The organism is Eubacterium sp. AF17-7 (assembly GCF_003461285.1).
Lineage (GTDB): Bacteria > Bacillota > Clostridia > Lachnospirales > Lachnospiraceae > Eubacterium_U > Eubacterium_U album.
The window spans coordinates 288,357-384,382 of the sequence record NZ_QTWU01000002.1 but is presented as its reverse complement, the minus strand read 5'-3'; the positions used below and the strand labels follow the sequence as shown (position 1 = coordinate 384,382).

Genomic DNA, 96,026 nt, shown 5'->3' with positions numbered 1-96,026 from the left:
CAAAGTAACAGATTTTTTATATTTAATCTGTCTACTTTAGAGGTATCATATCAATGTCTGTCGGATTTTTATTTCATCAAGCTTGATCAGCAATTTCGTAAATTAATTCTTTAGATAAGTCCCAACCTAAACATGGATCAGTAATAGATTTACCATATGTATGTTCAGATAATGGCTGATTTCCGTTTTCAATATAACTTTCAATCATAAGACCTTTAACGAATTTCTTCATGTCGTCAGAATGTTTTCTGTTATGCATTACTTCTTTAGCTATTCTAATCTGTTCTAAATAGTTTTTGTTTGAATTAGAATGGTTTGTATCAATAATAACTGCAGGATTTGCAAATCCCTTGTCCATATATGAATCATGTAAATTAATTAAATCTTCATAATGATAGTTAGGGATGCACTGACCATATTGGTTTACGGCACCTCTTAATATAGCGTGTGTTAAATCATTTCCGGATGTCTGAACGTCCCATCCTCTATAGATGAAAGAATGACCACATTGTGCAGCTTCAATTGAATTTAACATGATTGAAATATCTCCACTTGTTGGATTTTTCATTCCGACAGGAATGTCAATTCCACTTGCAGTTAAACGATGCTGCTGATCTTCAACAGATCTTGCACCAATAGCTACATATGATAAGCAGTCTGAAAAATATCTGTAATTTTCAGGATATAACATTTCATCTGCTAAAGGTAACTTAGTATCTTCCATTAACTTTAAGAATAACTGTCTTATTGTGATTAACCCTTGAAGCAAATCAGGTTTCTTTTCAGGATCAGGCTGATGTAACATACCTTTATATCCCTTACCTGTTGTACGAGGTTTGTTTGTGTAAACTCTTGGAATGATAAGAAGTTTATCTTTAACTTCTTCCTGAATTTTAGCAAGTCTTGAAATGTAGTCTTCAACAGCTTCCTGATTGTCAGCTGAGCAAGGACCGATGATTAATAAAAATTTGTCAAGTTCGCCTGTGAAAACTTTGCGAATTTCTTCATCATTTAATTTTTTTTGCTTTGCGACTTCATCTGACACCGGATACATTGTTTTGATTTCCAATGGAGTCGGAAGTTTTCTGAAAAATTCATAACTCATAATTTTGCTCTCCTTTAGTAAAAGTCGTTATAGGATGTATGGGAATAAAATTATTTCTGGTTTAATCAGAATAAAAATATTGATTAAATATAATCAACTTACTTGTTAGAAAATGCTTTTATTCAATGTATTTTTGATTAAAAATAATCAATTATAAGATAAAATTCACCATATAAGGTAATTGAAGGTTACCCATCGCTAACGCTCATTATACCATATAAATTTAATTCTTCAATAAAGAAAAAATATGCCATCATATTTTTATTTTAAAAGTAAAAGTAGTATAATAAACATATAAAATGATGTAAAAAGTTAGATTAAGATTAATTTGTCTACACATCTAGAGCGATATTTTGTTTGTGGAGGTGGTTTAAATGTTAAACAGAGTAATTTGGATTATATTAGATAGTGCAGGTATAGGTGAACTTCCGGATGCTGATAAATTTGGAGATGAAGGTGCTGACACATTTGGACATATTTATGAATCAAAAGAGGGGTTTGGACTTCCTAATTTAGAAAAACTTGGGATTGGGAATATACAAGGTGTGAATAAAAATATTAGAAATGTAGTAAATCCTGTTGGAATATATGGTAAAGCTATGGAGAAATCTAAAGGAAAGGATACAACAGTTGGTCATTGGGAAATGACGGGGATAATTACGGAGACTCCTTTTAAAGTATATCCAAATGGTTTTAATGAAAAAATAATAAATAAGTTTATAGAATCTTCAAATTTACCGGGTATATTATGTAATAAGGTTGGTTCGTGAACGAAAGTAATAGAAGAATATGGAGTCGAACATATTAAGACGAAGAAACCAATTGTATATACCTCAGCTGACAGTGTTTTTCAGGTGGCATGTCATACATCTGTTTACAGCTTGGATGAATTATATGAAATGTGTGAAAATGCCAGAAAGATTCTTTGTGGAGATGATAGCGTGGCAAGAGTAATTGCCAGACCATTTGATGGCAATCCGGGAAACTTTGTAAGAACAAGCGATAGAAGAGATTTTTCAGTTAAACCATCAGACTCTAATTTGCTTAAAATATTACAAAACAATGGAATTAGTGTTACGGCAGTTGGAAAAATAAATGATATATTTTGTGGAAGCGGAATAGAAAAGGCAATTCATACAACGGATAATATGGATGGCGTAAATAAAACATTAGATGAAATGAAAGAACTAGAAAAGGGGCTTATATTTACAAATTTAGTAGAGTTTGATTCAAAATGGGGACACAGAAGAAATGTAGAAGGTTATGGACAGGGACTTATTGATTTTGATAGCAGATTGCCTCAAATAATTGATAATTTAAGGAATAATGATTTACTTATAATTAATGCAGACCATGGCTGTGACCCTACTTTTAAAGGAACTGATCATACAAGAGAATATATTCCTGTTATTGCATATTCTAAGAATTGTAAAAATGGAGTAGATTTGGGAATATTGAATTCATTTTCTGATATTGGAGCTACAATAGCAGAAATATTTGGTGTAAAAATAAGCAATGGTGAAAGTTTTTTAAATAAAATTCTTTAGCATTGTTTTAGTTGAAAAATATAATGATTAGAGTACAAAAATGGATTTTGCTATTTGAGGATGTGTTTGCATTATTCCCATTTTTGATATTATATCATATGATTTTAGAGGATTGAACAGGAGGGTACTATATGGGAAAACAATATCATATACAGGTAGATGAAAATGACGTTGGAAGATATGTAATTCTTCCGGGAGACCCGGGCAGGTGTGAAAAAATAGCATCTCATCTAGATGATGCAAAGTTTATAAGCAGAAATAGAGAATTCGTTACGTATACAGGATATTTAGAAGGGAAAAAAGTTTCTGTTACTTCAACAGGAATTGGTGGCCCTTCAGCTGCAATAGCAATGGAAGAACTGGTTGCGTGTAAAGCGGATACATTTGTGCGTATAGGAACCTGTGGCGGAATTAACATGAAAGTAAAATCAGGAGATTGTGTTATTGCAACCGGAGCTATTAGAAATGAAGGGTTAAGTAGAGAATATGCACCAATTGAATTTCCAGCTGTTCCAGATTTTTCTATTGCAACTGCATTAGTTAATGCTTGCAAAAAAAATAAAATAGTGTATCATTGTGGAGTGGTACAATGTAAAGATTCTTTTTATGGACAGCATGCACCTGAGCGAATGCCGGTGTCTTATGAACTGCTAAATAAATGGAAAGCATGGAAACGTTTGGGAGTGCTTGCAAGTGAAATGGAATCAGCTGCATTGTATACAGTTGCAGCGACTTTAGGCGTTAGATGTGGTTCTGTGTTTAATGTAGTATGGAATCAGGAAAGAAAGAAGGCAGGATTTGTAGAAGAGGATTGTCTTAATACCGAAAAGGCTATAAAAGTTGCTGTAGATGCTATAAAAATTTTAATAGAGGAAGACAGGGATGTTAGATAACATTAAAAAAGCAAAAGAGGAATTAATTAAAGTAAAACATTTTTTTAAGGAAACTTATAATAAACATATAATTTATATGTATATTACTGTTGCATTACTAGTTAATCTTATTATTGAAATGTTGGCAAGAGGTTCTTTCCTAAAAGGAATTTTTTATCTTATTTCAAGCCCATATGTTTTTATATGTAATTCGATAATAATTTTAATGACGTTGTCAGTTACATTACTGATGAGACGAAGATTTTTTGGTATATCAATTATATCGATTGTTTGGATTATATTTGGTATAGCCAACTGTGTATTGCTATCGTATAGAGTTACACCATTTACTGCGGTAGACATGATGCTTATTGATAGTGCATTGGATGTAATGAATAAATATTTAAATACTTTTGCATACATACTTATTATAGCTTTAGCGATTTTAGCAGTTGTAGGATTAGTATTTGTTTGGATTAAAGTACCTAAAGTAAATCATAAAATTAATTATGTTCGTAACATAATAGCAATAGCAATTATATGGGTGATAGGTTTTGGCGCAATTAATTTAGGAATTGCTTCATCATTATTGTCAGCTAAATTTGGAAATCTGGCTGACAGTTACAGAGACTATGGTTTTGTTTACTGCTTTACTAACAGTTTGGTTAATACAGGTGTAGATAAGCCGGCAGACTATTCAGATAAAACAATAAAAAGTTTGACTGCAGATGTAGAAGAAACGAAGGTAAAGAAAAAGCCTAATATAATATTTTTGCAGTTAGAGTCATTTTTTGATATTAACAATATGACAAATATAACTTTTTCTGAAAATCCGGTTCCATATTTTGAAAGCCTGATGGAACAGTATCCAAGTGGATATTTAGATGTTCCAATTGTAGGTGCAGGAACTGTAAATACAGAATTTGAAGTTATGACAGGAATGAATCTGGATGATTTTGGCCCTGGTGAATATCCTTTTAAAACAATTTTAAAAGAGACAACATGTGAAAGTATAGCATATAACTTAAAGGAATATGGTTATGCTACTCATGCAATTCATGATAATACAGCAACTTTTTATAGTAGAAATGTAGTATTTTCAAATTTAGGATACGATACATTTTCAAGTATAGAAACAATGAATATTGATGACTTTACTCCTATGGGTTGGGCAAAAGATTATTTCCTTACAGATGAAATAGTTGCAGCACTTGACTCTACAGAAGAACAGGATTATATTTATACAATTTCTGTACAGGGACACGGAAGTTATCCTACTGAAGGAGACTATGATTATCCGATTACTGTAAGTGGATTAGATGATCAGGCAAAGACAAATCAGTATCAGTATTATGTTTGGCAGATAAATGAAATGGATAAATTTATACAGAAACTTGTGGAAACTCTTTCTAAGAGAGACGAAGATACAATATTAGTTATGTATGGAGATCATTTGCCAAGTTTAGGTATAACGGAATCAGAACTTGTAAATGGTGATGTATATCAGACACAGTATGTTATCTGGTCTAATTTTAAGACAAAATACGAAGACGAAGATATAGAAGCATACCAGTTACAGTCAAAAATTCTTGGCGGATTAAATATGACTGCAGGTACAATCAATAATTATACACAAAAGCACAAGAATGATGATGATTATGCAGATGGTTTACAAAATCTTGAATATGACAGCTTGTATGGGGATCATTTGCTTTATGGTGGTGATAATCCATATGTAGCAACAGATATTCAGTTTGGTCTTACAAAGGTGTCTGTTTCATCAATTTCGCCAATGAATGATGGAAGTGGAACAGTTTATATTTATGGAAAGAACTTCACAAATTATAGTAAAGTTTATATAAATGACGAAAAAGTTTCTACTGTATTTATTGATGATAGCACATTAATGATAAATTATGGCGATTTGAAAGATGGAGACAGTTTCTCTGTATACCAGCAGAATTCAGATACTCATGTGTTGAAGAAGACAGATCCGATTATTTTTGAATCGGAAAATCTGGCAATGCCACAGGAAGAAACAACAATTCCTGAGACAACCGTACCTGAAACTAAGAAAAATAGAAAGAATAAAAAAAATAAAGAATAATTTTAATGAAACTCCATTACAATGTTATATAGGTTGTAATGGAGTTTTTTATGAAGAAAATAATTATATACATACTTTGTGTTTGTCTGATGTTTACATTTATCTTTAGTAAAAGTGTCTTTGCAAAAAACAACAAAAATGAAACTGTTGAAAATTCATCAATAGAAAAAGAAATAACAGCTAAGGCGGCAGTACTGATGGAGCCTGAATCTAAAACAATTTTGGTAAACAAAAATGGGGATGAGAAATTATGTCCGGCAAGTATAACAAAAATAATGACGCTATTACTTATTTTTGAAGAATTAGAAGCGGGTAAAATTAAATTGGATGATATGGTAACGACAAGTGAACACGCAAAAAGCATGGGTGGTTCACAAGTGTTTTTGGAAACAGGAGAACAGCAAAGTGTGGAAACACTAATTAAATGTATTGTTGTTGCGTCAGGAAATGATGCCTCGGTTGCCATGGCTGAATACATAGCCGGTTCTGAAAGCGAATTTGTTGATAGAATGAATAAAAAAGCTAAAAAACTAAATATGAATAATACTAATTTCGAAGATTGTTGTGGACTTACGGATTCTGATAACCATTATTCGAGTGCAAATGATGTGGCGATTATGTCTTCAGAATTAATTACAAAATATCCGCAGATATTTAAATATTCAACAATATGGATGGAAACCATAATTCATAAAACGGATAAGGGAGAAAAGGAGTTTGTTCTGTCAAATACAAATAAATTACTTAAAACAAATGATTGCATAAAGGGGTTAAAGACAGGAAGCACATCAAAAGCAAAATATTGCGTATCTATTGTAGGACAGAAAAATGATGTCACATTGGTGTCGGTAATAATGGCAGCGCCTGACTATAAAGCAAGATTTTCTGAGTCAGAAAAACTGATTAATTATGGATTCTCAAAATGCAAATTTTATAAGGATGAAAATGTGCATAAAGGTAATGTGAAAATAAAGAATGGTAAAAAAGAATACGTAAAATCAGGGGTTAAAAATAAATTTTCATATGTAGAAATCAAGGACAGAGATATTAGCAACATTAAAAGCAAAGATAAGATTAAAACTAATATTAAGGCTCCGGTTAAAAAGGGGGATAAACTTGGTGTATGCGAATATTTTATTGACAAAGAAAAAATAGGAGAAACAGAAATAATATCGTATGAAAATGTAGAAAAGAATAATTTTATAACAGAATATTTAAAAATGTTTAAAAATGTATTTAGATGCTGCATTTAAAAATGAGTTGAAAAAATACATGAATTTATGTAAAATTAACAATGATATTAATTTGAAAGAGTAAGATACATGGAATTAGAAGTAAAACTTGAAGTGTTTGAAGGACCATTAGATTTGCTTTTGCATTTGATAGAAAAAAATAAAGTAGACATTTATGACATACCTATTGTTGAAATTACAAGACAATATTTAGAGTACGTAAGTAAATTAGCAGAAGAAAATCTTGACCTTGCCAGCGAATTTCTGGTAATGGCATCAACGTTAATTGATATAAAATGTAAAATGCTGTTGCCTAAAGAAGTTGATGAAGATGGTGAAGAAATTGATCCGAGAACAGATTTGGTTCAAAAATTAATCGAATATAAAATGTATAAATATGCAGCTATAGAACTTAAAGATATGCAGCTTTATGCGGGAAAGTCACTATATAAAGAACCGACAATTCCTGAAGAAGTTGCAAAATATCAACCGCCTGTAGATTTAGATGAAATTTTAAAGGATGTTGATTTAAATAAGTTAAAAGAAATTTTTGATACAGTAATTAAACGCCAGATAGATAAGATTGACCCTGTAAGAAGTAAATTTGGTAAAATTGAAATGGAGGAGGTCAGCCTTACTGATAAAATAACTTATGTGAAAAAAGTAGCTGTAAAAAAGCATAAATGCAGCTTTAAACAGTTGCTTGAAAACCAGACATCAAAAATGGAAGTTATAGTTACATTCCTGGCAGTATTAGAACTGATTAAAGTGGGAGAGATTAATGTAAGTCAGGAAAAGACATTTGATGATATAATTATTAGCACAAAGGAATGAGTAGGTGTAAGATTTAATGGAAACAAATAATTATGAAGCTGCCATAGAAGCAATATTATTTACTATGGGAGAATCAGTAGAAATAGATAAGATTGCAAAGGCCTTAGAATTAACTAAAGCTCAAGTTAAAAAGATTGTTGCAAATATGCAGAAGGAACTTGAAAGTGATTCAAGAGGAATTAGAATAATCGAGTTAGAAAATGCATATCAGTTATGTACTAAACCTGAAATGTATGATTATTTAATAAAAGTTGCAAAGCAACCAAGAAGACAGGTGCTTACGGATGTAATGATGGAAACACTTTCTATTATTGCATACAAGCAGCCGATTACAAAATCTGAGATTGAAAGTATCAGAGGAGTAAAAAGTGATTTTGCAGTCAATAAACTAGTTGAATACGAATTGGTTCAGGAGGTTGGAAGATTAGATACTCCGGGTAGACCGTTACTTTTTGGTACTACAGAAGAATTTTTGAGAAGGTTTGGAGTTGACTCTTCAGAAAATCTACCTGAGATTAATCCTGATGTTATAGAAGAAATAAAAGAAGAAGCAGAAAAAGAAGTTTCTCTTAAATCAAATGACTAAAAGATAAAGTAGCAAAGAAGCTGGAATATAAATCTGGCTTCTTTATTTTTTTAATTAGTATGTAAAATATGACCAGGGGGAGTTATGTCTAAAAAAAGTATTTATAGATTGATAAGTTTTTGTATAACGATAATTATCGCATGTAATATACTTTGTATTTGTAAAATAAATGCTGATGAGGAAAAAGTAGTAAAATACGCAAAGTCTGCTGTTTTAATAGATGGGGACTCAGGTAGAATTTTGTATGAAAAATCTGCACACAATAAAGTGTCTGTGGCAAGCACGACTAAAATTATGACATGTATAATAGTAATCGAAAATGGAAATCTTGGTGATATGGTTACTCCGTCTGATTATGCGATAGCTATGCCAAAGGTTAAAATGCATTTAGACTCAAAAGATAAATATAAACTTGAAGACTTACTATACGCAATGATGTTAGAGTCATATAATGATGTCGCTGTAGCAGTCGCTGAGCATATAGCTGGAAGTGTTGAAAAATTTGCAGAGTTAATGAATATTAAAGCAAAAGATATTGGAATGAAGGATACAAATTTTGTTACACCAAATGGGCTTGATGCCAAAAATCAATATTCAACTGCTTACGATATGGCTCTTTTAGGCATGTATGCAACAAATAATGAACTGTTTGTAAAAATCACAAATACAAGAAACTATTCTTTTGTAAGCGAAAACGGAAGAAGAGTTTCTGTAAGTAATAAAGATGCGTTTCTAGATAAAATGAGTGATGCAATAGGTATAAAGACAGGATTTACAGGAAATGCAGGATATTGTTTTGTAGGTGCTTTAAAAAATGAAAATAAAAAACTAATTTCATGTGTTCTTGCATGTGGATGGCCACCTAATAAAGGATATAAATGGAATGACACTTTAAGCTTAATGAAATATGGTGAAAATTATAATTATAAAGAAATAGTCGATATACAGAATGATTTTGTTAAATACGATGTTAGGAATGGGGTAGAAAATATATTAAATACATATACGAATGAAAAATTTGGATTGCTGCTTAAAAATGACGATAAAGTTGATAAAAAGATAGTAATATCCAAAAAGAATGCACCAATTTTTAAGAATGAAGTTGTTGGATACGAAAATATATATGTAAATAATATTAAAATAAAAGCTATAGAGATTAAGGCAAAACATAATATTAAAAAGTATGAATTTAAATATTGTTTAAAAAAATTTTTTTTGATATTTTTTTCTTTAATTTAAATCAAATAGGTGTAGTGATATACAAGATTTTAAACGCCAATGATATAAATTAAAATGTTTTACTTTAATATTTATATGTGGTATATTTATACCAAATTTGTTTTTTAAAAATAGTATATTTTAAATAAACAAATTGAAATTAATAGATACAATCTCTTATTATTGATTATAAGTAGCAGGAAGAACAGGAGAGTTTATGAAGTTTACAAAGATGGAAGGTTGCGGAAATGATTATGTTTACGTAAACGGATTTGAAGAAAAAATTGATAATCCCAATGAAGTTGCTATAGCAGTTAGTGACAGACATTTTGGAATAGGTTCAGACGGACTTATAATAATTAATCCATCAGAAGTAGCTGATTTTAAAATGTGTATGTACAATGCTGACGGTTCAGAAGGAAAGATGTGTGGAAATGGAATCCGTTGCGTTGCAAAATATGTTTATGATTTTAACCTGACAGATAAAGATGTAATAACAGTTGAAACTTTATCAGGAATTAAGACTTTAAAATTAAATGTTGAAAATGGAAAAGTTAAAACTGTCAGAGTAAATATGGGAGCACCAATTCTTGAGTGCGATAAAGTCCCGGTTAAATATGACGATGAAAAGATGATTAATAAGCCTGTAAAGGTAGATGGAAAGACATTTAACATAACATGCGTTTCAATGGGTAATCCTCACGCAGTTACATTTATAAATGATACAGATAATCTTGAAATAGAAAAAATCGGACCTAAGTTTGAAAATAATGAAATTTTCCCAGATAAAGTAAATACGGAATTCATTCAGATTATTGATAAGAAGACAGTAAAAATGAGAGTGTGGGAAAGAGGCTCAGGTGAAACTTTTGCATGTGGAACAGGAGCTTGCGCAAGCGTAGTTGCAAGTGTGTTAAACAGGCTTACAGAAAATAAGGTAACTGTAAAACTATTAGGTGGAGAATTAGAGATTGAATATAATCAGGATGAAAATACTGTATATATGACAGGACCTGCAAGAGTTGTTTTTACGGGAGAATATGATATATAAAATGAAAGGAACATTAGACTGTTAAGTCTATGCATGGAAAATAATATGAAATTATCAGATTTACTCACAGATATAGAATATGTGCTTGTACAGGGCAATTTAGATATTGATATAAATAATATAGTGTATGATTCAAGAAAGGCACAGAAAGATGATGTGTTTGTGTGCATAAAAGGAACAGGCGTAGATGGGCATAAATTTATACCACAGACAATTGAAAAAGGAGTTACGGCTTTAATAGTTACTGATGAAGTTAAGGCCCCTGAAAATATAACTGTTGTAAAAGTTAATGACGACAGAAAAGCGCTAGCTTATATGTCTGCTGCCTATTTTGGATATCCTGCTAATAAATTAAAAACAATTGGAATAACAGGAACTAAAGGAAAGACAACAACTACATATATGATACGTCAGGTATTAGAAAGTGTTGGAATAAAAACAGGCTTAATTGGAACAATAGAAACAATTATTGGAGATAAAAAAATACCTGCAAGCAACACAACGCCTGAATCATATGTTGTACAACAAAGTTTTGCAAAGATGGTTGAAGAGGGATGCGAATGTGTTGTTATGGAAGTATCATCTCAAGGATTAAAACAAAACAGAGTTGCAGGAATTCAATTTGATTATGGAGTTTTTACAAATATAGAACCAGATCACATCGGTCCTAATGAACATGCAGATTTTAACGAATATGCACATTGTAAGGGATTGCTTTTAAAACAATGCAAACATGGAATAATAAATGCAGATGCGGACTTCTTAGATAAGATATTAGATGGTCATACATGTGATATTGAAACATACGGCATTGATAATGAATGTGATCTTAAGGCTAATGATATTGAATTGTTTACAAAACCGGGATGCTTATGCGTATCTTATAATTTATCAGGAGAATTATCATTCCCTGTAGAAATTCATATACCCGGAAAATTTAGTGTATATAATTCATTATGTGCTATTGCTATATGCAAACATTTTACTAACAGCATTGAAGATATTAAGAAGGCTTTGATTGATGTAAAAGTTAAGGGAAGAGTTGAAATTATTCCGGTTTCAAAGAGATTTACATTAATGATTGATTATGCTCATAACGCTATGAGTTTAGAAAGTTTAATTACGAGTCTTAAAGAATATAATCCGAAAAGAATAGTTACATTATTTGGCTGTGGTGGAAATCGCTCAGCTGAAAGAAGATTTGAAATGGGAGAAGTTTCATCTAAATTATCAGATTTAACAATTGTTACATCTGATAATCCTAGATTTGAAGAACCTATGGATATTATAAATGATATTATTACGGGAATTAAGAAAGCTGATGGAGAATATGTTGTAGTTCCGGATAGAAAAGAAGCAATAAAATACGCTATTGTTAATGCAAATGATGGAGATGTTATTGTTCTTGCTGGAAAAGGACATGAAGATTATCAGGAAATTAAAGGTGTAAAATATCCGATGGATGAGAGAGTTCTTATTGATGAAATTATCAATGAAGATGAAGTAAAGAAAATATTATAAATAAGACGAAAGAGAGATTGATATGTGTGGAATATGTGGATTTGCAGGAAAAGTAAATAACAGCAGAGATGTTCTTAAAACTATGATGGATAAGATAGCACACAGAGGACCGGATGATGAAGGTATGTATGTAGACAATGATGTGGCTATTGGGCATAGAAGACTTAGCATTATTGATTTAAGTCATGGCGCACAGCCTATGTATAATGAAACAGGCGATATTGCAATTGTATTTAACGGTGAAATATATAATCACTTAGAAATCAGAAAGGATTTGATTGCTAAAGGACATACATTTGCAAATGACTCTGATACAGAATGTCTTATACATGGATACGAAGAATATGGTACAGAATTACTTGGAAAATTAAGAGGAATGTTTTCTTTTGTTATCTGGGATACTAATAAAAAACTTATGTTTGGTGCAAGAGATCACTTTGGCATAAAGCCATTCTATTATTCATTGTTTAATGATAATTTTATATTTAGTTCTGAAACAAAAGCAATATTAGAATTTCCAGGATTTAAAAAAGAAGTTAATGAAGAAGCTCTTGAACAGTATTTAAGTTTTCAGTATTCTGTTCTTCCTGAAACATTCTTTAAAGGAATATATCGTCTGCCGGCAGGACATTACCTTATATTTAAAGATGGAAAACTCGAAGTCCAAAGATATTTTGATCCAATGATGGAACCGGCAGAAAGTGGAGATTTAGAAAAAACAGTAGGTGAAATTGAGAATGTTGTTAAAGATACAATTAACGCTCATATGATTGCTGATGTAGAGGTAGGTTCACTTTTGTCAAGTGGTGTTGATTCAAGTTATGTCGTTTCGGAATTTCCAGGTAAGAAGACATTTACAGTTGGATTTCTTGATAAAAACAGTAAATATAATGAAATCAGATATGCCGAAAGTCTTGTAAAAGAATTAGGCAAGGAAAATTATAATAAAACAATTGACAGTGATGAGTATTTTAATTCAATTCCTACAGTTATGTATTATATGGATGAGCCTTTAGCAGATCCCTCATGTATAGCACTTTATTTTGTTGATCAGGTCGCTGCAGAACAGATTAAAGTTGTTCTTTCAGGTGAGGGTGCTGATGAGTTCTTTGGTGGATATAATATTTATCATGAACCTTTGTCTCTTAAAGGATATCAGAAACTTCCAAAAGGACTTAGAAAAGGACTCGCAGCTATAGCTAAAAAGTTACCTGATATAAAGGGAAGAGATTTTATAATCAGAGGCAGTAAAGATGTTGAAGAAAGATTTATTGGAAATGCCAATATGTTCTCAGTTGAAGAAAGGGAAAAGTATTTGAAACATCCAATTACTCATATTCCACCTAAAGATATTGTGGCTTCAACATATAAAAAAGTAGAAGGTTTAAATGATATTGCTAAAATGCAGTATATTGATACAAATTTCTGGTTACAGGGCGACATTTTACTTAAAGCAGATAAAATGAGTATGGCTCATTGTCTTGAATCAAGAGTTCCGTTCCTTGATGTAAAAGTATTTGATTATGCAAAGAAACTTCCAATAGATTTTAGATGTAATGAAGAAGCTACAAAGAGAGCTTTTAGAATTGCAGCCAAAAGACATTTACCGGAAGCTACCGCCAATAAAAAGAAACTTGGATTCCCGGTTCCAATCAGAGTTTGGTTAAAAGAAGATAAATATTACAATAAAGTATATGAAATGTTTACAAGTGATGTTGCAAATAAATACTTCAATACAGAATTACTTGTAAAATTATTAGAAGACCACAAAGCAGACAAAGCAGATAACAGTAGAAAGATTTGGACAATTTACGTTTTCCTTGTTTGGTATAACGTATACTTTGTTGAAGAGGATTTTAAACCTATTAATGATGAATGGGTTAAAAATAGAATAAAAACTGCCTAGAAATATTTGGAAAAATAACTTGATATTTGACTGAAAACAGTATAATCTATATAAGGCAGAAATTTGGTTGTAACACACAGATTACTGTGTGTAAATTATAATAAAATGGAGGACTGATTATGAGTACAACAGCAAAAGTATCAGCAAGACAGAGAATTGAATCTATTCTTGATGATAACAGTTTTGTTGAAATTGGAGCTTTAGTTAAGGCTAGAAGTACAGATTTCAACATCAAAACCAACGATACTCCATCTGATGGTGTAATAACCGGATATGGTATTGTCAACGGTAAACTTGTGTACATTTATAGCCAGGATGCATCAGTTATTGGTGGATCAGTTGGAGAAATGCATGCAAAGAAAATAGTTAATCTTTATAATATGGCTATGAAGACAGGTGCGCCTGTAATTGGACTTGTGGACAGCACAGGTTTAAGACTTCAGGAAGCTGTTGATGGATTAAATGCATTTGGAGAAATTTACTTAAAGCAGGCAATGGCTTCAGGCGTTATTCCAATGATTACAGCAGTATTTGGTAGCTGTGGTGGTGGATTAAGCGTTGTTTCTTCAATGGGAGATTTCACATTTATGGAAGGTGAAAAGGCAGAATTATTTGTTAACTCACCTAACGCAATTAATGAAAACCGTAAAGAAGTATGTGATAGTGCTTCTGCTAAATTCCAGAGCGAAAGCGGTACAGTTGATTTTGTAGGTACAGAATCAGAAATATTTGAAGGAATCAGAGACTTAGTTTCTATACTTCCATCAAATAATGAAAAGGCTGATTATGAAGAAGAATGTGAAGACGATTTAAACAGAGCGTGTGAAGGAATGGAAAATTGCGTTGAAGATACATTAATCGCAATTTCAAATATTTCTGATAATGGTTATGTATTCGAAGTTAAAAAAGCATATGCTCCTGAAATGCTTACAGCATTTATTAAAGTAAACGGAGCAACAGTAGGTGTAGTTGCAAACAGAACAAAAGTATATGATGATGATATGAATGTTGCTGCTGAATACGAAGCTAAATTAACAGTTGGTGGATGTAAGAAGGCTGCAGAATTTGTTGAATTTTGCGATGCATTCGGAATTGCAATTTTAACATTAACAAATGTTGATGGATTTAAGGCAACAATGTGTCAGGAAAAACATGGTGCTAAAGCAACTGCTAAACTTGTATACGCATTTGCTAATGCAACAGTTCCTAAAGTAAATATTTTAATTGGAAATGCAATGGGAAGCGCATATGTTGCAATGAACAGCAAGGCAATTGGAGCAGATGTTGTTTATGCATGGCCAACAGCTAAAGTTGGAATGATGGATGCTAAGAGTGCAGTACAGATTATGTATGCTGACGAAATTGAAAAGGCAGATGATGCATCTGTAATTATCAATGAAAAGACTAAAGAATATAACGAATTACAGTCTAATGTAATGTCGGCAGCTGCCAGAGGATATGTTGACAGCATAATCGAACCTGTTGATACAAGAAAATATGTTATTGGCGCATTTGAAATGCTCTATACAAAATATGAGAATCGTCCAGGTAAAAAACACGGCACAGTATAATATAAGGAGAGAAACATGAAAAAAATAATAAAATTGTTTTGTATCGTTTCTTGTCTGATGGTATGTTTTGCAGGTTGTGGAAAAGGTGATGATAAGGCTTCTTACAATGCACAGGATGTACGTGCTTATTTAGAAACTCAGGTTGCCGATATCTCTAAGGGAGAGGAAGAACCTGTTGATGACGAAACTGCTACATTCAAAAAAGAAGAAGGAATGTATAAGTCAGCTGTAGAATCTTGGAATAAATTAGCAGACGAATGTGGTAAGGCTACAGATTCAGTTTCTGATTTTGCTATAAATGAACAGAATGGCGAATTAGCCGTAACTGAAGTGATACAGTTTGAAGATAGAAAAGTGAATATTACTTCTACATTTGAAGAAAGCGATAATGGATATATTATGACAAGCTTGTCTTTTGACCCTATTTATTCAATGGGTGAAAAAATGGAACAGGCAGCTTTAAATACAGTAATGGGAATGGGAACAGTATTTGCTGTTTTAATTTTCATTTCAGCAATTATTTCATTATTTAAATTTATTCCGTCAATCATTGATTCTTTTGGTAAAAATAAGAAATCAGAAGAAAATAAAGAAACAGCAACAGAGTCAAAGGCTTCAGTTCCTGTTGTAGAACAACCGGTATCTGATGATGCGGAACTTATTGCAGTAATTGCAGCGGCAATTGCAGCGAGCGAAAACACAACAACAGACGGATTTGTAGTTCGTTCTATAAGAAAACGCTAGATACTTATGAATTATTTAGGAGGAAATAAAATGAAGAATTATACAATTACAGTTAATGGAAATGTATATGATGTAACAGTTGAAGAAACTGGAAGCACACCAAGTGCAGCTCCAGTTAGAAAAGCAGCACCTGCAGCTAAGGCAGCTCCTGCACCTGCAGCAGCACCAGCAGCAAGCGGAGCAGAAGGTTCAGTTAAGATTACAGCACCTATGCCTGGTAAAGTTTTATCTATCAGTGCAAATGTAGGTCAGGCTGTTAAAAGAGGCGATACAGTTTTAGTATTCGAAGCAATGAAAATGGAAAACACAGTTGTAGCTCCGGAAGATGGTACAGTTGCAAGCATTAGCGTTGCAGTTGGAGACAGCTTTGAAGCAGGTGCAGTTATCGCATCATTAAACTAATGGCCTTTTAGTCAGACTTGGAGGTAACATATGAATGTTTTAGATACATTGGAAAATTTGCTTAACCAGACAGCATTTATGAGTTTGACACCAGGAAACTACATAATGATTTTGGTAGCTTGTGTTTTCCTTTATTTAGCAATTAAAAAAGGATATGAACCATTATTATTGGTTCCTATTGCTTTTGGTATGCTTTTAGTAAATATGTACCCTGATATCATGCTTCATCCTGAGGATTCAGCAAACGGAACCGGTGGATTACTTTATTACTTCTATATTTTGGATGAATGGAGTATTTTGCCATCGCTTATTTTCCTTGGAGTAGGTGCGATGACAGACTTTGGTCCGTTAATTGCAAATCCAAAGAGCTTCCTTTTAGGAGCGGCAGCACAGTTTGGTATTTATTCAGCATATTTCTTAGCAATATTTATGGGATTTGGTGGAAAGGCAGCCGCAGCTATTTCTATTATCGGTGGAGCTGACGGACCTACATCAATTTTCCTCGCAGGTAAACTTGGACAGACAGCACTTATGGGACCAATTGCAGTAGCAGCTTATTCCTATATGGCGTTAGTTCCAATTATTCAGCCACCTATTATGAAGGCTTTAACAACTGAAAAGGAACGTAAAGTCAAAATGGAACAGTTACGTCCTGTTTCTAAACTTGAAAAAATATTATTCCCAATCGTTGTTACTATAGTAGTAGTAATGATTTTACCAACAACAGCACCTTTAGTAGGGATGTTAATGTTAGGAAACTTATTTAGAGAATCAGGTGTAGTAAAACAGTTACAGGAAACAGCATCAAATGCGTTAATGTATATTGTAGTTATTTTACTTGGTACTAGTGTTGGTGCCACAACAAGTGCAGAAGCATTCTTAAATATGAGTACAATTAAGATTGTAATATTAGGATTAGTTGCGTTTGCTGTTGGTACAGCTGCAGGTGTATTATTTGGTAAATTAATGTGCGTTGCAACACATGGAAAAGTTAATCCGTTAATTGGTTCAGCCGGAGTTTCAGCCGTTCCTATGGCAGCCAGAGTTTCTCAGAAAGTCGGCGCTGATGCGGATCCTACAAACTTCCTGTTAATGCATGCTATGGGACCTAATGTTGCAGGCGTTATTGGTACTGCAGTAGCTGCAGGTACATTTATGGCAATATTTGGTATTTAATATTTATGGAGGATAAAATAATGGCAGAAAAAAGACCGGTAAAAATTACGGAAACAATATTACGTGATGCTCATCAGTCATTAATCGCAACAAGAATGCCAACAGAAGAGATGCTTCCTATCATTGATACAATGGATAAGGTTGGATATTATTCAGTTGAGTGTTGGGGCGGTGCTACATTTGACGCATCACTTAGATTCTTAAAAGAAGATCCATGGGAAAGGCTTAGAAAGTTAAGAGATGGATTTAAAAACACTAAATTACAGATGTTATTCAGAGGACAGAATATTTTAGGATACAGTCATTACTCAGATGATGTAGTTGAATATTTTGTTCAGAAATCTATTGCAAACGGTATTGATATAATTAGAATATTCGATTGCTTAAATGATCTTAGAAACCTTGAAACTGCAGTTAAAGCTGCAAATAAAGAAAAAGGTCATGCACAGATAGCTCTTTCTTATACATTAGGAGATGCTTATACTCTTGACTACTGGAAAGAAACAGCTAAAAGAATTGAAGATATGGGTGCAAACTCATTATGTATTAAGGATATGGCCGGACTTCTTACACCTTATAAGGCAACAGAATTAGTTCAGGCATTAAGAGAAGGAACAGATATTCCTATCGACCTTCATACACATTACACATCAGGTGTAGCTTCAATGACATACTTAAAGGCTGTAGAAGCAGGATGTGATATCATCGATACAGCTATTTCACCATTCTCAATGGGAACAGCTCAGCCTGCTACAGAAGTTATGGTTGAAACATTTAAGGGTACAGAATATGACACAGGATTAGATCAGAAATTATTAAAAGAAGTTGCTGATTACTTTAAGCCATATAGAGAAGAGTGCCTTGCAAACGGATTATTAAATCCAAAGGTAATGGGTGTTAATATTAACACATTAATTTATCAGGTACCTGGTGGTATGTTATCTAACTTAGTTTCACAGTTGGATGAAATGGGTGCTTCAGATAAATTTGATCAGGTGCTTGAAGAAGTTCCTAGAGTACGTAAAGACTTTGGTGAACCACCTCTTGTTACACCATCTAGCCAGATTGTAGGTACACAGGCTGTTCTTAATGTCGTTATGGGAGAAAGATACAAGATGATTAACCAGCAGGCAAAAGATCTTCTTGCAGGTAAATATGGTCAGACTGTAAAACCATTTGATAAAGAAGTACAGAAAAAGGCAATTGGTGATGAAGAACCAATTACATGCAGACCGGCTGATTTACTTGAGCCTTCACTTGATAAGTTCGAAAAAGAATGTGCTCAGTGGAAACAGCAGGATGAAGACGTATTAACATACGCTTTATTCCCACAGGTTGCAAAAGAATTCTTTGAATACAGAGAAGCTCAGCAGACAAAGGTTGATCCATCTGTAGCAGACAAAGAAAACGGAGCATATCCGGTATAAATATAATTTGTGCAGAAGAGAGGCAGTTATTCTGCCTCTCTTTATAAGTTAAGGAGACTTATGAGTAAAGTAATGATAATTGGTGGTGGCGCTGCCGGAATGATGGCTGCTATTGCTGCTGCATATAACGGAAATGATGTAACGTTATTTGAAAAAAATGAAAAATTAGGCAAAAAAATCTTTATAACCGGAAAAGGAAGATGTAATGTAACAAATGCATCAGACATAGAGAATCATTTTAAAAATATTATAAATAATTCGAAATTTTTATATAGTGCATACAGTACTTTTGATAGTGAAGCAGTAATGAATTTGATTGAAAGTGCCGGAATAAAACTTAAAATAGAAAGGGGAAACAGGGTTTTTCCTGAAAGCGATAAATCGTCAGATATTATATACGCATTGAACAAGTTAATGAAAGATGCAGGTGTAAAGATAAGATTAAACACTGAAGTTAAATCTGTCGAAAAAAATGACAATAAAATTAAAATTGAATTAAATAATAAAAAATATGAAATTGCAGATAAATGTATAATTGCTACCGGTGGCTTATCATATAAGACAACAGGAAGTACCGGAGATGGATATAAATTTGCAAAAAAATTTGGACATACTATTATAGAAACGCATCCGTCATTAGTTCCGTTTAATATAACTGAGGGTTATTGTAGGGAATTGCAGGGATTAGCTTTGAAAAATGTTAAAGTTTCAGTATATAATAATGATAAAATGTATTTCTCGGATCAGGGAGAAATGTTATTTACTCATTTTGGAGTAAGTGGACCACTTATTTTAAGTGCGAGTTGCTACATAGCAGATAAAATAAATCCTCAAAATTGTGAAATCGTAATTGATTTGAAACCGGCGCTAGATAACGACACATTAGACAAAAGAATATTAAAAGATTTTAAAGAGAACATTAATAGAAATTTGAATAATTCATTAGATAAACTGTTGCCTAAAAAATTGATTCCGATTATTATTGATAATGCAAATATCGATCCGTACAAAAAAGTACATGAAATTACAAAGGAAGAAAGAGAAAGACTGGTTAATGCAATAAAAGAGATGACTCTTCATGTAAATGGTCTTAGAGATTATAATGAGGCTATAATTACAAAAGGCGGTATATCCGTCAATGAAATTAATCCAAAAACAATGGAGTCAAAAAAAGAACCGGGAATATATTTTGTTGGTGAAGTTTTAGACTTAGATGCAATGACAGGCGGATACAATTTGCAAATTGCGTGGTCTACAGGATATTTAGCCGGAAATAGCATATGTGATTGGTAACGTGAATATAATATGGTATTTGCCATTTGAAATAAAGAAAAGAAAGGCGGCTTAAAGCCGGGTGAAGAAAGATGTACAATATAGCAATTGATGGACCAGCAGGAGCTGGAAAAAGCACAATAGCAAAAATAGTTGCTAAGGAATTAGGTTTTATTTATGTTGATACAGGGGCAATGTATAGAACAATAGCTTTGGCATGTTTTAGAGCAGGAATTAAAGCAGATGAATCTGAAAAAGTAATTGCAAAACTTGATGATATTGAAGTTACATTAGGATATGATAACGGAACACAGAAAGTATATTTGAATGGAGAAGATGTTAGTTTAGAAATAAGACGCGAAGAGATTGGCAATATGACATCTGCTATAGCAGTATATGAAAAAGTAAGAGAAAACATGGTTGAAATGCAGAGAGAGCTTGCTGCAAAAAATGATGTTGTTATGGATGGAAGAGATATTGGAACGGCAGTTTTACCGAATGCAGATTTAAAAATTTATCTTACTGCAAGTTCAAGAACAAGAGCAGAAAGACGATGCAAAGAACTTGTTGAAAAAGGTGTAAATTGTGATATTGATACAGTAGAAAAAGATATAATTGATAGAGACTATAGAGATATGCATAGAGAAATTTCCCCACTTACTCAGGCTGAGGATGCTGTTTTGGTAGACTCTTCAAACATGTCAATTGATGAAGTAGTGAAAGAAATTATTAAATTAAAAAATGAGAGGTAGCAATGAAAGTAACTGTTGCTAAAAATGCAGGATTTTGCTTTGGAGTAGAAAGAGCTGTAAACAGAGCATATGAAGAAGCAAGTAAGAGTGATAAACCTATATATACTTATGGCCCGATTATCCATAATGAACAGGTTGTTGAGGACTTGGAACAAAAAGGTATAAAAGTTGTGAATTCATTAGAAGAACTGTCAAAAAAAGAAATTGGGACAGTAATTATACGTTCACATGGAGTATCTAAAGATGTATATACGAAAATAGAAGAAATGGGAATGAATATTATAGATGTTACATGTCCATTTGTTAAAAAAATTCATAAAATTGTTGAGAAAGAAAGCTCAAATGGCAAAATTATAGTTATTGTTGGAAATGATATACATCCTGAGGTAGAAGGCATAAAAGGATGGGTTAATGGAAAAAGTTATGTAGTTAATTCTGAAGAAGACATAAATAAATTAAATATTCCACTAGATAAAGAAATATGTATAGTTAGTCAGACGACATTTAATTACAATAAATTTCAATATTTAGTTGAAATTATAGAAAAAAAAGGTTATTATATAAATGTTGTGAATACAATATGTAATGCGACTCACTTAAGACAAGTTGAGGCCAGAAAGGTCTCTTCAAGTGTTGATGCCATGATTGTTATTGGCGGAAAGCACAGCTCGAACACACAGAAACTATATGAAATATGCAAAAATGAGTGCAAAAACACTTATTATATACAGACTGTAGAAGATCTGGACTTGTGTGAATTAAAAACAATAGAGTCTATAGGTATTACAGCGGGGGCTTCCACCCCAAACAATATAATAGAGGAGGTTCATACTATATGTCAGAAATGAGTTTTGAACAAATGTTGGAAGAATCATTAAAAACAATTCATACAGGAGAGATCGTTGAAGGTACTGTTATCAGCGTTAAAGAGGACGAAGCAGTTCTCAATATCGGATACAAGTCAGATGGAATTCTTACACGTAACGAGTATTCAAATAACCCAACAGACTTAACAACTGTAATTTCTGTAGGTGATGTAATGACAGTTAAAGTACTTAAGGTTAATGATGGTGAAGGTCAGGTTGCAGTTACTTATAAGAGACTTGCAGCTGAAAAAGTAAACAAGAAATTAGAAGAAGCTTTTGAAAATAAGGAAGTTCTTAAGGCTCCTGTAGTTCAGGTTTTAAGCGGTGGTTTAAATGTTGCTGTTGAAGAATCAAGAGTATTCATTCCTGCAAGCTTAGTATCTGATACTTTTGAAAGAGATTTAACAAAATATGAAGGACAGGAAATTGAATTTGTTATTATCGAGTTCAATCCTAAGAAGAGAAGAATTATTGGTGACAGAAAACAGCTTATCGTAGCTGAAAAGAAAGCAGCAAAAGATGCTTTATTCGCTAAGATTGAAGTTGGAATGACTGTTGAAGGTGTTGTAAAGAATGTAACTGATTTTGGTGCATTTGTTGATATAGGTGGAGCTGACGGCTTATTACATATCTCTGAAATGTCATGGGGACGTGTTGGTAATCCAAGAAAGCTTTTCAAAGTAGGCGATAAGGTTACAACATTCATTAAAGAAATTAATGGCGATAAGATTGCATTAAGTCTTAAATTTGAAAACACAAATCCATGGGCTAATGCTGAAGAAAAATATGCAGTAGGAGCAATTGTTACAGGTAAAGTTGCAAGAATGACAGACTTTGGTGCATTCGTTGAACTTGAACCAGGTGTAGATGCACTTCTTCATGTATCTCAGATTGCTAAGCAGCATGTTGAAAAACCATCTGATGTTTTAAAGATTGGTGAAGAAATCGAAGCTAAGATTGTTGACTTTGATGAAGAAAACAAGAAAATCAGCTTAAGCATTAAGGCTTTACTTCCAGATGATGATGAAGTTGTAGCTGATGAAGCAGAAGATACAGTTGAAGAATAATTTATAAATAATATATAAGAAAAAAGGGTAGGTTTTCCTACTCTTTTTTCTTTCTTACTCAGTTGTAGTAAATATGTAACAAATGCTTAACAAAATAAAAAGAAAAATTTATTTGCAAAAAGCTATGAACGGTATTATTATAATAGAGGTTTAAGAAAGATATAAGATTTTGGCTTTGGAGATGATATGAGAGTAATTGCGGGAAAAGCAAGAAGATTGCAATTGAAAACAATTGAAGGAATGAATACAAGACCAACACAGGATAGAACAAAAGAAACGATGTTTAATGTAATAAATAATTGCGTTCCAGGATGTTATTTCTTAGACTTGTTTAGTGGAAGTGGTGGAATTGGAATTGAAGCTGCAAGCAGAGGAGCAAAAAAATGTGTTTTGGTAGAAAATAACAGGCGGGCATACGATTGTATAATGTATAATTTAAAATATACAAAACTTGAAGATGTTTCGAAGGTTATGTTTACAACAGTAGAAAGTGCTATAAAACAATTAGATAATGTCGGTGAACATTTTGATATTGTATTTATGGATCCACCATATAATCATTTGTTTGAAAAAGATGTATTGAATTATCTTAAAGAGTCCAACTTAATTTCGAATGAAAGCATTATTATTGTAGAAGCTTCTAATGAAACAGAGTTTGATTATTTAGAAGACATGGGTTATAAAATAATTAAAGAAAAGGTGTATAAAACAAATAAACATGTTTTTATACAATTGTGTGGTGAATAGTATGGTAAGAGCAATTTATCCGGGAAGTTTTGATCCTGTTACATATGGACATTTAGACGTAATTAAAAGAGCATCTAAAATAGTAGACGAGTTAATTGTCGGAGTATTGAATAATAAATCAAAAACGCCGTTGTTTTCTGTAGAAAATCGTGTTAAAATGTTAAATGATGCTGTATCGGACTTGCCAAATGTTAAGGTTATGTCATTTGAGGGTCTGTTGGTTGACTTCGCAAAAAAAGTTGATGCACAACTAATCGTAAGAGGTTTACGTGCGGTTACAGATTTTGAATATGAACTTCAGATGTCGCAGACGAACAGTGTTTTAAATAATGAAGTAGATACAATATTTTTTACAACAAGTTTGGAGTATGCGTATCTTAGCTCGAGTACAGTTAAGGAAGCTGCATATTTCGGAGCAGATATTAGTAAATTTGTTCCACCAAATGTCGTAATAGAAGTAAAGAATAAATTAATGAAAAATAAAGGAGATAGATAAGATGAGCAAGATTGAACAAATCATTACAGAAATTGAAGAATATATTGATGGATGTAAATTTAAGCCATTGTCTTCATCAGTAATTATGGTTAACAAAGATGAAATAGATGAAATGTTAGCTGAATTAAGACTTAGAACACCTGATGAAATTAAAAAATATCAGAAGATAATTGCAAATAAAGATGCTATTTTAAATGACGCTAAAGAAAGAGCTGAAAATATGGTTGCTGAAGCAACAGCACATATTAATCAGTTAGTTAGCGAGCATGAAATTATGCAACAGGCATATAAAGAAGCTAATTCAATAATTGAAAGTGCTCAGAAACAGGCACAGGAAATGTTGGATTCTGCTACAAATGAAGCTAATTCTGTAAGAATGAATGCAATGCAGTACACAGATGATATCTTAAATAATGTTCAGGGAATTCTTACAACAGGCATGAATAATTTCCAGAATATTCAGGATACAATGATGAATGCATTAAATGGTTCATTAGATGTTGTTGTTGAAAGCAGAAGAGAATTAAGTGGTGAAGAACCTGAACCACAGGCTCCTGAAGTTGCAGATGACGTTGATGATTATACAGTTGATTTAGATAAATAATATAATAAAAATGTAAAAAAACAGGCAATGTTTTCGCTATCAAAGCGATAATTTGCCTGCTTTTTAATAAGTAAAAATTCTTTAAGACAAGGAAGAGAGAAAACTAAGATTTTTATGATTAATATAAAAATTTATTTGAATCTATAAATTACATTGTTAAATAAATACTATCTGTTAAAAATAAAGTGCTTAAATTGATTTATAGTAAACTTATTATGAAATTAAAAATGGTTTTGTAATTGAAATATATATAAAACAATATACAAAATATTAAAAGTGATTCAATTTTTCCGATAATATAATATTTTATGTATGATTTACTAGGAAGAAAAGATATGGATTGAATAAAAATGCATATTCCACCTGTAATAGAAAAAATACATAAGGTAAATAATTTGTGTATAGTTGAAAGCGATAATTGACTTACATATTTTGAACCGGATATTATTTCCATAAACGAAGTAATAATATTTAATGGTATATTATTGTTGCTTATAAAAATAGAAAGCCATGCATTTATAGTTGTGAATATGATTATGTACATTCCAATTTTAATTAAAGATGAAACCGTGTTGTTTAGCACTGAAATGGATGAATTATTGTCAGTATTACATATGTTGACTTGTTGTTTGCTAAAAAATAAATGAGAATTAATTATACCTGTAATTATAGGTGGCAAAAAAATAAACATTATAACTATTGAATTTTTAAAATAAGAATCGAGGCAAAGATATGATACGTAGTTAATTACATAAGAAATGCTTGGGTTATTACAGAATGTTAATAGTTTTTTTGCCTCGTCTTCGGAAATTAGATTGTTTTTTAATCCTTCGAATATTGTTTTACACCCTAAAGGATATCCACTTAAAAATCCACATATTATAATAAATGAACTAAATTGGCTTGCCTTAAAAAAGTGTTTTAATATTGGATAAAAGAATTTGGAAATAATATTACATAGTTTTTTTTTTTATAAGAATGTTGATGATTAAAATAAACGGCAGCAACGAAGGAATCATTGAGTATAATACAAGATTGATGCCTGTTTTCACGCCTAAGATAGTTTCTTTTGGAAGTAGAATGATAAATAAGATACAAAGCAGACAACAAATTAATTCAAAATATTTTACAAAGCTTTTTTTCATTTTTTTATTTATTATATAGTTTAAAGGAATGAAATAGAACTTGAAATATATATAAAAATACAATAGAATGTACAAAGAAGATTTCAAAAGAAGAGGATTGCTATGAAATTTAGTTCTATAGCCAGTGGCAGCAAGGGAAATTGTCTTTTGTATGAAAATAACGATGTAAAATTACTTGTAGATGCTGGGATAAGTAAAAAAAGAATTGAAGAAGGTATGAGTGAATGCGGAAGCAGTTTAGAAGAAGTGAATGGTATACTTATAACACATGAACATTCTGACCATATTTCCGGATTAGGCGTTGTATCGAGAAAATATCATATTCCAATATATGCTACAAAAGGAACCATATCAAAGATACTTGAAGACAGTAAGGTTGGAACGATTGATAGGAATTTGTTTAATGAAATTGAAGAAAATAAAGATTTTTATATGGGAAGTACATTAGTTACTCCATTTTCTATATCGCATGATGCGACACAACCGGTTGCATACAGATTTGATTCTGATGGAAAATCAATGGCCGTGGCGACAGATATGGGGATGTATGATGATTACATAATTGGTAATTTAAAAGGACTTGATGCAGTATTAATTGAATCAAATCATGATATTAATATGTTACAGATAGGTCCTTATCCATATGCACTTAAAAGACGTATATGGGGAAATAAAGGTCATTTATCAAATGAGACATGTGGCAATTTGTTAAATGAAATTATATCTGACAGACTTAAGAAAGTAATTCTTGGTCATTTAAGTAAAGAAAATAATTTGCCTGAATTGGCATATGAAACAATCAGAAATGAAATAAATATGGCTGATGGTAATTATTGTGCTGATGATATCAGTATACAGGTGGCAAGTAGAACTGAACCTTCTTGCCATATTGAATTTTAATTTAGGAGGCATAAAATGAAAAAAACTATTATTACTGTTGTGGGAAAAGATACAGTAGGTATTATTGCAAAGGTATGTACATATTTAGCAGATAATTCTGTAAATATTCTTGACATTTCACAGACAATTGTACAGGATTATTTTAATATGATGATGATTGTAGATTGTAATAATGCCAGCCAGCCTGCAGATAAACTTGCAGATGATCTTGAAAAAATAGGTGATGATATTGGCGTTTCAATAAAGATGCAGCACGAAGACATTTTTAATAGTATGCATAGAATTTAATGGAGGAATCATGATTAATTTATTTGAAGTAAAAGAAACTAACAAAATGATTGAAAATTACAATCTTGATGTAAGAACAATCACTATGGGAATCAGTTTGTTAGATTGTATTAGTGATGATTTAGAGACATTAAATAATAATATATATAACAAAATTAAAAAATATACATCAGATTTAGTAAAAACAGGTGATGACATTGCAAAGGAATTTGGAATTCCTATTGTAAATAAAAGAATTTCAGTTACTCCTATTTCATTGATTGGTGGTAGCGCATGTAAAACTCCTGATGATTTTGTTACAATTGCAAAAACACTTGATAAAGTAGCAAAGGAAGTTGGAGTTAACTTTTTAGGTGGATATTCAGCTTTGGTATCTAAAGGTATGACACCGGCAGAAGAAAATTTGATTCGTTCAATTCCTAAAGCACTAGCAGAGACAGAAAGGGTATGCAGTTCAGTTAATGTTGGCTCTACAAAAACAGGAATTAATATGGATGCTGTCAGACTTATGGGTGAAATTGTTCTTGAAACTGCAGAATATACAAAAGAACAGGATTCTCTTGGTTGTGCAAAATTAGTTGTATTTTGTAATGCACCGGATGATAATCCATTTATGGCTGGAGCATTTCATGGTGTTACAGAAGCTGATGCCATAATTAATGTCGGTGTAAGTGGACCTGGTGTTGTAAGACATGCATTAAAGAAAGTTCGTGGAGCAGACTTTGAAGTATTATGCGATACAATTAAAAAGACTGCTTTTAAAGTAACAAGAGTGGGTCAGTTAGTTGCAGAAGAAGCTTCTAAGAGACTCAATGTACCATTTGGTATTGTTGATTTGTCTTTAGCCCCTACACCTGCGATTGGTGATAGTGTAGCTGATATATTAGAAGAAATTGGATTGCAAAGAGCCGGAGCTCCGGGAACAACTGCAGCATTAGCATTATTAAATGATCAGGTTAAAAAAGGTGGCGTTATGGCATCTTCATATGTCGGTGGTTTAAGTGGTGCGTTTATCCCTGTAAGTGAAGACCAGGGAATGATTGACGCAGTAAAAGAAGGAGCACTTTCAATAGAAAAATTAGAGGCTATGACATGCGTATGTTCAGTTGGTTTAGATATGATTGCAATACCCGGGGATACAAAATCAACTACAATTGCCGGAATTATCGCTGATGAATCAGCAATCGGAATGATTAACCAGAAAACGACAGCTGTAAGAGTTATTCCTGTAATTGGAAAGGGTGTTGGTGAAATGGTAGAATTTGGTGGATTATTAGGATATGCACCTATTATGCCGGTTAGCCAGTTCTCTTGTGATGCTTTTGTAAACAGAACAGGAAGAATTCCAGCACCAATTCATAGTTTTAAAAACTAAATTAATTCTAATATATTGCGTTAGCGTTATTATATTATAAAAAAACTTCCCTAAATATCGTTATTTGATGTTTAGGGAAGTTTTTTATACCGTTTCATAAAAATATAAAGGTTCTAAACTTTGCTCTAATTAAAGCCTAGAACTATGTTTTTTAGAAACTAAATAATTATAATTTTATAATTAAATTCTGTTGGCATATATTTTCCGGATTTATTCATATAAACTAATCTGTAAATTGAATCACAATAAAGCCAATTATCTAAAAGCTTTTTAATATCTCCTGTTGATGTTTTGTAATAGATTGATAATTTTGAAATTATATCGACATTACTGTTTTCTTTGATATGTTTAAGTATATCTGAAGAGGATTTCTTAAATCCTAATAATCGACCAACCGGTAAATAGCCAATTCTTTTATAAAAATCTATATCTTCTGAATGAATATTAAGCATAATATGCATTAATGTCCTTGATATTCTTGAGTAAGTATAGTTCTTACTTTGTAATTTTTCTATAAATGATTCAAAACTGTAAAAGTTTGCTCTTTCATTTAGTATTCTGTTTGATAAATCTGTATTTATATCGTTGAATTTATCAAATGAATCATTATTTAAGAGTGTAAGTCCTAACATACTCGAAAAATCATTTAATGTAATCAAAGAGTTTTGCTCTTTTTCATTTAATAAAGATGAAAATGCAACCTTTGGAAGGTGATTTGCAATAGAGTCTAAAGCTACATCATTTGTAAAAGCTTCTCTGATTCCACTCGCTGAAGCAAATGAGCTGTTAAGTGATGTTGAATTGTAACCTGAGCCTTCTCTGTTAATTCCAACAGGCACTATTGGAGAATTTAACTCGATTAAAGCCTTTATATATTCAATTGCTAATATATTGTTAGGTTTTGATAAAACGTCTGCTATGTTCGAATTGACATCGATTGACATTAGATAATCAGTTAATGCTTTTTGTCTTGCAACAGGGTAATTATTTCCACTTTTTAAATGCAAAGCTAAAGATGCTTTGTATTCATCCGGTTCATCATGTAATATTGATGCAATCGACTTTAGTAAGTCAAGATTGTTGTCTTCACATCCAAAGCATAAATAATTGATACAATTTAAATTATGGAGAAAATATACACTCGCTTTAGCGAAAGTTTCAGCACTAGCAGTAGAAAATACAGGGGGTAATTCAAAAACACAGTCACAACCATTTTCTAATGCATGTAAAGTGCGGTCGTATTTGTTTATTATTGCAGGACAGCCACGTTGAACGAAATTTCCGCTCATTATTACAATTACACGATCAGCTCCGGTGAATTCTTTTGCTTTTTTTATTAAATATGCGTGCCCATTGTGAAATGGATTAAATTCAGCAATTATGCCTATAGTTTTCATATAATTTATTCCTTCTAACTTAATTTATTAAATATTTTATCACTGTTTTATTTAATATGTAAACTGTTAAATAAATTATACTAAAAATTGAATGTTCTGTTGTGAAAATTAGCCATATACGTTATAATGTTAGAAGTTTACAAAAAGGAGAAAATAGATGGATTTTATTGAGTCAGTGAAAGAAAAAGCAAAAAATAATAAAAAGACAATTATTTTGCCAGAAGGTATGGACAAAAGAACGTATAAGGCTGCAGAGCAGATATTAAAAGAGGGGTTTGCAGATTTAATTATTTTAGCAACACCGGAAGAAGTTGAAGAAAACAGTGACGGTGCTGACGTATCAAAAGCAACTATTATTAATCCGAGAACTTGCGAAAAAACACCCGAATATGTAGAAGGGTTTTTTCAGTTGAGAAAAGCAAAAGGAATGACAAGAGAACAGGCATTGGGTATTTTGACATCTGATTATATGTTCTTTGCGTGTATGATGTTAAAATGCGGAGATGGAGATGGCGTTGTTTCAGGAGCATGCCATTCCTCAGCTAATACATTAAGACCTGCTTTACAGATTATAAAAAGTAAACCTGGCACAAAATTAGTGTCAGCTTTCTTTGTTATGTGCGTGCCTAATAAAGAATTAGGAGCAAATGGTGTATTTGTAATGGGTGATTGTGGTTTGAATCAGAATCCAACATCAGCAGAATTAGCAGATATAGCAGCAAGCAGTGCTGAGTCATTTGAATATTTAGTAGGTGAAAAGGCAAGAGTTGCAATGCTTTCTCATTCAACATATGGAAGTGCAGCTCACCCTGATGTTGATAAGGTTGTAGAAGCTACAAAGATTGCAAAGAAAGAATATCCTCAATTTTTAATAGATGGAGAATTGCAGACTGATGCAGCTGTAGTACCTGAAGTAGCAGCGTTGAAAGCACCGGATAGTGAAGTCGCCGGAAGAGCAAATGTTTTAGTATTCCCTGATTTAGATGCAGGAAATATTGGATATAAATTAGTTCAGAGATTAGGACAGGCAGAAGCTTATGGACCATTGTGCCAGGGTATAGCAAAACCTATAAATGACCTTTCAAGAGGCTGTAGTGCAAAAGATATTGTAGGTGTTGTTGCAATCACGGCGGTTCAGGCAGGACAGGAATAGGAGGAATAATGAACGTTTTAGTAATTAATTGTGGCAGTTCATCATTAAAGTTTCAATTAATTGATTCTGTAAGTGAGAAAGTGTTAGCAAAAGGATTGTGTGAAAGAATTGGTATTGATGGAAGTAAGATTGAATATGAACCATACAATGGTGAAGAACAGGAAAAAGAAGTTTCAATGCCAACACATAATGAAGCTATTAAAATTGTTATAGATTCATTACTTAATAAAGAAACAGGAGTTATTAAAGATTTAAGTGAAGTTGGAGCAGTTGGTCATAGAGTTGTACATGGTGGAGAATATTTTTCAAAATCAACTATTGTCACGGATGAAGTTATTAAGAAGATTGAAGAATGTAATGATTTGGCACCTCTTCATAACCCGGCTAATATAATAGGAATCAAAGCTTGTATTAATGCAATGCCTGATACACCTAATGTTGTCGTGTTTGATACAGCATTTCATCAGACAATGCCTCCTAAAGCTTATTTGTATCCTATTCCATATGAATATTATAAAAAATATAAGATAAGAAGATATGGATTCCATGGAACATCTCATAGTTATGTTTCAAAGAGAGTCGCTCAGATTATGGATACGCCATATGATAAATTAAAGACTATTGTCTGTCATTTAGGAAATGGTGCAAGTATATGCGCAGTTGAAAATGGTAAATCTATAGATACAAGTATGGGTCTTACTCCGTTAGCAGGAGTTGCTATGGGAACACGTTCAGGAGATATTGACCCAAGCATCGTTGAAGTTATTTCAGAAAAAGAAAACATGAATGTTAAAGAAGTACTTAATGTTTTAAATAAAAAATCAGGTGTTTTAGGTTTATCAGAAGTATCAAGTGATTTTAGAGATATAACAAAGGCTATTGAAGAAGGAAATGAAGTAGCAAAGAATGCATTAGAAGTATTTGCAAATACAGTAGTTAGATTTGTTGGCGCTTATGTAGCTGAAATGAATGGTGTTGATGCTATTGCATTTACGGCAGGCGTAGGTGAAAATAATCAGGCTGTAAGAAAGATGGTTTGCGAACAATTAGGATATTTAGGTGTGTCTCTTGACGAAAAGGCTAATGAAAAGAGAAGAGAAGAAATTATGATTTCAACTCCTGATTCAAAAGTAAAAGTATTTGTAATTCCAACAAATGAAGAATTAGCAATAGCAAGAGAAACTCTAGAACTTTTATCATAAGACAGATAATAGCTGATTGCTTTTGAGTGAAAATTTTTGTGAAACTATGATAAACATATTTGGTAAACAAATCACAAAATAATTAAATAAAAAAAGTGTTTGACAAAAATATACCATATATGTATAATTGTAAAGGTGTCTTTAGGGAGAAACAAGTTATGTTAATTGATTTGATAGAGATATTACAGAAAGAAGAAGGAACTAAAAAAGTTCAGACTAAAGTTGAAAGGGAGAAATTTCTAGCTGCTAAGTTTGAATATAAGATAACTGACAGTGATGTAAAGTTTGTATTTACAAACGCCGGAAAGAAACATATCAATGTTAAATGCACTGGGAATGTTATTATAGAAGCACCTTGTTTCAGATGTCTTGAACCGGTCACATTTACAATAAATATTGATTCAACCAAAGATATGGATATGAATAAAACAGCAGAAGAGAAGATTGCCGATTTAGATGAGGAAAATTATCTTGAAGGAACAGTCTTTGATACTGAGGTTTTTGTATTCAATGAGATTCTGGTTAACTTACCGATGAAGGTTCTCTGCAAAGAAGATTGTAAGGGAATTTGCAATAGATGCGGCGCTAATCTCAATAAAGGATTCTGCGACTGCGATACTGCGGTACCAGATCCGAGAATGTCGAAAATATTAGATGTATTTAATCATTTTAAGGAGGTGTAAACCATGTCTATCTGTCCAAAGAATAAATCTTCTAAAGGAAGAAGAGATAAGAGAAGAGCTAACTGGAAAATGTCAGTTCCTGGTCTTGTAAAGTGTAGCAAATGTGGAGCTTTAATGATGCCTCACAGAGTTTGCAAGGCATGTGGATCATACAACAAGAAAGAAATCGTTTCAGTTGACTAATTAGGATGGTCCGTGTTTATGCACGAGAAAGCGTTAAAATAAGGCTTTGCGGATATTTATATCTGCGAAGCCTTATTTTTATGTTGTCTTATTCAAGTTTGCTTGATTTTAAAACATAATTTTAGTATAGTTATTTTATGTGCTTAAGGAGGAAATAATTATGTCACAGACAATAGTTGCATTAGATTGTATGGGCGGAGATAACGCACCTGGTGAAATTGTAAAAGGCGGTATTGAAGCGTTAAAAGAAAATAAAGATGTTTTTCTTAAAATGGTAGGAAGACAGGAAGATGTTAACAGAGAACTCGAGAAATATGATTATGACAAGACTAGAGTTGAAGTTGTAAATGCTACAGAAGTTATTGAAACAGGAGAACCTCCGGTAGTAGCTATTAGAACGAAAAAAGATTCCTCTCTTGTTAAATGTATGTATATGGTAAAACATGGAGAATGCGATGCTCTTGTATCAGCAGGAAGTACCGGAGCCACTTTAGTTGGAGGACATGTAATTGTAGGTCGAATTAAGGGAGTTGAAAGACCACCTCTTGCACCTCTTATTCCAACGGAAAAAGGCGGAGCACTTTTGATTGACTGTGGGGCTAATGTTGATGCTAAGCCTTCTAACCTAGTTCAGTTTGCACAGATGGGTTCTATATATATGGAAAATATTTGCAAGGTTAAAAATCCAAAAGTAGGTTTAGTAAATATTGGTGCTGAAGAAGAAAAAGGAAATAACCTTGCTAAAGAAACGTATCAGTTGTTAAGTAATCTTGAAGGTATTAATTTTATTGGCAATATTGAAGCAAGAGAAATTCCTGAAGGAAAAGCTGATGTAGTTGTATGTGATGCATTTGTTGGAAATGTTATTTTAAAAATGTATGAAGGTGTTGGTGGAGTTCTTTTAAAGAAAGTTAAAGGAACTTTAATGACAAGTTTGAAAACTAAAATCGGTGCATTACTTATAAAAAAAGAATTGAAAGAAACTTTGAAAACATTTCAGATGGATCAGTATGGTGGAGCACCTTTACTTGGATTGAAAGGATTAGTTGTTAAGACTCATGGAAATTCAAAGGCCATAGAAGTGAAAAACTCTATCATTCAGTGCATTTCTTTAAAAGAAATGAATATAAATGATAAAATATCAAAAAAATTAGCAGTTAAAAAGGAGAATTAAAAATGGAAATCGAAAGACTTTATAAAGCAGTAGCAAGTGTATTGGATATTGATGAAAGCACAATCACACCGGAATCAAAATTTGCAGATGATTTAGGTGCAGATTCTTTAGATGTTTTAGAAATAATTATGAGCATTGAAGATGAATTTAATATTAAGATTCCAACTAACGGAGCTGAAAATATTGTTACAGTCGGAGATGCTTTTGAAGCAATAAAAAAGGTTATGAATAAATAATATTTGACTATGAAAATTATTTAAGTACATTAGAAAAGGTGCAATATCACTCTAAAATGATATTAGCCTTTTCTTTTGTGTGTAAAAAGGAGTTAATATGAATTCAGATTATGAAAAATTAGAAAGTGTAATCGGATATGAATTTGATAATAAAAAGTTATTAGTTAATGCTTTAACTCATACATCATATGCTAATGAGCATAAAAATAGAAAAGTTAAAGACAATGAAAGACTTGAGTTTCTTGGTGATGCTGTTTTAGAACTTGTATCTAGTGAGTTTTTATTTTTGAATTATGAAATGCCGGAAGGAAAAATGACACGACTTAGAGCAAGTCTTGTATGTGAAGGCACTCTTGCAAGAGATGCTAAAGAAATTAATCTTGGAGATTTTTTATATCTTGGAAAAGGTGAAGATGAATCAGGAGGAAGAAATCGTGATTCAGTAACATCAGACGCATTAGAAGCACTAATAGGAGCTATATTTTTAGATGGTGGTTTTGACAAAGCTAAAGAGTTTGTGCTTAAATTTGTGCTAAATGACATTGAAAATAAAAAATTGTTTTTTGATAGTAAGACAATTTTGCAGGAAAGAGTAGATATGATTAAGGCTGGCAAAGTGTCATATAAAATAATAGACGAAATAGGACCTGATCATGATAAGAGTTATACTGCACAGGTATTGCTTGGAGAACAAGTTATAGGTGAGGGCATAGGAAGAACAAAGAAGGCTGCAGAACAACAGGCAGCATATGTCGCGCTTAAATCTATGGATAAGAGGAAATAATATGTACTTAAAAAGTATTGAAATACATGGTTTTAAATCATTTGCAAATAAAATTAAATTTGAATTTCATAATGGTATAACTGGAATTGTTGGACCAAATGGCTCAGGAAAAAGTAATGTTGCTGATGCTGTGAGATGGGTTCTTGGTGAACAGAAGGTAAAACAGCTTCGTGGATCTAAGATGGAAGATGTAATATTTGCCGGAACTGAAAACAGAAAACCGTTAGGATTCGCTTATGTAGCAATTACATTGGATAATTCTGACCATAAATTAGATGTTGATTATGAAGAAGTAACTGTTTCAAGAAGATTATTCAGATCCGGTGAAAGTGAATATATGATTAATGGAACTCAGGTTAGACTTAAAGATGTAAATGAACTTTTTTATGATACAGGTATTGGTAAGGAAGGTTATTCTATTATTGGGCAGGGTCAGATTGATCAGATCTTAAGTGGAAAACCTGAAGAAAGAAGAGAATTATTCGATGAAGCAGCCGGTATTGTTAAATTTAAAAGAAGAAAGAATCAGGCTTTAAAGAAATTAGACGATGAGAATCAGAATCTTGTCAGAGTTCAGGATATATTAGCAGAACTTGAACGCCAGGTTGGTCCATTAGAGAAACAATGCGAAAAGGCTAAAAAATATTTACTTTTTAAAGATGATTTAAAGAAATATGATGTAAATATGTTTTTAGTCGAAATGGAAGATATTAAAAACAGATTGTCTGATTTAGACAAAAAACTTGAAATAGCAACATCGGACATGAATTCCTCAAATGAAGAATTTGAAAATATAAAGAAGCAGTATACTAAGTTAGAAGCAGATTTGGAAGAAATAAACAATTCAATTGAAGCCAAAAAAACAATGTCAACAGATACTGTTCTTAAAATTGAAAAATTAGAAGGAAGAATTCTTGTTCTTAAAGAACAGATTAATTCAGCTAAAAACAACGAAGAGTTTATTGCAACAAGAGTAAATGCTATTTCTTCAGATATAGCCAAAAAGGAAAAGAATTTGACTGAATTATGTAAAGAAAAAGACGATAATGAAAATGTAATTCAGGAAACTATTAAATCGCAGTCAGAAATAACGACTGATATTTCTGTTATTAAAGAAGAAATTGAGAATTTTGATAAAGAAATTGCAGAGCATAAAGCCGAGATTATCGAAATATTAAATTCTAAGTCAATGATTAAATCAAAATTGCAAAGATGTGATACATTGCTTGAACAGATTAATATAAGAAAATCTCAACTTAATCAAAAACTTATAGAATTTCAAAGCGAAAAGGAAAATCAGGAAAGCAAAATAGAAAAACTTAAAGCTGAGTTAGATAAAGTAAACGATTTAATCGATGAATTAAACAAAACTGTTTCAGAATATAGAAATGACTTAAATGATTTAAGAGTAGAAAATTCTAAAATAACAAAGTCAATATCTGAAAACCAGGAAAGATATCATAAGTCAAAATCAAATCTCGAAGCTTTAAAAAACATTACTGAAAGATATGAAGGCTATGGAAATAGTATCAAAAAAGTAATGGAATTAAAGGAAAACAAGAAAGGTATTATTGGTGTTGTTGCTGACATTATTAAAGTTGAAAAGAAGTATGAAGTTGCAATTGAAACAGCTTTAGGCGGAAATATTCAGAATATAGTAACTGATACAGAAACAACAGCTAAGGAAATAATTGAATATTTAAAGAAAAATAAATATGGTCGAGCTACATTTTTACCTTTGAGTAGTATGACTAAGAAAACGGGCTTTAATAATGAAGATGTATTTTCTGATAAAGGTGTTTTAGGTCTTGCATGTGATTTAGTTGAAATAAAAAAAGAATACGAAGGCGTAACTAAATATTTGTTAGGAAAAGTCGTAGTTGTAGACACGATTGATAACGCGATTGCACTAGAACGTAAATATAGATATTCTTTAAGAATTGTAACTTTAGAAGGTGAATATTTAAATATTGGTGGTTCTATTTCGGGTGGTGCATTCAAAAATAACAGCAACCTGTTAGGAAGAAGAAGAGAAATAGAAGAACTTGAGAATAAATTAAAAGACCTTAAGAATGAAAAAGAAAATCTTGATAAGAATTTAATAGAAAATAGAAGTAAAACAAGTGTTTTAAATGATGAACTTGATAAAATTAATAAGGCACTTCAGGAACAGAACATTGCAAAAAACACATTGGAGTTGAATTTAAAACAAGCTAAAGACAGAAAGAATAACATTGATACAGAATATCAGGAATATACTGCTGAAAGTGGAAATATTGCATCTGAAATCGGAAATATCAATAATAATAGTTTAGAACTTAACAAAGAACTTACTAATGTTGAAGATAGAAATTCCGAATTAGAAGAACTTATTAAACAAAAAAGTAATAATATGGATTCTATAAATGCAAAGCTTGTTGAAAAAACGTCGTTGTTAGAAGAGATTAATATTGAAATTTCAAGTTTAAAGCAAAAGCATGAATTTTTATGCGAAAAGATTCAAAATAGCAATAATCAGATTTCAGATTTAAAGAATGAATTGGAACAGATTAAAAACAATTCAAGTGAAAACAACAATGAGATTTCAGCTAGAATTGAAACTATTGATGGCATAACAAAGGAAATCGAAGAAGGACGTAAACTTATTGAAAAGCTTAATTTAGAAATTGAAGACCTTAAAAATGCTAAGGAAAAGCAGAATAAAGATCATAAAGAATTTTTCGATAAGAGAGAAGAACTTTCTTCAAGAATAACACAATTAGATAAAGAAATTTACAGACTTAACAGCCAAAAAGAAAATTTACAGGAAAAGAATGAGACAAAAATTAATTATATGTGGAACGAGTATGAAATCACATATAGAAATGCTGTTGAACTTAGAGATGAAAGTCTAAATGATAAAGCAGAACTTAGAAATAGCATTGCCAATTTAAAACGTCAGATTAAAGAGTTAGGAGACGTAAATGTAAATGCTATTGAAGAGTTTAAGGAAATAAACGAAAGATATCAGTTTATGAAAGAACAGCATGAAGACTTAATGCGTGCAAAAGAAAATCTTTTGAAAATTATTGACGAATTAGAAGTCGGCATGCGAAAACAGTTTAAAGAAAAATTTGCTGAAATTCAGGTTGAATTTGATAAGGTATTCAAGGAATTATTTGGTGGTGGTGCAGGAGTTATTGAACTTACTGAAGCAGATGATATTCTTGATGCAGGAATTAATATTATTTCACAACCGCCTGGAAAGAAACTTCAAAATATGATGCAGCTTTCAGGTGGAGAAAAAGCACTTACGGCAATTTGCCTTTTGTTTGCAATTCAGAATTTAAAGCCATCTCCATTCTGTCTTCTTGACGAAATTGAAGCTGCATTAGATGGTTCAAATGTAATCAGATTTGCGGAATATTTGCATAAACTTACAGAAAATACACAGTTTATTGTTGTTACACACAGACGAGGAACAATGGGATGTGCTGATAGATTATATGGTATTACAATGCAGGAAAAAGGTGTATCAGCCTTAGTTTCAGTAGATTTATTGGAAGGAAATTTGGATAAATAAAGGAGTTTGTAAATGGAAGAAAAGAAAGGCTTTTTTGGAAAACTTGTATCAGGGCTTACAAAAACAAGAAATTCTATAGTATCAGGATTAGATTCAATATTCAGTGGATTTTCACATATTGATGACGATTTCTATGAAGAATTAGAAGAAATTTTAATTATGAGTGACATTGGTGTTAATACAACAATGGAAATAATAGAGAAACTTAAAGAACAGGTAAAAGAGTTAAAAATAAAAGAACCTGAAGATTGCAAGGAGTTGCTGATTAAAAACATTGAAGAACAGATGGATTTAGGAGAAAATGCATATGATTTTGAAAATGAAAAATCAGTAGTTATGGTAATCGGTGTAAATGGTGTAGGAAAAACTACATCTATCGGAAAACTTGCGGCACAGCTAAAAGGAAATGGCAAAAAGGTTGTTATGGCGGCTGCTGATACTTTTAGAGCTGCTGCAGCTGATCAGCTAAAAGAGTGGGCCAGACGTTCAAATGTAGATATTGTAGCGGGAAATGAAGGTTCAGATCCGGGAGCTGTTTTGTTTGATGCAATTGCATCTGCTAAAAATAAAAATGCTGACGTACTACTTTGTGATACTGCGGGAAGACTTCATAATAAGAAGAATCTTATGGAAGAACTTAAAAAATTAGACAGAATTATTGAAAAGGAATATTCAGGATGTATAAGAGAAAATCTTATCGTTCTTGATGCTACGACAGGACAAAATGCTTTAGTACAGGCTAAAACATTTATGGAAGCAACAGATATAACAGGTGTTGTTCTTACAAAAATGGATGGAACGGCAAAAGGTGGAATTGCTATTGCAATTCAGGCTGAATTAGGAATTCCTGTTAAATATATTGGTGTAGGTGAAGGCATAGATGACTTACAGAAATTTAATTCTCATGATTTTGTGTCAGCGTTATTTACAAAGTAAACTTGATTTTTGTATTTTATTTGAAAAAAATATTTTATAATATGGAAAGTTGATGTATTATTACAAAGAAAAAATTATTATAATTAGAATAGGAAGTGAAGATAATGAGCGAAGGATTAACTTTAAAGAAATTTGAAGAAGCTTCAGAAATAGTTAATAAAGTAACATTAAATACAAATCTTATATATAGTGATTACTTTTCAGAACAGACAGGCAATAAGGTATATATTAAACCAGAAAATATGCAGTTTACAGGTGCATATAAAGTAAGAGGAGCTTATTATAAGACAAGCACATTAACTCCAGAAGAAAGAGCTAAAGGTTTAATTACTGCATCAGCAGGAAACCATGCACAGGGGGTTGCATATGCTGCCAAATTATATGGCGTAAAAGCAACAATCGTTATGCCAACTGTTACTCCTCTTATGAAGGTAAATAGAACAAAAAGTTATGGTGCAGATGTAATATTATATGGAGATGTTTATGATGATGCATGTAAGTATGCGCTTGAGTTAGCAGAAAAGGAAGGATATACATTTATTCATCCATTTGATGATTTAGATGTAGCTACAGGTCAGGGAACAATTGCCATGGAAATTATAAAAGAACTTCCAACTGTAGATTATATTTTGGTTCCAATCGGTGGTGGCGGACTTGCAACAGGTGTAAGCACATTAGCTAAATTACTTAATCCAAATATTAAAGTAATTGGTGTAGAACCGGCAGAAGCTGCGTGTATGAAAGCTTCACTTAGTGCAGGAAAAGTTGTTACATTAGACAGTGCTAATACTATTGCAGATGGTACAGCGGTTAAAACTCCGGGTAGCAACATATTCCCATATATCCAGAAGAATATTGATGATATCATAACAATTGAAGATGATGAATTAATAGATGCGTTTCTTGATATGGTTGAAAATCATAAACTTGTTGCTGAAAATTCAGGATTGCTTACAATTGCAGCTCTTAAGCATTTAAAATGCAAAGATAAGAAGATTGTTTCTATTATCAGTGGTGGTAATATGGATATTATTACAATGTCATCTATATTACAGCACGGTTTAATTCAGAGAGGAAGAGTATTCACAGTATCTGTATTACTTCCTGATAAGCCGGGTGAATTAGGTAAAGTTGCAAACACTATCGCAGATGTACAGGGAAATGTAATTAAGCTTGAACATAATCAGTTTGTATCTGTTAATAGAAATGCTGCCGTTGAACTTAGAGTTACTCTTGAATGTTTCGGTCACGAACATAAAAAACGGATTATTGCAGCTCTCGAAAAGAAAGGCTATAAGCCAAAAGAAGTAAGACCAAATTTATAAATAACTAATATTATTTATATAGATTGATTTTATATAATGAACAGATAGTGATTAAAATACAAAAAGGATTCATAAATTATTTTAAAATGCAAAATATAAATTCAAAATAAAACACAAGGGTGTCAAGAAAAAATACTTGACACCCTTTGCTTTGTATTGTATTATACTCTAAGTGTGATTTTGATATATTTTATTTTCAATTTTAGATAGATGCACTTAGAGGTAAATATGAAAGATATTTTAAGAAGTTCTCTTTTATATGATTTCTACGGAGAACTGTTGACTAAACATCAGCAGGAGATATATGAAGAAGTTGTTTTAAACGACTATAGTCTTGGAGAAATAGCTGAGGAGAGAAATATTTCCAGACAAGGCGTACATGACTTGATAAAGAGATGTGATAAGACTTTGAATGAATATGAAGAAAAGTTACATCTTGTAAGCAGATTTGAAAAGACTAAAGAACAGGTTGAACGTATTTGTCAATTGGCAGATGAGAATAATATGCAAGATATAGAGAATATTGCCAGACAGATTTTAGAGAATTATTAATATAGGAGGTAAGGGCTTGGCATTTGAAAGCTTATCCGATAAATTACAAAACATATTTAAAGGCTTACGTGGTAAGGGTAGACTGACAGAAGATGATGTTAAGGCTGCTCTTAAAGAAGTTAAGATGGCTTTGCTTGAAGCTGACGTTAGTTTTAAAGTTGTAAAACAATTCATTAAAACAGTTACAGAAAGGGCTATAGGGCAGGATGTTCTTAACAGTTTGACACCGGGCCAGATGGTAATAAAGATAGTTAATGAAGAACTTACTAATCTTATGGGTTCTGAAACAACGAAACTTAAACTTTTGCCTGACAATGAAATAACAGTCATTATGATGATGGGTCTTCAGGGGGCAGGTAAAACAACAACAACTGCTAAGATTGCAGGAAAACTTAAAGGTAGTGGAAAAAGACCTTTATTAGTTGCCTGTGACGTTTACAGACCGGCAGCTGTTGAACAGCTGCAGATTAATGGTGATAAACAGGGTGTTCCGGTATTTGCCATGGGAACGAATCATAAACCTGTAGATATTGCCAGAGCAGCAATTGAACATGCTAAAAAGAATAACAATAATGTTGTTATTTTAGATACAGCAGGTCGTTTACATGTTGATGAGGACATGATGAACGAACTTATTGAAATTAGAGATAATATTGACATTACACAGACAGTACTTGTTGTTGATGCAATGACAGGTCAGGATGCAGTGAATGTAGCAACCCAGTTTAATGAAAAGATTGGAATTGATGGAATTATCATTACTAAGTTAGATGGTGATACAAGAGGTGGTGCAGCATTATCAATTAAGGCTGTAACAGGAAAACCTATATTATATGTTGGTATGGGTGAAAAGCTTTCTGATTTAGAACAATTTTATCCAGATAGAATGGCTTCAAGAATTCTCGGTATGGGTGATGTCCTTTCATTAATTGAAAAGGCTGAACAGGCAATTGACCAGGAAAAAGCAAAGGATATGGAACAGCGTCTTAGAAAAGCACAATTTACCTTTGATGATTATCTTGAATACATGGGTCAGATTAAAAATATGGGTGGTTTATCAGAAATGCTTAGCCTTATTCCGGGATTAGGCGGTCAGATAAAAGAAGATATGCTTCCAGATGATAAACAACTTGGACGTATTGAAGCAATTATTTATTCCATGACAAAGGAAGAAAGAGGTAATCCTGATATTCTTAATCCGTCAAGGAAACAAAGAATTGCTAAAGGTGCAGGTGTAGATATAAGCGAAGTAAACAAATTGGTAAAACAATTTGACCAAGCAAAAAAAATGATGAAGAACATGCCGGGTATGATGGGTGGCGGCAAGAAGAAACGAAGAGGCGGTTTTAAGATGCCTTTCGGTTTCTAGATTTAAATTTATACAATATTGATATTAACGAAGACATTGGTTTTCTTAATATATATAAATAATAATTATAATTAATTTTTTACGGAGGAAAGTAAAATGGCAGTAAAGATCAGATTAAAGAGAATGGGTAAGAAGAAAGCTCCTTTCTACAGAATTGTAGTGGCAGATTCAAGATCACCAAGAGATGGTAGATTTATTGAAGAAATCGGAACATATGATCCAAACAGAGATCCTAGCGTATTTGATTTCAATGAAGAAGCAGCTAAGAAATGGTTATCAAACGGAGCTCAGCCTACAGAAACAGTAGGAAAATTACTTAAGATTGCCGGTATTGAAAAATAATAGTCAGGAGGTCTAACTATGAAAGAATTAGTAGAGACAATTGCAAAAGCACTTGTAGATTCTCCGGACGAAGTAGTTGTTACTGAAAAAGAAACAGATAAAACTATTGTTTTAGAATTGAAGGTTGCAACTGATGATGTTGGAAAGATTATCGGAAAACAGGGAAAGATTGCTAAAGCAATTCGTTCTGTTGTTAAGGCTGCATCTTCAAAATGCGACAAAAAAGTTATAGTGGACATTATATAGTAACCACAAGTGCAACGGGACTGAATTCAGTCCCGTTAATCATTTAAAAAGTTAATTTAATTATCATTAAAAATTTAAAAATATAACTAAGATCTAACATTAAATAACATTTAATAGATACTGTTTGAAAGGAAATATATGGAAAAATATTTTAGGGTAGGAGTTATTGCAAATACACATGGTATACGTGGTGAAGTAAAGGTATATCCTACAACAGATGATATTAATAGATTTAAAAAATTAAAAAAATGCATCTTAGATACAGGGAAAGAATATATAGATTTAAACGTAGAATCAGTAAAATTTTTCAAAAATATGGTTATTCTTAAATTTAAAGAGTATAACAATATAAATGATATTGAATGCTATAAAGGAAAAGATATTTTAGTTTCCAGAGATAATGCAGTTAAACTTGAAAAAGGCGAATATTATATAGCAGATATATTAGGGGCAAAAGTTATTCTTGAAGATGGTAGCGAATTTGGTGTTTTAGAAGATGTTATGCAGACAGGTGCTAATGACGTTTATGTTGTTAAAACATTAGACAACAAAGAAGTATTACTTCCTAAGATTGATGAATGTGTCAAGAAACTAGACATAGAAAACAAAATTGTTACTGTGCATATCATGAAAGGATTGCTAGACTAATGAATTATCATGTATTAACACTTTTTCCTGAAATGATTACAAATGGAGTAAATACAAGCATTACAGGAAGAGCAATTGACAAGAAGTTAATAAATTTAAATGCAATAAATATAAGAGATTTTTCCGGAAATAAACATGGTCAGGTTGATGATTATCCATATGGCGGAGGAGCAGGAATGCTTATGCAACCCGGACCTGTATATAGAAGTTATGAATCCGTTGTGGAAAAAATAGGATATAAGCCAAGGGTTATTTATTTAACTCCACAAGGAGAGACGTTTAACCAAAGCATGGCAGAAGATTTTGCCAAAGAAAAAGATTTGGTATTTTTATGTGGACATTACGAAGGTATAGATGAACGTGTTTTAGAAATGATAGTTACAGATAATGTTTCTATTGGCGATTACGTCCTTACAGGAGGCGAACTCCCGGCGATGGTAATGATAGATACCATTTCAAGACTTATTCCAGGTGTCTTGAATAATAACGTATCTGCTGAATTTGAATCGTTTAATGATAATTTATTGGAGTATCCGCAATATACACGTCCTGATACTTTTATGGATAAAAAAGTACCACCAATTCTCTTATCGGGAGATCATGCTAAAGTAGATAAATGGAGAAGAGAGCAGTCGATAATCAGAACTATTAAGAGACGTCCTGATTTGATGGAAAAAGCTAATTTAACAAAAGAAGATATAAAATTCATTGAAAAATTAGAAAATGAAAAAAATGCTTGCAAATGATATAGTCTTATGGTATTATTACAAATGCTGTAAAAAGGAGATGTTCCGCTGTTGCTTTGATAGCATTAAGAATGTCTAATGAAATAAGGAGGCAGTTATGAACGATATTATCAGAGAAATTGAGGCAGCTCAGTTAAAAGAAAACGTAGCAGATTTTAATGTTGGTGATACAGTTAAAGTATACGCTAAGATTAAAGAAGGAAACCGTGAAAGAATTCAGGTTTTCGAAGGTTTAGTAATTAAGAAACAGGGTGGAAGCACAAGAGCAACATTTACTGTAAGAAAGAATTCAAACGGTATCGGTGTTGAAAAGACTTGGCCATTACACACACCTACAATCGACAAAATCGAAGTAGTTAGAAAAGGTAAAGTTAGAAGAGCTAAACTTAACTACATCAGAAGCAGAGTTGGTAAGGCAGCTAAGGTTAAAGAATTAGTTAAATAATTATTATACCATAAAAAGGAGCGAGTATTTAACTCACTCCTTTTTTTAAACTTGAAGATTAGATATATTTAAATGTTTAAATATACGATATCATTTTAAAGTAAGTAATTAGTAATGATTTTATGAAATACAATAACGTTTTATGTATAATTAAGGAGGAAATATGGATTATCAGTGGTATCCGGGACATATGACAAAAGCAAAACGTCAGATGCAGGAAGATATAAAATTAATTGATTTAGTGATTGAACTTGTAGATGCAAGAGTACCTTTAAGTAGTAGAAATCCGGACATCGATGATTTAGGAAAAAATAAAGCTCGCTTGATTTTACTTAATAAATCGGACTTGGCTGATGATGATCAAAATGAAAAATGGATTGAATACTTTAAAGAAAAAGGTTATCATGCACTAAAAATAAATTCTAAAAACAAATCGGGGATTAAAGAGATAAATAATGTAGTTAATGAGGCGTGTAAAGAAAAAATTGAAAGAGACCGTAAACGAGGAATTAAAAACAGACCTGTAAGAGCTATGGTTGTTGGTATCCCAAACGTAGGAAAATCTACATTTATTAATGCATATGCCGGAAGAAATTGTGCAAAAACAGGAAATAAACCGGGCGTTACAAAAGGAAAACAGTGGATTAAATTAAGTAAAACATTGGAATTATTAGATACACCGGGTATTTTGTGGCCTAAATTTGAAGATCAGGCTATAGGGCTTAAATTAGCGTTAATCGGTTCCATAAATGATAATATTCTTGATGTAAGCGATATGGCATATGAATTTGTAAAAATATTAAATAATAGTTATGAAAATGCTATACCTAACAGATTTGGTGTAGAAAAGAATGATGATCCATTAAAGATGTTAGAAGGAATAGCAGAAGTAAGAGGATGTAAATTAAAAGGAAATGTTTTAGACTTAGAAAAAGCATCTTCAATTTTACTTGAAGAATTTAGAAGTGGAAAATTAGGAAAAATTACATTAGACAGACTGTAAGGAACATAAAATGGGACAAAAAAGTATAAGTGATATAAATAATATATTAAAAAACTTAAGTGTCAAAGAATTAAATTCTTTTATAATGGAATTTAACGTTGACGAAAGACAAGGTGTAAAAAAACTTGTAGCAAAAGCTCAAAAAATGCTTGAAAAGTATGAACTTGAATTGCAACGTACCTACAAGATGGGTGAATTTGAAAGAAAATACAGCGATTATGAATTTATCTGCGGTATAGATGAAGTTGGTCGTGGACCATTAGCCGGTCCTGTAGTTGCAGGAGCTGTAATATTGCCTAAAGATTGTGATATATTATATTTAAATGATTCAAAACAACTTTCTGCAAAGAAACGAGAAGAACTTTATGAAGAAATAATGGAAAAAGCTGTTGCTGCAAAAACTGCAATGGTTAGTCCTGCTCAAATAGATGAAATCAATATTTTACAGGCAACATATGAAGCTATGCGTACTGCAATAAGTCAGTTAGAAGTTAAGCCAACCCTTCTTTTAAATGATGCCGTAAATATTCCGGGTGTAGATATTAAACAGATTGGAATTATTAAAGGTGATGCTAAAAGCAAATCTATCGCAGCTGCAAGTATAATTGCGAAAGTAACCAGAGATGCGATGATGGTAGAATATGATAAGTTGTACCCTGAATATGATTTTGCTTCAAATAAAGGATATGGTTCAGCTAAACATATTGAGGCAATTAAGAAGTTCGGCCCTTGTCCTATTCATAGAGAAACATTTATTACTAATTTTGTAAAGTGATTAGCTTACCGTATAAGGAGAGATATTGAATAAGAGAATTATTGGAGGGTATAAAGAAGATATAGCTACAGAATATTTGATTGAACATGGCTATACAATAATTGATAGAAATTTTTCATGCAAAAGTGGAGAGATAGACATAGTTGCAAAAGATAAAGAATATTTATGTTTTATCGAGGTGAAATATCGGGAGAATAATAAATATGGCGATGCTTTAGAAGCGATAAATTATAAAAAACAACAGAAGTTATTTAAATGTGCTAATATATATATAATGGCTAATAAGTTAGTCAAAAATCTAAATTATCGCTTTGATGTTGTAGCAATTAAAGGTGAAAATATAGAATTAATTAAGAATGCATTTGGAGCAATGTAATGATTATATTAAATAAAAAGAACAGAACAACAACAAGTATAAAATTTGGAAACGGAATTCCTTATATCAGTTTTAATGCATTAGAACAGACAGGAATGGTTGTCAATGCATTTTCTACAAGACAGGGTGGTGTAAGTGTAGGCTGCCTTGAATCCATGAATCTAGGATTTAACAGGGGAGATTTAGATGAAAATGTATTAAAAAATCATAAAATATTTGCTAAGGCTGTCGGATTTCCATATGAAAATATAGTTACGACAAATCAGACACACACTACTAATGTAAGAGTTGTTACAAAAGAAGATTGTGGTAAAGGCATTACAAAGGACAGGGACTATTCTGATGTAGACGGTTTAATAACAAATGTTCCGGGAATTGTTTTGACAACATATTACGCTGATTGTGTTCCTCTTTATATACTTGATCCGGTTAATAAAGCAATTGGCTTGTCGCATTCAGGATGGAAAGGAACAGTAAAACGCATAGGTGATAATACATTGAAATTAATGAATGAAAATTATGGTACAAACCCAAAAGATGTAATTTGCTGTATTGGTCCGTCAATATGCCAGGATTGTTATGAGATAAGCGAAGACGTTGCAAATGAATTTATAAACGAATTTGGTAAAAATAATAAAATATTATATAATAAAGGGAATGGAAAATATCAGTTAAATTTATGGGAAAGTGTAAAACAGGTATTTCTTGATGCGGGTGTTGAATATGACAATATCTACACTACAGATATTTGCACATGCTGCAATAAAGATGAATTGTTTTCTCATAGGGGGCATCATGGAAAAAGAGGAAACTTAGCTGCATTTTTAATGCTTAAATAATATCAGCTTAATCATGTTTCCTTCATATAACTATTATTTGTACTAAAATGGAGAATCATATGAATAACAGGCATTTAATAAAGAGTGTGACTCCGGGTTCTATTGCAGAAGAAATGGAAATAGAAGCAGGGGATTACCTATTAGAAGTAAATGGTACAACAATAGTTGATATATTTGATTATCAGCTTTTGTGTATGGACGAATTTATAGATGTTGTAATAGAAAAAAGTAATGGCGAACAGTGGGAATTAGAAATTGAAAAAGATGAAAATGAAGAGTTAGGTTTAGAATTTGAAAACGGCCTTATGGATGAATATAGGTCATGCTGTAATAAATGTATGTTTTGTTTTATTGATCAGATGCCACCCGGTATGAGAGAGACTTTATATTTTAAAGACGATGACTCGAGACTTTCATTTTTACAGGGAAATTATATAACTTTAACTAATATGAATGAAAATGATGTTGACCGTATAATAAGATATAATCTATCTCCAATTAATATATCTGTACACACTACAAATCCTAAACTTAGATGTAAAATGCTAAATAACAGATTTGCCGGTGATAAACTTAAATATATAGATAGATTAAACGCAGCTGACGTTGAAATGAACGGACAAGTTGTATTATGCAAAAATGTAAATGATAAAGAAGAACTAGAAAGAACGATTAGTGATTTAGAGAAATATATTCCAAATATGAGAAGTGTTTCTATTGTTCCTTCAGGTCTTACAAAATTTAGAGACGGTTTATATCCTTTAGAATTATTTGAGAAAGAAGATGCTTGTGCTGTAATAGATACTATTGAAAAATGGCAGAAGCATTTTTATGAAAAATATGGGATACACTTTATACATGCAAGTGATGAATGGTATATTTTAGCAGAAAGAGAAATGCCTGAAGAAGAGAGGTATGATGGATATTTACAACTGGAAAATGGTGTAGGAATGATTAGAAGCTTTATAGAAGAGGTGAAGGATTACCTTGATTCTATTGAAGGTGATGATAGAGTTATAAATGTATCTACAATAAGTGGAGTGTTAGCATATGATACTATAAAGTCAAGTTGTGACAAGATAAATAAAAAATTTCCAAATGTAAATGTTCACGTATATAAAATAATTAATGATTATTTTGGACATTCAATTACGGTTACGGGACTTCTCACAGGCCAGGATATATGTGCTCAACTTTCGGGAAAAGAATTAGGGGATAACTTACTTTTACCTACCAATACCTTGAAAGCTGATGAAAACATATTTTTAGATGATATGACATTAGAGGAACTTGAAAATAATTTACAAATAAATGCAATTATTGTAAAATCTAGTGGGGTGGATTTTGTGAAAACCATTATAAATGAAAATGAAGATAACAATCCAAAAATAAGTACAAATTCTAAATATGAGTTGTAGAGTGCTTAAAATAAAACAGATATATAAATAGGAGATTAGATATGAGTAAACCAATAGTTGCCATTGTCGGAAGACCTAATGTAGGAAAATCTACACTTTTTAATGCATTGGCAGGAGAAATGATTTCTATAGTAAAAGATACTCCGGGTGTCACAAGAGATAGGATTTACGCAGATGTAGAATGGCTTAACCATAATTTCACATTGATTGATACAGGCGGAATTGAGCCGGACAGTAGAGATATTATTTTATCGCAGATGAGAGAACAGGCTCAGATAGCAATAGATACTGCAGATGTAATTATATTTATAACAGATGTACGTCAGGGACTTGTTGATTCAGATACAAAAGTGGCTGATATGCTCAGAAGAAGCCATAAGCCGGTAATCTTAGCTGTTAACAAGGTGGATAATTTTGATAAATTTATGCCTGATGTATATGAATTTTATAATTTAGGAATTGGTGATCCACAGCCTATATCAGCATCATCAAGACTTGGAATTGGTGACTTGCTTGACCGTGTAGTTGAACACTTTGACGGACTCGAATTAGAAGAGGAAGAAGATGAAAGACCAAGAATTGCAGTTGTAGGTAAGCCAAATGTAGGAAAATCATCTTTGGTAAACAAACTTACAGGAAATAATCGTGTGATTGTATCAAATATAGCCGGCACAACAAGAGATGCAATTGATACTGAAATTACATGGAATGGTAAGGAGTACGTATTTATTGATACTGCAGGTTTGAGACGTAAAAAGAAAATAAAAGAAGAAATTGAAAGATATAGTATTATAAGAACTGTAACAGCCGTTGAAAGAGCGAATGTAGTTGTTGTAATGATTGATGCAACAGAAGGTATTACAGAACAGGATGCTAAAATTGCGGGAATCGCTCATGAAAATGGCAAAGGTGTAATTATTGCCGTTAATAAATGGGATGCAATTGAAAAAAATGATAAAACAATATATCAGTTTACTGCAAAAATACGAGATGTACTTGCGTATATGCCATATGCTGAAATAATGTTCATTTCTGCCCAAACGGGTCAGAGACTTCCCAAATTATTTGATATGATTGATACAGTTTTAGAAAATCAGTCAATGCGTGTTGGAACAGGTGTATTGAACGAAATAATGACAGAAGCAGTTGCTTTACAGCAGCCACCATCAGACAAGGGTAAACGATTGAAATTATACTATATAACACAGGTAGCAGTTAAACCGCCAACTTTTGTTATATTTGTAAATGATAAAGAACTGATGCATTTTTCATATACAAGATATATTGAAAATAAAATAAGAGAAAGTTTTGGATTCAAAGGAACTCCTTTAAGATTTATTATAAGGGAACGAAAGGAAAGTTAAATGATTGCTCAGAGAATTATTTGCATAGTTTTAGGATATTTTTTCGGCCTTATAGAAATGGGATACATTTTAGGCAAGATAAACAATATTGATATTAGAGATTTTGGAAGTGGAAATTCAGGAACAACAAATGCAATGCGTGTTCTTGGTAAAAAAGCAGGATTAATCACATTTTTTGTTGATGCATTAAAAGCAGTATTTTGTGGTTTGCTTGTTTATGCTTTGTTTCATAAATCATGTGAAAATATTATGTTTGTTTTATTGCTTTATTCTGGATTTGGTGTTATTTTAGGACATAATTTTCCGTTTTACATGAAATTTAAAGGTGGAAAAGGAATTGCGGCGTCAGCAGGAATGATTACATCTTTAGCTATATATGATTGGAAATTTGTTGTTCTTGGATTTTTTGTGTTTTTTATATCTTTATATATAACAAAGTATGTATCGTTTTCATCGTTAATGCTTATGGGCTCATTGTTAATAGAAATGATTGTATGGGGTCAGCTTGGAATGGTACATAATCTTAATCCGGAATGCAGAATTGAAGCGTACATTATTACAGGTCTTATGACAGCACTTGCTTTTATAAGACATAAGGACAATATAAAAAGATTAGCCAATGGTACAGAAAGAAAAATTGGCGAAAAGAAGGAGGCATAATATGTCAAAGATTACAGTATTAGGTGGTGGCGGATGGGCTATAGCATTAGCTATGGTTCTTAATGATAATGGTCATAATGTCACAATATGGTCAGCAGTAAACAGAGAAGTCGAAGCACTTAAAACTCACAGAGAAAATAAAATAAGTCTTCCGGGAGTAATCATTCCTGAAACAATTGAAATTACAAATGATTTAAAAAGTGCTGTTAATGGAGCAGAAATTATTGTTATGGCAGTTGCATCTTCATTTGTAAGAAGTACTTCAAAACTTTTAAAGGATTTGATTCCAAATGGTCAGATTATTGTAGATGTTGCTAAGGGAATTGAAGACGAAACGTTTAATACAATGACGGAAATAATTGAAGATGAATTACCAAATTGTGATGCAGTTGCATTATCAGGACCAAGTCATGCCGAAGAAGTAGGTCGTAAAATTCCAACAGCCGTTGTAGTAGGAGCAACAACTAAAGAAACAGCTGTTAAGGTTCAGGATGCTTTTTCAAATCATTACTTCAGGGTGTATGTAAGCCCTGACAGAAAGAGCATTGAGCTTGGTGGCGCTTTAAAAAATGTTATTGCATTAGCTGCCGGAATTTCAGATGGCTTAGGATTTGGTGATAATACAAAGGCACTTCTTATTACAAGAGGAATGAAGGAAATTAGTCTTTTAGGAACTGCAATGGGTGGCCACACAAGAACATTTAACGGATTATCAGGAATTGGTGATTTGATTGTTACATGTGATAGTAAACATTCAAGAAACAGACGTGCAGGAGTATTAATTGGACAGGGATATTCTTTAGAAGAAGCTGTTAAGGAAGTAAATATGGTTGTTGAAGGTGCTGTATCTGCAAAAGCTGCACTTAATCTTTCAAAAAAATATCATGTTGATATGCCACTTACAGAAGCTGTTAATGACGTATTATTTAATGGAAAAAAGCCTTTAGATGCAGTTAATGAGTTGATGAACAGAGATAATACAAGTGAGCATGTAGATTTATTGTGGAAGTAAAGAAATATGGATGATTTAAAAAAAATACAAAATAAATTTATAGGTCAGATTGGAAATTTTGACATTGATCCTACAGAATTTAAAATGCTCATGACATATTATGAATGTGCAATTTTAGAAGTAAAGACAAAATTAGATGTTTTAAACAAAGAATTTTCTGCAAATACTATGAGAAATCCTATAGCATCAATTAAAACAAGAATTAAATCTCCTGATAGTATATATGAAAAGTTAGATAGAAAAAATTTGGATAAAACATTAGAAAGTGTACAGAACAATTTAGATGATGTTGCAGGAATTAGAATTATATGTTCTTTTTTAGATGATATATATAGCGTTGCAGACATGCTTACAAGTCAGGATGATGTTAAAGAATTAACCAGAAAAGATTACATAAAAAATCCAAAGAAAAATGGTTATAGAAGTTTACATCTGGTTATAGAAATTCCTATTTTCTTATCTAATGAAAAGAAGCGTGTAAAAGTTGAGGTACAAATAAGAACAATTGCTATGGATTTCTGGGCTAGTTTAGAACATCAGATACACTATAAGAAATTTGAAAATTCTAATGTAGAATCAATTAAGCAATTAACGGATTGTGCAGATACAATTTACGAAACAGATATAAGAATGTTAAATATCAGACAAAATTTGTTAGACAACGAGGATTAAATTTATGGAAAGTAGAGCAAAAGAAACTGCAAAGAAAACAGCAAAGAAAGGTAAAAATGGGATTGTTAAGCTTATATTCAGCCGTATATTTATTTTTGCCCTGCTTATTTTTCTGCAACTTCTTGTATTGTTCTACTTTTTTTGGCATGTAAATGAGCAATTTAAGATATTTTATGATTTTATAAGAATTATCACTGTTTTTCTGGTTCTTTATATTGTTAATGAAAAAAAATCAGATCCAACCATGAAAATGATATGGTCAATTGTAATTCTTATAATTCCAATTTTTGGTGCACTTTTATATTTGTTTGTAAAATTTCAACCTACATCTGTGCTGTTAAGAAAAAGATTAGAAGTAATTAACCACAGGTCGGATAATTATTTAGAATATAAAACAGACATTAAAGATAAATTGCAAAAAGATGATCCGCTTATAGAAAATTTAGGAGAATACATCTATAAATATTCAGGATGTCCACCATATGAGAATTCAAAAATTACATATTTTGCTTCAGGAGAAGAAAAATATGATTATTTGATAAAAAAACTAAAAGAGGCAAAATCATTTATATTTTTAGAGTATTTTATAATTGAAGAAGGTGAAGTCTGGAATTCTGTTCTTGAAATAATAAAACAAAAAGTTAAAGAAGGGGTTGAAGTCCGTGTAATATATGACGGAATGTGTTCTCTAACCAAACTTCCAATGGGTTATTTTAAGGAACTTAGAGAATATGGAATAAAAGCTAAATCTTTTAATCCAATGAGACCGTTTCTTTCAACGCATCAAAATAACAGAGATCACAGAAAAAATCTTGTAATAGATGGAACAATTGCTTTTACCGGAGGAATTAATCTTGCCGATGAATATATGAATTTAAAAGAGCGATTTGGTTATTGGAAAGATACAGCTGTTATGATAGAAGGAGAAGCTGCTAAAAGTTTTACGTTATTATTTTTGCAAATGTGGAATGTAGATGAAGAAATTATTGGCGATTATAATAAATATTTAGATGTAGACTGTCCTTCGTTGCCGGATACATCAGGCTATATTATTGGATATGGAGATGAGCCGTTTGATGATGAAAAAGTTGGAGAACAGGTATATTTAAGTCTAATAAATACAGCAAAAAAATATGTTCATATAATAACTCCTTATCTTGTAATTGATAATGTAATGATGGAAGCTCTGACATTTGCTGCAAAAAGAGGTGTTGATGTAAAAATTATCATGCCGGGAATTCCAGATAAAGCATATGCGTATTGTCTTGCAAGAACCTATTATGAAGAATTAATTAAAAATGGAGTTGAAATATATGAATTCACTCCGGGATTTACACATGCAAAACAATTTGTAGTTGATGATGATAAAGCCACTGTTGGAACAATTAATTTAGATTACAGAAGTTTATATCTTCATTTTGAGTGTGGATGTTTAATGTATAAAAACAAGGAAATATCATTAATAGAAGATGATTTCGAAAAAACATTACAGAAATCTAAAAAAATCACATTAGAAGACTGTAGAAATCGGTCGACATTATACAAATTATGTGGTTCAATATTAAAAATGATTGCTCCGTTAATGTAATTTTGTATTAAAGGGAGAATGATTATGCTTCATATTAAGTGTGGCGATGGTGTAGGTAAGACAACATCTGCCGTCGGTCAGGCTGTTAGAATGTTAGGCTATAATAAAAAAGTAATATTTGTTCAATTTATGAAAGATGGTCTTTCCGGAGAAATAAACTTTTTAAAAAATAACAGCAATATTTATGTTTTGCATCCAACAGGTCCAATAAAATTTATATGGAATATGACAGCTTCTGAAAAGAGCGATTTAAAGGATATCCATACAAATTTAATAAAAGAAACAGAAAAAATTTTAAAATCAGATAATATATCAATGGTAATATTTGATGAATTTAACTCTGCAAATGAATTGAATTTGTTGGATAAAGATTATGCATATAAGCTTATTTGCGAATATAAAGATAAAACTGAAATAATATTGACAGGAAGAAACCCCGAAGAAAAATATGTAGAAATTTCAGACTATATATCGGAAATTAATTGTATAAAACACCCATTTGAAAGTGGTGTAAATGCCCGTAAAGGTATAGAATATTAAGAATATATAAAACCTCTTTGCATATAATTATAAAAAATGTAAAGGGGTTATTTTTATGGATTTTAGTATTTATAAAGACATTAAAAACCGTACAAACGGTGAAATTTATATTGGTGTTGTCGGGCCTGTCAGAACAGGAAAATCAACATTTATAAAGAATTTCATGAATTTAGCAATTATTCCAAACATAAAAGATGAAAATGATATTAAAAGAGCTCAGGATGAACTGCCACAATCAGCAGCCGGAAAAACAATTATGACCACAGAGCCTAAATTTATTCCAAATAAGGCTGTTAATATTAATTTGAAAAATGATATAAATGCCAGCGTAAGACTTATAGATTGTGTAGGTTATATGGTTGATGGTGCAACCGGATATTTAGAAGAAGATAAAGAGAGAATGGTAAAAACTCCATGGTTGACACAGGAAATTCCTTTTTCTAAAGCAGCGGAACTTGGAACTCAAAAGGTTATTTCAGAACATTCAACTATAGGGATTGTCATAACTACAGATGGAAGCTTTACAGATATTCAGGCTGAAAATTACATGAAAGCAACAGATATGGCAATTAAGGAATTGGAAAAAATAAATAAACCTTTTGTTATAGTTGTAAATTCAATGGAACCCGAATCAGAGAAGTGTAAAAGTGTCGTAAAAAAATTAGAAAGCAATTACAGGTCAGCTGTCATTCCGCTTAATTGTCTTCAGTTAAGCGAAAAAGATATAAATGAAATTCTAAGCAAAATTTTGTTTGAATTTCCAATAGCAAAGATTAATTTTATGTGCCCTAAGTGGGTAAATGTTTTAGAAGATGACAACGAAATTAAGAATGCGGTTTTAGAATTGTCAAGAAACATACTCATGGTTCTTAATAAAATAAAAGATATCAATTCTTTGCCAAATACTAAAGAAAACCCGTACATAAAATCAATCACGATTAATAATGTTAATTTGTCTGACGGAGAGGTAACAATAACCTATGCTATATATGATAAATATTACTATATGACATTAAGTGAAATGACTAATACACAAATCAATAATGAACTTGAACTGGTTAGTTTTGTAAAGGAACTTGCTGAAAAAAAAGATAAATTTGAAAAAGTAAATTATGCAATAGATGAAGTTAAAACTAAAGGATATGGAATAGTAGTGCCTACAAAAGATGAAATAACACTTGAAAATCCGCAATTGATAAGAAGTGGTGGAAAATTTGGAGTTAAAATTAAAGCTAATGCTCCATCAATGCATTTTGTTAAAGCAAATATAGTAACTGAAATTTCTCCTATAATAGGAAGTGAAGAACAGGCAAATGATTTAATTGATTATATAAACGGACAAAAGACAGATGAAAATGCAAATATATGGGACACTAATATTTTTGGTAAAACAATTGAACAAATTGTTAAAGATGGGATAGTTGCAAAAATCAGTGGAATGAGTGATGAAACTCAGGGTAGAATGCAAAATACTATAGAAAAAATCACTAACGACCAAAGCAAAGGGGTTATTTGTATTCTGTTGTAAAGCTAAAATCAAGTAGCATTCGTCTATATGTTTAAATAAAGATAGATATCTGCATTCGATTGTCTATTAGAAAAATTAAATATATTTACTTAAGAATATGATAGCGAGCATTAACAAATAGATGCGTAAGTATGCAAACTAAATCAACCTATAATGCAAATTAAATCAATCTATAATCTTGAAAAACAATAGTCCTTATGCTAGAATTATTTATTGAGTTTTAGCATAAGGATTAATATTTGGAGGATAAATAAATGCAAAAATACGGATTAAACGAATTAAGAAAAATGTATTTAGATTTTTTTGCATCTAAAGACCATTTGGTATTGGGTAGCTTTTCTTTAGTTCCCCACAATGATAACAGCTTATTGTTGATTAATGCAGGTATGGCACCTCTTAAGCCATATTTTACAGGTCAGGAAATTCCACCTAAGACAAGAGTAGCTACATGTCAGAAATGTATCAGAACAGGTGATATTGAAAATATAGGTAAAACAGCAAGACATGGTACATTCTTTGAAATGCTTGGTAACTTCTCATTTGGAGATTATTTCAAGACAGAAGCAATTCATTGGTCATGGGAATTTTTGACAGAAGTTGTTGGATTGGAAGCAGACAGACTTTATCCTTCAGTTTATCTTGAAGATGACGAAGCATTTGATATATGGAACAAAGAAATGGGTATTCCTGCTGATAGAATATTTAAGTTTGGTAAGGAAGACAATTTCTGGGAGCATGGTGCAGGACCTTGCGGACCATGTTCAGAAATTTATTATGACCGTGGTGAAAAATATGGTTGTGGTAAGCCGGATTGCACAGTAGGTTGTGAGTGCGACAGATACATTGAAATTTGGAATAACGTATTTACACAGTTTGAAAATGACGGAAAAGGAAATTACACAACTCTTAAACAGAAAAACATTGATACAGGTATGGGTCTTGAAAGACTTGCAACTGTTGTTCAGGATGTAGATTCAATTTTTGATGTTGATACAATCAGAGCTTTAAGAGATAAAGTTTGTGAATTTTCAGGAAAAGAATATAAAAAAGAATATGCATGGGATGTTTCAATTAGAATTATAACAGACCATATCCGTTCAGCTACATTTATGATTTCTGACGGAATTATGCCATCTAACGAAGGAAGAGGTTATGTTCTTAGAAGATTAATCAGACGTGCTGCAAGACATGGACGTTTACTTGGAATTGATGGAAAATTCCTTGCAAAATTAAGTGAAACTGTTATTGAAAGTTCAAAAGACGGTTATCCTGAATTAGAAGAAAAGAAAAACATGATTTTTAAAGTTCTTACTGAAGAAGAAAACAAATTCAATAAGACAATAGATCAGGGACTTGGAATCCTTACTGATATGCAAAAAGAAATGGATAATGCAGGTTCAAAGACTCTTTCAGGAAAAAATGCATTTAAATTATATGACACATATGGATTCCCTCTTGATTTGACAAAGGAAATCCTTGAAGAAAAAGGATTTAATGTTGATGAAGACGGATTTAAAGCATGCATGGAAGAGCAGAAAGAAAAAGCTAGAAAAGCCAGAAAGAAAACAAATTACATGGGTGCAGATGCTACAATTTACGAGCAGATGGATAAAAATATCACATCTAAATTTGTAGGATATGACAAATTAGAAAATGAATCAGTAATTTCAACAATTGCAACTGAAGATGAAATTGTAGAAGCAATCACTGATGGTGATATGGGAACAATCGTTGTTGATGAAACTGTTTTCTACGCTACAATGGGTGGACAGGCAGGAGATATTGGTGTAATTACAAACGGTGACAGTGAATTTGAAGTAAAAGATACAATTAAGCTTTTAGGTGGAAAGATTGGTCATATAGGACAGGTTACTAAGGGAATGTTCTCTGTTGGAGATAATGTTACACTTAAGGTTAATAAGCATAATAGAGAAGATACAGGCAAAAATCATAGTGCAACACATTTATTACAGAAAGCTTTAAAGATTGTATTAGGAAATCATGTTGAACAGGCGGGCTCATTAGTTACTGCAGACAGACTTAGATTTGACTTTACTCATTTCCAGGCTATGACTCCTGAAGAAATTAAGAAAGTTGAAGATATTGTAAATAATGAAATCGCTGAAAATCTTCCTATAATTACTAAAGAAATGTCATTAGAAGATGCTAAGAAGACAGGGGCTATGGCATTGTTTGGCGAAAAATATGGTGAAACGGTTCGAGTCGTTTCAATGGGTGATTTTTCAGTTGAATTATGTGGTGGTACCCATGTAGCAAATACAGGAGTTATTTCAGCATTTAAGATTGTTTCAGAATCAGGTATTGCTGCCGGAGTAAGACGTATTGAAGCTTTAACATCAACAGGTCTTATGAAACATTATGAATCAATTGAAGAAGAAATGAATCTTGCAGCTAAGGTTGCTAAAGCTGAACCTATAGCACTTGTAAAGAAAATTGAAGCTATGCAGGAAGAAATAAAAGCTCTTATGAGTGAAAACGAAAAACTCAAGAGCAAAATTGCTAATGCATCTGTTGGAAATGCTGATGACCAGATTGTTGACGTAAATGGAGTTAAGTTATTAGCGATAAAAGTCGCAGACGTTGATATGAATGGTTTGAGAAATTTAGGCGATCAGATGAAAGAAAAGACAAACGATGGAGTTGTTGTTATCGTATCAACTTTAGGCGATAAAGTTAATGTTATTGCAATGGCTGGTGATGATGCAATCAGTAAAGGTGCACATGCCGGAAATATCATTAAGGAAGTAGCTAAATGTGTTGGCGGTGGTGGCGGCGGTCGTCCTAATATGGCACAGGCCGGAGGAAAGAATCCTGCAGGTGCAGATGACGCGTTAGCAAAGGCTAAAGAAGTTCTTGAAAGCCAGGTAAAATAATAAGCAAAAAATCTTCAATATACTATAAAAAGTGGTTGACGATGTGGAAATATATGTTATAATATTTTTTGTGTGTTATGAAACACAATACCTACAGTTTTAGGAATATCGTAACTGGAGGGAGGTAAGGAAAGAATGTCAAGCGTTATCGTTAAAGAAAACGAATCAATCGACAGTGCTTTACGTAGATTCAAGAGAAATTGCGCAAAGGCTGGTATTCAGCAGGAGATTCGTAAAAGAGAACATTACGAAAAACCAAGCGTTAAGCGTAAGAAGAAATCAGAAGCTGCTAGAAAGCGCAAGTATAATTAATTATAAAAAACCGGAGTTTATGCTCCGGTTTTTTTATGTATTATATTTTAAACAATTCATATACTTAATAATAATAGCTATATGTGGAGAAAAGCTATAGATAAATATAAAATTTGTGATGCCGGCCAAATACCTACAGATGTAGTTTTTAAAGAATCTATCGTCGATATCTTAGGAAAAAGATGTGCTTATATAGAAAATTATATTTCGATAATTGAATTATCAGATACAAACATAATAGTTAAGTGCAAACGTTATTATATTTTTATAAAGGGTAACGGATTAAATATCGAATATTATAATAATAAAATCTGTATGAAAATAATAGGAGATCTTAATGAAATATCATTTTGTAGAAATTTGCATTAATAGTTACGATATAAAAAGATTATTGAAATTTAACGAATTAGAGTATAGAGAGATTAAGATTTCAAATAACGAAGCTACTTTTCTTATAAACAAAAAATATTTAGCAAGGCTAACAGAAAAATGCGAGAAATACAATATTGAAATTAAAAATGTTTCCGAAATTGGAAATATAAATAAAATAAAAAAAATTAAATACATAAAAATATTTGGTATTTCGTTAGCATCATTTTTATTGATTGTAGTTATATTATCTATGTTTATCTGGAACATTACAATAGATGGCAATGTAATGCATACTTCCAATGAATTATATAATTTTATAAGAAAACAAAACGTATATGTAGGAGAATATAAAGGAAAAATTGATTGCGATGAAATAGAAAAAAAGATTCGTAATAAATATTCTGATATAACATGGGTTTGTTCAGAAATTAAAGGGACAAATCTCATAATTCATGTAAATGAAAATTATAATCGAACGATAAAGGAACAGGAAAATTCTCCGTATAATATTATTGCAAATTGTGATGCACAAATAGATAGCATAATAACAAGAACAGGTGTCGGCAATGTAAAGAAAGGTGACAAAGTTAAAAAAGGTGATTTGCTAATTTCAGGAGAAGTAGATACATATAACGAATTTGAAGAAATTATAGCTAAGAAATATGTTAAGGCTGACGGTGAAATTTATGCCAAAGTTAAATATGAATTTAATAAAAAATATAAAATAAAAGAAAAAGTAAAAAAATATGGAAAGAAATATTCATATTTTAACGTTTCGTTTGGTGATATGGCAATATTAAATGGCGAAGGCAAAAATAAAGACATTTTGATTGAAAAAAATAAACTTCATTTTTTGAGAAATTATTATCTGCCTGTAACATTTACAAAAATTACAAATATTCCTTTTAAATATGTTGAAGTAAAAAGGAATAAAATACAAATAAAAACACTAATAGATAATGATTTTACATATTATTTAATGACTTTAGAACAAAAAGGGTATAAAATTCTAGAAAAAAATGTTAAAATGGAGATTGTCGGTGACAAATATATAGGAAAAGGACAGGTGACAGTTGTTCAACCTTTTGGGTCACTTGAAGAGTTAAGTATATCAGAGGAAGGAACTACAGTTAATGAGCGTGATTGAGAGTATTATAGATATTCCTGCTGAGCATGAAAAAAAGATTTATGGAAATTTTGATGAAAATATAAAGAAAATAGAAAGAACACTTCATGTCACCATTATATCTAGAGATTCACAAATAAAAATTATTGGTGGTGAAGTTGCTGCCAAAAGGGCAAAAAAAGTATTTGAACAGCTTTTTAAATTATCTTTACGTGGCAATGAAATAACAGAGCAAAATGTTGATTATGCGTTATCATTATCTTTTGAGGATAACGAACAGGCGATTGTTGAATTAGATGATGATATGATATGCAGAACTGCGGCAGGAAAGCCTGTTAAGCCTAAAACATTAGGTCAGAAGCATTATGTAGATGAAATACGCAAGAAGATGATTGTATTTGGAATTGGTCCGGCTGGAACAGGTAAAACATATCTTGCAATGGCAATGGCAATAACTGCTTTAAAAAATGATGAGGTAAATAGAATCATTTTGACAAGACCTGCTATTGAAGCAGGAGAAAATCTTGGATTTTTACCAGGAGATTTACAAAGCAAGGTTGATCCATATTTACGTCCTTTATATGATGCGTTATATCAGATAATGGGAGCAGAAAGTTTTATGCACAATTCTGAAAAGGGAATTATAGAAGTTGCTCCTTTAGCATATATGCGTGGACGTACATTAGATAATGCATTTATTATCTTAGATGAAGCACAGAACACTACACCTGCACAGATGAAGATGTTTTTAACAAGAATCGGCTTTGGATCAAAGGTAATCGTGACTGGTGATTTAACACAAAAAGATTTACCTAGAGACGCTGTTTCAGGATTAGATGTTGCGTTAAAGGTTTTAAGTAAAGTTGAGGATATAAGTTTTGTTAGCTTGACGAACAAAGACGTTGTAAGACATCCTCTTGTTCAGAAAATCGTTAAAGCATATGAAGAATATGATGAAAAAATGGCAAAAAAGAAACAACAAAGGGAAAAGAAATAATGAATATTTATATTGAAAATGAATATGACAAAGAAATGAAGGAACGACTTGATTATGAAAAACTTATAGAAGAGGTTGTTAATGAAGCCGTGGATTATGTGAAATGTCCATATGAGTGTGAAGTCAATGTAACTATAGTAACTAATGAAAGAATTCATGAGATAAATAACGAGTTTAGAGGAATTGACAAAGAAACTGACGTATTATCATTTCCGATGATTGATTATGATAAGCCGGGTGATTTTACAGGTTTTGATGAGATTGATGATTATTTTGATTTAGATACCGGAGAATTAATTTTAGGTGATATTGTTATTTCATATGACCGTGTAATAAGTCAGGCGCATGAATTTAATCATTCAGTTAGAAGAGAATTTGCTTTTCTTGTTGCCCATAGTATGCTTCATCTGTTTGGATATGATCATATGGAGGAAGATGAAAGGGTAGAAATGGAAAGAAAACAAAATGATATTTTAATAAATTTAGGAATTACGAGGGAGTAAATATGCAAAAAAAGATACTAACAACATTAACATTAATCATGGTAGCTATGATTTTAGTAACAGGATGCATGATTTTAGTAACAGGATGCAAAGGAAAGAAAACTGAAAAAAAAGAAAAAACAACTGTTGAAGAAACAACAATTGAAGAAACAACTGTTGACAATTCACATATCGGACAGGTAAGAAGTAAATTAACCGGTGAATATGTAGATGAAAAAATTGGTAATAGAAGACCTGTTGCCGTAATGTACAATAACATTATAAATGCAATTCCTCATTCAGGACTTAGCAATGCAAGTGTGTGCTATGAAGCACCTGTTGAAGGATGCATAACACGTATAATGGGTATTTTTGAAAATTACGATGATCTTAAAAAGATTGGTTCAATAAGAAGCTGCAGAATTTATTATTGTTATTTTGCCTTGGAATGGGATGCAATATATGTTCATTTTGGTCAGTCTAAATATGCACTTGATTTTCTTAAAAGCGATAAGATTGATAATGTAGGTTCATATCAGTCTGTAGCTAACAGTATATTCTTTAGAACAACAGATAGAGTTGCACCACATAACTGTTTTATTGATGGTGCAGGAATTAAAAAGGGAATTAAAGAATTAGGCTATAGAAAAAAATACAGAAAAGATTACAGTTCGCATTTTCAATTTGCTGATGAGGGAACTAAAGTAGATTTAGCAAGCAAAAAAATTGCCAATAAAGTAGAACTTGGTTACCAGATAAATAAACCTTGGTTTGAATATGATGCAGCTACAGGATTATATAAGAGATTCCAATATGGAAAAGCACACATTGATGATCAGAATAATGAACAGCTGTCTTGTTCTAATATAATTATTCAGTATGTTAACGCTACTCTTTATCCTGATAATAAGAGTTTGGATATGACTTTAACAGGCTCAGGAAAAGGTTGGTATATTACAAACGGTAAGGCTGAAAAAATTACTTGGAATAAATCAGACAAGCTTGGAAGAACTACATATTTAGATAAATCAGGAAATGAAATTGTTTTAAATGATGGTAAAACATGGATTTGCATGGTTCAGAATGAATATTCTGATAATGTAAAAATTTCAAAATAAGAGTGAGTATTATGAGTAATGATGAGTTGATATCAAAAGCATATGAGGCAATGAAAAATTCATACGCACCTTACAGTAAATTTAATGTAGGAGCAGTTGCCTTATGTGGTGAAAAAATTTACATAGGATGTAATATTGAAAATGCATCTTTCGGCGCAACTATATGTGCTGAAAGATGTGCTATTTTCAAAGCTGTATCAGATGGATGTACAAAAATTGACAAAATAGTAATTGTATGTTCTACGCACAATTTTGCGTATCCATGCGGAATATGCAGACAGGTTATGACAGAATTTATGGATGAAAATGGAATAATTGTTGTAACTAATGATAAGGAAATAAGAGAATACAAACTTTCTGACTTGATGCCGGAAAGTTTTCGTATGTAATTAGGAGATTTCAATGTCAAAGAAAAAAATAAAAAGCAGCTTTCTTCTACAAGGAAGTATTTTAGCTGTAGCAGGTTTATTAGTAAGAGTTATAGGTTTAATATATCGTGTTCCTTTAACTAATATTTTAGGTGAAAAAGGCATGGGATGTTATGGCACGGCTTATGATGTGTATAATATTTTAATTTTATTATCATCACAAAGTATGCCTATTGCAGTCTCAAAGCTTGTTTCTGAAAAATTAGGAAGAAATGAAAATAATAATGCTCACAGAATTTTTAAAGGAGCATTAATATACGGGCTTGTAATTGGTGTTATATGTGGATTAATTGCATTTTTTGGCGGAGAATGGCTTGCTTCAACATTTTATCATGCTCCATCAGCCGGAAGAGCATTAAAGGTATTAGCTCCTACATTAACAATAGCATGCATTTTAGGAGTTTTCCGTGGTTATATGCAGGGACTTGGAGATATGGTGCCAACTGCGATTTCTCAGATATTTGAACAGATTGTAAATGCTTTTGTAAGTGTGTTTGCAGCATACGAATTATTAAATTATGGATACTCTGTTTCTACAATGTTATCAGAAAGTAAAGCAGAAGCAAATGCAATATCATATGGTGCTGCAGGTGGAACTTTAGGTACATGCCTTGGTGCGGCTACAGCTCTTTTAGTCCTGATTATTATCTACTTAAAAAGAAAGTCGGATATATTAGCTGACATTTCAAAGCAGGATAAAGGCGCATTGGATTCATTTAATAGAATAACAAAAATGATTATATTTACAATTACACCAATGCTCATAAGTACAACAATTTATAACATTAGCAACTTGTTGGATAATCCGATTTTCCAGAATATTATGGAGTTGAAATTTGGCTTAAAAGAAGATGCAAGATTAGCATTGTGGGGTGTATACAGCTCACAGTATAGAGTACTTACTACTATGCCAATAGCTATTGCATCTGCATTAGCGGCAGCAATTGTACCGTCAATGATTCGTTCATATGCTGCCGGTGATAAACTAATTGTAAATAATAAAATAGATTCAGCAATTAAATTTTCAATGATAATTGCCCTGCCTTGTGGCTTTGGATTATCAGTATTAGGTGGACCAATCAACAAAATGCTATTTCCTAATTTGAGTAATGATATGATTGTTTACATGATGATGTTTAGTGTATTTACAGTTACGGCATTTTCTTTATCAACAATCAGTAATTCAATATTACAGGGAATTGATAAATTGAATGTTCCTATTAAGAATTCAGCAATTTCATTAGGTATTCATTTAGTTATTTTGCCTTTATTACTCGTTGTATTCAAATTAGGAATATACGCTGTTGTAATAGGTGATTTCACATTTGCAATGACTGTATGTGTATTAAATTCATATTCAATAAAAAATTATACAGGCTATACACAGGAAATAAAAAATACATTTGTTAAACCTATAATTTCATCGGTAATTATGTCTATATGTTGTTATTTAGTTTATTTATTATTCCATAAATTAATCGGAAGTAATACAATATCAACGTTAATCGCTATATGTGTAGCTATTGCAGTATATGGAATTATGGTTATTAAAACGAAAATTGTTACAGAAAATGAATTGGAATCTGTTCCAAAAGGAACTATGATTATTAAAATATGTAAAAAAATTCATCTGCTGTAGTATATAAAAATATAAAACGGTAAAAAATATATGCAAAGGAGTTTATTTATGAACAAGCGTGCATATATTTTTTGTTTAGTTGCAGCTGTAATTGTTGCAACATTTGTAATTGGATATAATATTGGAACAGATAAACAATCAAAGAAGAATAATTCTCAGACTAATGCTAAAGTAATAGAAAAAGAAGGCTATTGGTTGCAATCAGTGGAAGGATACATTGTAGTATTTGAAAATGATAGAGCAACTGTTGTTGCATCCACAGAAATACCAGTGTCCAGTTTGTCAAAAAAAGAGCAGGATGTTTTAGCTGAAGGTTTTTACTTTGATACAGCAGAAGAATTATTTAAATTTCTTGAGGCTAATACCAGTTGAGGAATATTTACAATGAAAATATGTATAATCGGTGCCGGAGCGGCAGGAATGATGTCTGCAATAAATGTAGCAAATGAAAATAATGAGGTTTTTATTTTAGAACACACATCAAAAATAGGTTCTAAAATAAGAATCTCCGGTAATGGAAAATGCAATTTGACTAATGAATCAGTTTCAAAAGAAAAATATAATAATCAGGACTTTGCAGATGTAGTGTTAAACGAATTTTCTGTAGAAGATACAAAAAAATTTTTCTATAATTGCGGTTTAATGTTAAAAGAAAAAAATGGATATTATTATCCTATGAGTGAACAGGCTGCATCGGTTATAGATGTGCTGCAAAGTGAATTGTATAAAAGAAATGTAAAATTAATTACTGATTTTCATATTACAAGAATGCATAGAAAAGATGATAAATTTATAATTAAGGGTAATAATAAAGAAATTATAGCCGACAAGCTTATAATTGCAACTGGTGGAAAGTCTGCTGCAAAAACCGGTTCTGATGGAAGTGGATACAGTTATGCAAAAATGTTTGGCCATAATATAATTAAACAGGTTCCCGGATTAACAGGAATTGTATGCAAAAATAAAATCTGTAAATCTTTTGCGGGCGTAAGAACTAAAGCAACTGTAACAGCTTTTATAGAAGGAGCATCAGTGTATAAGGAAACCGGAGAAGTGCAATTTACTGATTATGGTTTATCAGGAATTCCTATATTTAATTGCTGTAATTATATTTCAAGAGTTATAAATTTAGAAAAAGATGTTGAAATAACAGTTGACTTTTTACCTGATATTAAGAGTGAGGATATTGAAAAATTTATTATTACACAAAAAGATAACGGAAAAAGTGTATTATATGCTTTAAAAGGAATGTTACCTTCAAAAATAGCTAATGGTATTTATGAAATAGTAGTTAATAATTGTAAAAAAGATTCTGAATATTTTATTTCAAATATAATAAATTTTATAAAAAAATTTGAATTTAAAGCAATAGATACGAGAGATTACGAGCAGGCTCAGGTTACGTGTGGAGGAGTTGATTTATCAGAAATAAATCCTAAAACAATGGAATCTGAACTTGTAAAAAACTTGTATTTTGCAGGTGAAGTGGTCGATATTAACGGTTTATGTGGCGGTTATAATTTACAATTTGCATGGTCAAGCGGTGCAATTGCAGGAAAGAGTTGTTTATATGATAAAAATTAAAGTCAATCAAATTAAGATGAATATTAAGCATAGTATAGATGATGTTGTTAAGGAAGCGCTTAAAAAAGCTCATACACAAAAAAACAACCTTGTGTCATATAAAATTATAAAAAAATCAATTGATGCAAGAAAATCACCAATATATATATATGCTGTTCAATTAGAATTAAATAAATGCAATTTAAAAAAATTACCTAAAGATGTTTCTATTGTAAAAAAGGAAGAAAAATACATATATAATGTTACGGGTAATAAAAAATTAGAAAATCCACCTGTTGTTGTAGGATTTGGTCCGGCCGGAATGTTTTGTGGCTATCTTTTAGCGAAAGCAGGTTATAATCCTATAATAATTGAAAGAGGCAAGGATGTTGACAGTAGAATTATAGATGTTGAAGAATTTTGGAAAACCGGTAAATTAAATACAGAGTCAAATGTTCAATTTGGAGAAGGTGGCGCGGGAACTTTTTCTGATGGGAAATTAAACACAGGAATTAAAGATAAAAACGGTCGTCAGAATTTTGTCCTGGAAACATTTGTAAAATGTGGTGCACCCGAAAATATCATGTATGATTCAAAACCTCACATAGGAACAGATATTCTTCAAATTGTTGTAAAAAACTTAAGGAAAGAAATAGAATCACTTGGTGGAAAAATATTGTTTGAAAGTAAGCTTACTAACATCGAAAAAGAAGGTGATTTTTATAATTTAGAAATCAATAATTCAGAAAAAATTCAGAGTCAAATATGTATTTTGGCTATAGGTCATAGCGCAAGAGATACTTTCGAAATGCTATATAACAAATCATTTCCAATGGAACAAAAACCATTTGCAATAGGAGTTCGTGTTGAGCATTTACAGGATATGATAAATAAATCACAATATGGAGTTGATGATTGTGAAAGTTTGCCTGCTGCACCATATAAATTAACATACAATACAAAGAACAAAAGAGGTGTATATTCCTTTTGTATGTGTCCGGGAGGATGCGTGGTTAACGCTTCTTCTGAAGACAAACGTTTAGCTGTCAATGGTATGAGTTATAGCGCTCGAGATGGTAAAAATGCAAACAGTGCGATAGTTACAACTATTACCCCAAACGATTTTGAAAGTAAACATCCATTAGCAGGAATGTATTTACAACGTGAATTAGAAGAAAAAGCATTTTATGAAGGAAAAGGTGCAATTCCTGTTCAACTATATGGTGACTTTGTAAATAACAAAATCAGTCATGAATTTGGAAATGTTATTCCTGACATAAAAGGAAAATATTCTTTTGCAAATATAAAAAATGTATTACCTAAGCACATTTGCGATTCAATAGAAGAGGCAATGCCATATTTTGGCAAGAAAATACAGGGATTTGATAATAAAGATACTGTATTTGCGGCGATTGAAAGCAGAACGTCATCACCTGTAAGAATTATAAGAGAAGACGATTTTCAATCAGTATTTAAAGGTATTTATCCTTGTGGTGAAGGGGCAGGTTATGCCGGAGGCATTACAAGTGCAGCTATTGATGGTATAAAGGTGTTTGAATCGATTATTTCTGAATTCAGACCATAGCATTATTATTTGAACAATTTTATTCAGATTAAAGGTTTGCAATTTTGAGTATACATATCTAAAAATGAAAATATAGACCTTTTTTCAATTTTGTAGTATGATTTAGTTTGTAAAAATTTCGTTATATAAACGCGTGAGGAGTCATAATGAACATTAGATTTTTAGCCCAATCAGAATATTTTAATGGAATTCATTTAAAAGATGATATAATTCTTGAAAAAGAATTTGAAGATAGTAAGTTTAGCAATATTAAAAAAGTACACTATTTCGTGTATCATTTAGAAGATAATATAAGAAAAGAAATTCTTCCAAGAAGCGAAAAACTACAGGTTTTTAATATTACAGACTGTCAGTTTCAGTCAGATTATATTTATTTTACTGAATTCGATGATCAATATGATGGAAATTACAATTTAAATATAATTAAATATAATTATATTGATGATACATATTTAAAAATAATTACCTTAAAGGATAATTTAAATCTATATCCTGATAAAAAACAAATAAAAATATATATATTAAATGAATCTAATTTAATAATACAAAGGGCAATTCCAAGAGGAAATTATAAAGATAATTATGCCGGATTTTTTGATTTTTCATCTATTTTATTTAATTTTGTAGATAATAAGCAATATAAAATCAACGATGAAAATTTAATTAACAATGGAATTGAATTTATGATTCCATATAACGAAAATTCATGTATTATGAAAACAGGATACTCTTTATTTGATGAGAATAAGCATGATTTACTCGAAAAAGAAGAAGCAGCTGTTGAAACTTTAATGGTAATAAACATTCAGCAATTTATATCGGATTTATTACTTGAACAGACACATATGGTTATCCCGTCAATAGCCCAGGCATACTATGATACTACATTAGTATTTGCTGAGGTTCAGAATAATTATTTGTTATATTCTACATTCGATTTTAATAAGGATGAAGAAACGATTTGCTTTTATAATCTTGAAAGCAAAGAAGAATATACATGTATTAACAAAACAAAAACCGGAAGTTCAACAAGAGCAAATGCTATATTAATTAACGGAACACCATATGTTAAAATTGACAAAGATTCTAAAAGCCAATTTCTTAATTTAGAGACTAACGAGGTTGATGCAGTTTACAGTAATAAAGAAAAGATAGTTTTCATTAATAATAATCTCATTGCAAGTGTCAATGAGAAAAAGCCTTTATTTGGCAAAGAATATGAATATGTTGCAATTCAGAAATTCCCTTCGACAGAAGTATTGCTTGAAGAAAAAGGGTATTTTATTGGTGCAATCGCGGCAAATAGTGATACTACATATATATTTCTAAAATAAAATAAAAGGAAAAGAAAAAATGGACCAGAAGAAAATAAAGAGAATAAATGAATTGGCAAGAAAATCTAAAGCAGAAGGATTAACTGACAGTGAAAAGAAAGAACAGGAACAGTTGCGTACAGAATATAGAATGGCTGTTATTGGTAATTTAAAAGGTGAATTAAAAAATGTAAAAATTAAAAATCCTGATGGAACAATTGTGGATTTAAAACCTAAAGGACATTAAAATGGATTTAAACATTCTTAGAAAAGAAATAAAGCAAAAAAGATTATCTCTTGATTACCAAAAATTTGAACTTTATAATTTGGAAATCAATAATACAATAATAAATAGCAAAATTTATAATAGCAGTAAAGTTGTTTACTGCTATTGTAGTGTAAATAATGAAGTTGATATGACATTGCTTATGAGTGACTGCTTAAATAAAGGTAAAATTCTTGCACTTCCAAAAGTAATTGGAAACGACATGACATTTTATACAATTACTGATTTTAATCAGTTAAAAAAAGGCTATATGAAAATACCTGAACCTGTCACAGATAATATTGCACCTAAACCGGATATTGTTATAGTTCCGGGACTTGCATTTACTAAAGAAGGAAAGCGAATTGGATATGGCGCAGGCTTTTATGACAGATATTTAAAAAATATAGATACATATAAAATCGGTGTAGGGTTTAATTTCCAAATTGTGGATGAACTTAAGCAGCATGAAAATGATATCAATTTAGATACCATAATAACAAATCAGATAGTTTAGGAGAAATAAAGTGAATTTTGTAAATGAAACAGAAAAGCAGGCTTATTACATAGCTAAATGTAAAGAAATAATTTCTAATAGAGAAAAAGAATTAGGAAGAAAATTAAAGGCATGTGTAGCAACATTTGGATGTCAGATGAATTTCAAAGATTCAGAGAAACTTATAGGTATTCTTAATGAAATCGGATATGAAGAAACAGAAGATGAACATGCTGATTTAGTACTTTATAATACATGTACTGTACGTGAAAATGCTAATTTAAAAATATACGGAAGATTAGGATATTTATCAAAATTAAAAAAAGAAAACAGCAATATGATTATAGGTTTATGCGGATGCATGATGCAGGAAGAACATGTTGTTGAAAAAATCAAAAAGAGTTATAAATTTGTTGACTTAATCTTTGGTACACATAACATTTTTAAGTTAGCAGAATTATTATATGAAAGACTTTCAGGTCAAAAATCTGTAATTGATATATGGCAGGGTACAACAGAAATAGTAGAAGATTTACCTAGTGAAAGAAAATACAGTTTTAAATCCGGAGTTAATATAATGTATGGATGTAACAATTTTTGTAGTTACTGTATTGTACCATATGTTAGAGGAAGGGAAAGAAGCAGAAAACCTGAAGATATAATTAATGAAATCAAGAAATTAGTTAGTGAAGGTGTAGTTGAAATAATGTTGTTAGGTCAAAATGTTAATTCATATGGTAAGACATTAGAAAATCCAATGACATTTGCACAGCTTTTACAGGAAATTGAAAAAATAGACGGTCTAAAGAGAGTTAGATTTATGACGAGTCATCCAAAGGATTTGTCTGATGAATTAATTGATGTAATGGCTCATTCTAAAAAAATTTGCAAGCAGATGCATTTGCCATTACAGTCAGGAAGCGACCGTTTATTAAAAATAATGAACAGGCATTATGACAAACAGCATTATCTTGAAATCGTAGATAAATTAAGAAAAGCAATTCCTGATATTGGAATTTCAACAGATATCATTGTTGGTTTTCCCGGTGAGACAGAAGAAGATTTTAATGAAACACTAGATGTTGTTAAGAAAGTTCAATATGACAGTGCATTTACATTTATTTATTCAAAGCGTTCGGGAACACCTGCTGCAGAAATGGAAAATCAGGTTCCACAGGATGTAGTTAAAGATAGATTTGACAGACTTTTAAAAGTTGTAAATGAAATATCATCAAAGAAAACTGCCAAATATGAAGGAACAACACAATTAGTTATGGCAGAAGAAGTAAACAGCCATGACCATGAATTAATTACAGGACGATTAAGCAACAACACGGTAGTTCATTTTAAGGGAACTAAGGATTTAATTGGTCAGGAATTAAAAGTTAAATTACTAAAAGCCAAAGGATTTTATTATTTTGGAGAAATAGAGGCATAATATGAGTATTACACCAATGATGCAACAATACTTAGAAACTAAAAAACAATATAAGGATTGCATTATTTTTTACCGTTTAGGTGACTTTTATGAAATGTTTTTTGAAGATGCTATTACAGCATCAAAAGAACTTGAAATCACTTTAACAGGAAAAAACTGCGGCTTAGAAGAAAGGGCGCCAATGTGTGGTGTCCCTTATCACGCTGTAGATTCTTATTTAAACAAACTTGTAACAAAAGGATATAAGGTTGCGATTGTTGAGCAGGTCGAGGATCCTGCAACAGCAAAAGGAATTGTAAAAAGAGAAGTTGTCCGAATTGTTACTCCCGGAACAAATCTAAACACATCTGCATTAGATGAAACTAAAAATAATTATTTAATGTCTATTGTATGTGTGGAAAATTGTTTTGGAATAGCTATTGTAGATATTACAACAGGAGATTTTTTTGTCACTGAAGTTGAAAACAACAGGGCATTACTTGATGAAATCTATAAATTCATGCCAAGTGAAATAATATGCAATGATGCATTTTTACTTACAGGAATTGATATTGACGATTTAAAAAACAGATTAAATATCACATTATTCCAGTTAGAATCATGGTATTTTGATGATGATATGTGTAAAAAAGCATTAACTGATCATTTCAAGGTTTATGATTTATCAGCATTAGGAATTGATAATTATGATGTTGGAACAAATGCTGCCGGTGCTCTAATGCAGTATTTAACAGAAACGCAAAAAAACTCACTATCTCATTTAACTCAGATAATTCCTTATTCAACGAATAAATTTATGATATTAGATACTTCTACCAGAAGAAATTTGGAGTTATGTGAAACATTACGTGAAAAACAAAAACGAGGATCTCTTTTATGGGTGCTCGATAAGACAAAAACGGCTATGGGTGCAAGAATGCTAAGAAGCTATATAGAACAGCCGTTAATTGATAAAGAATCTATTATAAAAAGACAAAAAGCAATCGAGGAATTAAATAAATCTTTAATTACAAGGGATGAATTAAGAGAATATCTTTCTCCAATATACGATTTAGAAAGACTTATAAGTAAAGTAGCATATAAATCAGCTAATCCAAGAGATTTAATAGCTTTGCTTAATTCTTTAAAAATGTTGCCACATATAAAAACGGTAATACAGGATTTTAAGAGTCCTCTTTTTAAAGAAATTACAGAAGAATTAGATGTTTTAGATGATATTACTTCATTGATAGATAATTCAATAAACGAAGATCCACCAATTAATATCAAAGAGGGGGGAATTATTAAAGAAGGATATAATGAAGAGGTTGACAGATTACGAAAAGCTAAAACAGAAGGAAAAACATGGCTTGCAGAACTTGAGACTAAAGAAAAAGAAAAGACAGGTATTAAAGGACTTAAAATAAAATACAATAAAGTATTTGGATATTATCTTGATGTTACAAATTCGTATAAGGATTTAGTCCCGGATTATTATGTAAGAAAACAAACATTGACCAATTCAGAACGATACACAACTGATGAATTAAAACAATTAGAAGATGTAATATTAGGTGCAGAAGATAAATTATTTTCATTAGAATATAATATATTTAGTGAAATAAGAGATGAGATATCATCACAGGTTGTTAGAATACAGACTACTGCAAAAGCATTAGCAAAAATTGATGTATTTGCTTCATTAGCATATGTTGCTGAACATAATAATTATGTTAAACCTAACATAAATGAAAAAGGTATTATAGACATTAAAAACGGCCGACATCCTGTCGTTGAAAAAATGATGCCTGACAGTATGTTTGTAACTAATGATACATATTTAGATATGAATAATAATCGTGTATCAATTATTACAGGCCCAAACATGGCCGGAAAATCAACATATATGAGACAGACAGCACTTATTACTCTTATGGCTCAGATTGGCTCATTTGTTCCGGCAACGAGTGCAAATATAGGCGTGTGCGACAAAATATTTACAAGAGTAGGGGCATCTGACGATTTAGCAAGCGGTCAAAGTACTTTTATGGTTGAAATGACAGAAGTTGCTAATATTCTTAGAAATGCAACACCAAAAAGCTTGTTGATTCTTGATGAAATAGGTCGAGGAACAAGTACTTTTGATGGATTAAGTATTGCATGGGCGGTAGTTGAACATATATGTGATATAAAATTACTTGGTGCAAAAACATTATTCGCAACTCATTATCATGAATTAACTGAACTTGAAGGAACTATGAAAGGTGTAAATAACTATTGCATCAGCGTAAAAGAGCAGGGCGATAATATTGTATTTTTACGTAAAATTGTTAAGGGCGGAGCAGATAAAAGTTATGGTATACAGGTTGCCAAATTAGCCGGTGTTCCTGATAGTGTTATAAATAGAGCAAAAGAACTTGTTGCTGAATTATCAAATGCAGATATAACAGCTAAAGCAAAGGAAATTGCCGCAAATATGACTCCCGGAAATTCCATAAAAGGAGTAAATGATAATGTTGAACTACATCAGATGTCTTTGTTTGATACAGTAAAAGAAGATGATATTATCACTGAAATTGAAGAACTTGATTTAGGAACTATGACACCAATAGATGCTTTAAATCATTTGTATAAAATACAGAACAAATTAAGGAATAGATGGTAAATGAGCAATATTAAATTATTAGATCAAAATACAATTAATCAAATAGCTGCCGGAGAAGTAATTGACAGGCCGGCATCGATTGTAAAAGAGCTTATGGAAAATTCAATTGATGCGGGTGCTGATAAAATTAGTGTTGAAATTAAAGATGGTGGCACTAAACTTATAAGAATTACAGACAACGGATGTGGTATTGATAGAGATGATATTAAAACTGCATTTTTGAGACATGCTACAAGTAAAATTAAATCTGTCGAAGATTTAATGGTCGTTTCTTCTCTTGGTTTTAGAGGTGAAGCCCTTTCAAGTATCGCAGCTGTATGTCAGGTAGAGTTAATTACAAAAACACAAGATTCATTTGTTGGATGTAAATATACTATAGAAGGAGGAAAGGAAAAAGGACTCGAAGAAATAGGTGCTCCTGATGGAACAACATTTCTTGTAAGAAATATTTTTTTCAATACTCCTGCAAGAAGAAAATTTTTAAAAACTCCTCAGACTGAAGCCGGATATATTTCAGAAATTGTTGAAAGGATAGCACTTTCGCATCCTGAAATAGCCATTAATTTCATAAATAATGGACAACCTAAGTTACATACTCCGGGAAACGGTAATTTGAAAGATGTAATTTATAATATATATGGTAGAGAAATAACTAATAATTTAATAGAAATAAATGAAGAATGTGAATTTGCACATCTTAAAGGTTTCATCGGAAAGCCATTAATTTCTAAAGGAAACCGAACATTTGAGAATTATTTTGTAAATGGAAGATATATTAAAAGTACTATTTTAACAAAAGCGATAGAAGAGGCGTTTGCACCTGTTATGATGCAACATAAATATCCTTTTACAGTCTTGCATTTGAAAATTAATTCAGACCTTTTAGATGTAAACGTTCATCCGTCTAAAATGGAACTTAGATTTAGAAATGGAAAAGATTTATATCCATGGATTGTGGAAGTTTTATCTGAAGCAATTATTGAGAAGCCGAAGATTCCACAGGTTAAACTTACAGAAGAAAAAGAGGATATTCCTGTTGCAATAAAGGCGCCTGAGCCATTTGAAACAAAAAGAACAGATGAGAATGAAAGAAAAAATAACATTGAATCTGATGTTAATAAATCAGATAATTTTATTTCAGAGGAAGTAAATTACAACAAACAATCCGATATAAAACAATCAGATAGTAATTTTAAATCAGATATTACTAATAATAGCGATAATATAAATGATGTAAACTATAATATTGAAAATAATTCTAATGTTATAGTTGAGAATAAAGATTTCCTAAAAAATAATCATGATAACAAAGAAATATCAGTAACTATTAGGAACAAAGAGTCAAATCAAATAACTAAGGAAGATATATCTGTAGATAATACATCTAATATGGAAAACGCATTAATTCCAGAAGAAAAAGCCGTAAATGTTAAAACCAGATTTGATGTTCCAAAAACTTCAAAAGATATGACAATGAATCTTTTTGAAGATAACTTTTTGACAGATACAGCAAGAAAAAAACATAAAATAATAGGGCAGGTATTTGATACATACTGGATTGTTGAGTACGAAGATAAAATGTACATCATTGACCAACATGCGGCTCATGAAAAAGTTATGTTTGAAAAAATTATGGCTGGTTTAAAAAATAAAGAAATTAACACTCAAATGGTTAATCCTCCTATAATTTTAAATCTAAGCATGCTTGAAGCACAACTTTTAGGAAAATTTATAGATAATTTCAGAGAAATAGGTTATGAAATAGAGGAATTTGGTGGTCAGGATTTTGCAGTAAGAGGTATCCCGGCTGATTTATATACATTAGATGCAAGAGAGGTATTGATGAACCTTATTGATAATTTGTCAGAACAGACAACAAAATTAAATTCTGAACTATTAACAGAAAAAATTGCGTCAATGTCATGTAAAGCAGCAGTTAAGGGAAATAACAAATTAAGTTATGCAGAAATGGATTCTTTAATTGACCAACTGTTAAAACTTGAAAATCCATTCAACTGTCCTCATGGAAGACCAACAATCATTTCATTATCAAAATACGAACTTGAAAAGAAGTTTAAACGAATAATTTAGGAGTATATATGAAACCGTTAGTTGTTATAACAGGACCTACAGCAGTAGGTAAAACAGAATTATCCATAAAAATTGCAAAAGCAATTGACGGAGAGATAATCAGTGCTGATTCCATTCAGGTTTATAAACATATGGATATTGGTTCTGCCAAAATAACAAAAGAAGAAATGCAGGGAATAAAGCATTATCTTGTTGATGAATTTGAACCGGATGAAGAATTTAACGTTCATGTATTTAAAGAAAAAACGTTAGAATACATGGACAAAATATATGAAGCAGGAAAAATTCCAATTATCGTAGGCGGTACCGGATTTTATATTCAGTCTGTAATATATGATATTCAGTTTAATGATGAAGAAATAGACAGTGCTTATAGAAAAGAACTTGAAAATATAGCAAAAGAAAAAGGAAATGATTATTTACATAATATGTTAAAAGAAGTAGATGAAGAATCTGCATTAAATATACATAAGAACAATTTAAAGCGTGTAATAAGAGCATTAGAATTTTATAAAAATACAGGTGAAAAAATTTCAACTCATAATGAAGAACAATCTCAAAATATTTCTCCTTATAATTTTGTTTATTTTGTGTTAAATGATAAAAGAGAACTTTTATATGAAAGAATAAATAAAAGAGTTGATATTATGTTTGATAAAGGCCTTGTAAATGAGGTCAAAAACCTTTTGAATATGGGATATACAAAAGATTTGGTTTCCATGAACGGTATAGGATACAAGGAAGTTGTTGATTATATTAATGGTAAATATTCTTTAGATGAAACTAAAGAAATAATAAAAAGAGAAACCAGACATTTTGCAAAACGACAGCTTACATGGTTTAGAAGGGAAAAAGATGTGACCATGGTCAACTATTTTGATTATGATAGTATCGATGATACTTTGAAATATATGATTAATACACTAAGGGAAAAGGATATAATTAAAAATGATTAAGGAAATGTATAAAAATCTGGGAATAGATGAAAATGTATATAATTTTACAAAAAATATTGAAAATGAATTAAAAGATAGATTTGCAAAAATAGATGAAGTAGCTGAATATAATCAATTAAAAGTTATGAAAGCATTTCAGAAGAATCAGGTTTCCGAAGCGCATCTTGGCGTATCTACAGGTTATGGATATAATGACATAGGCAGAGATACTTTAGAAAAAGTATATGCTGATGTATTTGGTACAGAAGATGCACTTGTCCGCCCACAGATTACATGCGGAACTCATGCATTAGGGATCGCATTATCAGCAAATTTACGACCGGGCGACAAAATACTTTATATTTCTGGTAAGCCTTATGATACACTTGAAGAGGTAATCGGAATTAGAGAATCAAAAGGATCTCTTGCAGAATATGGAATTAAATATGGACAGGTAGATTTACTTCCTAATGGTGATTTTGATTTTGATGGCATAAAAAAGGCAATAACTTCTGATGTTAAGATGGTTGGAATCCAAAGATCAAAAGGATATGAGACAAGACCTACTATTTCTGTTGAAAAAACAGGTCAGGTAATTAATTTTGTAAAAGAAATAAATAAAGATATCATTGTAATGGTAGATAATTGCTATGGTGAATTCGTAGATATAGTTGAGCCATCAAACGTAGGTGCTGACATGGTTGTAGGTTCTTTGATTAAAAATCTTGGTGGTGGATTAGCTCCTATTGGAGGATATATATGTGGAACCAAAGAATGTGTTGAAAATTGTGCATATAGACTTACAACTCCGGGACTTGGAAAAGAAGTTGGTGCAAGCCTTGATGTAATTCATACATTTTATCAGGGATTATTTATGGCACCAACAGTTGTTGCTTCTGCATTAAAGGGTGCAATTTTTGCAGCAAATGTATTTGAAAGATTAGGATTTAATGTAATTCCTAATTCGACAGAAGAACGATACGATATCATTCAGGCTGTTACATTTGGCTCTCCTGAAGGAGTAATCGCTTTTTGTAAAGGAATTCAGGCAGCTGCTCCGATTGACAGCCATGTTACACCTGAACCATGGGATATGCCGGGCTATGATTCGCAGGTAATTATGGCAGCAGGTGCATTTGTATCCGGTTCATCTATTGAACTTAGTGCTGATGCTCCAATTAAACCTCCATATGCTGTTTATTTTCAGGGTGGTCTTACATGGCAACATGCTAAATTTGGAATATTAAAGGCTTTGCAGCAGTTAGTAAATGAAAATATCGTCACAATATAAAATATTTATTATAAATTTTAGAATTTAAACAATGTAAATATTCACACATTTAGTATCGTGATTTTATAATTTAAACTACTGCATCTTAAAATGTTAAAATTTAGTTAAATTTGCTTAAAATATTATTTAATTATGTACACTAAAAATTTATTGTGATAAAATCTTACATTAGCAAGTTATTGTTTGATACCTCAATTTGTACTTGGAGAGATGAATGGAGGTATTTATATGAACAAAATTGCTGACATGCCTGTTAATGAAAGACCTTATGAAAAATGCATTAAAAAAGGTCCGGCCTTTTTAAGTGATGAAGAATTATTAGCAGTTATTCTAAGAACAGGAAACAGAGAATTAAATTCTATGGAACTGGCAAGAACAATAATAACAAAAGAAAATAAGACAGATATTTTATCAATTATGCATTATACATTTGAAGAATTGACAAGCTTTAAGGGAATTGGAACTGTAAAAGCAATTCAGATTATGTGTATAGGAGAACTTTCCAAAAGAATAGCATGTACGAAAGCAATTCATAAGCTTGATTTTTCAAGACCTGACACAATTGCAAGATACTATATGGAAAGCATGCGCCATAAAGAAAAAGAAGAATTAGTCGTTGCATATTTAGACACAAAATGTCAAATGATAAAAGATATGATGATAACATCAGGAACAATAAACCAGTCTCTATTTTCAATAAGGGAAATATTTGTTCAGGCATTAAGACTTAATGCGGTTAATATCGTAATTGTACATAATCATCCAAGCGGGAACAGCGAACCTAGTAAAGATGATATTATTTCTACGAAAAAAATATGTGAAGCCGGACAGTTAATTGGTATAACTGTTCTCGATCATATTATTATAGGAGACAAATCGTTTACCAGCTTAAATGCATTAGGAATTATATAAATCAAATTAATTGGAAGGACAATAAAATGAGTCAGAATGTTTATGGAATTGACATTGGAACAAGTAATTTAAAGATTTTCAATGGACAAACTAAAACTATAATAAATGAAAAAAATATAATAGCAATTCGAAATAAAAAGGACGTTTTTGCAATTGGAAATGGAGCTTTTGAAATGTATGAGAAAGCTCCTGATAATATTGTTGTAAGTTTTCCTATCAAGGATGGAGTAATTGCAGATATTAAAAACATGAAAAGTCTTATAGAAAAGATGTTTATTAAATTAAATTATCCTAAAATTGTAAGAGGTGGACGATTCTGCATTGCCGTTCCTTCTGATATAACTGAAGTTGAAAAAAGAGCTTTTTATGATGTTATTAACGACTCAAGTATTAAAGCAAAAGAAATAAAGATAGTAGAAAAACCTATTGCAGATGCAGTTGGTCTTGGTATTGATATTGACAGTGCTAAAGGAAACATGATTGTAAACATCGGTGCCGATACAACTGAAATTACAGTTACATCACTTGGTGGAATTGTAATTAGCAGAATTGTAAAAATTGGCGGAAACAAACTTGACGAAATAATTTGTAATATTGTAAAAAGAAAATATAATATTATGATTGGCATGAAAACAGCAGAGCAAATAAAAATCAATCTTGCAAATGCAATTTATGATGAAGAATCAGATGATAATTATGAAATGTGTAATGTATTTGGGAGAAACATTATTACAGGACTTCCTTGTGAAAGAACGGTTACATCTGATTTAATATATGAAGCAATAAAAGAAGTATTATCGTCTATTATTGATTCAATAAAACAGTTACTTGAACGTACACCACCTGAATTATCTTCTGATATAATTGACACCGGAATATATCTTACAGGTGGTTCAGCGCAGATTACAAATTTAAGTAAACTAATAGAAATGGAAACAGATTTAAAGGTAAATGTTGTTAGAAACCCCGGTGAATCAGTTGTAAGAGGAATTTCAAAAATTATATCTGATTCAAAATACAGAAAGTTGTTATATACACCAAGCGAAAATAAATACTAAGAGGTAGGTAAAAAGAAATGAAAAGACCTTCTAAGTTTATAAATATAAATACAAAAGTTTTAATATTTGTTCTAACTGTATTTTGCGTGTTTAGCATAATTTTGTCATCTATATTTTCAAATTATTCTAAACCTGCAAAAATAGTTTCCGGTGCAATTGTTGTTCCTCTTCAGGATGGAATGAATGGCATTGGTAAATGGTTTACTAATAAAGCAGATTACTTTAATTCAGTAAAAAAACTTACAAAGAAAAATAAAGAATTAGAAAGTCAGGTTAACGAATTAACAGAAGAAAACAGTTTGTTAGCTCAAAATAAATATGAACTTGAAAGACTTCGTGATTTATATCAGTTAGATCAGGACTATTCAAGTTACGAAAAAATTGCAGCCAATGTAATTGGAAAAGACTCCGGAAACTGGTTTGATATCTTTACAATTAATAAAGGTTCAAAAGACGGAATAAAAAAAGATATGAATGTAATAAGCGGTGGTGGACTTGTTGGAATTGTTACTGACGTTGGTAAAGATTATGCAAAAGTTAGAGCTATAATTGATGATGAAAGTAGTGTAAGTGTTTCGTTTGCCAACACAAGTGATACCGGAATTGTAAGTGGAGATTTAAAGCTTATGGATGATGGTGTTATGAATGTAACAGAAGTACTAAAAGATGCTAAGGTTACAGAAGGCGATATGGTAGTCACATCAAAAATATCAGACAAATTTGTTCCGGGAATATTAGTCGGTTATGTAACAAATATTAAATTAGATTCGAGTGAATTGACACAGTCAGGACAAATAATTCCTGTTGTAGATTTTAAACATATAGACGAAGTATTGGTAATTACTCAGTTAAAGGATGATATGTAAAGGAGAAAAAGCATGAAAGAGAAAATAAGAAATTTCATAATATTTGCGGCAGTGATTCTCGTTGCCTTTTTGCTACAAAACGCATTTTCTCTTGCATTGCCTCAGGAAGTCTCTACACCTAATCTTCTTTTGATAGTTGTATGTTTTTTTGGACTTATGTGTGGAAGTAACAAAGGAATAGCCATTGGATTTGCATGTGGTTTACTTGTTGATGTTTTCTATGGTGACGTAATAGGATTTAACGCTTTAATTTATATGTATTGCGGATTATTTAGTGGAATCTTTAGAAGATGGTTTTATAGTGAAATCATTATTATGCCATTGCTTTTAGTTTTTATAAATGATTTTATGTTTAACACAGTTTACTATGGATTCAGATTGCTTTTAAGAAATAAGTTAGACTATCCATATTATTTTGAAAAGATAATTTTACCTGAAATGATAATTACAACATTTTGTGCTTTAATTGTATATAAATTGTTTTATTTATTAAATGAAAAGGTAATTTCTAAAGAACAAAGGAGTGCATTAAGTTTTGATAAGTGATTTTTTCTACACGATTTATAACATAATAAAATCAAGAATATTTATTGTCGGTGCGGTATTAACAGTTCTTTTTGGAGTTGTTCTTTTTAGATTATTTGATTTACAGATAATTAACGAGAGTTACTATATGAATACTTATGTACAGCAGGCTGAAAAGACAGTTTACACGCCAGGTACAAGAGGTAATATTTATGATACAAATGGTGAATTATTAGCTTATAATGAATTAAGCTATGCCGTTACATTTGAAGATAAAATTGACAGCTCCGATGAAAAAAACGGAATATTAAATGAAATTGTATATAATGCAATAACAATAATTGAAAAATATGGTGATAAAGTATCTTATGATTTCCCAATTGTAATTAACAGCGATGGCAATTATGAGTTTAATTTTACATCAGATGCATCAAGAACCTTATTCATGACTAATTTATTTGGTAAAAAGATGAAAAAAGGTAATGTTGACTATTCTAATGCCTCAGCTGCAGAAGTCATGGACTATTGTGTAAATTCCTTCTTTGATTTAGAGGGTGATTACGATATGGAAATGACTTTAAAAATTATTGCAATAAGATATAACATATTCCAAAATTCATACCAGAAGTATGTTGCAACAACTATTGCAACAAATATTTCAAAAGAAACAATGACAGCGATTTATGAAAATGAAGCAATTCTTACAGGTGTATCAGTTGCTGAAACAACAATCAGAAGATATGTTGATAGTGAATATTTTGCTCCACTGATAGGATATACCGGTAAAATTTCCGAAAGCGAATTACAGGAATACAATGACAATGGTGGTGATTATATTTCTAGCGACTATGTTGGTAAATCAGGTATTGAAGCCGCTATGGAGGATACATTGCAGGGTGTACGTGGAGAAAAGAAAATATTCGTAGATTCTACAGGTAAAGTGTTAAGTACAGTTTCATCAACTGATTCTTCTGTTGGAAAAGATGTAACATTAACAATTGATAAGAAATTACAGATTGCCACATATAAAATGCTTGAGAAAAAAATTGCTTCTGTCTTAATTTCTCAGATTGTTAACAGGGATGTTTCAGATAAAGAACAGGAAGATTCCGATGTACATCCTATTGCAGCAAAAACTGTATATTTTCAGTTAATAAATAATAATGTTTTAAGCATAAAAGATTTAAAAAAGAAACGAACAAATAATGAAGCAAAAGTTTATACTAAATATTCTGATGCCCTAAAGGTTGTAAAGAGTCGATTGAAGAAACAATTAGAATCTGATAAGGGTGAAGTATATAATGATTCATCAGACGAATATAAAGAGTATTATGATTATATTTTTGATGAATTAAAATCTGATAATGTATTAATTTCTTCATCTTTAGATAGTTCTGATGCAACTTATAAAAAATATATAGCTGGAGATATCAGTATTAATGAATTTATCAAATATGCTATATCCAAAAGCTGGATAAATATATCAGCATTACAAATTGATAATCAATATATTACTTCAGATGAAACATATAAAGTAATAGTAAATTATATTTTAGATTTCATAGATAATAATGCATCATTTAGTAAATTAATATTCAAATATAAAATTAATGATGGAACAATAAACGGTTGTGAAATATGTATGTTATTATACGATCAGGGCGTATTAGAAAAAGACCGTGATTGGTATAACAAATTATCAACATACACATCAACGGAATCTTATAATTTTATTATTAGTCAGATTAAAAAATTAAATATTACACCGGCACAGATTGCTTTGGATCCATGTTCAGGCTCTGTTGTTGTTACTAATCCAAATAACGGTAAAGTGTTAGCTATGGTAACTTATCCAAGTTATGATAATAATATGCTTTCCGGTTCAGTAGATGCTGATTATTGGGCTAAACTTGTAGATGATTTATCTTCACCGCTTTATAACAGAGCTACTCAGGGGTTATCAGCTCCGGGTTCAACATTTAAGATGGTAACTGCAATGACAGCATTGGAAAATAATACAATAACAAGATATAGAACTATCGTTGATAAAGGTGAGTTTGATAAAATATCGCCACATCCAAAATGTTGGATATATCCTTCAGCACATGGTAGCTTGAATGTAATGCAGGCTATTGCTCAATCATGTAATGGATTTTTCTATGAAGTAGGTTATGAATTGGGAACAACTTCATCAGGTAAATATGATAGTGCTACAGGACTTAAAAAACTTGAAGTATATGCGAAAGAATTAGGCTTAGACATGAAATCAGGTGTAGAAATAACAGAAAGCGACCCTAAATTTTCAACAGAATCAGCTGTCCATTCAGCCATTGGCCAGGGTAGTCATTCATATGCGCCTGTACAACTTGCAAGATATATATCCACATTAGCTAACGGTGGTAAAAATTACGAACTAACTTTAGTTGATAAAATAACTGATTCATCAGGAAATGTAATTAAGAAAAATAAAGCAAAATTATCAAATACTGTAAACGCATCAAGTGAAACATGGGATATTATTCATACCGGAATGCGAATGGTTATTACAGAAGGAACTATAGAAAAATCTTTCAAGGATACAGACATAGCGTTTGCCGGTAAAACAGGTACTGCTGAAGAAAATTCAAAAAGAAACGCACATTCATTGTTTGTAGCATATGCTCCATATAACAAACCTAAAGTGGCAATTTCAGCAGTTATTCCGTTTGGTAACTCTTCACATGATTCTGCTGAAGTAGCAAAGGACGTTGTAAGATATTATCTTGGAGAATTAACGGATGATGATGTAAATAAAGATGTTGAAAGTTCTTCTTCAACAAGTGCCGTTAGAGATTAATTTAGTTAGAAAGCTAATATGGCTTTACTATATATAACAAAAGACTTCTTAATATACAAAAGAGTAATATATACAAAATATTACACTTAACATATGATTACTAAAATAAATATAAGTATATTGAGGAGGATTTTATGGGAGAAGTAATAGTAATAACTTCCGGAAAAGGGGGAGTAGGCAAAACTACCGTTACTGCAAACCTGAGCGTTTCCCTTTCTTTATTAGGGAAAAAAGTTATAGCTATAGACACAGATATAGGGCTTAGAAATCTGGATGTAGTAATGGGCTTAGAAAACAGTATTGTTTACAATATTGTTGATGTGATTGAAGGGAACTGTCGCTTGAAGCAGGCTATAATAAGGGATAAAAGATTTAGAAATCTTTATTTGCTTCCAAGCGCTCAGAGCAAGGATAAGTCTTGCATTAACCAATATCAGATGATTAATCTTACAAATGAATTAAAACAAAAGTTTGACTATGTATTAATTGATTGTCCAGCAGGAATTGAGCAGGGATTTAAAAATGCTATTGCAGGTGCTACAAGAGCCATTATTGTGACTACTCCGGAAGTATCAGCGATTAGGGATGCTGACAGAGTGTCCTGTCTCTTAGATAAAGCAGGACTATATCCTATCAATTTAATTGTAAATAAAATACGAAATGATTTAGTGAAAAAAGGCGATATGATGTCAACTGATGATGTCACAGAGATACTTAGTCTTGATTTAATTGGCATGATTCATGATGATACAGATATTGTTATATCGACTAACAGAGGAGAACCTCTTGCAGGGGCAAATTCATATTCATCTAAAATTTTTATGAATATTGCTAAAAGAATAGATGGTGAAGAAGTACCAATGTTGAATCATAAGAATAGAAAATTTAATTTCTTTAAAAAGTATTTAACAGGAGGTTTTCAAAATGTTTAGACTAAATTATTTTAGATTCAGGAAAAGAAAACGTTCAGGAAAAATTGCTCATGACAGACTGAAAATTCTTTTAGTTTCTGACAGGGCGGGATGTTCACCTGAAACAATGGAACTTATTAAAAATGATATTTTAAATGTTATTTCAAAATATGTTGAAATTGATAAAGAAAACTGTAAAATACAAATAGAAAAAGATAAAAAGCCTTATCTTTTTGCAAACATACCTATAAAAGAAGTTAAGGTTTAATATATTTACTTAGTTATGCTCAAAGAAAATGGGCATTAGGAGGCAAAATATCAATGGCAAGAAGAAAGAAAAAAACGCTGTCGAAATTAAAAGAATATAAATTTAGCAATATAAATTTTAGATTACTACTTTATGTAGTATGTCTGACTGTTATTGGAATACTTGCGATAGGTAGTGCTACTAGCGGTGGAACAGAACAGAAAAAACAGATTTTAGGATTTGTAATGGGAATTATTATTTTAATAATTTTAAGTTTAGTAAGTTATAAATTTGTTTTTAAATTTTACTGGCTTGCATACATATTTAACTTGGTATTGCTTGTTTATGTTAAATTAAATGGAGATGTAAATAAAGGTGCAGGACGTTGGATTGATTTAAAGTTTATGCAGTTTCAGCCTTCGGAATTATCAAAGATAATTTTAATATTATTTTTAGCTGCTTATCTTTATAAGCATAGAAATACCATAAATACCTTTAGAACAATAGCTTCTACATGTGCATTAGCAGGATTACCAATAGCTCTCATAGTAGTTCAGCCGGATTTATCAACAACAATAGTTATTTTTATTACATTTTGTGTTATAATGTTTTTATCTGGGATTAGTTACAAGATTGTAACAACTGTGTTAATTATTGCTATACCTTTAGCAAGTGTATTTGTTTACGTGGGGATAAACGATCCTAATAGCGGTATTTTACAAGGATATCAGTTAAAAAGAATTGTTGGTTTTTATAGCAAAGATTCAACTGACCCTGACATTATAGATACAAGACGACAGCAGGAGAACTCATTACTTGCAATTGGTTCCGGCGGTCTTACAGGAAAAGGCCTAAATAACAATACAGTAACCAGTGTAAAGAACGGTAACTTATTATCAGAAAGTCATACTGATTTTATATTTGCAATTATAGGTGAAGAACTGGGATTTGCAGGAAGTGCGGCAGTTGTTATCTTGTTGCTACTTATAGTTGTTGAATGTTTTCTAACGGGAGCCAGGGCGAAAGATTTAAGTGGAAAACTGTTTTGCTTTGGACTTGGCTCGTTGATTGGATTCCAATCGCTTGTTAATTTGTCAGTAGCGACATGTATGTTGCCTAATACCGGCTTAACGTTACCATTCGTTAGTTATGGATTGTCATCCCTAATCAGTATGTATATTGGTATTGGGATTGTAATAAATGTAGGATTACAGCGGAAAAAAGATTTATACTAGGAGGAGTAAATATATGAATATTGGTTTTATAGCACACGATTCAAAAAAACATTTAATGCAGAATTTCTGCATTGCGTACAGGGGTATTCTATCAAAGCATGAACTTTATGCGACAGGTACTACAGGCAGATTAATAGAGGAAGCAGCTAATTTAAATGTTCATAAATTTTTAGCTGGACATTTAGGTGGTGAACAACAGATGTGTGCCATGATTGAGCAGAATCAGATGGACTTAGTTATATTTTTAAGAGATCCATTAAATCCTAAATCTCATGAACCGGATATTCATAAAGCAATACGTTTATGTGATATGCACAATATTCCTCTAGCTTCAAATGTAGCTACTGCCGAATTACTTATAAAATCACTTGAACACGGAGATTTAGAATGGCGTGAAGCTTATAATGCATAAAAAAATACCGGAATATAGTTATACTAATTAGATTAGTTGACTATTTCCGGTATTTTTTATTAATTATTTTATTTCTAAATTAAGAATTACTAAATTGTAAATGCCATAAAAGAATACAATTCAGATAAAGTTTTTAATGGTTTTCACCAAGAGAATAAACTCTTCCATATAGACTGATTAAGTACAAACCACATAATCCGATTATTGCATAAATAATTCTTGAAAGCCAACTCATATCGCCAAATAAAAATGCAACTAAATCAAATTTAAAGAAACCTATAAGTCCCCAGTTTATTGCTCCAATTATAACTAATGTCAGCACTGTATAATCAAATCCTTTTGAATTCATATAATCACCTCCTGTGCTTTATATATGATATTTTTTACAAAAAATGAAATAATATAAATGGTAATTATTTCATTGACTAGAATTGAAAAATGATAGATAATATAAGATAGTGCCTGATGATTTGAATTAGGCAGATTTAACATTTGTTTAATAGATAATTTTAAATTATCTAATACATAATTAAGGTGAATAAGATGGCAAAAAAGCAAAAACGAGTAATAAGATATAAATCTTACACACGTATTAATCCGGGTATTATAATTTTTGGCATTATATTTATATATATAGCAATCAGCTTATTTAAATACATTACAACAGACAGAATTAATTATTATGAAGTAGTCGAGGGAACTTCATCCGATGAAACATATAAATCCTATAAAGGGATTGCATTACGTAAAGAAAGTGTTGTTAATGCTGATTCTTCCGGATATGTTGATTATTATGTTCGTGAAGGTGCACGAATATCTTTAAATACAACTTTATATAGTATGGATGCAGACGGAACAATTAATAAACTGTTATCTGAAATGTCTGAAAAAGATACTACCCTTACAGACGATGATATTACAAAATTAAAAGATAAAATATATACTTTTACAAATAACTATGATGATATGGATTTTAATGAAGTATATAATTTTAAAAATAATGTTCAGGGAACAGTTGCTGACCTGATTAACATGAATGCATTAGATTCATTGATTAAAAATAATTCAGATTCTCAATTTTCGATAAATAAGGCACGTAATACAGGAATTGTACTTTATAGATTTGATGGATATGAAAATAAAAAGGCTAAAGAACTTACAATGGATGACTTTAGAGCTAAAAACTATTCTTCACAGCTTGTTAATTCAGGCGATTATGTTGAAGCAAATGAGCCTATCTATAAATCTATTACTGATGATGAATGGAGTATCGTAGTTCCATTTACCAAAAATGAAGTAAAAAAATATAAAGATGCAGTAGGTGTAAAAATTAAATTTAATAAAGATAATATAACCACTACAGCCAATATTAAAATTGTAAAGGGTGCAGATGGTAATAATTACGGAGTAATTACATTAGCAAAGTATGTTGTAAGATATGCAACAGACAGATTTGTAAATATTCAGATTATTGATAATATAACAACAGGATTAAAAATTCCAAAAATATCAATTGCTTCTAAGAATTTATACATAATTCCAAAGGATTATGCCACAAAATCTAATGACGATACAGACATTGGATTTAGAAAACAGGTTGTTAAAGATGGCAAAATTGATAGTGATGTAACATATCCTACTATTTCATATTCAGATGATGATAATTATTATGTATCTACGGATGAATTTGAAAAAGGTGATGTACTCATCAAGGATGATTCTGTTGAGACATATACTATTGGAGCTGAACAGACAAGACAAGGTGTTTACAACATAAACAACGGATACACTGTTTTTGTTCAGGTAACCATATTAGGCGAAACAGATGAATATTACATTGTTGAATCGGGCGAAAAATATGGTTTAAGTGTGTATGACCATATCGTCTTAGATAGTAGCAAAGTAAAAGAAAATCAAATTATATTTCAATAAATAAAGGAGTGATTTTAATGATACAGGAAAATATTAAACTTGTAGAAGAAAACATTAAAAAGGCTTGTGAAAAAGTTGGAAGAGACGTAAATGAAGTAACTTTAATAGCTGTCAGCAAAACTAAACCTTATACTGCAATAGAAGAGGCATTGCCAACAGGTGTTAAAGATTACGGAGAAAATAAAGTTCAGGAACTTTGTGACAAATATGAAATATTGCCAAAAGATATCAAATGGCACATGATTGGTCATTTACAAAGAAATAAAGTTAAATATCTTGTAGGAAAGGCTTCTCTTATCCATTCTGTTGATTCAATAAGATTAGCAGAACAGATTGAAAAAGAATATGCAAAAGCTGATGAAATTGCGAATATATTAATTGAAGTAAATATGGCACAGGAAGAAAGTAAATTCGGAATAACATCTGAAGAAACTGAACAATTAGTTAGAGAAATAGCTAAATTTCCACACATAAGAATTAAAGGATTAATGACAATTGCTCCATATACTGATAATCCTGAATCAAATAGAGTATATTTTAGAAATATGAAGAAATTATCGGTTGACATAGAAAATAAAAACATTGATAATGTTAGTATGAGTGTCTTGTCGATGGGGATGACAGGAGACTATCAGGTAGCCGTTGAAGAAGGTGCAACTCTAGTCAGAGTCGGTACCGGAATATTTGGTGAAAGAAATTATAATATTTAAAATATAAATTAAAGTTAGGAGATTAAAATGAGTTTTATAGATAAAGTGTCGAACATATTAAGAATGGATTATAATCAGGATGATTACGATGATTATGACGAAGATTTCGATGATGATTTCGACGAAGATGAAGAAGAGACAAGACAGCCTGAACGTGTAAGTCGTACATCTTATAGAGACAAATACGAAGATGAAGACGATGAACCTTCATATAGCAAACGTTCAAGCCACGCTAAATCTTCATCCAGAAGTTCATTTATGAGCAAATCATCTAATAAAAACGCAAGAAATGTCGTTCCGATGAGAAGTTCAGGATTAGAAGTTTGCGTAATTAAGCCATCGGGTTATGATGAAACAAAAGAAATAATAGACACATTGCTTCAGGGAAAAGCTGTAATCGTTAATTTAGAAGGCGTTAAATTAGATTTAGCTCAGCGTATTGTTGATACAGTTTATGGTGCAAGCTATTCTATAGGCGGTAAATTACAAAAAATAACAGGATACATTTACATCGTGACACCTTCAAATGTTGATCTTTCAGGTGATTTCCATGATGCAATATCAAGTTCATATAATAACATGAGATCAACTTCAATGTATAAGTAGAATTATATTCGACATTTAAGGACAGACTGATGAACAAAGAAGATAATTATGTTAAAAACCGATTATTAGATCTTGCTGATATTACTTATTCAAAAAATATCTATGCATATTCTGGTTTTCTAAATTTAAATGAAATAAATATTTTTAATACAATAACAAATCAATTACCTCCAGTTAATTACTATTTGACTGGAGGCAATGTTTATGCAGAAAGAAAAATTGTAGTCTTTAAACCAATTGAAGTCTATTATGAAGAAGATGTCCCAATCACTCTTTTAAAAATCGAACCACTCAATAAAAAATACGCAGATACATTAAATCATAGAGATTATTTAGGGGCAATATTAAATTTGGGAATTGACAGAAGTAAGATTGGCGATATTTTTATAGGTGAAAATGTAGCATATATATATGTTATTACAGGAATTTCTGACTATATAATCAATAATTTTACAAAAGTAAAACATACTCTTATTTCATGTAAGATTGCTTATGATGAAATTGAAAATGTCAGGCCAAATCTTAAAGAAATAAAAGGAACTATCGGTAACATACGATTAGACAGTATAATTTCTTTAGCATTTAATAAATCAAGAAGCAGTATTGTTTCATATATTGAAGAGAAAAAAGTATTCGTAAACGGAAAAATTATTACTTCAAATGGATATTCAATTAAAGAAAATGATATTATTTCAGTCAGAGGTCTTGGCAGAGTTATTTACAACAGACAGATAAGTGTTACTAAAAAAGGAAAAAATCTAGTATCAGTTTCGATATACTGTTAAATAAACAAGCTACAATCATTATTGTAGATACTGAAAATAAAGATGCTTGTTGTTATATAGTTATTATTTCAACAAGTAATGTAGCAGGCAAAAAGAAAGATTAGATTTACGCAAATTAAATAAATATTTATTTAATTATAAGGAGAAAAATATGGAAGTATCAATTAACACAAACGCAATGAAAGTAAATTATGAGCAAAAGCCTTGTTATGATATTGTATTTTCAAAAGATTTCAATTTATTAAATGATGAAATCCAGAAATTAAATATAAGTAACAAACGAATTTGTATAGTTACAGAATCAAATGTTGGTCCTTTATATGCAAATGAAGTTAAAGAGATTTTTATGAGCAATTCAAAAGAAGTAATTATTTTTGAATTTACAGCAGGTGAAGCTTATAAGAATTTGGATACAATTTCTGAATTATATACTGTTTTAATTGAAAACAAATTTGACAGAAATGATATGCTTGTTGCTTTAGGTGGTGGTGTTGTAGGAGACATGACAGGATATGCTGCAGCAACTTATTTAAGAGGAATAGATTTTATTCAAATTCCAACTTCTTTATTAGCACAGGTAGATTCAAGTATTGGTGGAAAAACAGGTGTAGATTATAAGGCTTACAAAAACATGATAGGAGCCTTCTACCAGCCTAAACTTGTATATATGAATCTTAGTACATTAAACTCATTACCTAATCGCGAATATTATTCAGGAATGGGCGAAATAGTTAAACACGGATTAATAAAAGATTCTGATTATTTCTACTGGTTAAAAGAGAATTATCAAAAGATTTTAGATAGAGACTATGACACTTTGTTTACTATGATTTACAATAGTTGTAATGTAAAAAGAAAAGTAGTGGAAGAAGATCCTAAAGAAAAAGGAGATAGAGCCTTACTTAATTTTGGACATACAATTGGTCATGCAGTTGAAAAATTAAAAAATTTCACATTACTTCATGGGGAATGTGTTTCAATTGGTATTGTATCAGCTGCATACATTTCTTTGGTTAAAAATTATATAAATAACACTGAATTTAATGATATATGTGATACATTAAAATTATTTAAATTACCTGTTACTACATCAGATATTAACGCTAATGATGTTGTTGAAGCCACTTTAAATGATAAAAAAATGGATTCAGGTGTAATTAAGTTCATCGTTTTAAAAGAAATTGGTAATGCTTCAATTGATAGAACTATAGACCATGACTTATTAATTTATAGCTGTGAAAAAATAATTAAAAAGTAAGTTTTAGAAAGGATTATAAAGATGAAAACAGGACTACATAATTTAAAGCTTATTGTTTCTTTAATTGTTCTGATAATATTTGATCAATTAACTAAATTTTGGGCTGTTACACAATTAAAATCCGGAAAAGTTATTTCCATAATTCCAAATGTCTTTGAATTAAACTATTTGGATGGAGGGAACACAGGTGCAGCCTGGGGTATTTTTTCAGGAAAGATAGCTATGTTTATCATCTTTACACTAATAGTAGTAATTATACTGATTTTATGTATTTACAGAATCAGCAAACTGCTAACGTTAAACTGTTCGTTAAATACTATGCATTTAATTTCAATGCAGTATATAATTACTTTATTGATAGCAGGAGCAATTGGTAATTTGATTGACAGAATTGTAAATGGCTATGTTGTGGATTTTCTGTATTTTAAGCTTATAGATTTTCCAGTATTTAACGTTGCTGATTGTTATGTGACAATCGCATGTGCATTGCTTATAATTTTTTGCGTCTTTGTAATTAACGACAAAGAATTTAATGCGATTTTTTCTTTGAAAAAAGATGATTCTGAAGATAAAAAAGATAAATAAATTTCAAACTATAATTTAGAAAATTATTTTACAAATATAATTTAAGCGAGAATAAAATGAGTAATATATATTATGTTGACGATGATTTCGAAGGGGTTCGAGTTGATAAGTATTTAGGCGAAATTTTGCCTGACATATCTAGATCTTATATTCAAAAACTGCTAAAAAGCCAGCATATTTTAGTAAATAAATGCGTGTGCAAAGCTAATTACAAAGTTAAAACGGACGATATAATTAATGTAGATATTCCTGAACCGTTAGAAGCAAATATTGTAGCTGAAGATATTCCTTTAGATATAATATATGAAGATGATGATATTTTAATAGTAAATAAACCTAAAGATATGGTTGTGCATCCGGCTCCAGGTCATTATACAGGAACATTGGTTAATGCATTAATGTATCATTGTCGTGATAATCTTTCTGAAATAAATGGTGTTTTAAGACCTGGAATTGTGCATAGAATTGATAAAGATACAACAGGTGCTTTAATTGTATGTAAGAATGATTACAGCCATAATTTTGTAGCTGAGCAATTAAAAGTTCATTCGATAACGCGAAAATATGTAGCAATTGTAAATGGTGTTATA

The 96,026-nt window shown here is 31.2% G+C and carries 91 protein-coding genes and 1 pseudogene (1 of these 92 only partly in view); 89 read left to right on the top strand and 3 right to left on the bottom strand.

Features of this window, described 5'->3' with window-relative positions:
• Positions 1–76 precede the first annotated feature (76 nt).
• Positions 77–1,105 carry a 3-deoxy-7-phosphoheptulonate synthase gene (locus DWW96_RS05030; RefSeq protein ID WP_117909500.1) on the bottom strand — a complete coding sequence of 343 codons (1,029 nt, stop codon included), beginning with the start codon at positions 1,103–1,105 and terminating at the stop codon, positions 77–79.
• Between the two features lie 374 nt (positions 1,106–1,479).
• Here DWW96_RS05030 and DWW96_RS05025 point away from each other — a divergent pair.
• The 25 genes and pseudogenes from DWW96_RS05025 to DWW96_RS04905 all read left to right on the top strand — a co-directional run bounded on the left by DWW96_RS05025 (position 1,480) and on the right by DWW96_RS04905 (position 28,811).
• Positions 1,480–2,652: pseudogene (locus tag DWW96_RS05025) on the top strand (phosphopentomutase).
• A 131-nt stretch (positions 2,653–2,783) separates the two neighbouring features.
• Entirely contained in the window at positions 2,784–3,545 is a 762-nt protein-coding gene (udp, locus tag DWW96_RS05020; RefSeq protein ID WP_022088358.1) for a uridine phosphorylase, read from the top strand.
• On the top strand, positions 3,535–5,631 hold the full coding sequence (locus DWW96_RS05015; protein WP_117909498.1) for a sulfatase-like hydrolase/transferase: 2,097 nt from the start codon (positions 3,535–3,537) through the stop codon (positions 5,629–5,631). Before udp ends, DWW96_RS05015 begins: the two co-directional genes overlap by 11 nt.
• Positions 5,632–5,681: 50 nt before the next feature.
• Entirely contained in the window at positions 5,682–6,884 is a 1,203-nt protein-coding gene (locus tag DWW96_RS05010; RefSeq protein WP_243003019.1) for a D-alanyl-D-alanine carboxypeptidase family protein, read from the top strand.
• Between the two features lie 69 nt (positions 6,885–6,953).
• Positions 6,954–7,697 carry a segregation/condensation protein A gene (locus tag DWW96_RS05005; RefSeq protein WP_117909494.1) on the top strand — a complete coding sequence of 248 codons (744 nt, stop codon included), beginning with the start codon at positions 6,954–6,956 and terminating at the stop codon, positions 7,695–7,697.
• A gap of 16 nt (positions 7,698–7,713) precedes the next feature.
• The gene (gene scpB, locus DWW96_RS05000) at positions 7,714–8,283 is read left to right on the top strand and encodes an SMC-Scp complex subunit ScpB (RefSeq protein WP_022088362.1); all 570 of its coding nucleotides are present in this window, start codon (positions 7,714–7,716) and stop codon (positions 8,281–8,283) included.
• A gap of 84 nt (positions 8,284–8,367) precedes the next feature.
• Complete coding sequence (locus DWW96_RS04995; RefSeq protein ID WP_117909492.1) at positions 8,368–9,522, top strand: D-alanyl-D-alanine carboxypeptidase family protein; 1,155 nt, start codon at positions 8,368–8,370, stop codon at positions 9,520–9,522.
• Between the two features lie 196 nt (positions 9,523–9,718).
• Entirely contained in the window at positions 9,719–10,552 is an 834-nt protein-coding gene (gene dapF / locus DWW96_RS04990; RefSeq protein WP_117909490.1) for a diaminopimelate epimerase, read from the top strand.
• A 45-nt stretch (positions 10,553–10,597) separates the two neighbouring features.
• On the top strand, positions 10,598–12,073 hold the full coding sequence (locus DWW96_RS04985) for a UDP-N-acetylmuramoyl-L-alanyl-D-glutamate--2,6-diaminopimelate ligase (protein ID WP_022088365.1): 1,476 nt from the start codon (positions 10,598–10,600) through the stop codon (positions 12,071–12,073).
• A gap of 22 nt (positions 12,074–12,095) precedes the next feature.
• Complete coding sequence (gene asnB / locus DWW96_RS04980; protein WP_022088366.1) at positions 12,096–13,979, top strand: asparagine synthase (glutamine-hydrolyzing); 1,884 nt, start codon at positions 12,096–12,098, stop codon at positions 13,977–13,979.
• Between the two features lie 119 nt (positions 13,980–14,098).
• Positions 14,099–15,550, top strand: a complete 1,452-nt coding sequence (locus tag DWW96_RS04975; protein ID WP_117909488.1) for a carboxyl transferase domain-containing protein — start codon at positions 14,099–14,101, stop codon at positions 15,548–15,550.
• A 15-nt stretch (positions 15,551–15,565) separates the two neighbouring features.
• The gene (locus DWW96_RS04970; protein WP_022088368.1) at positions 15,566–16,294 is read left to right on the top strand and encodes an OadG family protein; all 729 of its coding nucleotides are present in this window, start codon (positions 15,566–15,568) and stop codon (positions 16,292–16,294) included.
• A 30-nt stretch (positions 16,295–16,324) separates the two neighbouring features.
• Positions 16,325–16,696, top strand: coding sequence for a biotin/lipoyl-containing protein (locus DWW96_RS04965; protein WP_022088369.1), 372 nt, complete (start codon positions 16,325–16,327; stop codon positions 16,694–16,696).
• Positions 16,697–16,726: 30 nt separating this feature from the next.
• Positions 16,727–17,872 (top strand): sodium ion-translocating decarboxylase subunit beta, encoded by a 1,146-nt coding sequence (locus DWW96_RS04960; protein ID WP_022088370.1) that lies wholly within the window; start codon positions 16,727–16,729, stop codon positions 17,870–17,872.
• A gap of 20 nt (positions 17,873–17,892) precedes the next feature.
• Complete coding sequence (locus tag DWW96_RS04955) at positions 17,893–19,299, top strand: oxaloacetate decarboxylase subunit alpha (protein WP_022088371.1); 1,407 nt, start codon at positions 17,893–17,895, stop codon at positions 19,297–19,299.
• 60 nt (positions 19,300–19,359) lie between these two features.
• Positions 19,360–20,592, top strand: a complete 1,233-nt coding sequence (locus DWW96_RS04950) for an NAD(P)/FAD-dependent oxidoreductase (RefSeq protein ID WP_117909486.1) — start codon at positions 19,360–19,362, stop codon at positions 20,590–20,592.
• Between the two features lie 71 nt (positions 20,593–20,663).
• Positions 20,664–21,323: a (d)CMP kinase gene (cmk, locus tag DWW96_RS04945; protein ID WP_117909484.1), complete on the top strand. Its 660-nt coding sequence runs from the start codon at positions 20,664–20,666 to the stop codon at positions 21,321–21,323.
• 2 nt (positions 21,324–21,325) lie between these two features.
• A complete protein-coding gene (gene ispH / locus DWW96_RS04940) occupies positions 21,326–22,171 on the top strand; it encodes a 4-hydroxy-3-methylbut-2-enyl diphosphate reductase (RefSeq protein ID WP_117909482.1) in 846 nt (281 codons plus the stop codon).
• Positions 22,159–23,256: a 30S ribosomal protein S1 gene (gene rpsA / locus DWW96_RS04935; RefSeq protein ID WP_117909480.1), complete on the top strand. Its 1,098-nt coding sequence runs from the start codon at positions 22,159–22,161 to the stop codon at positions 23,254–23,256. The genes ispH and rpsA overlap by 13 nt, the downstream gene beginning before the upstream one ends.
• Before the next feature lie 186 nt (positions 23,257–23,442).
• Complete coding sequence (gene rsmD, locus DWW96_RS04930) at positions 23,443–24,003, top strand: 16S rRNA (guanine(966)-N(2))-methyltransferase RsmD (protein WP_117909478.1); 561 nt, start codon at positions 23,443–23,445, stop codon at positions 24,001–24,003.
• Between the two features lies 1 nt (position 24,004).
• Positions 24,005–24,499 carry a pantetheine-phosphate adenylyltransferase gene (gene coaD / locus DWW96_RS04925; RefSeq protein WP_117909476.1) on the top strand — a complete coding sequence of 165 codons (495 nt, stop codon included), beginning with the start codon at positions 24,005–24,007 and terminating at the stop codon, positions 24,497–24,499.
• Between the two features lies 1 nt (position 24,500).
• Positions 24,501–25,103 carry a hypothetical protein gene (locus tag DWW96_RS04920; RefSeq protein WP_022088378.1) on the top strand — a complete coding sequence of 201 codons (603 nt, stop codon included), beginning with the start codon at positions 24,501–24,503 and terminating at the stop codon, positions 25,101–25,103.
• 1,247 nt (positions 25,104–26,350) lie between these two features.
• Positions 26,351–27,148, top strand: a complete 798-nt coding sequence (locus DWW96_RS04915; protein ID WP_117909474.1) for an MBL fold metallo-hydrolase — start codon at positions 26,351–26,353, stop codon at positions 27,146–27,148.
• A 15-nt stretch (positions 27,149–27,163) separates the two neighbouring features.
• A complete protein-coding gene (locus DWW96_RS04910) occupies positions 27,164–27,436 on the top strand; it encodes an ACT domain-containing protein (RefSeq protein ID WP_022088381.1) in 273 nt (90 codons plus the stop codon).
• Positions 27,437–27,446: 10 nt separating this feature from the next.
• Complete coding sequence (locus tag DWW96_RS04905) at positions 27,447–28,811, top strand: PFL family protein (RefSeq protein WP_022088382.1); 1,365 nt, start codon at positions 27,447–27,449, stop codon at positions 28,809–28,811.
• A gap of 158 nt (positions 28,812–28,969) precedes the next feature.
• On the opposite strand, the gene DWW96_RS04900 is transcribed toward DWW96_RS04905, so the two are convergent.
• On the bottom strand, positions 28,970–30,208 hold the full coding sequence (locus tag DWW96_RS04900) for a nucleotidyltransferase (RefSeq protein ID WP_117909472.1): 1,239 nt from the start codon (positions 30,206–30,208) through the stop codon (positions 28,970–28,972).
• Positions 30,209–30,365: 157 nt separating this feature from the next.
• Between DWW96_RS04900 and pta the strand changes: the two genes are divergently transcribed.
• The 57 genes from pta (at position 30,366) to DWW96_RS04610 (ending at position 89,560) form a co-directional block, all read left to right on the top strand.
• Complete coding sequence (pta, locus tag DWW96_RS04895; RefSeq protein ID WP_117909470.1) at positions 30,366–31,361, top strand: phosphate acetyltransferase; 996 nt, start codon at positions 30,366–30,368, stop codon at positions 31,359–31,361.
• Positions 31,362–31,369: 8 nt separating this feature from the next.
• On the top strand, positions 31,370–32,563 hold the full coding sequence (locus tag DWW96_RS04890) for an acetate kinase (RefSeq protein ID WP_022088384.1): 1,194 nt from the start codon (positions 31,370–31,372) through the stop codon (positions 32,561–32,563).
• A gap of 158 nt (positions 32,564–32,721) precedes the next feature.
• A complete protein-coding gene (locus DWW96_RS04885) occupies positions 32,722–33,246 on the top strand; it encodes a DUF177 domain-containing protein (protein WP_158562648.1) in 525 nt (174 codons plus the stop codon).
• A 3-nt stretch (positions 33,247–33,249) separates the two neighbouring features.
• A complete protein-coding gene (gene rpmF / locus DWW96_RS04880; protein WP_022088386.1) occupies positions 33,250–33,429 on the top strand; it encodes a 50S ribosomal protein L32 in 180 nt (59 codons plus the stop codon).
• A 160-nt stretch (positions 33,430–33,589) separates the two neighbouring features.
• Positions 33,590–34,603: a phosphate acyltransferase PlsX gene (gene plsX / locus DWW96_RS04875; RefSeq protein WP_117909466.1), complete on the top strand. Its 1,014-nt coding sequence runs from the start codon at positions 33,590–33,592 to the stop codon at positions 34,601–34,603.
• 2 nt (positions 34,604–34,605) lie between these two features.
• A complete protein-coding gene (gene acpP / locus DWW96_RS04870) occupies positions 34,606–34,839 on the top strand; it encodes an acyl carrier protein (RefSeq protein WP_022088388.1) in 234 nt (77 codons plus the stop codon).
• Positions 34,840–34,936: 97 nt separating this feature from the next.
• Positions 34,937–35,623 carry a ribonuclease III gene (gene rnc, locus DWW96_RS04865; protein ID WP_022088389.1) on the top strand — a complete coding sequence of 229 codons (687 nt, stop codon included), beginning with the start codon at positions 34,937–34,939 and terminating at the stop codon, positions 35,621–35,623.
• Position 35,624: 1 nt separating this feature from the next.
• Positions 35,625–39,185: a chromosome segregation protein SMC gene (smc, locus tag DWW96_RS04860; protein ID WP_117909464.1), complete on the top strand. Its 3,561-nt coding sequence runs from the start codon at positions 35,625–35,627 to the stop codon at positions 39,183–39,185.
• A gap of 12 nt (positions 39,186–39,197) precedes the next feature.
• The gene (ftsY, locus tag DWW96_RS04855; RefSeq protein ID WP_117909462.1) at positions 39,198–40,121 is read left to right on the top strand and encodes a signal recognition particle-docking protein FtsY; all 924 of its coding nucleotides are present in this window, start codon (positions 39,198–39,200) and stop codon (positions 40,119–40,121) included.
• A gap of 104 nt (positions 40,122–40,225) precedes the next feature.
• Positions 40,226–41,446: a threonine ammonia-lyase gene (gene ilvA, locus DWW96_RS04850; protein ID WP_117909460.1), complete on the top strand. Its 1,221-nt coding sequence runs from the start codon at positions 40,226–40,228 to the stop codon at positions 41,444–41,446.
• A 228-nt stretch (positions 41,447–41,674) separates the two neighbouring features.
• Positions 41,675–41,998, top strand: coding sequence for a YlxM family DNA-binding protein (ylxM, locus tag DWW96_RS04845; RefSeq protein WP_022088393.1), 324 nt, complete (start codon positions 41,675–41,677; stop codon positions 41,996–41,998).
• Between the two features lie 16 nt (positions 41,999–42,014).
• Positions 42,015–43,367 (top strand): signal recognition particle protein, encoded by a 1,353-nt coding sequence (ffh, locus tag DWW96_RS04840; RefSeq protein WP_117909456.1) that lies wholly within the window; start codon positions 42,015–42,017, stop codon positions 43,365–43,367.
• 96 nt (positions 43,368–43,463) lie between these two features.
• The gene (rpsP, locus tag DWW96_RS04835) at positions 43,464–43,709 is read left to right on the top strand and encodes a 30S ribosomal protein S16 (RefSeq protein WP_022088395.1); all 246 of its coding nucleotides are present in this window, start codon (positions 43,464–43,466) and stop codon (positions 43,707–43,709) included.
• Positions 43,710–43,727: 18 nt separating this feature from the next.
• Entirely contained in the window at positions 43,728–43,955 is a 228-nt protein-coding gene (locus DWW96_RS04830) for a KH domain-containing protein (protein WP_022088396.1), read from the top strand.
• 138 nt (positions 43,956–44,093) lie between these two features.
• Positions 44,094–44,603, top strand: a complete 510-nt coding sequence (gene rimM / locus DWW96_RS04825; RefSeq protein ID WP_022088397.1) for a ribosome maturation factor RimM — start codon at positions 44,094–44,096, stop codon at positions 44,601–44,603.
• Positions 44,603–45,349 carry a tRNA (guanosine(37)-N1)-methyltransferase TrmD gene (trmD, locus tag DWW96_RS04820; protein WP_117909454.1) on the top strand — a complete coding sequence of 249 codons (747 nt, stop codon included), beginning with the start codon at positions 44,603–44,605 and terminating at the stop codon, positions 45,347–45,349. The genes rimM and trmD overlap by 1 nt, the downstream gene beginning before the upstream one ends.
• 97 nt (positions 45,350–45,446) lie before the next feature.
• Positions 45,447–45,794 carry a 50S ribosomal protein L19 gene (gene rplS, locus DWW96_RS04815; RefSeq protein WP_022088399.1) on the top strand — a complete coding sequence of 116 codons (348 nt, stop codon included), beginning with the start codon at positions 45,447–45,449 and terminating at the stop codon, positions 45,792–45,794.
• A 163-nt stretch (positions 45,795–45,957) separates the two neighbouring features.
• Entirely contained in the window at positions 45,958–46,797 is an 840-nt protein-coding gene (ylqF, locus tag DWW96_RS04810) for a ribosome biogenesis GTPase YlqF (protein ID WP_022088400.1), read from the top strand.
• Positions 46,798–46,807: 10 nt separating this feature from the next.
• A complete protein-coding gene (locus tag DWW96_RS04805; protein WP_022088401.1) occupies positions 46,808–47,572 on the top strand; it encodes a ribonuclease HII in 765 nt (254 codons plus the stop codon).
• 25 nt (positions 47,573–47,597) lie between these two features.
• A complete protein-coding gene (locus DWW96_RS04800) occupies positions 47,598–47,948 on the top strand; it encodes a YraN family protein (protein ID WP_117909452.1) in 351 nt (116 codons plus the stop codon).
• Positions 47,948–48,787, top strand: coding sequence for a peptidoglycan editing factor PgeF (gene pgeF / locus DWW96_RS04795; RefSeq protein WP_022088403.1), 840 nt, complete (start codon positions 47,948–47,950; stop codon positions 48,785–48,787). The genes DWW96_RS04800 and pgeF overlap by 1 nt, the downstream gene beginning before the upstream one ends.
• Before the next feature lie 59 nt (positions 48,788–48,846).
• Entirely contained in the window at positions 48,847–50,205 is a 1,359-nt protein-coding gene (locus DWW96_RS04790) for a DUF512 domain-containing protein (RefSeq protein WP_117909451.1), read from the top strand.
• Positions 50,206–50,246: 41 nt separating this feature from the next.
• The gene (gene der, locus DWW96_RS04785; RefSeq protein WP_022088405.1) at positions 50,247–51,569 is read left to right on the top strand and encodes a ribosome biogenesis GTPase Der; all 1,323 of its coding nucleotides are present in this window, start codon (positions 50,247–50,249) and stop codon (positions 51,567–51,569) included.
• Positions 51,570–52,229 carry a glycerol-3-phosphate 1-O-acyltransferase PlsY gene (gene plsY, locus DWW96_RS04780; RefSeq protein WP_117909449.1) on the top strand — a complete coding sequence of 220 codons (660 nt, stop codon included), beginning with the start codon at positions 51,570–51,572 and terminating at the stop codon, positions 52,227–52,229.
• A 1-nt stretch (position 52,230) separates the two neighbouring features.
• Complete coding sequence (locus DWW96_RS04775; protein ID WP_117909447.1) at positions 52,231–53,241, top strand: NAD(P)H-dependent glycerol-3-phosphate dehydrogenase; 1,011 nt, start codon at positions 52,231–52,233, stop codon at positions 53,239–53,241.
• A 6-nt stretch (positions 53,242–53,247) separates the two neighbouring features.
• Positions 53,248–53,913: a GTP pyrophosphokinase family protein gene (locus DWW96_RS04770; protein ID WP_117909445.1), complete on the top strand. Its 666-nt coding sequence runs from the start codon at positions 53,248–53,250 to the stop codon at positions 53,911–53,913.
• 4 nt (positions 53,914–53,917) lie between these two features.
• A complete protein-coding gene (gene cls / locus DWW96_RS04765; RefSeq protein ID WP_117909443.1) occupies positions 53,918–55,501 on the top strand; it encodes a cardiolipin synthase in 1,584 nt (527 codons plus the stop codon).
• A 24-nt stretch (positions 55,502–55,525) separates the two neighbouring features.
• Positions 55,526–56,041 (top strand): cob(I)yrinic acid a,c-diamide adenosyltransferase, encoded by a 516-nt coding sequence (locus DWW96_RS04760; RefSeq protein ID WP_158562647.1) that lies wholly within the window; start codon positions 55,526–55,528, stop codon positions 56,039–56,041.
• A 55-nt stretch (positions 56,042–56,096) separates the two neighbouring features.
• Positions 56,097–57,569, top strand: coding sequence for a stage IV sporulation protein A (gene spoIVA / locus DWW96_RS04755; RefSeq protein WP_117909439.1), 1,473 nt, complete (start codon positions 56,097–56,099; stop codon positions 57,567–57,569).
• Between the two features lie 254 nt (positions 57,570–57,823).
• Positions 57,824–60,463: an alanine--tRNA ligase gene (gene alaS, locus DWW96_RS04750; protein WP_117909437.1), complete on the top strand. Its 2,640-nt coding sequence runs from the start codon at positions 57,824–57,826 to the stop codon at positions 60,461–60,463.
• 135 nt (positions 60,464–60,598) lie between these two features.
• Entirely contained in the window at positions 60,599–60,775 is a 177-nt protein-coding gene (gene rpsU, locus DWW96_RS04745) for a 30S ribosomal protein S21 (RefSeq protein ID WP_005362674.1), read from the top strand.
• Between the two features lie 337 nt (positions 60,776–61,112).
• Entirely contained in the window at positions 61,113–62,294 is a 1,182-nt protein-coding gene (locus DWW96_RS04735) for a sporulation protein YqfD (protein ID WP_117909433.1), read from the top strand.
• Entirely contained in the window at positions 62,281–63,270 is a 990-nt protein-coding gene (locus DWW96_RS04730) for a PhoH family protein (protein WP_022088415.1), read from the top strand. Before DWW96_RS04735 ends, DWW96_RS04730 begins: the two co-directional genes overlap by 14 nt.
• Entirely contained in the window at positions 63,270–63,773 is a 504-nt protein-coding gene (gene ybeY, locus DWW96_RS04725) for an rRNA maturation RNase YbeY (protein WP_117909431.1), read from the top strand. Before DWW96_RS04730 ends, ybeY begins: the two co-directional genes overlap by 1 nt.
• Before the next feature lie 2 nt (positions 63,774–63,775).
• Entirely contained in the window at positions 63,776–64,870 is a 1,095-nt protein-coding gene (locus DWW96_RS04720; RefSeq protein ID WP_117909429.1) for a DUF3048 domain-containing protein, read from the top strand.
• Between the two features lie 11 nt (positions 64,871–64,881).
• Positions 64,882–65,259, top strand: a complete 378-nt coding sequence (locus tag DWW96_RS04715) for a cytidine deaminase (protein ID WP_117909427.1) — start codon at positions 64,882–64,884, stop codon at positions 65,257–65,259.
• A gap of 13 nt (positions 65,260–65,272) precedes the next feature.
• Positions 65,273–66,937 carry a polysaccharide biosynthesis protein gene (locus DWW96_RS04710; RefSeq protein ID WP_117909425.1) on the top strand — a complete coding sequence of 555 codons (1,665 nt, stop codon included), beginning with the start codon at positions 65,273–65,275 and terminating at the stop codon, positions 66,935–66,937.
• A 48-nt stretch (positions 66,938–66,985) separates the two neighbouring features.
• Positions 66,986–67,309 carry a hypothetical protein gene (locus DWW96_RS04705; RefSeq protein WP_022088420.1) on the top strand — a complete coding sequence of 108 codons (324 nt, stop codon included), beginning with the start codon at positions 66,986–66,988 and terminating at the stop codon, positions 67,307–67,309.
• Between the two features lie 12 nt (positions 67,310–67,321).
• Positions 67,322–68,521, top strand: coding sequence for an NAD(P)/FAD-dependent oxidoreductase (locus DWW96_RS04700; RefSeq protein WP_117909423.1), 1,200 nt, complete (start codon positions 67,322–67,324; stop codon positions 68,519–68,521).
• Positions 68,508–70,085, top strand: a complete 1,578-nt coding sequence (locus tag DWW96_RS04695) for an FAD-dependent protein (RefSeq protein ID WP_117909421.1) — start codon at positions 68,508–68,510, stop codon at positions 70,083–70,085. The genes DWW96_RS04700 and DWW96_RS04695 overlap by 14 nt, the downstream gene beginning before the upstream one ends.
• Positions 70,086–70,231: 146 nt before the next feature.
• Positions 70,232–71,419, top strand: a complete 1,188-nt coding sequence (locus DWW96_RS04690) for a hypothetical protein (protein ID WP_117909420.1) — start codon at positions 70,232–70,234, stop codon at positions 71,417–71,419.
• 19 nt (positions 71,420–71,438) lie between these two features.
• Complete coding sequence (locus DWW96_RS04685) at positions 71,439–71,645, top strand: DUF896 domain-containing protein (RefSeq protein WP_022089618.1); 207 nt, start codon at positions 71,439–71,441, stop codon at positions 71,643–71,645.
• A gap of 1 nt (position 71,646) precedes the next feature.
• Positions 71,647–72,180 (top strand): 5-formyltetrahydrofolate cyclo-ligase, encoded by a 534-nt coding sequence (locus DWW96_RS04680; RefSeq protein WP_117909418.1) that lies wholly within the window; start codon positions 71,647–71,649, stop codon positions 72,178–72,180.
• A 10-nt stretch (positions 72,181–72,190) separates the two neighbouring features.
• Positions 72,191–73,597, top strand: a complete 1,407-nt coding sequence (miaB, locus tag DWW96_RS04675) for a tRNA (N6-isopentenyl adenosine(37)-C2)-methylthiotransferase MiaB (protein ID WP_117909416.1) — start codon at positions 72,191–72,193, stop codon at positions 73,595–73,597.
• Position 73,598: 1 nt separating this feature from the next.
• Positions 73,599–76,241 (top strand): DNA mismatch repair protein MutS, encoded by a 2,643-nt coding sequence (gene mutS / locus DWW96_RS04670; RefSeq protein ID WP_022089615.1) that lies wholly within the window; start codon positions 73,599–73,601, stop codon positions 76,239–76,241.
• Positions 76,242–78,332, top strand: a complete 2,091-nt coding sequence (gene mutL, locus DWW96_RS04665; RefSeq protein ID WP_117909414.1) for a DNA mismatch repair endonuclease MutL — start codon at positions 76,242–76,244, stop codon at positions 78,330–78,332.
• Positions 78,333–78,340: 8 nt separating this feature from the next.
• On the top strand, positions 78,341–79,288 hold the full coding sequence (gene miaA / locus DWW96_RS04660; RefSeq protein WP_117909412.1) for a tRNA (adenosine(37)-N6)-dimethylallyltransferase MiaA: 948 nt from the start codon (positions 78,341–78,343) through the stop codon (positions 79,286–79,288).
• Positions 79,281–80,558 carry a methionine gamma-lyase family protein gene (locus DWW96_RS04655; protein ID WP_117909410.1) on the top strand — a complete coding sequence of 426 codons (1,278 nt, stop codon included), beginning with the start codon at positions 79,281–79,283 and terminating at the stop codon, positions 80,556–80,558. Before miaA ends, DWW96_RS04655 begins: the two co-directional genes overlap by 8 nt.
• Before the next feature lie 228 nt (positions 80,559–80,786).
• Positions 80,787–81,470, top strand: coding sequence for a DNA repair protein RadC (gene radC / locus DWW96_RS04650; RefSeq protein WP_117909408.1), 684 nt, complete (start codon positions 80,787–80,789; stop codon positions 81,468–81,470).
• Between the two features lie 26 nt (positions 81,471–81,496).
• Entirely contained in the window at positions 81,497–82,528 is a 1,032-nt protein-coding gene (locus tag DWW96_RS04645; RefSeq protein ID WP_022089610.1) for a rod shape-determining protein, read from the top strand.
• A 17-nt stretch (positions 82,529–82,545) separates the two neighbouring features.
• Positions 82,546–83,394: a rod shape-determining protein MreC gene (mreC, locus tag DWW96_RS04640; protein WP_022089609.1), complete on the top strand. Its 849-nt coding sequence runs from the start codon at positions 82,546–82,548 to the stop codon at positions 83,392–83,394.
• Positions 83,395–83,406: 12 nt separating this feature from the next.
• On the top strand, positions 83,407–83,940 hold the full coding sequence (gene mreD, locus DWW96_RS04635; protein WP_022089608.1) for a rod shape-determining protein MreD: 534 nt from the start codon (positions 83,407–83,409) through the stop codon (positions 83,938–83,940).
• Positions 83,930–86,755, top strand: a complete 2,826-nt coding sequence (locus DWW96_RS04630; RefSeq protein WP_117909405.1) for a penicillin-binding transpeptidase domain-containing protein — start codon at positions 83,930–83,932, stop codon at positions 86,753–86,755. The genes mreD and DWW96_RS04630 overlap by 11 nt, the downstream gene beginning before the upstream one ends.
• A gap of 134 nt (positions 86,756–86,889) precedes the next feature.
• Positions 86,890–87,687 (top strand): septum site-determining protein MinD, encoded by a 798-nt coding sequence (gene minD / locus DWW96_RS04625; protein WP_022089606.1) that lies wholly within the window; start codon positions 86,890–86,892, stop codon positions 87,685–87,687.
• The gene (gene minE / locus DWW96_RS04620; protein WP_022089605.1) at positions 87,680–87,934 is read left to right on the top strand and encodes a cell division topological specificity factor MinE; all 255 of its coding nucleotides are present in this window, start codon (positions 87,680–87,682) and stop codon (positions 87,932–87,934) included. The genes minD and minE overlap by 8 nt, the downstream gene beginning before the upstream one ends.
• Before the next feature lie 53 nt (positions 87,935–87,987).
• On the top strand, positions 87,988–89,148 hold the full coding sequence (locus DWW96_RS04615) for an FtsW/RodA/SpoVE family cell cycle protein (RefSeq protein ID WP_022089604.1): 1,161 nt from the start codon (positions 87,988–87,990) through the stop codon (positions 89,146–89,148).
• Positions 89,149–89,161: 13 nt separating this feature from the next.
• Complete coding sequence (locus DWW96_RS04610; protein WP_022089603.1) at positions 89,162–89,560, top strand: methylglyoxal synthase; 399 nt, start codon at positions 89,162–89,164, stop codon at positions 89,558–89,560.
• A gap of 133 nt (positions 89,561–89,693) precedes the next feature.
• On the opposite strand, the gene DWW96_RS04605 is transcribed toward DWW96_RS04610, so the two are convergent.
• Positions 89,694–89,909, bottom strand: coding sequence for a DUF378 domain-containing protein (locus DWW96_RS04605; RefSeq protein WP_022089602.1), 216 nt, complete (start codon positions 89,907–89,909; stop codon positions 89,694–89,696).
• 194 nt (positions 89,910–90,103) lie between these two features.
• Here DWW96_RS04605 and DWW96_RS04600 point away from each other — a divergent pair, with 194 nt between their 5' ends.
• The 7 genes from DWW96_RS04600 to DWW96_RS04570 all read left to right on the top strand — a co-directional run.
• Positions 90,104–91,492: an HlyD family efflux transporter periplasmic adaptor subunit gene (locus DWW96_RS04600; RefSeq protein WP_117909403.1), complete on the top strand. Its 1,389-nt coding sequence runs from the start codon at positions 90,104–90,106 to the stop codon at positions 91,490–91,492.
• Between the two features lie 17 nt (positions 91,493–91,509).
• Entirely contained in the window at positions 91,510–92,202 is a 693-nt protein-coding gene (locus DWW96_RS04595; RefSeq protein ID WP_022089600.1) for a YggS family pyridoxal phosphate-dependent enzyme, read from the top strand.
• Between the two features lie 27 nt (positions 92,203–92,229).
• Entirely contained in the window at positions 92,230–92,808 is a 579-nt protein-coding gene (locus DWW96_RS04590) for a cell division protein SepF (RefSeq protein ID WP_022089599.1), read from the top strand.
• A gap of 29 nt (positions 92,809–92,837) precedes the next feature.
• The gene (locus tag DWW96_RS04585) at positions 92,838–93,593 is read left to right on the top strand and encodes a YlmH/Sll1252 family protein (RefSeq protein ID WP_117909402.1); all 756 of its coding nucleotides are present in this window, start codon (positions 92,838–92,840) and stop codon (positions 93,591–93,593) included.
• Positions 93,594–93,744: 151 nt separating this feature from the next.
• The gene (gene aroB / locus DWW96_RS04580) at positions 93,745–94,851 is read left to right on the top strand and encodes a 3-dehydroquinate synthase (protein ID WP_117909399.1); all 1,107 of its coding nucleotides are present in this window, start codon (positions 93,745–93,747) and stop codon (positions 94,849–94,851) included.
• Between the two features lie 21 nt (positions 94,852–94,872).
• On the top strand, positions 94,873–95,436 hold the full coding sequence (gene lspA / locus DWW96_RS04575; RefSeq protein ID WP_117909398.1) for a signal peptidase II: 564 nt from the start codon (positions 94,873–94,875) through the stop codon (positions 95,434–95,436).
• Between the two features lie 56 nt (positions 95,437–95,492).
• On the top strand, positions 95,493–96,026 hold the 5' portion of the coding sequence (locus DWW96_RS04570) for an RluA family pseudouridine synthase (RefSeq protein WP_022089595.1). Its footprint extends 375 nt past the window's final position; 534 of the gene's 909 nt are visible here — the first part of the coding sequence; its start codon is at positions 95,493–95,495; the stop codon falls past the right edge of the window.

Bases quoted from the DNA above. Each gene is read 5' to 3' on its own strand.
- DWW96_RS04985 (WP_022088365.1), top strand. From the start codon at position 10,598: ATGAAATTATCAGATTTACTCACAGATATAGAATATGTGCTTGTACAG.
- DWW96_RS05030 (WP_117909500.1), bottom strand. From the start codon at position 1,105: ATGAGTTATGAATTTTTCAGAAAACTTCCGACTCCATTGGAAATCAAA.
- plsY (WP_117909449.1), top strand. From the start codon at position 51,570: ATGATTGCTCAGAGAATTATTTGCATAGTTTTAGGATATTTTTTCGGC.
- cmk (WP_117909484.1), top strand. From the start codon at position 20,664: ATGTACAATATAGCAATTGATGGACCAGCAGGAGCTGGAAAAAGCACA.
- DWW96_RS04995 (WP_117909492.1), top strand. From the start codon at position 8,368: ATGTCTAAAAAAAGTATTTATAGATTGATAAGTTTTTGTATAACGATA.
- DWW96_RS04955 (WP_022088371.1), top strand. From the start codon at position 17,893: ATGGCAGAAAAAAGACCGGTAAAAATTACGGAAACAATATTACGTGAT.
- DWW96_RS04605 (WP_022089602.1), bottom strand. From the start codon at position 89,909: ATGAATTCAAAAGGATTTGATTATACAGTGCTGACATTAGTTATAATT.
- DWW96_RS04965 (WP_022088369.1), top strand. From the start codon at position 16,325: ATGAAGAATTATACAATTACAGTTAATGGAAATGTATATGATGTAACA.
- rsmD (WP_117909478.1), top strand. From the start codon at position 23,443: ATGAGAGTAATTGCGGGAAAAGCAAGAAGATTGCAATTGAAAACAATT.
- DWW96_RS04760 (WP_158562647.1), top strand. From the start codon at position 55,526: ATGCTTCATATTAAGTGTGGCGATGGTGTAGGTAAGACAACATCTGCC.
- rnc (WP_022088389.1), top strand. From the start codon at position 34,937: ATGAATTCAGATTATGAAAAATTAGAAAGTGTAATCGGATATGAATTT.
- DWW96_RS04915 (WP_117909474.1), top strand. From the start codon at position 26,351: ATGAAATTTAGTTCTATAGCCAGTGGCAGCAAGGGAAATTGTCTTTTG.
- mutL (WP_117909414.1), top strand. From the start codon at position 76,242: ATGAGCAATATTAAATTATTAGATCAAAATACAATTAATCAAATAGCT.
- pgeF (WP_022088403.1), top strand. From the start codon at position 47,948: ATGATTATATTAAATAAAAAGAACAGAACAACAACAAGTATAAAATTT.
- mreD (WP_022089608.1), top strand. From the start codon at position 83,407: ATGAAAGAGAAAATAAGAAATTTCATAATATTTGCGGCAGTGATTCTC.
- DWW96_RS04920 (WP_022088378.1), top strand. From the start codon at position 24,501: ATGAGCAAGATTGAACAAATCATTACAGAAATTGAAGAATATATTGAT.
- DWW96_RS04775 (WP_117909447.1), top strand. From the start codon at position 52,231: ATGTCAAAGATTACAGTATTAGGTGGTGGCGGATGGGCTATAGCATTA.
- DWW96_RS04950 (WP_117909486.1), top strand. From the start codon at position 19,360: ATGAGTAAAGTAATGATAATTGGTGGTGGCGCTGCCGGAATGATGGCT.
- ilvA (WP_117909460.1), top strand. From the start codon at position 40,226: ATGAGCGAAGGATTAACTTTAAAGAAATTTGAAGAAGCTTCAGAAATA.
- DWW96_RS04805 (WP_022088401.1), top strand. From the start codon at position 46,808: ATGGGACAAAAAAGTATAAGTGATATAAATAATATATTAAAAAACTTA.
- DWW96_RS04960 (WP_022088370.1), top strand. From the start codon at position 16,727: ATGAATGTTTTAGATACATTGGAAAATTTGCTTAACCAGACAGCATTT.
- DWW96_RS04730 (WP_022088415.1), top strand. From the start codon at position 62,281: ATGAGCGTGATTGAGAGTATTATAGATATTCCTGCTGAGCATGAAAAA.
- DWW96_RS04890 (WP_022088384.1), top strand. From the start codon at position 31,370: ATGAACGTTTTAGTAATTAATTGTGGCAGTTCATCATTAAAGTTTCAA.
- DWW96_RS04590 (WP_022089599.1), top strand. From the start codon at position 92,230: ATGAGTTTTATAGATAAAGTGTCGAACATATTAAGAATGGATTATAAT.
- lspA (WP_117909398.1), top strand. From the start codon at position 94,873: ATGAAAACAGGACTACATAATTTAAAGCTTATTGTTTCTTTAATTGTT.
- DWW96_RS04700 (WP_117909423.1), top strand. From the start codon at position 67,322: ATGAAAATATGTATAATCGGTGCCGGAGCGGCAGGAATGATGTCTGCA.
- DWW96_RS04735 (WP_117909433.1), top strand. From the start codon at position 61,113: ATGAAATATCATTTTGTAGAAATTTGCATTAATAGTTACGATATAAAA.
- smc (WP_117909464.1), top strand. From the start codon at position 35,625: ATGTACTTAAAAAGTATTGAAATACATGGTTTTAAATCATTTGCAAAT.
- rplS (WP_022088399.1), top strand. From the start codon at position 45,447: ATGAACGATATTATCAGAGAAATTGAGGCAGCTCAGTTAAAAGAAAAC.
- DWW96_RS04970 (WP_022088368.1), top strand. From the start codon at position 15,566: ATGAAAAAAATAATAAAATTGTTTTGTATCGTTTCTTGTCTGATGGTA.
- ylxM (WP_022088393.1), top strand. From the start codon at position 41,675: ATGAAAGATATTTTAAGAAGTTCTCTTTTATATGATTTCTACGGAGAA.
- DWW96_RS04645 (WP_022089610.1), top strand. From the start codon at position 81,497: ATGAGTCAGAATGTTTATGGAATTGACATTGGAACAAGTAATTTAAAG.
- DWW96_RS04680 (WP_117909418.1), top strand. From the start codon at position 71,647: ATGGATTTAAACATTCTTAGAAAAGAAATAAAGCAAAAAAGATTATCT.
- trmD (WP_117909454.1), top strand. From the start codon at position 44,603: ATGAATTATCATGTATTAACACTTTTTCCTGAAATGATTACAAATGGA.
- DWW96_RS05005 (WP_117909494.1), top strand. From the start codon at position 6,954: ATGGAATTAGAAGTAAAACTTGAAGTGTTTGAAGGACCATTAGATTTG.
- aroB (WP_117909399.1), top strand. From the start codon at position 93,745: ATGGAAGTATCAATTAACACAAACGCAATGAAAGTAAATTATGAGCAA.
- asnB (WP_022088366.1), top strand. From the start codon at position 12,096: ATGTGTGGAATATGTGGATTTGCAGGAAAAGTAAATAACAGCAGAGAT.
- mreC (WP_022089609.1), top strand. From the start codon at position 82,546: ATGAAAAGACCTTCTAAGTTTATAAATATAAATACAAAAGTTTTAATA.
- DWW96_RS04905 (WP_022088382.1), top strand. From the start codon at position 27,447: ATGATTAATTTATTTGAAGTAAAAGAAACTAACAAAATGATTGAAAAT.
- DWW96_RS04770 (WP_117909445.1), top strand. From the start codon at position 53,248: ATGGATGATTTAAAAAAAATACAAAATAAATTTATAGGTCAGATTGGA.
- DWW96_RS04610 (WP_022089603.1), top strand. From the start codon at position 89,162: ATGAATATTGGTTTTATAGCACACGATTCAAAAAAACATTTAATGCAG.
- DWW96_RS04715 (WP_117909427.1), top strand. From the start codon at position 64,882: ATGAGTAATGATGAGTTGATATCAAAAGCATATGAGGCAATGAAAAAT.
- DWW96_RS05015 (WP_117909498.1), top strand. From the start codon at position 3,535: ATGTTAGATAACATTAAAAAAGCAAAAGAGGAATTAATTAAAGTAAAA.
- udp (WP_022088358.1), top strand. From the start codon at position 2,784: ATGGGAAAACAATATCATATACAGGTAGATGAAAATGACGTTGGAAGA.
- rpmF (WP_022088386.1), top strand. From the start codon at position 33,250: ATGTCTATCTGTCCAAAGAATAAATCTTCTAAAGGAAGAAGAGATAAG.
- DWW96_RS04585 (WP_117909402.1), top strand. From the start codon at position 92,838: ATGAACAAAGAAGATAATTATGTTAAAAACCGATTATTAGATCTTGCT.
- miaA (WP_117909412.1), top strand. From the start codon at position 78,341: ATGAAACCGTTAGTTGTTATAACAGGACCTACAGCAGTAGGTAAAACA.
- rpsU (WP_005362674.1), top strand. From the start codon at position 60,599: ATGTCAAGCGTTATCGTTAAAGAAAACGAATCAATCGACAGTGCTTTA.
- DWW96_RS04705 (WP_022088420.1), top strand. From the start codon at position 66,986: ATGAACAAGCGTGCATATATTTTTTGTTTAGTTGCAGCTGTAATTGTT.
- DWW96_RS04655 (WP_117909410.1), top strand. From the start codon at position 79,281: ATGATTAAGGAAATGTATAAAAATCTGGGAATAGATGAAAATGTATAT.
- DWW96_RS05010 (WP_243003019.1), top strand. From the start codon at position 5,682: ATGAAGAAAATAATTATATACATACTTTGTGTTTGTCTGATGTTTACA.
- rpsP (WP_022088395.1), top strand. From the start codon at position 43,464: ATGGCAGTAAAGATCAGATTAAAGAGAATGGGTAAGAAGAAAGCTCCT.
- spoIVA (WP_117909439.1), top strand. From the start codon at position 56,097: ATGGATTTTAGTATTTATAAAGACATTAAAAACCGTACAAACGGTGAA.
- scpB (WP_022088362.1), top strand. From the start codon at position 7,714: ATGGAAACAAATAATTATGAAGCTGCCATAGAAGCAATATTATTTACT.
- DWW96_RS04600 (WP_117909403.1), top strand. From the start codon at position 90,104: ATGGCAAAAAAGCAAAAACGAGTAATAAGATATAAATCTTACACACGT.
- ftsY (WP_117909462.1), top strand. From the start codon at position 39,198: ATGGAAGAAAAGAAAGGCTTTTTTGGAAAACTTGTATCAGGGCTTACA.
- acpP (WP_022088388.1), top strand. From the start codon at position 34,606: ATGGAAATCGAAAGACTTTATAAAGCAGTAGCAAGTGTATTGGATATT.
- pta (WP_117909470.1), top strand. From the start codon at position 30,366: ATGGATTTTATTGAGTCAGTGAAAGAAAAAGCAAAAAATAATAAAAAG.
- DWW96_RS04790 (WP_117909451.1), top strand. From the start codon at position 48,847: ATGAATAACAGGCATTTAATAAAGAGTGTGACTCCGGGTTCTATTGCA.
- der (WP_022088405.1), top strand. From the start codon at position 50,247: ATGAGTAAACCAATAGTTGCCATTGTCGGAAGACCTAATGTAGGAAAA.
- minE (WP_022089605.1), top strand. From the start codon at position 87,680: ATGTTTAGACTAAATTATTTTAGATTCAGGAAAAGAAAACGTTCAGGA.
- DWW96_RS04885 (WP_158562648.1), top strand. From the start codon at position 32,722: ATGTTAATTGATTTGATAGAGATATTACAGAAAGAAGAAGGAACTAAA.
- rimM (WP_022088397.1), top strand. From the start codon at position 44,094: ATGGAAAAATATTTTAGGGTAGGAGTTATTGCAAATACACATGGTATA.
- DWW96_RS04690 (WP_117909420.1), top strand. From the start codon at position 70,232: ATGAACATTAGATTTTTAGCCCAATCAGAATATTTTAATGGAATTCAT.
- DWW96_RS04910 (WP_022088381.1), top strand. From the start codon at position 27,164: ATGAAAAAAACTATTATTACTGTTGTGGGAAAAGATACAGTAGGTATT.
- alaS (WP_117909437.1), top strand. From the start codon at position 57,824: ATGCAAAAATACGGATTAAACGAATTAAGAAAAATGTATTTAGATTTT.
- radC (WP_117909408.1), top strand. From the start codon at position 80,787: ATGAACAAAATTGCTGACATGCCTGTTAATGAAAGACCTTATGAAAAA.
- DWW96_RS04720 (WP_117909429.1), top strand. From the start codon at position 63,776: ATGCAAAAAAAGATACTAACAACATTAACATTAATCATGGTAGCTATG.
- DWW96_RS04710 (WP_117909425.1), top strand. From the start codon at position 65,273: ATGTCAAAGAAAAAAATAAAAAGCAGCTTTCTTCTACAAGGAAGTATT.
- minD (WP_022089606.1), top strand. From the start codon at position 86,890: ATGGGAGAAGTAATAGTAATAACTTCCGGAAAAGGGGGAGTAGGCAAA.
- cls (WP_117909443.1), top strand. From the start codon at position 53,918: ATGGAAAGTAGAGCAAAAGAAACTGCAAAGAAAACAGCAAAGAAAGGT.
- DWW96_RS04615 (WP_022089604.1), top strand. From the start codon at position 87,988: ATGGCAAGAAGAAAGAAAAAAACGCTGTCGAAATTAAAAGAATATAAA.
- DWW96_RS04900 (WP_117909472.1), bottom strand. From the start codon at position 30,208: ATGAAAACTATAGGCATAATTGCTGAATTTAATCCATTTCACAATGGG.
- mutS (WP_022089615.1), top strand. From the start codon at position 73,599: ATGAGTATTACACCAATGATGCAACAATACTTAGAAACTAAAAAACAA.
- rpsA (WP_117909480.1), top strand. From the start codon at position 22,159: ATGTCAGAAATGAGTTTTGAACAAATGTTGGAAGAATCATTAAAAACA.
- ylqF (WP_022088400.1), top strand. From the start codon at position 45,958: ATGGATTATCAGTGGTATCCGGGACATATGACAAAAGCAAAACGTCAG.
- DWW96_RS04830 (WP_022088396.1), top strand. From the start codon at position 43,728: ATGAAAGAATTAGTAGAGACAATTGCAAAAGCACTTGTAGATTCTCCG.
- DWW96_RS04595 (WP_022089600.1), top strand. From the start codon at position 91,510: ATGATACAGGAAAATATTAAACTTGTAGAAGAAAACATTAAAAAGGCT.
- DWW96_RS04975 (WP_117909488.1), top strand. From the start codon at position 14,099: ATGAGTACAACAGCAAAAGTATCAGCAAGACAGAGAATTGAATCTATT.
- DWW96_RS04685 (WP_022089618.1), top strand. From the start codon at position 71,439: ATGGACCAGAAGAAAATAAAGAGAATAAATGAATTGGCAAGAAAATCT.
- DWW96_RS04695 (WP_117909421.1), top strand. From the start codon at position 68,508: ATGATAAAAATTAAAGTCAATCAAATTAAGATGAATATTAAGCATAGT.
- dapF (WP_117909490.1), top strand. From the start codon at position 9,719: ATGAAGTTTACAAAGATGGAAGGTTGCGGAAATGATTATGTTTACGTA.
- plsX (WP_117909466.1), top strand. From the start codon at position 33,590: ATGTCACAGACAATAGTTGCATTAGATTGTATGGGCGGAGATAACGCA.
- ybeY (WP_117909431.1), top strand. From the start codon at position 63,270: ATGAATATTTATATTGAAAATGAATATGACAAAGAAATGAAGGAACGA.
- coaD (WP_117909476.1), top strand. From the start codon at position 24,005: ATGGTAAGAGCAATTTATCCGGGAAGTTTTGATCCTGTTACATATGGA.
- ispH (WP_117909482.1), top strand. From the start codon at position 21,326: ATGAAAGTAACTGTTGCTAAAAATGCAGGATTTTGCTTTGGAGTAGAA.